This is a genomic window from Corynebacterium sp. ACRQJ, assembly GCF_022346045.1.
GTDB classification, from domain to species: Bacteria; Actinomycetota; Actinomycetes; order Mycobacteriales; family Mycobacteriaceae; genus Corynebacterium; species Corynebacterium evansiae.
This window is the reverse complement of sequence record NZ_JAKRMT010000002.1, coordinates 1-115,343: the sequence shown is the minus strand read 5'-3', so window position 1 is coordinate 115,343 and position 115,343 is coordinate 1. Positions and strand designations below refer to the sequence as shown.

93 protein-coding genes, 1 pseudogene and 1 riboswitch (1 of these 95 running past the window's edge) are annotated in these 115,343 nt (G+C 63.7%); of the genes and pseudogenes, 42 read left to right on the top strand and 52 right to left on the bottom strand.

Annotated elements, in window-relative coordinates; translation table 11 throughout:
• The 5 genes from MHX52_RS01930 to MHX52_RS01910 form a co-directional block, all read right to left on the bottom strand.
• Positions 1-155, bottom strand: partial view of a sulfate adenylyltransferase subunit 1 gene (locus MHX52_RS01930; protein WP_239316317.1) — the 5' portion only. It extends 1,105 nt beyond the left edge of the window; only the first 155 of its 1,260 coding nucleotides appear in the window; the start codon lies at positions 153-155; its stop codon lies beyond the left edge, outside the window.
• On the bottom strand, positions 155-1,069 hold the full coding sequence (gene cysD / locus MHX52_RS01925; protein WP_035004792.1) for a sulfate adenylyltransferase subunit CysD: 915 nt from the start codon (positions 1,067-1,069) through the stop codon (positions 155-157). Before cysD ends, MHX52_RS01930 begins: the two co-directional genes overlap by 1 nt.
• Positions 1,066-1,866, bottom strand: a complete 801-nt coding sequence (locus MHX52_RS01920) for a phosphoadenylyl-sulfate reductase (RefSeq protein ID WP_070487235.1) — start codon at positions 1,864-1,866, stop codon at positions 1,066-1,068. The genes cysD and MHX52_RS01920 overlap by 4 nt, the downstream gene beginning before the upstream one ends.
• A gap of 245 nt (positions 1,867-2,111) precedes the next feature.
• A complete protein-coding gene (locus MHX52_RS01915) occupies positions 2,112-2,321 on the bottom strand; it encodes a hypothetical protein (RefSeq protein ID WP_005296957.1) in 210 nt (69 codons plus the stop codon).
• Positions 2,322-2,324: 3 nt separating this feature from the next.
• On the bottom strand, positions 2,325-4,040 hold the full coding sequence (locus tag MHX52_RS01910) for a nitrite/sulfite reductase (protein ID WP_239316315.1): 1,716 nt from the start codon (positions 4,038-4,040) through the stop codon (positions 2,325-2,327).
• A 315-nt stretch (positions 4,041-4,355) separates the two neighbouring features.
• Between MHX52_RS01910 and MHX52_RS01905 the strand changes: the two genes are divergently transcribed.
• On the top strand, positions 4,356-5,777 hold the full coding sequence (locus tag MHX52_RS01905) for an FAD-dependent oxidoreductase (protein WP_035004806.1): 1,422 nt from the start codon (positions 4,356-4,358) through the stop codon (positions 5,775-5,777).
• Positions 5,778-5,780: 3 nt separating this feature from the next.
• Complete coding sequence (locus MHX52_RS01900) at positions 5,781-6,389, top strand: GNAT family N-acetyltransferase (RefSeq protein ID WP_239316313.1); 609 nt, start codon at positions 5,781-5,783, stop codon at positions 6,387-6,389.
• 336 nt (positions 6,390-6,725) lie between these two features.
• Here MHX52_RS01900 and MHX52_RS01895 read toward each other — a convergent pair whose 3' ends face one another.
• A complete protein-coding gene (locus tag MHX52_RS01895) occupies positions 6,726-7,658 on the bottom strand; it encodes a rhodanese-related sulfurtransferase (protein WP_239316311.1) in 933 nt (310 codons plus the stop codon).
• Positions 7,659-7,674: 16 nt separating this feature from the next.
• The gene (gene purT / locus MHX52_RS01890; protein ID WP_239316309.1) at positions 7,675-8,910 is read right to left on the bottom strand and encodes a formate-dependent phosphoribosylglycinamide formyltransferase; all 1,236 of its coding nucleotides are present in this window, start codon (positions 8,908-8,910) and stop codon (positions 7,675-7,677) included.
• Between the two features lie 159 nt (positions 8,911-9,069).
• Here purT and MHX52_RS01885 point away from each other — a divergent pair, with 159 nt between their 5' ends.
• Positions 9,070-9,504, top strand: coding sequence for a Rieske (2Fe-2S) protein (locus MHX52_RS01885; protein ID WP_049049896.1), 435 nt, complete (start codon positions 9,070-9,072; stop codon positions 9,502-9,504).
• A gap of 47 nt (positions 9,505-9,551) precedes the next feature.
• Here the strand turns inward: MHX52_RS01885 and MHX52_RS01880 are convergent, their stop codons facing one another.
• The 3 genes from MHX52_RS01880 to MHX52_RS01870 form a co-directional block, all read right to left on the bottom strand.
• On the bottom strand, positions 9,552-10,766 hold the full coding sequence (locus MHX52_RS01880) for an ATP-binding cassette domain-containing protein (protein ID WP_049049897.1): 1,215 nt from the start codon (positions 10,764-10,766) through the stop codon (positions 9,552-9,554).
• A 63-nt stretch (positions 10,767-10,829) separates the two neighbouring features.
• Complete coding sequence (locus MHX52_RS01875; protein ID WP_239316307.1) at positions 10,830-11,510, bottom strand: energy-coupling factor transporter transmembrane component T; 681 nt, start codon at positions 11,508-11,510, stop codon at positions 10,830-10,832.
• Entirely contained in the window at positions 11,507-12,313 is an 807-nt protein-coding gene (locus MHX52_RS01870; protein WP_239316305.1) for an ECF transporter S component, read from the bottom strand. The genes MHX52_RS01875 and MHX52_RS01870 overlap by 4 nt, the downstream gene beginning before the upstream one ends.
• Before the next feature lie 455 nt (positions 12,314-12,768).
• On the opposite strand from MHX52_RS01870, the gene metE reads away from it, so the two are divergent.
• The gene (gene metE / locus MHX52_RS01865; protein WP_239316303.1) at positions 12,769-15,087 is read left to right on the top strand and encodes a 5-methyltetrahydropteroyltriglutamate--homocysteine S-methyltransferase; all 2,319 of its coding nucleotides are present in this window, start codon (positions 12,769-12,771) and stop codon (positions 15,085-15,087) included.
• A gap of 345 nt (positions 15,088-15,432) precedes the next feature.
• Here metE and MHX52_RS01860 read toward each other — a convergent pair whose 3' ends face one another.
• The gene (locus MHX52_RS01860) at positions 15,433-16,581 is read right to left on the bottom strand and encodes a nucleoside hydrolase (RefSeq protein ID WP_239316301.1); all 1,149 of its coding nucleotides are present in this window, start codon (positions 16,579-16,581) and stop codon (positions 15,433-15,435) included.
• A 31-nt stretch (positions 16,582-16,612) separates the two neighbouring features.
• On the opposite strand from MHX52_RS01860, the gene MHX52_RS01855 reads away from it, so the two are divergent.
• Positions 16,613-17,335 (top strand): TetR/AcrR family transcriptional regulator, encoded by a 723-nt coding sequence (locus MHX52_RS01855; RefSeq protein WP_239316299.1) that lies wholly within the window; start codon positions 16,613-16,615, stop codon positions 17,333-17,335.
• Positions 17,336-17,369: 34 nt separating this feature from the next.
• On the opposite strand, the gene MHX52_RS01850 is transcribed toward MHX52_RS01855, so the two are convergent.
• The gene (locus MHX52_RS01850) at positions 17,370-18,179 is read right to left on the bottom strand and encodes a histidine phosphatase family protein (RefSeq protein WP_239316298.1); all 810 of its coding nucleotides are present in this window, start codon (positions 18,177-18,179) and stop codon (positions 17,370-17,372) included.
• Between the two features lie 177 nt (positions 18,180-18,356).
• On the opposite strand from MHX52_RS01850, the gene MHX52_RS01845 reads away from it, so the two are divergent.
• Genes MHX52_RS01845 through MHX52_RS01835 form a run of 3 tightly spaced genes read left to right on the top strand, consistent with a single transcriptional unit; the run spans position 18,357 to position 21,590 of the window.
• Complete coding sequence (locus MHX52_RS01845) at positions 18,357-19,241, top strand: SDR family oxidoreductase (RefSeq protein ID WP_239316297.1); 885 nt, start codon at positions 18,357-18,359, stop codon at positions 19,239-19,241.
• 5 nt (positions 19,242-19,246) lie between these two features.
• Positions 19,247-20,500: an acyl-CoA dehydrogenase family protein gene (locus tag MHX52_RS01840; RefSeq protein ID WP_239316295.1), complete on the top strand. Its 1,254-nt coding sequence runs from the start codon at positions 19,247-19,249 to the stop codon at positions 20,498-20,500.
• Positions 20,490-21,590, top strand: coding sequence for a phosphotransferase family protein (locus MHX52_RS01835; RefSeq protein WP_239316293.1), 1,101 nt, complete (start codon positions 20,490-20,492; stop codon positions 21,588-21,590). The genes MHX52_RS01840 and MHX52_RS01835 overlap by 11 nt, the downstream gene beginning before the upstream one ends.
• Here MHX52_RS01835 and MHX52_RS01830 read toward each other — a convergent pair.
• Positions 21,587-22,018: a pyridoxamine 5'-phosphate oxidase family protein gene (locus MHX52_RS01830; protein ID WP_034987205.1), complete on the bottom strand. Its 432-nt coding sequence runs from the start codon at positions 22,016-22,018 to the stop codon at positions 21,587-21,589. The genes MHX52_RS01835 and MHX52_RS01830 overlap by 4 nt on opposite strands.
• A 213-nt stretch (positions 22,019-22,231) precedes the next feature.
• Between MHX52_RS01830 and nrdI the strand changes: the two genes are divergently transcribed.
• Positions 22,232-22,675 carry a class Ib ribonucleoside-diphosphate reductase assembly flavoprotein NrdI gene (gene nrdI, locus MHX52_RS01825; RefSeq protein ID WP_049049907.1) on the top strand — a complete coding sequence of 148 codons (444 nt, stop codon included), beginning with the start codon at positions 22,232-22,234 and terminating at the stop codon, positions 22,673-22,675.
• Between the two features lie 58 nt (positions 22,676-22,733).
• Complete coding sequence (gene nrdF, locus MHX52_RS01820; RefSeq protein WP_239316291.1) at positions 22,734-23,750, top strand: class 1b ribonucleoside-diphosphate reductase subunit beta; 1,017 nt, start codon at positions 22,734-22,736, stop codon at positions 23,748-23,750.
• A gap of 5 nt (positions 23,751-23,755) precedes the next feature.
• On the opposite strand, the gene MHX52_RS01815 is transcribed toward nrdF, so the two are convergent.
• On the bottom strand, positions 23,756-25,378 hold the full coding sequence (locus MHX52_RS01815) for an AMP-binding protein (protein WP_239316289.1): 1,623 nt from the start codon (positions 25,376-25,378) through the stop codon (positions 23,756-23,758).
• A gap of 157 nt (positions 25,379-25,535) precedes the next feature.
• Between MHX52_RS01815 and MHX52_RS01810 the strand changes: the two genes are divergently transcribed.
• Positions 25,536-27,254, top strand: a complete 1,719-nt coding sequence (locus MHX52_RS01810) for a choline/carnitine O-acyltransferase (protein WP_239316287.1) — start codon at positions 25,536-25,538, stop codon at positions 27,252-27,254.
• A gap of 19 nt (positions 27,255-27,273) precedes the next feature.
• Here MHX52_RS01810 and MHX52_RS01805 read toward each other — a convergent pair whose 3' ends face one another.
• Complete coding sequence (locus MHX52_RS01805; RefSeq protein WP_035004838.1) at positions 27,274-28,563, bottom strand: adenylosuccinate synthase; 1,290 nt, start codon at positions 28,561-28,563, stop codon at positions 27,274-27,276.
• 189 nt (positions 28,564-28,752) lie between these two features.
• Here MHX52_RS01805 and MHX52_RS01800 point away from each other — a divergent pair, with 189 nt between their 5' ends.
• Positions 28,753-29,628, top strand: a complete 876-nt coding sequence (locus MHX52_RS01800; protein WP_239316285.1) for a hypothetical protein — start codon at positions 28,753-28,755, stop codon at positions 29,626-29,628.
• Between the two features lie 12 nt (positions 29,629-29,640).
• Here MHX52_RS01800 and MHX52_RS01795 read toward each other — a convergent pair whose 3' ends face one another.
• The 12 genes from MHX52_RS01795 to gcvP all read right to left on the bottom strand — a co-directional run bounded on the left by MHX52_RS01795 (position 29,641) and on the right by gcvP (position 45,620).
• Positions 29,641-31,479: a Rib/alpha-like domain-containing protein gene (locus tag MHX52_RS01795; protein ID WP_239316283.1), complete on the bottom strand. Its 1,839-nt coding sequence runs from the start codon at positions 31,477-31,479 to the stop codon at positions 29,641-29,643.
• Between the two features lie 586 nt (positions 31,480-32,065).
• Positions 32,066-33,304 carry an aromatic acid exporter family protein gene (locus MHX52_RS01790; protein ID WP_239316281.1) on the bottom strand — a complete coding sequence of 413 codons (1,239 nt, stop codon included), beginning with the start codon at positions 33,302-33,304 and terminating at the stop codon, positions 32,066-32,068.
• A 10-nt stretch (positions 33,305-33,314) separates the two neighbouring features.
• Positions 33,315-34,214: an endonuclease/exonuclease/phosphatase family protein gene (locus tag MHX52_RS01785; protein ID WP_239316280.1), complete on the bottom strand. Its 900-nt coding sequence runs from the start codon at positions 34,212-34,214 to the stop codon at positions 33,315-33,317.
• A gap of 62 nt (positions 34,215-34,276) precedes the next feature.
• Entirely contained in the window at positions 34,277-34,816 is a 540-nt protein-coding gene (locus MHX52_RS01780) for a DUF3151 domain-containing protein (RefSeq protein WP_239316279.1), read from the bottom strand.
• A 14-nt stretch (positions 34,817-34,830) separates the two neighbouring features.
• The gene (gene fbaA, locus MHX52_RS01775; RefSeq protein ID WP_005297034.1) at positions 34,831-35,865 is read right to left on the bottom strand and encodes a class II fructose-bisphosphate aldolase; all 1,035 of its coding nucleotides are present in this window, start codon (positions 35,863-35,865) and stop codon (positions 34,831-34,833) included.
• Positions 35,866-36,047: 182 nt separating this feature from the next.
• Positions 36,048-37,433 carry a glycoside hydrolase family 76 protein gene (locus tag MHX52_RS01770; protein WP_239316278.1) on the bottom strand — a complete coding sequence of 462 codons (1,386 nt, stop codon included), beginning with the start codon at positions 37,431-37,433 and terminating at the stop codon, positions 36,048-36,050.
• Between the two features lie 471 nt (positions 37,434-37,904).
• Positions 37,905-38,588, bottom strand: a complete 684-nt coding sequence (locus tag MHX52_RS01765; RefSeq protein WP_035009072.1) for an RNA methyltransferase — start codon at positions 38,586-38,588, stop codon at positions 37,905-37,907.
• Positions 38,589-38,597: 9 nt separating this feature from the next.
• On the bottom strand, positions 38,598-39,164 hold the full coding sequence (gene pyrE / locus MHX52_RS01760) for an orotate phosphoribosyltransferase (RefSeq protein WP_049049915.1): 567 nt from the start codon (positions 39,162-39,164) through the stop codon (positions 38,598-38,600).
• Positions 39,165-39,209: 45 nt separating this feature from the next.
• Positions 39,210-40,910, bottom strand: a complete 1,701-nt coding sequence (locus MHX52_RS01755; protein ID WP_239316277.1) for a hypothetical protein — start codon at positions 40,908-40,910, stop codon at positions 39,210-39,212.
• Between the two features lie 23 nt (positions 40,911-40,933).
• Positions 40,934-41,317, bottom strand: coding sequence for a glycine cleavage system protein GcvH (gene gcvH, locus MHX52_RS01750; protein ID WP_035004863.1), 384 nt, complete (start codon positions 41,315-41,317; stop codon positions 40,934-40,936).
• A gap of 118 nt (positions 41,318-41,435) precedes the next feature.
• Complete coding sequence (gene gcvT, locus MHX52_RS01745; protein WP_239316276.1) at positions 41,436-42,605, bottom strand: glycine cleavage system aminomethyltransferase GcvT; 1,170 nt, start codon at positions 42,603-42,605, stop codon at positions 41,436-41,438.
• Positions 42,606-42,653: 48 nt separating this feature from the next.
• Entirely contained in the window at positions 42,654-45,620 is a 2,967-nt protein-coding gene (gene gcvP / locus MHX52_RS01740) for an aminomethyl-transferring glycine dehydrogenase (protein ID WP_239316275.1), read from the bottom strand.
• A 49-nt stretch (positions 45,621-45,669) separates the two neighbouring features.
• A riboswitch (glycine riboswitch) is annotated at positions 45,670-45,779 on the bottom strand.
• A gap of 227 nt (positions 45,780-46,006) precedes the next feature.
• On the opposite strand from gcvP, the gene MHX52_RS01735 reads away from it, so the two are divergent.
• The gene (locus MHX52_RS01735; RefSeq protein ID WP_239316274.1) at positions 46,007-46,885 is read left to right on the top strand and encodes an SDR family oxidoreductase; all 879 of its coding nucleotides are present in this window, start codon (positions 46,007-46,009) and stop codon (positions 46,883-46,885) included.
• A 44-nt stretch (positions 46,886-46,929) separates the two neighbouring features.
• On the opposite strand, the gene MHX52_RS01730 is transcribed toward MHX52_RS01735, so the two are convergent.
• From MHX52_RS01730 to MHX52_RS01715, 4 genes are all read right to left on the bottom strand, one after another.
• Positions 46,930-47,388: a hypothetical protein gene (locus MHX52_RS01730; RefSeq protein ID WP_071055900.1), complete on the bottom strand. Its 459-nt coding sequence runs from the start codon at positions 47,386-47,388 to the stop codon at positions 46,930-46,932.
• Positions 47,389-47,404: 16 nt separating this feature from the next.
• Positions 47,405-47,971, bottom strand: coding sequence for a PTS glucose transporter subunit IIA (locus MHX52_RS01725; protein WP_239316273.1), 567 nt, complete (start codon positions 47,969-47,971; stop codon positions 47,405-47,407).
• A gap of 11 nt (positions 47,972-47,982) precedes the next feature.
• A complete protein-coding gene (locus tag MHX52_RS01720; protein WP_239316272.1) occupies positions 47,983-48,870 on the bottom strand; it encodes a sulfurtransferase in 888 nt (295 codons plus the stop codon).
• A gap of 66 nt (positions 48,871-48,936) precedes the next feature.
• Positions 48,937-50,310, bottom strand: a complete 1,374-nt coding sequence (locus MHX52_RS01715; protein WP_049049921.1) for a sodium/glutamate symporter — start codon at positions 50,308-50,310, stop codon at positions 48,937-48,939.
• Between the two features lie 255 nt (positions 50,311-50,565).
• Between MHX52_RS01715 and MHX52_RS01710 the strand changes: the two genes are divergently transcribed.
• Entirely contained in the window at positions 50,566-50,925 is a 360-nt protein-coding gene (locus MHX52_RS01710) for a DUF4333 domain-containing protein (RefSeq protein ID WP_071055897.1), read from the top strand.
• A 705-nt stretch (positions 50,926-51,630) separates the two neighbouring features.
• On the opposite strand, the gene clpB is transcribed toward MHX52_RS01710, so the two are convergent.
• Positions 51,631-54,252, bottom strand: a complete 2,622-nt coding sequence (clpB, locus tag MHX52_RS01705; RefSeq protein ID WP_239316271.1) for an ATP-dependent chaperone ClpB — start codon at positions 54,250-54,252, stop codon at positions 51,631-51,633.
• Between the two features lie 275 nt (positions 54,253-54,527).
• On the opposite strand from clpB, the gene dctP reads away from it, so the two are divergent.
• From dctP to MHX52_RS01685, 4 genes are all read left to right on the top strand, one after another.
• Positions 54,528-55,676: a TRAP transporter substrate-binding protein DctP gene (gene dctP / locus MHX52_RS01700; protein ID WP_239316270.1), complete on the top strand. Its 1,149-nt coding sequence runs from the start codon at positions 54,528-54,530 to the stop codon at positions 55,674-55,676.
• Positions 55,673-56,290 carry a TRAP transporter small permease gene (locus MHX52_RS01695; RefSeq protein ID WP_239316269.1) on the top strand — a complete coding sequence of 206 codons (618 nt, stop codon included), beginning with the start codon at positions 55,673-55,675 and terminating at the stop codon, positions 56,288-56,290. Before dctP ends, MHX52_RS01695 begins: the two co-directional genes overlap by 4 nt.
• A 3-nt stretch (positions 56,291-56,293) precedes the next feature.
• Positions 56,294-57,580 carry a TRAP transporter large permease gene (locus tag MHX52_RS01690; protein WP_239316268.1) on the top strand — a complete coding sequence of 429 codons (1,287 nt, stop codon included), beginning with the start codon at positions 56,294-56,296 and terminating at the stop codon, positions 57,578-57,580.
• Positions 57,581-57,684: 104 nt separating this feature from the next.
• A complete protein-coding gene (locus MHX52_RS01685; RefSeq protein WP_239316266.1) occupies positions 57,685-58,335 on the top strand; it encodes a hypothetical protein in 651 nt (216 codons plus the stop codon).
• Between the two features lie 4 nt (positions 58,336-58,339).
• Here the strand turns inward: MHX52_RS01685 and MHX52_RS01680 are convergent, their stop codons facing one another.
• Together MHX52_RS01680 and MHX52_RS01675 are read right to left on the bottom strand one after the other, a co-directional pair.
• Positions 58,340-59,113, bottom strand: a complete 774-nt coding sequence (locus MHX52_RS01680) for an IclR family transcriptional regulator (RefSeq protein ID WP_239316264.1) — start codon at positions 59,111-59,113, stop codon at positions 58,340-58,342.
• A 75-nt stretch (positions 59,114-59,188) separates the two neighbouring features.
• On the bottom strand, positions 59,189-59,581 hold the full coding sequence (locus MHX52_RS01675; RefSeq protein WP_080719515.1) for an NYN domain-containing protein: 393 nt from the start codon (positions 59,579-59,581) through the stop codon (positions 59,189-59,191).
• Between the two features lie 323 nt (positions 59,582-59,904).
• On the opposite strand from MHX52_RS01675, the gene MHX52_RS01670 reads away from it, so the two are divergent.
• The 3 genes from MHX52_RS01670 (at position 59,905) to MHX52_RS01660 (ending at position 63,491) form a co-directional block, all read left to right on the top strand.
• Complete coding sequence (locus MHX52_RS01670; RefSeq protein ID WP_239316262.1) at positions 59,905-61,071, top strand: acyl-CoA dehydrogenase family protein; 1,167 nt, start codon at positions 59,905-59,907, stop codon at positions 61,069-61,071.
• Between the two features lie 35 nt (positions 61,072-61,106).
• Positions 61,107-62,210 (top strand): CaiB/BaiF CoA-transferase family protein, encoded by a 1,104-nt coding sequence (locus MHX52_RS01665; RefSeq protein WP_239316260.1) that lies wholly within the window; start codon positions 61,107-61,109, stop codon positions 62,208-62,210.
• A 105-nt stretch (positions 62,211-62,315) separates the two neighbouring features.
• Positions 62,316-63,491 (top strand): FAD-binding oxidoreductase, encoded by a 1,176-nt coding sequence (locus MHX52_RS01660; protein WP_239316258.1) that lies wholly within the window; start codon positions 62,316-62,318, stop codon positions 63,489-63,491.
• Between the two features lie 5 nt (positions 63,492-63,496).
• Here MHX52_RS01660 and MHX52_RS01655 read toward each other — a convergent pair whose 3' ends face one another.
• Entirely contained in the window at positions 63,497-64,423 is a 927-nt protein-coding gene (locus tag MHX52_RS01655; RefSeq protein ID WP_035004896.1) for a carbon-nitrogen hydrolase family protein, read from the bottom strand.
• A gap of 178 nt (positions 64,424-64,601) precedes the next feature.
• Between MHX52_RS01655 and MHX52_RS01650 the strand changes: the two genes are divergently transcribed.
• The gene (locus tag MHX52_RS01650) at positions 64,602-64,928 is read left to right on the top strand and encodes a hypothetical protein (RefSeq protein ID WP_239316256.1); all 327 of its coding nucleotides are present in this window, start codon (positions 64,602-64,604) and stop codon (positions 64,926-64,928) included.
• Positions 64,925-66,220, top strand: coding sequence for an alpha/beta hydrolase (locus tag MHX52_RS01645; RefSeq protein WP_239316254.1), 1,296 nt, complete (start codon positions 64,925-64,927; stop codon positions 66,218-66,220). The genes MHX52_RS01650 and MHX52_RS01645 overlap by 4 nt, the downstream gene beginning before the upstream one ends.
• On the opposite strand, the gene MHX52_RS01640 is transcribed toward MHX52_RS01645, so the two are convergent.
• The gene (locus MHX52_RS01640; protein ID WP_239316252.1) at positions 66,217-66,744 is read right to left on the bottom strand and encodes a methylated-DNA--[protein]-cysteine S-methyltransferase; all 528 of its coding nucleotides are present in this window, start codon (positions 66,742-66,744) and stop codon (positions 66,217-66,219) included. The two genes, MHX52_RS01645 and MHX52_RS01640, sit on opposite strands and share 4 nt — an antisense overlap.
• Positions 66,744-68,162, bottom strand: a complete 1,419-nt coding sequence (locus MHX52_RS01635; protein WP_370642204.1) for a SulP family inorganic anion transporter — start codon at positions 68,160-68,162, stop codon at positions 66,744-66,746. Before MHX52_RS01635 ends, MHX52_RS01640 begins: the two co-directional genes overlap by 1 nt.
• 239 nt (positions 68,163-68,401) lie before the next feature.
• Here MHX52_RS01635 and MHX52_RS01630 point away from each other — a divergent pair, with 239 nt between their 5' ends.
• Together MHX52_RS01630 and MHX52_RS01625 are read left to right on the top strand one after the other, a co-directional pair.
• Positions 68,402-69,463 carry an LLM class flavin-dependent oxidoreductase gene (locus MHX52_RS01630; RefSeq protein ID WP_239316248.1) on the top strand — a complete coding sequence of 354 codons (1,062 nt, stop codon included), beginning with the start codon at positions 68,402-68,404 and terminating at the stop codon, positions 69,461-69,463.
• A gap of 148 nt (positions 69,464-69,611) precedes the next feature.
• Positions 69,612-71,108, top strand: a complete 1,497-nt coding sequence (locus MHX52_RS01625; protein WP_370642203.1) for an amino acid permease — start codon at positions 69,612-69,614, stop codon at positions 71,106-71,108.
• Here MHX52_RS01625 and MHX52_RS01620 read toward each other — a convergent pair whose 3' ends face one another.
• On the bottom strand, positions 71,109-71,531 hold the full coding sequence (locus tag MHX52_RS01620) for a heat shock protein transcriptional repressor HspR (RefSeq protein WP_239316246.1): 423 nt from the start codon (positions 71,529-71,531) through the stop codon (positions 71,109-71,111).
• Positions 71,531-72,715, bottom strand: a complete 1,185-nt coding sequence (gene dnaJ, locus MHX52_RS01615; RefSeq protein ID WP_239316244.1) for a molecular chaperone DnaJ — start codon at positions 72,713-72,715, stop codon at positions 71,531-71,533. Before dnaJ ends, MHX52_RS01620 begins: the two co-directional genes overlap by 1 nt.
• A gap of 220 nt (positions 72,716-72,935) precedes the next feature.
• Here dnaJ and MHX52_RS01610 point away from each other — a divergent pair, with 220 nt between their 5' ends.
• Positions 72,936-74,117, top strand: coding sequence for a hypothetical protein (locus MHX52_RS01610; RefSeq protein WP_239316242.1), 1,182 nt, complete (start codon positions 72,936-72,938; stop codon positions 74,115-74,117).
• 30 nt (positions 74,118-74,147) lie between these two features.
• Here MHX52_RS01610 and MHX52_RS01605 read toward each other — a convergent pair whose 3' ends face one another.
• From MHX52_RS01605 to dnaK, 3 genes are all read right to left on the bottom strand, one after another.
• Positions 74,148-75,401, bottom strand: a complete 1,254-nt coding sequence (locus MHX52_RS01605) for an HNH endonuclease signature motif containing protein (RefSeq protein WP_239316241.1) — start codon at positions 75,399-75,401, stop codon at positions 74,148-74,150.
• Positions 75,402-75,804: 403 nt separating this feature from the next.
• Positions 75,805-76,401 (bottom strand): nucleotide exchange factor GrpE, encoded by a 597-nt coding sequence (gene grpE, locus MHX52_RS01600; RefSeq protein WP_239316239.1) that lies wholly within the window; start codon positions 76,399-76,401, stop codon positions 75,805-75,807.
• Complete coding sequence (gene dnaK, locus MHX52_RS01595; RefSeq protein ID WP_049050180.1) at positions 76,401-78,263, bottom strand: molecular chaperone DnaK; 1,863 nt, start codon at positions 78,261-78,263, stop codon at positions 76,401-76,403. Before dnaK ends, grpE begins: the two co-directional genes overlap by 1 nt.
• A 223-nt stretch (positions 78,264-78,486) precedes the next feature.
• Here dnaK and MHX52_RS01590 point away from each other — a divergent pair, with 223 nt between their 5' ends.
• The 4 genes from MHX52_RS01590 (at position 78,487) to MHX52_RS01575 (ending at position 85,939) form a co-directional block, all read left to right on the top strand.
• Positions 78,487-79,440 (top strand): alpha/beta hydrolase, encoded by a 954-nt coding sequence (locus tag MHX52_RS01590; RefSeq protein ID WP_239316237.1) that lies wholly within the window; start codon positions 78,487-78,489, stop codon positions 79,438-79,440.
• Between the two features lie 152 nt (positions 79,441-79,592).
• Positions 79,593-83,441 (top strand): (Fe-S)-binding protein, encoded by a 3,849-nt coding sequence (locus MHX52_RS01585; RefSeq protein ID WP_239316235.1) that lies wholly within the window; start codon positions 79,593-79,595, stop codon positions 83,439-83,441.
• Positions 83,442-83,761: 320 nt separating this feature from the next.
• Positions 83,762-84,601 (top strand): hypothetical protein, encoded by an 840-nt coding sequence (locus MHX52_RS01580; protein WP_239316233.1) that lies wholly within the window; start codon positions 83,762-83,764, stop codon positions 84,599-84,601.
• A gap of 93 nt (positions 84,602-84,694) precedes the next feature.
• Positions 84,695-85,939, top strand: a complete 1,245-nt coding sequence (locus MHX52_RS01575) for a pyridoxal phosphate-dependent aminotransferase (protein WP_172544888.1) — start codon at positions 84,695-84,697, stop codon at positions 85,937-85,939.
• A 34-nt stretch (positions 85,940-85,973) separates the two neighbouring features.
• Here MHX52_RS01575 and dcd read toward each other — a convergent pair whose 3' ends face one another.
• Positions 85,974-86,540 carry a dCTP deaminase gene (gene dcd / locus MHX52_RS01570; protein WP_239316231.1) on the bottom strand — a complete coding sequence of 189 codons (567 nt, stop codon included), beginning with the start codon at positions 86,538-86,540 and terminating at the stop codon, positions 85,974-85,976.
• A gap of 50 nt (positions 86,541-86,590) precedes the next feature.
• Positions 86,591-87,952, bottom strand: a complete 1,362-nt coding sequence (locus MHX52_RS01565; RefSeq protein WP_239316229.1) for a UDP-glucose/GDP-mannose dehydrogenase family protein — start codon at positions 87,950-87,952, stop codon at positions 86,591-86,593.
• A 506-nt stretch (positions 87,953-88,458) separates the two neighbouring features.
• Here MHX52_RS01565 and MHX52_RS01560 point away from each other — a divergent pair.
• Together MHX52_RS01560 and MHX52_RS01555 are read left to right on the top strand one after the other, a co-directional pair.
• Positions 88,459-88,812, top strand: coding sequence for a hypothetical protein (locus MHX52_RS01560; RefSeq protein WP_239316227.1), 354 nt, complete (start codon positions 88,459-88,461; stop codon positions 88,810-88,812).
• A gap of 54 nt (positions 88,813-88,866) precedes the next feature.
• Positions 88,867-89,217, top strand: a complete 351-nt coding sequence (locus MHX52_RS01555) for a hypothetical protein (RefSeq protein ID WP_239316225.1) — start codon at positions 88,867-88,869, stop codon at positions 89,215-89,217.
• A 237-nt stretch (positions 89,218-89,454) separates the two neighbouring features.
• Here the strand turns inward: MHX52_RS01555 and MHX52_RS01550 are convergent, their stop codons facing one another.
• Complete coding sequence (locus MHX52_RS01550; protein ID WP_239316224.1) at positions 89,455-91,176, bottom strand: VanW family protein; 1,722 nt, start codon at positions 91,174-91,176, stop codon at positions 89,455-89,457.
• Between the two features lie 41 nt (positions 91,177-91,217).
• A complete protein-coding gene (locus MHX52_RS01545; RefSeq protein ID WP_239316222.1) occupies positions 91,218-92,423 on the bottom strand; it encodes a glycoside hydrolase family 3 N-terminal domain-containing protein in 1,206 nt (401 codons plus the stop codon).
• 70 nt (positions 92,424-92,493) lie between these two features.
• Here MHX52_RS01545 and MHX52_RS01540 point away from each other — a divergent pair, with 70 nt between their 5' ends.
• The 3 genes and pseudogenes from MHX52_RS01540 to MHX52_RS01530 all read left to right on the top strand — a co-directional run.
• Entirely contained in the window at positions 92,494-93,033 is a 540-nt protein-coding gene (locus tag MHX52_RS01540) for a universal stress protein (protein ID WP_239316220.1), read from the top strand.
• 98 nt (positions 93,034-93,131) lie between these two features.
• Positions 93,132-93,338: a DUF2613 domain-containing protein gene (locus MHX52_RS01535; RefSeq protein ID WP_005297166.1), complete on the top strand. Its 207-nt coding sequence runs from the start codon at positions 93,132-93,134 to the stop codon at positions 93,336-93,338.
• A 14-nt stretch (positions 93,339-93,352) separates the two neighbouring features.
• Positions 93,353-95,425 (top strand): annotated as a pseudogene (locus MHX52_RS01530) (DUF3367 domain-containing protein); the annotation flags it as partial.
• Positions 95,426-96,798: 1,373 nt separating this feature from the next.
• Here the strand turns inward: MHX52_RS01530 and MHX52_RS01525 are convergent.
• Positions 96,799-98,058, bottom strand: a complete 1,260-nt coding sequence (locus MHX52_RS01525) for an acyltransferase (protein ID WP_083293840.1) — start codon at positions 98,056-98,058, stop codon at positions 96,799-96,801.
• A 171-nt stretch (positions 98,059-98,229) separates the two neighbouring features.
• Here MHX52_RS01525 and MHX52_RS01520 point away from each other — a divergent pair, with 171 nt between their 5' ends.
• Positions 98,230-99,501, top strand: a complete 1,272-nt coding sequence (locus tag MHX52_RS01520) for a DUF3068 domain-containing protein (protein ID WP_239316218.1) — start codon at positions 98,230-98,232, stop codon at positions 99,499-99,501.
• 40 nt (positions 99,502-99,541) lie between these two features.
• Positions 99,542-101,362 carry a hypothetical protein gene (locus tag MHX52_RS01515; RefSeq protein WP_239316216.1) on the top strand — a complete coding sequence of 607 codons (1,821 nt, stop codon included), beginning with the start codon at positions 99,542-99,544 and terminating at the stop codon, positions 101,360-101,362.
• On the opposite strand, the gene MHX52_RS01510 is transcribed toward MHX52_RS01515, so the two are convergent.
• Positions 101,359-102,519 (bottom strand): glycosyltransferase family 4 protein, encoded by a 1,161-nt coding sequence (locus tag MHX52_RS01510; protein ID WP_239316214.1) that lies wholly within the window; start codon positions 102,517-102,519, stop codon positions 101,359-101,361. The two genes, MHX52_RS01515 and MHX52_RS01510, sit on opposite strands and share 4 nt — an antisense overlap.
• Before the next feature lie 103 nt (positions 102,520-102,622).
• On the opposite strand from MHX52_RS01510, the gene MHX52_RS01505 reads away from it, so the two are divergent.
• The 3 genes from MHX52_RS01505 (at position 102,623) to MHX52_RS01495 (ending at position 107,330) form a co-directional block, all read left to right on the top strand.
• Positions 102,623-103,447, top strand: a complete 825-nt coding sequence (locus MHX52_RS01505) for a bifunctional 2-polyprenyl-6-hydroxyphenol methylase/3-demethylubiquinol 3-O-methyltransferase UbiG (protein WP_239316212.1) — start codon at positions 102,623-102,625, stop codon at positions 103,445-103,447.
• Positions 103,448-103,665: 218 nt separating this feature from the next.
• On the top strand, positions 103,666-104,895 hold the full coding sequence (locus MHX52_RS01500) for an acetyl-CoA C-acetyltransferase (RefSeq protein ID WP_239316210.1): 1,230 nt from the start codon (positions 103,666-103,668) through the stop codon (positions 104,893-104,895).
• A 107-nt stretch (positions 104,896-105,002) separates the two neighbouring features.
• Entirely contained in the window at positions 105,003-107,330 is a 2,328-nt protein-coding gene (locus MHX52_RS01495) for a 3-hydroxyacyl-CoA dehydrogenase NAD-binding domain-containing protein (RefSeq protein WP_049050201.1), read from the top strand.
• Between the two features lie 169 nt (positions 107,331-107,499).
• Here the strand turns inward: MHX52_RS01495 and MHX52_RS01490 are convergent, their stop codons facing one another.
• From MHX52_RS01490 to MHX52_RS01480, 3 genes are all read right to left on the bottom strand, one after another.
• Entirely contained in the window at positions 107,500-109,440 is a 1,941-nt protein-coding gene (locus MHX52_RS01490) for a VWA domain-containing protein (protein ID WP_035004933.1), read from the bottom strand.
• Between the two features lie 76 nt (positions 109,441-109,516).
• On the bottom strand, positions 109,517-110,248 hold the full coding sequence (gene budA, locus MHX52_RS01485; RefSeq protein ID WP_035005003.1) for an acetolactate decarboxylase: 732 nt from the start codon (positions 110,246-110,248) through the stop codon (positions 109,517-109,519).
• Positions 110,249-110,357: 109 nt separating this feature from the next.
• On the bottom strand, positions 110,358-111,857 hold the full coding sequence (locus MHX52_RS01480; protein ID WP_035004936.1) for a YeeE/YedE thiosulfate transporter family protein: 1,500 nt from the start codon (positions 111,855-111,857) through the stop codon (positions 110,358-110,360).
• Positions 111,858-112,249: 392 nt separating this feature from the next.
• Between MHX52_RS01480 and ahpC the strand changes: the two genes are divergently transcribed.
• Positions 112,250-112,813 (top strand): alkyl hydroperoxide reductase subunit C, encoded by a 564-nt coding sequence (gene ahpC / locus MHX52_RS01475; protein WP_034984431.1) that lies wholly within the window; start codon positions 112,250-112,252, stop codon positions 112,811-112,813.
• A 188-nt stretch (positions 112,814-113,001) separates the two neighbouring features.
• Positions 113,002-114,582 carry an alkyl hydroperoxide reductase subunit F gene (gene ahpF, locus MHX52_RS01470; protein WP_239316208.1) on the top strand — a complete coding sequence of 527 codons (1,581 nt, stop codon included), beginning with the start codon at positions 113,002-113,004 and terminating at the stop codon, positions 114,580-114,582.
• A 579-nt stretch (positions 114,583-115,161) separates the two neighbouring features.
• Here the strand turns inward: ahpF and MHX52_RS01465 are convergent.
• On the bottom strand, positions 115,162-115,343 hold a 182-nt coding region (locus tag MHX52_RS01465; RefSeq protein WP_239316207.1), incomplete at its 5' end, for a transposase.

Below are 115,343 nucleotides of genomic sequence, written 5' to 3'. Positions count from 1 at the left end.
TCCAGGCCCTTGGCGTTGGAGACGCGCTCTACAGATTCATACTGGTCGGCCAGGATGGACTTCGTATCGTGCAGCAGGCGGCCCACGAAGGTGGACTTGCCGTCGTCAACGGAACCGGCGGTGCACAGGCGGAGGGTCGGCAGGTTGGTGGACATCAGAAGTAACCTTCCTTCTTGCGATCCTCCATGGAGGACTCACTGAGCTTGTCGTCGGCACGGGTGGCGCCGCGCTCGGTGGTGGTGGACTGGCGGATTTCGTCGATCACGTCCTCGATGGTCGTGGCGGTGGAAAGGACGGCGCCGGTGCAGCTCATGTCGCCGACGGTGCGGTAGCGCACGGTCTTCTCGACCAGCTCCTCGCCCTCCTTCGGGCCACCCCACTCGCCCGGGGTTAGCCACATGCCGTTGCGGTTGAATACCTCGCGCTGGTGGGAGTAGTAGATCGCCGGGACCTCGACGTTGCGGTCGCGGATGTAGTCCCACACGTCGGCCTCGGTCCAGTTGGAGATCGGGAACACGCGGATGTTCTCGCCCACCTGGTGGCGGCCGTTGTACAGGCCCCACAGTTCGGGGCGTTGGCGGCGCGGGTTCCAGCCGCCGAAGCTATCGCGCACGGAGAACACGCGTTCCTTGGCGCGGGCCTTCTCCTCGTCGCGGCGGGCGCCGCCCAGCACCGCGTCGTAACCGCGGTTCTGGATGGTCTCCACCAGCGGCACGGTCTGCAGCGGGTTGCGGGTGCCGTCCGGACGCTCCTGGATCGCACCGCTGTCGATCCAGTCCTGGACGGCAGCGACGTGCAGGGTCACCTTCGGATCCGCGGCGATCTTGTCGCGGAACTCGATGACCTCCGGGAAGTTGTGGCCGGTATCCACGTGCACCAACTCGAAAGGAACTGGTGCGGGGTGGAAGGCGCGCTTCGCCAGCTCCAGGACCACGACGGAATCCTTGCCGCCGGAAAACAGCAGCGCGGGGCGGTCGAACTGGCCTGCTACTTCGCGCAGGATCTCGATTGCTTCCGCCTCGAGACTCGCCAGGTGCGGCGAGAGGGCGGTGGTGTTTTCATTGCTCATGTGTGAAGTCCGCATTCTGTCTTGTTGGAGCCGGCCCAGCGGCCGGATCGGGGGTCCTGTCCTTCGGCGACCGGCAGGGTGCAGGTTTCGCAGCCGATCGACGGGTAGCCCTGCTTGGTCAGGGGGTTGATGATCAGGTCGTGGTCGTTGATATACGTCTCCACGTCCTCGTCGCTCCAGGCGACGATGGGGTTGATCTTCAGTCGGCCGGTGCGGTCCACGTCCAGCACCGGGGTGTTGGCGCGCAGGGCGTTGTCCACGCGGCGCACGCCGGTGATCCAGGCGTTGAAGGGGTTCAACATCCGCGCCAGCGGCTCGACTTTGCGCATGCGGCAGCAGGCGGTGTTGTCGCGGGAGTACAGGCGCGGGCCGTAGACCTTGTCCTGCTCCTCGCGGCTGAGGACCGGAGTGATGTTTTCCAGCGGCAGGTTGTAGCGCTGTTGGACCTTGTCACGGGTCTCGAGCGTTTCGGCGAAGTGGTAGCCGGTGTCCAGGAAGACCAGCTCCGCGCGGTCTTCCGCCAGGCGTCCTTCCGCCAGCTCGGCCAGGACGGTGTCCTGCATGGACATGGTCACGGCAACCTTGCCGGGCACGTGCTCGGCTACCCATTCCATGATCTCTTCAGCGCTGGCGCCTTCTAGCTTGTCGTTCCACTCAGCGACGAGCTGCTCGTTAGCGGCTCTCTCTTCGTCGCTCAGCGGTGTGGTCTTGGTCGGCGCGCCCTGCGGACTCTCGGCTGGGTCTCGGAAGTCATCCGAATTCCCGCCGAGCAGGCCGGTCGCATCTACCAGGCTCATGAGCTCCTCTTCTCGGGGTTGATGTTTGGTTTGTCGAAGTGTGCTTCTTAAGAACTCGGGGGAACTCTTGGTTATTCCCTAGACAGACCGATCGGTCTGCTCTGGTTTCCACCACAATAGACCAATCTGTCCATTCCTACAACCGGGTTCGGGATTCTTTGTGACGCCCCGCCGTCGCGACCTGCACAAAGGCTACGAATGGCCCCTCAAGGGGTGGGGGCGAGGGGGCGTCAATAAAAGGTCAGTTACAACAGCTGTCCGTGGAACTTGACGGAGAAAACCCGCATACATTCGCGGCACTGCCAGGCGTTGTCGGTCTCCGCGTCCGGGAACAGGTTCTGGGACATGCAGTAGGGGCAGTTATTCACCGTCGCGCGGCGGGCATTCGGGTGACCCACACGGCCGCCGACCTGCTCGTTCACGCTCGGCAGAGAGTCTTTATCCGGAACACTCATCGGCTACACCAACAGCTCGTCGTCGGCGCGGACAACCCAGTCGCGGAACTCCTCACCCTCGGTGCGGTGGGACTTAAAGTTCTCCACCACACGGACCACATAGTCGCCCAGATCCTTGGAGAAGACCTGGTTGCCGCGCACCTTCTTGCCGAAGTGCGGCTCCAGACCGATGGTTCCGCCGAGGTGCACCTGGAAGCCCTCCACGCGCTCGCCCTCGTCGGTGGTGAGGATCTTGCCGGACAGGCCAATATCCGCCACCTGGGTGCGCGCACAGGAGTTCGGGCAGCCATTGAGGCTGATCTTCAGCGGCACGTCGAGGTCGCCCAGGCGATCCTCCAGCTCGTCCACCAGGGCGATGGCGCGCTGCTTGGTGACGACATGTGCGAGCTTGCAGAACTCCAAGCCGGTGCAGGAGATAATGTCGCGGCGGAAGGCCGAGGGCTTGGCGGACAGGCCGAGCTCCTCCAGGTCCGCGGCGAGGGCCTCCGCAGCCTCGCGCTCCAGGTCCAGGAACAAAAGCTCCTTGTCCGGGGTGGTGCGGATGTTGGTGGTGCCGTGCTTTTCCGCCAGATCGGCCAGCTGCTGCAGCTGCTTGCCGTCGGTGTGGCCGACGGTGGGCTTTACGCCCAGGTAGAAGCGGCCATCCTTCTGCTCGTGCAGGCCGACGTGGTCGCGGTAGCCCGGGTACTCCTCCGGTTCCGGGCCGTCCAGCAGCGGGCGCTTGAGGTACTCGTTTTCCAGGACCTCGCGGAACTTCTCTACGCCCCAGTCGGCTACCAGGAACTTCAGGCGGGCGCGGTTGCGCATGCGGCGGTAGCCGTAGTCGCGGAAGATGCGGACCACGCCGGCCCAGACCTCCGGCACCTCGTCGATCGGCACCCACACGCCCAGGCGCTGGGCGAGCATCGGGTTGGTAGACAGACCACCACCGACCCAGACGTCGAAGCCGGGGCCGTACTCCGGGTGCTCGGAGCCGATGAAGGCGAGGTCCTGGATCTCGTGGGTGACATCCTGGCGGGCGTGGCCGGAGATCGCGGACTTGAACTTGCGCGGCAGGTTGCCGAACTCGGGGTCTGGCAGCAGTTCCTTCTTAATCTTCTCGATGGCCGGGCGGCCGTCGATGATCTCATCCTTGGCGATGCCCGCAACCGGGGAGCCGAGGATCACGCGCGGTACGTCGCCGCAGCCGAAGAAGGAATCCAGGCCGACCTTTGCCAGTTCGTCCCAGATGGTCGGGACGTCCTCGATGCGGATCCAGTGCAGCTGCACGTTCTGACGGTCGGTGAAGTCGGCGGTGTTGCGCGCGTACTTCTCGGAGATCTCGCCGATGGTGCGCAGGCCAGCGGAGCTGACCACGCCGCCGTCCAGGCGGATGCGCATCATGAAGTAGTTGTCCTGCAGTTCCGCGTTGGTCAGGGTCGAGGTCTTCTCTCCGTCCAGCCCCTGCTTGCGCTGGGTGTACATGCCGACCCACTTGAAGCGCGGGGCGAGGTCCTCGGCGGGGATCGAGTCGAAGCCCTCCTTAGAGTAGATGTCGCGGATGCGCTGCATCACACTAATTCCGGGGTCTTCCTGCTTGACCCGCTCGTCGTCGTTGAGCGGCTCGCGGCCGTCCACAGCCCACTGCCCCTGGGGCTTGCGCTGCTTCTTGCGACGCGGGCGCGCTGGCTTATTTTCAGCGGCCGGTCCGGTGGTGCCGGTGGTCGTTCCGGTGGTCATGGTGCCTCAAATTCCATCTAGACTGATCTGTCTGTCTACATTGTCCGGTTCAGCCTAGATGGGATCCGACACAAATTCAAGCGAAATGTTGATTTTTCTAGACAGAGTTGTCTATAGTTCGGGGAGTTACCCGCAGTGACCCGATTTAGCGACCCTGCGTGGATTTTCGCTACATTAGAATGTGTAAATTCATGAGCAGCTCGAACGCTTCATGCGGTTCACGCGGAGCAGCAACAAAACGCACCGCGCGAGCTCAACACCGCGGTTTACCCAATAACCGAAGTACAACCCGAACAAGAAGGATTTGCACCTGACATGCCCGAGAATCGCCCACTTCGCATTGCAGTCATCGGCTCCGGTCCGGCAGGCATCTACGCCTCCGACGCGCTGACGAAGTCTGAGGCCGACGTCAGCGTCGACATTTACGAGCGCATGCCGGCCCCCTTCGGCCTGATCCGCTACGGCGTTGCCCCCGACCACCCGCGTATTAAGGGCATCATCAAGTCCCTCCACAAGGTGATGGACAAGCCTGAGATCCGCCTGTTCGGCAACATCAACGTCGGCGAGGACGTCACCGTTGACGAGCTCAAGCAGTTCTACGATGCGGTTATCTACGCCACGGGCGCCACCGATGACCGTCCGCTGAACATCCCCGGCGGCGAGCACACCATCGGCGCCGGCGAGTTCGTTGGCTTCTACGATGCCAACCCGTACTTCGAGGACAAGTGGGATCTGTCCGCGGACTCCGTCGCCGTCGTCGGCGTGGGCAACGTCGGCCTGGACGTCGCCCGCGTGCTGGCCAAGACCGGCGAGGAGCTGAAGGTCACCGAGATCCCGGACAATGTTTATGATTCCCTGAAGGAGAACCAGGCCAAGGAGATCCACGTCTTCGGCCGCCGCGGCCCCGCGCAGGCTAAGTTCACCCCGCTGGAGCTGAAGGAGCTCAACGATTCCGACACGATCGAGATCGTTATCGACCCGGAGGACATCCAATACGACGAGGGTTCCGAGGAGGCCCGCCGCGCGTCCAAGATTCAGGACATGGTCTGCACCCGCCTGGAGCAGTACGCCATCGCCGACCCGAAGGGCGCTCCTCACAAGCTGTACATCCACTTCTTCGAGTCCCCGGTTGAGGTTAAGACTGACGCCGAAGGCCGCGTGACCGCATTCGTCACCGAACGAACCGAGCTCAATGGCGATGGCTCTGTCTCTGGCACCGGCAAGCTCACCGAGTGGCCGGTCGGCGCGGTCTACCGCGCCGTGGGCTACAAGTCCGACGAGCAGCCGGGCCTGCCGTGGGATGAGCGTCAGAACGTGCTGCCGAACGTCGGTGGTCGCGTGCTCACCGAGGGGCCGACCGCCGATGGCATCGCGGGCGTTCCGGGTTCCGCCGACCCGGAGGCCGAGAAGCGCGAGCGCCTGCCCGGCGTGTACACCACCGGCTGGGTCCGCCGCGGCCCGGTCGGCCTGATCGGCAACACCAAGGGTGATGCCAACGAGACCGTCGCCAACCTGCTGGAGGATGCTGCCAACGGCATCGGCTTTAACCCGGAGAAGCCGGAGCTGGAGGCCGTCGAGGCTTTCCTCGAGGAGAAGGGCATCGCCCACACCACGTGGGAGGGCTGGTACAGCCTGGATAAGCACGAGCGCGAGCTCGGCGAGGCCGAGGGCCGCGAGCGCAAGAAGGTGCGCGAGTGGGACGAGATGCTGCACCACTCCCAGGGCAAGAACGTCTAAGCCATGACCAGCACTCCCTCCTCCGCTTCCAGCTCCGGCTCCCCCTCCGCCGGCTCCAGCTCCCCCTCCACCGCTGGAAGCTCGGCCGAGTTCCCAGCCGTCCACTTCACCGGTCGCGCGCTTCTGGCGATGCCCGCCCAGCAGCTTCACCCTCTGTACAAGCTGCGTGTGGACGTGTTCGTCCACGAACAGCAGACCCCCTTCGCGGAGATCGATGACATCGACCCGAACCCCAACACCCACCACGTGCTGGCATACATCCACCCCGGCAGCGGCCCGGAGTACCCCTTCGGCCAGCCGGATCCGGGATCTCCCCTGCGCCTGGTGGGCACGGCGCGCGTGTACGGCAAGCCGGATGACCAGCACATTGGCCGCATGTGTGTAGCCAAGGATGTGCGCGGTCGCGGCATCGCCTCCCAAATCATGGAGCAAGCCTTAGAGGTCTGCAAGGGTCGCGCCGCCGCGCTCGACCCGACTACCCAGGTCGCCCGCGTTTCCTTGAATGCCCAAGAGCAGGTGCAGGACTTCTACGCGAAGTTCGGCTTTAAGCCCGTCGGTGACCCCTTCGACGAGGAGGGCATCCCCCACGTCACCATGGAGCTGGAGCTCTAGTCCGGCACCCCGCCGCTGCTTTCCGGCACCCCGCCGCTACTTCGCCACCAATTCCGCCGCGACCTCGGCGCACTTTTTCTACCGCGTCACCTCTCCACCGCGGTTCAACCGCGCGTGGAGAGGTGAATGTCGTTAGAACGTGAATACGTCAGCGCGCGCTGGCCTCCTCGATTTTTCACAAGCCCCTGACCTGCAGTTTTACATTCTCAACACTCATTGCTATTAACGTATTCCCGTTCTGGCGACATTTACCCCGCCCAACGGAGAATTACCCCCACGGGGCGGCGCGTATTCCCGTTCTAGCGACATTCCCCCATCCCCTCCGGCACCCCGCCGCTACCGCGCCACCATCTCCGCCGCGACCTCGGCGCACTCCTTGCGCCCGCACGTCGCGCTCTCCGGGTCCGCGGCGCACTCCTCGCACAGCAGGATCTGCTCGCGGCACTGCTCGTTTACGCAGTTGTGGAAGTCGTTGGTCGCGTGCCCACACGCCCGGCAGCGGCCCAGCGTAGCGGCGTCATCACTAAATTCCATGTGCATGCGCCCGTCGAAAACATACAGGGAACCCTCCCAAAGCCCCTTATCCCCGTACTTTTCGCCGTAGCGGACGATGCCGCCGTCGATCTGGTAGACCTCCTCGAACCCGCGGTTCTTCATCAGCGAGCTTAGGATTTCGCAGCGGATGCCGCCCGTGCAGTACGTGACCACCGGCTTGCCCTTCAGGTCGTCGTATTTACCGGATTCGATCTCGCCGATGAAGTCGTGGGTGGTGCGCACATCCGGCACGATGGCGTTCTTGAACTTGCCGATCTCCGCCTCCATGGCGTTGCGCCCGTCGAAGAAGACAACCTCGTCGCCGCGCTCCTCCACCAGCTTGTTTACTTCTTCCGGCTTCAGGTGCACGCCGCCGCCGATCACGCCGTTTTCGTCCACCTTCAGCTCGTCGGGGGCGCCGAAGGCCACGATCTCGTCGCGCACCTTCACGGACAGGCGCGGGAAGTCGTCGGCCGAGCCCGCGGACCACTTGAACTCCATCTTCTTGAAGCCGGGGAATTCGCGGGTGCGGCGCACGTACTGCTTGCAGCTGGCCAGCGAGCCGCCGACGGTGCCGTTGATGCCGTGCTTGCTGATGAGGATGCGCCCCTTAAGCTCCAGCTGTTCGCATAGCGCACGCTGCCACAGCATCACCGCGGTCGGGTCGTCGATCGGGGTGAAGCAGTAGTACAGCAGAATTCGGGTTTCGTTGAGGTCAGTTGCGCTATGTCCCATACCTCGGATTTTAGGGCTACTGCCCTTCTTCTGCGAAAACCGTCGGCCGCACCTCGATATACCCAGCGGCCTCTTCGGCGCGCTGTCGGGCCTGATCCGTGTCTTCGGCGGTGGCCACTGCCACTCCCATTCGCCGCCGCGCGAGTGCCCGGGGCTTGCCGAATAGGTAGACGTTGGTTTCTTCTACTGCCATTGCCTTATTGACGCCCACGTACTCAATATCGCCGTCGTGCTTATCCTCGCAGCGGATTACGGCGGAGGCTCCCGGGGAGATCAGCGTGGTATCGATCGGCAGCCCCAGGATGGCGCGTGCGTGCAGGTCGAATTCGGAGAACCGCTGGGTGCCGAGGGTGACCATGCCCGTATCGTGCGGGCGGGGGCTGACCTCGGAGAAGTAGACGTCGTCGCCCTTGACGAACAGCTCCACGCCGTACACTCCGCGACCTCCCAGCGCGGTGGCGATGCGGGCGGCGATGCTGCGGGCGGTATCTAGCGCATCCTCGGACATGTGCGCGGGCTGCCAGGATTCCACGTAGTCGCCGCGGTCCTGGCGGTGGCCGATGGGCTCGCAGAACCAGGTGGCTTCCCGGCCGGTGGCAGGGTCGATGGAACGTACGGCCAAGATGGTGACTTCGTAGTCGAAGGGGATGTACTGCTCGACCATGACGCGCTGGACGTTGGTGCGGGAGTGCTTGAGGGCTGCGTTCCAGGCTGCCTCCAGTTCGTCCACTCCCCCGACGTAGCTTTGGCCTGCGCCGGAGCTGCTCATGACGGGTTTGACCACGCACGGGTAGCCGATTTCCTCGGCCGCGCGGGCGAGTTCGTCAGCGGTGGAGGCAAAGCGGAAGGTGCTGTTAGGCAGGCCCAGCTTGTCGTGGGCGAAGGTGCGGATTCCCTCGCGGTTCATCGTCAGGCGGTTGGCCAGGGCGGTCGGCACGACGGAGGCCACCTCGTTGGCCTCTAGTTCCTGCAGCACGTCGGCGGGAATGGTCTCCGAATCCGGGACGACGAAGTGCGGGCCAACCTCGCGGACCAGCTGGCGGATGGCGTCCTCGTCGTGAATGTCCAGCACGTGGGCCTTGTTGGCCACGAGGTGCGCGGGCGCGCCGACGTAGCGATCCGCGGCGTGCACCTCCACGCCCAGGCGCTGCAGAGCGATGGTGAGCTCCCGCCCCAGCTCGCTGGCTCCGAGCAGGAGGACCTTGAGGGAGGAGGGAGTCAGTGGAGTACCAATTGCCTCGGGAGTGTACATAGTCTTTCACCTTACTTATGCCCACATACTTACGCTGCCAGGCCCGCCCGGCCTGCGTGCCAGCTCCGCCGCCTTACGCGGCCAGCTCCGCCCATCCCGCGTACCAGCCCCGCCGCGTGCGAGCTTGTAGCCCGCGCGGCCTGATGGGATGATCGGTTTATGAGTGAAATGCAGCCGAACCCCCAGCGTCACAGCTCCCTCCCCTGCTCCCGCCGCTCGTTTCTGCGCGGGGTGGCCGTAGCCACCGCAGCCACCGCCTCCGGCGCCCTGCTGGCAGCCTGTGCCGGCGAGGAGGTTGTGGCGAAGGCCGATGCCGCGGACCTGGAGGTCGGCGGCGCGACAATTCTGGACGGCTGGGTGCTCTCCCGCCCCGGAGAGAACGAGTACAAGGCGTTCTCCACCTCTTGCCCGCACGCCGGTGGCACCATCAACTCCATTGAGAAATCCGGAGACGTAACCGTGGCGGTCTGCCCGAAGCACATGTCCAAGTTCGACGTCGCCACTGGCGATGTGCTGGAAGGCCCCTCCCGCGACCCGATGGTCCCGGCCAAGAAGGTCGAGCGCAACGGCGACTCGATCGAGATTACGGACTAGTTCGCTGCGCTCGGCGGAACTAACCCGGCGCAACTAGCCCGGCGGGACTAGCCCGCCATATCAATCCGCAGATCGCTGACCTGCGCTGCAAAGCGCGCGTCGTGGCAGGTCCACAGCACCGTCGGCGCGCTCTGCGTGTGCCGCGTGCCCTGCCTGCCCGGCGCGCCCGCGCTACCAGGTTCGCCCAGCGCGCCAGATCCGCCCCGCCCGATCATCCGCGCATACTCGCCACCCGCGTAGCGGTGCATCAGCTCCGCCAGCTCGCGGTAACCCAGCACGTCCAGCCCCACGGTCGGTTCGTCCAGCATCACCAGGTCCGCGCCGCGCACCATCGCCGCCGCGACCAGCATGATCCGCCGCTTCGCCGCGGGCACGTCCAGCGGATGGGTGTTCGCCCACCTGCCCAGCCGGGCGAAGTCTATTGCCGCTTCGGCCAGCTCCTCGCCCGCCCCCACGGCCAGCTCCTCGGCCACGGTCCGGCAGGTCACCGCCTGATCCATCTGCGTGGGCGCCCAGCCCTTCAGCCCCTCCGCGCGCAGCGTTCCCCGGTACTTCAGCAACCCCAGCGCGCCCAGGAATAGGGTCGTCTTGCCGCACCCGTTCGGCCCGGCCAGGTGCACCACCCGACCTGCGGGAACCTCCAGGTTTATGGGGCCGACGCCACCCCGGCGGAAAACCACATCCCGCGCCAGCAGGGCCGTCCCCGTGCTCCCCTGCTCGGTGATCTCCGGAGCCACCGACTCGGCTGCAGGTTTCGGCGCGGGGGAATCGGTCAGGGTGCCGTCGGCTAGCAGGCGCTGGTGCGAGGGGGCGTCATCACTTAAGGGCGAACCCGCACGATCGTAAACGGTGACGGGCCCCGGAAAGTCCGCAATGGTGCGGCGCAGGGTGTCAACGGCGGCGGCGTCCAGGCCGTCGAGGGGGCAGTCGAGCACCAGCGCTTCGGGGCGGGCCAGCAACGCGGCGGCAATGGCCACGCGGCGGGTCTGGCCGGTGGACAGGGTGGCGGGATTCTGCTCAGCCTGGTCTTCCAGTCCCCATAGGCGCAGGGCGGTCTCCACGCGCTGTTGCATCTCGGTCCGCGGCACCCCGCGCTGCTCCATGGGGAACGCGAGCTCTTCGGCGACCGTGTTGCGCAGCAGGGAAATGTGCGCGCTGGCCTCGTTGCCAACCCATGCCGCGCCCGTCTTTTCTGCGTGCGCCCAGGCGTGTTCGGATAGTCCGACGCCACTATCTCCCCAGATGAAGGTACTCAAAGGCATTGTTCGCGCGGGATCTTTCTGGTCGTTCGCTAGTGCTTGCGTTTACTGGTGCCCATAGCCCAGCTAGTGCACTGCCCACCAGCATCCCACCACCAGGGCAGCGATGGCCAGCAGGCGGACCGCCCAGTCCAGGGCAGTATCCGGGACGGGGCGCAGTACGGTACGCGGGCCGGGCTCGCCGATGCCGGTGCGCTGCAGCGGGCGGGCGCGGGTGGCGGCATCGTCCACCATGCCGACGATCAGCGGCAGGATCATGCGGCACTTCGCCCCCAAAGTGGAAACGTCCACGCCGCGGGAGGCGCGAACCTGCTGGATTGTCAGCCAGCGGGCACGGGCCAGCGGCAGCAGCCGGGCGGTCGCGCCGACGACGTACACCAGCTTGGCGGGCAGGCGCGGCTGGACGGTGCGCATCAGCTGGTCGAGGTTTACGAAGCTGCCGATGGTCAGGCCGATGGTGGTGGCGGCTAGGAAACGGCCGCCCAGAGAGAGGGCGATCTGCAGGCCGTCGCGGGTGATGATCCACCAGCCGGGCTCCTGGCCGAAGGGGGCGTACATCAGACCGAAGCCGATGAAGGCCGGTAGGCCTAAGAGGTTGGCTGCCAGGAAGGGACGACGGGGCGTCGAGAAGAAAAGAGCCACAAGGGCGCACAGACCCCACGCGATAGCGCTCACGGCGAGGCTATCGGCGACGAGGACGAAGATCACCCCGCTGGCGGCGAGGGTGAGGTAGGTCAGTGGGTTCATGCGGTCTTGTCTGCTGCGGCGGTGTGGTCGGCAGGGGCGCTGCCGTCCTTGCCCACCGGTGCGAAGGTGCGGAGCGTGCGCTGTGGCAGGGCGCGGATGACCAGGTAGATGATGGTGAACACGATCAGCTTATCGAGCGGGTCGGAGGTCCAGGACTGCAGGAAGACGGCCGTCATCGGCTCGAAGCCCAACGTCCGGTAAGCAGTGACCAACAGACCCGTACCCGTGCCTGCAGTACCGCCGAAGATGAAGGAGGCGATCGGTGCGGAGAGAAGGGCCGTCAGGAAGCCAATAAGCAACGCGGACAAGCCGATTCTCCAATACGCACCCGTCCACCACTTGCCCAGCAACCCGGCGCAGACGCCGACGAAGGCATAGGCCGCAGCGAAACCCACAACGGTCGGGTTGAATGTGCCCCACACCAGGGCGGACAGCACGCCGGTGACCAGACCCGCCCACGGGCCGGCCAGGGCGCCGACCAGCACGGTGCCGATGGAATCCAGGTACAGCGGCAGTGGCAGGCCCATGTTGCCGATGATGTGGCCGAGGATCACGTTGATGGCCAGGGCGACCGGCAACAGCGCCAGGGTGCGCACGGGCAGGCGCGGGATCACGGCAATCAGCGCGAGGATGGCGGGGACGACGAAGCCGACCAGGGCGATGGTGGAGCTCTTGGAATCAGCGAGGGACTCGTAGTTGGAGTCGCTGGGCTGCCAGATGACGAGGGTCAGCCAGGTGGCGACAATGATGATCGCGGCTAGACCGAGCAGTGCATAAGTGGCTTTTTGTGACAGGGGGCGCATGGGGTGGAACCTCAAATTTCGGAAGTCTTCACACAGGCCAGCGCGGGCTGGGCACAACGTCTATGTCACCTCGACGTTCCGCCCGCGAATCACCCCGCGTGGCCAGTGGTTTTGATGTCGTTTAAATGCTTACAGCCTGCGGACCCGATGCACAAATCGCAGGACTTTAGGCGGGGCGATTCGGCGGGTTTTCGGATACGAGGGCGGGGGTTCTGGAACCCCGAATTAAGTGATCTAGTTGACAGACTAAGCTGTCTATTCTTAAATAGTTGAGCAAGCGACCCACGCACCGGCGAAGGCATTGCCTCGCCACTTGTGTGCGACTTCTGGAGCCCCGGGAAAGGCGCACCCGCGCGGGAACCGCACTGGCAAGAATTCCATACAGCTAAACAGCTTTACAGCTAGACACAGCCCCGCTTGGCGGGGCCACTAGGAAAAGGAAGACAAGAAAGACTATGACTTTCAACGCAACCGTCGCCGGGGTACCGCGCATCGGACCCGACCGCGAGCTAAAGAAGGCTCTCGAGGGATACTGGCGCGATAACTCCACCGGCCGCAACCTGGCTACCACCGCAACTCGCCTGGTCAACGACTACACCGACGAGCTGCTGGCCGCTGGCCTGGATTCCGCAGCCTTCTCTGGCCGCTCCTTCTACGACGCAGTGCTGGACACCACCGCCCTGCTGGGCCTGCTGCCCGAGCGCGTCGCCGACATCGCGGACCACGACAATGACGGCCTGCCGCGCTTCATCGACCGCTACTTCGCCGCCGCCCGCGGCACCAAGGAGCTGCCAGCCTCCGCAATGACGAAGTGGTTCGACACGAACTACCACTACATCGTCCCGGAGCTATCCAAGGACTCCCGCGTAGAGCTGGACGATTCCGCATTCCTCGAGGACATCCGCGACCAGGTCACCCGCGCAGGCGAGGCCGTTCGTCCGGTGCTGGTTGGCCCGCTGACGTACCTGGCGCTGTCCCGCACCGTCGATGGTTCTGATGCCTTCACTCACCTCGAAGAGATTTTTGACGCCTACTCCCGCCTGCTCAAGCGCATCGCCGACCGCGGCGTGAAGTGGGTACAGTTCGACGAGCCGATCCTGGTCACCGACTTCGCCTACGCTGATGCGGCCGCCAACGAGGATCTGCTGAAGCGCACCCGCGCTGGCTACGAGAAGCTGGTTGAGGCTGCGGGCGCTGGCGATGAGGGCGTCAACCTCCTCATCCAGACCTACTTCGGCGACGGCAACGCAGCCATCGAGCTGCTGGGCGGCTCCGGTGTGGCTGCCTTCGGCGTGGACCTGGTCACCGGTGGCGCTGCTGCCGCCGAGCTGCCCGCCTGGACCGGCAAGGAGCTGCTGGCTGCCGGTGTTGTGGATGGCCACAACGTCTGGCGCACCGACTTGGACGCAGCGCTGAAGACCCTTCAGGGCCTGAAGGAGCGCGGCCCGGTTGCCGTCTCCACGAGCTGCTCCCTGCTGCACGTGCCGTACTCCCTGCAGCGCGAGCAGAACCTGAACCCTGAGGTTCAGAAGTGGCTGGCCTTCGGCTCCGAGAAGATCCGCGAGGTCGCTGCCCTGTCCCGCACCCTGCGCGGCGAGCAGACCGAGGCCGACGAGCAGCTGTTCGCCGAGACCCGCGAGGCCATCGAGGATCGCAAGAACTCCACCCTGACCCACAACGCCGCCGTGCGCGAGCGCCAGGATGCCGTGACCGATGCCGACCGTCGCCGCGACTCCATCGAGGCCCGCCGCGAGGCACAGAAGGCAGAACTGAACCTGCCACCGCTGCCGACCACCACGATCGGCTCCTTCCCGCAGACCACGGAGATCCGCCAGGCGCGTGCGAAGCACCGCAAGGGCGAGATCGACGACGCAGCCTACACCCAGGCGATGAAGGACGAGGTCGCGGACGTTATCAAGCGCCAGGAAGAGCTGGGCCTGGACGTGCTGGTGCACGGCGAGCCGGAGCGTAACGACATGGTGCAGTACTTCTCCGAGCAGCTGGACGGCTACCTGTCCACCGAGCACGCTTGGGTGCAGTCCTACGGCTCCCGCTGCGTGCGCCCGCCGATCATCTTCGGTGACGTTTCCCGCCCGCACGCCATGACCGTCGACTGGTACAAGGTTGCAGCTGACCTGACCGACAAGCCGGTCAAGGGCATGCTGACCGGCCCGGTGACCATGCTGGCTTGGTCCTTCGTGCGTGACGACCAGCCGCTGGGCGAGACCGCCGACCAGGTTGCTCTGGCTCTGCGCGACGAGATCGACGACTTGATCGCCGCTGGCGCTCGCGTGGTGCAGGTGGACGAGCCCGCTATCCGCGAGCTGCTGCCACTGCGCAAGGAGCAGCAGCCGGACTACCTGAAGTGGGCCGTTGGCTCCTTCCGCCTGGCTACCTCCGGCGCGGAGAACAAGGTGCAGATCCACACGCACATGTGCTACTCCGAGTTCAACGAGCTGATCGACACGGTCTCCAACCTGGACGCCGACGTGACCTCCATCGAGGCCGCCCGCAACGGCATGCAGGTTCTGGCTGCGCTGAAGGACGAGGGCTACGAGCTGGGCGTCGGCCCGGGCGTGTGGGATATCCACTCCCCGCGCGTGCCGAAGCAGCAGGAGGTCAACGACCTGCTGTCCGCCGCCCTGGATTCCGTGGACCCCTCCCTGCTGTGGGTTAACCCGGACTGTGGCCTGAAGACCCGCGGCTGGGAAGAGACCACTGCCTCCTTGGAGGTTCTGGTGTCTGCCGCTAAGAAGGCCCGCGAGCGCGTCTAGTTTCCTCTAGCGCCCGCAGGCTACCCGCTGGTTAGCTGGCCGCTTCAGCTACCTGGCCACTGGTTAGCTGCGCCGCGTCGGAGACTTTTCGAAGTCCCGGCGCGGCGCTTTTGCATTTCCAGGCCATTCACCCGCCAAATAGTCCCCCTTCAGCGCCGAAAAGCACCCATCCTCCGCCAAATGTCACCCAAATGTCGCTAAAACGGGAATACGTAGGCGCTCAGCGCGGAGCCGGAAAATTTAAAACGCTCTGACCTGCGGGTTTAGACTAATGCAAATTATTGCCCTTAACGCATTCCCGTTCTAACGACATTTACCCCCTCAAAGCCCTTGATTACCGGCCTTCTAGCCCTGGCTACAGCCCTCTAAATGCCGCCCGCACACTACCCGCTCGAACTCCGCGAACACATCGGCCGGGTCCAGGGACTCGAGAATCCGGGCATTCGCCGGGCGATCCCAGTACGCTCCGCGCGCCTCTGCTCCCCTACTGGTCGCAACACCTTCACTGGCGGAAACCTCCGCAACCCGGTCAGCCACGGTGGTGCCGCGCATGAGGGGAGAGTCGGCTTCGACGTCCACGGTGGCGTCATAAAAAGAACAAGGAACGCGCCGCAACATCACCATGGCCGCGGCGAGGTCGTGGATCTGCGCGCAATAGCCCACGCCGACCGACTGGTGGAATTCGAAGTAGAAGCGGAGGGCGTCGCCGAGGAGGGTCGCCAGCTCTGGGCGCGTGGGGCGCAGCGCTTGCTGCCACCTGCGCAAACGTTCGGGATAGAGCAGGACTTGCTCGGTGACGTTGAGCGGGCAAATCGTCGGCCGCTGGCGGGTGGAGGCGGGAGCGGCGAAGACCTCCTTCAGCGCGTGGGGGTCGACCCAGGCATTCCACTCGGCCGTAGGCGTGGTGTTCCCGGGGTAGTTAAAGGCACCGGTCATCAGGGTGACCTCGGCCCCAGCCGTGCCGCTTCCAGTCGCGCCACTCCCAGCCGCACCACCCACAGCCTCCGGCGCGTGCCGCAGCGCCCAGGCGAGGTTCGTAGCCGGGCCGGCAATCAGGATGTGCGAGGCTCCGCGCCACAACTCCACTGCTGCCCGCGCATCGCCCGCCGAGCCCGAACCATCCACATCGCCCGCTGCGCGCGCCAAACCACCCCCATCCAGAGGCGAGTAATAGCCTAAACCTCTTTCTCCGTGCGTTTCCGGAGTAGTCGTCAATGGAACTTTCAGCGGCGCCCGCGCCCCCGCCACCACGGGCACCTCCGCCGCCCCAGCCAGCCGCAGAACCTCCGCGGAATTCACCGCTGCCTGCCCCGCGGTCGTATTCCCCGCGCTGGTCGTCACCACTAAATCAATTTCCCCGGCAGAATGCAGCCCGGCCAAATAAATCAGCGCCAAGCTGTCGTCGATCCCCGTATCCACGTCCGCAACAACGCGCGGTTTCTGCATTCCCGTCGAGTTTGAATTTTTAATCATTGAAGCCCGAAAAACTTTCATTATTGTTTAGTTAATAAGGTTTAAGTCTTATATGATGAAGCTTATGGTGCACGACTATGGAAGCTGGCGAAGAGCTTCAAATAACTACCCACGCGGCACCGCAGCTACTCACTCAAACGAATCACTCTCTCCGAAAGCTGCGGCCCGTCGCGCAGACATTCTGGACGCCGCCCGCAAGGTGTTCACCACCGACGGCTACCACCACACTAAGCTGACGAAGATCGCGGAGGAGGCCGGCTGTTCCGTCGGCACCCTCTACACGTATTTCGAGGACCGCCAGGACCTTCTGATGAACGTGTTGGCAAGTGTGGAAAAGGACCTAAACCCCACACTCGACGACAGCTTGCTGAGCATTGATGACGCCCGCGCTACGGTGATTCACAGCAACCGGGAGTTCGTGCGCTTCTACGCGAATAATGCAGGAGCCATGAACCTGGTTGCCCAGTCTTCCCAGTTCACCCCCGAACTTGCAGATCGGCAGATGCAGATCGCTAAGCAGATGGTTGGCCGCAATCGCCGAATGCTGGAGGCGATGATTGCCAAAAACATGATCCCGCCGTTGGATGATGTGGAATACACCGCCGCCGCTATCGCTGCAATGTTCACCCGCTTCTGCCACGCCACCTTTATTCAAGGCTTCTACGAGGTCACGGATGAGAACCGTGAAGAAATCGTGGAGCGCACGATCAAAACCCTCAGTCTGATGACTTTCCGCATGGTCGGCATGGAGGACACGAAGCCCGGGGAGCTCTAAGACAAACCCGGAAGCCCCTTAGGCGGAGCCATCTTTAGCGGTAGCGGCGCAGCGGGCGGCCGCCCGATGCGTCTGGAATGTCCAGGTGCGCGTGTTCATTGAAGCTCAGCAACTGGGCTTTGCCCGCACTCCGGACGCTAAACACGCTCACCGAGGCGGTGAAGATGTTGTTGATCAACCGCGTCCAATCGGCACCGATTAGCTCGGCCGCACACATGGAGATCGGTCCACCGGAGGTAACCACCACGACTGGTTGATCACCAGCGGCGAGGGAGGTGGCGTCCGAAAAACCTTGCCTGACCTGCGCGGCGAAAGAGTCGAATGCCGGGGTGGAGCGCCACTCGCGTAGGGCGGCGTCGATGGCACGGCCGAGCAGGCGGTTGTGCTCCTTCATTCCTCGGGGGTTATCGCGCGCGGCTTCGTAGGCCCGGCGGATCTCCGCGAGCTTGTCGGGGTGAGCGCGGAAGTAGGGGGCCAGCACGTCGTCGGAGCTAAACTCGCGCCACTGCTCCACGGTGCGAATGGCCTGCGGTTCCAGGCCAGCAGCCTCCAGCTCCGCATGAACACCTTCGGCCGTGCTGAGCTGCCGACCGAGCGGTCCGGACAGCACCACCGGCCGCGCTGCGCCCTCGCCTGCGGCGCTCTCCCGCGCTGCGCTCCCGCGAGCACCCCGGACTACCCCACCAATGCGCGCGGCCAAGCTGCGGCCGGTCGCCGCGGCCTGCTCGTGCCCGAGGGGTGTCAGGCGGTCGTAGGTTTCCTCCATCGCGCCGTCTGCGACATCGCTGGTGTGCAAGCCGCCAGAGTTCGCCTGCCCATGGCGAACCAGGTACAAAATCCCCATTTTCTAGAACTCCAAACTTTTTAAACCTCACGCCAGTCTCCCTCACTTAGACCCAAATTTCCTTAGTTTTGCGATCCTTCATTTTTGCAGCCCGCCATCTGCTTATGATGCGAGTCACAACTCAATCCCAACATCCCTACTCAAATCCCGTACCCAACACCCGCTAAGGACCCTTGAATGAGTAAATACGACTACGCCGGGCTGACCGCCATCGTCACCGGCGGCACCCGCGGCATCGGGCACGCCACCGCACTTCAGCTCGCAGCCAGTGGCGCGAACGTGGTCATCACCGGCCGCAAGCCAGAAACCGTCGTCCCTGCTGCTGAAGAACTGCAGGCAGCCGCCCGGAAGCAAAACCCGGACGCCGGTCGCGTCATCGGCATCGCCGCCCACGTCGCCGACCCCGAGGCAGCCAAGAAGGCCTGCTCCCAGGCCGTCGAGGAGTTCGGCCGCCTGGATGTACTCATCAACAACGCGGGCACGAACCCCGCCTTCGGGCCCGTGCACAAGCAGTCCGCGGAAATCATGGCGAAGGTCTTCCAGATCAACACCATCGGGCCAGTCATCTGGACCAGCGCCGCCATCGAGGCAGGCCTCGGTAAGGCTGCCGGCACTGACACCGCTGACCGCAGCCCCGCCGGCGCGGTCGTGAACGTCTCTAGCATCGGCGCCCTGTCCATGGAGGACTACATCGGCGTGTACAACGCCTCCAAGGCTGCCCTGCTGCACCTGACCAAGCAGATGGCCCGCGAACTGGCGCCACGCATCCGCGTAAACAGCATCTCCCCCGGCGTGGTCCGCACCAAGCTTTCGGAGGCGCTGTGGAAGGAGAACGAAGACTCCACCTCCACCCTGATCCCCGCTGGCCGCATCGGCGAGCCAGAGGACATCGCCGATGCCATCGCCTTCCTGGCCGCACCCACCAGCTCCTGGCTTACCGGTGAGAACCTCGTAGTCGACGGCGGAATGCTCGTGGGCAACAAGACCATCGACGTGACCACCCCCGGAAATTCCAGCGCTAAGGATAAGCCCGCTGGCGGACAATCTGGCGTCGAAAGGTAAAAACAGTGGATTTCCAGCACAGCGAACGGTCCTTGGAGTACCAAGGCAAGCTCACCGAATTCATGGACGAGTGCATCTACCCAGCCGAAGCCGTGTACGAGCAGCAGATGCGCGAATCCGGCGACCCGCACCACTTCCCCGCCATCCTCGACGAGCTGAAGGCCGAGGCGAAGAAGCGCGGCCTGTGGAACCTCTTCCACCCCCACCTCGGAGCTGGAGGCACTGGTGGCGCGGACGGCACAAGTGCCGACAGCAACCGCCCGGGCCTGACCAATGCCGAATACGCGCCCCTGGCGGAGATCATGGGCCGGTCCATGCACCTCGCACCCGAGGCCTGCAACTGCAACGCTCCGGACACCGGCAACATGGAGGTCTTCGAGCTCTACGGCACCGACGAACACCGGGAAAAGTACCTGGAGCCCCTGCTCAGCGGCGAAATCCGCTCCGCATTTGCAATGACGGAGCCGGGCGTGGCTTCCAGCGATGCCACCAACGTGCGCATGAGCATGGAACGCACCGACGGCGGCTACGTGCTCAACGGCCGCAAGTGGTTCACCTCCAACGGCATGCACCCGCACCTGAAGGTGATGATCGTGATGGGCAAGACCAGCCCGGATGCGGAGGTCCACCGCCAGCAGTCCATGCTCGCCGTCCCCGCGGACGCGCCTGGTGTGACGATCGTGCGCAACCTGCCGGTGTTCGGCTACCACGACCGCGAAGGCCACGCGGAGGTCCAATTCAAGGATGTCTTCGTGCCGGATAAGGACATCCTCGGCGGCGAGGGCATGGGCTTTAAGATCTCCCAGGATCGCCTGGGGCCGGGCCGCATCCACCACTGCATGCGCGCCATCGGAATGGCCGAGCGCGCCCTGGAGCTCATGTGCACCCGCGCTATGTCCCGCACTGCATTCGGCAAGCCTCTAGCCAACCGTGACAACATCCGCGACCAGATCGCCCAGGCCCGCATCGACATCGAGCAGGCGCGTCAGCTGACCATGAAGGCCGCCTGGATGATGGACACCGTCGGAAACAAGGCAGCCCGCCAGGAGATCGCCGCCATCAAGGTGGCCGCCCCGGCGATGGCGCTGCGGATCGTTGATCAGGCTATTCAGGTACACGGCGGGGAGGGTGTCACCGACGACACTCCCCTGGCCGCCATGTGGGCGGGCCTGCGCACCCTGCGCTTGGCCGACGGCCCGGATGAGGTGCACCGCATGACCATCGCCCGAGCAGAATTGAGGAAGTACCGTGACAAGTAACTCTAGCCCTTTTTCTGACGCCCAGCTGGCCAGCTGGCTGCACGACGTAGCCGGACTGGAAGGCGGCGCGGACGGCATCTCCCTGCAGCGCATCGGCGCGGGGCAATCGAACCTGACGTACCTGGCCACGGATTCCCAGGGCAAGCGCGTGGTTGTGCGCCGTCCGCCATTGGGCACGCTGACCGCCAGCGCTCACGATGTGGTCCGCGAGGGCAAGATCATGGCAGCACTAGAGAACACGGATGTGCCGGTGCCAAAGATCTACGGCAGCTCGACGGACTGGGAGGAAAGCCGCCGTGCAAGCCGCGGTGAAGCTCACGGCGAAGGCAGCGAGCAGGTAGCCGACGTGCCGGTGATCGCCATGTCCGCCATCGACGGTGTGACCGTCAACTCCATGAAGGTTGCGGACAGCATTTCGCCCGAGGTGCGCGGCAAGATCGCCGACGGGCTGATCGACGCGATGGCGGCGATCCACAGCGTGGATCTGAAGTCGGTGGGTTTGGACGACTTGGCGTCCCACAAGCCCTACGCCCCACGGCAGCTACGGCGCTGGACGGGCCAGTGGGATAAGACGAAGACCCGCGAGCTGCCGGCGCTGGACGAACTGACGCAGCTGCTGGTGGCAAAGATCCCGGAGCAGGACGAGACCGTGCTGGTCCACGGTGACCTGCACATCGGCAACATCATTGCGGACCCGGATACCGGAAAGATCAACGCGGTGGTGGATTGGGAATTGACGACGCTCGGCGACCCGCTGTCGGACATCGGCTCCCTGATGGCGTATTGGCCGGTCAAGAATGGCCTGCAGCTGCCTGGCTTCGAGGCCGCGCTGGCCGACGGTTTCCCCAGCCCGGAGGCGCTGGCGGAGCGCTACCTGCAGAAGGCCGGTAAGGATACCGACCGCGACCGGCAGGCGCTGGCCTACTGGCACGTGCTGGGCCTGTGGAAGGTCGCCATCATCGTGGAGGGCGTGGTGCGCCGCGTAATGAATAACCCCTCCAACCAGGCCATTTCCGGCGCTCCGACGCAGGAGATGGTGGAGTGGATCGTTAACCAGGCGGCTATCACCGCCCGCGAATACGGTTTCTAGTCCACCATCAGGGACTCGTCATCGCTGGCCAACAACCGGCCAGCATTCTTGCCGAGCATGAGGGTGTAGATCTGCTCAATGTGGATCAGCACCGCCATCTTCGGTGGGTTGTGCCCCTTCTCCTCAGCGAACTTCACCGCTGCTTCCCACACCGGCCCTTCGTGGAACAACTCTGCTGGACCGATAAACCGGTACCCGTCCAGCTCTGCCCAATCCACGACCGCCACAGCGGCCTTTGAACCGGCCCGTAGGTTTTCCAGGTGCTGCCGGCCGGTGTTTTCGTTGTAGATCAGCGTCTCGTCATCCCACACGCGCAGACTGCGCTTCGGGCCGATGTCCGGCAGTAGCGTCTCGCCGTCGGTCACAGTCGCCAGGTACGGCAGCTGTGCATCGATCATGTCTTTCATTTCTTGGGTTAGCTTCGCCACGAGCTTTTTCCTTTCTTCTCTCTGGCATATTCCGCACTACGCAGCCGCGTACGCGGTGTGAACTTGGATACACTAGGCACCCTACACAAAAGTTCAATATCTTGTTGTTGTAAAGTTCGTGTCATTGAACTTTTGAAAGCTGGTGTCATGAACATTTACCCCAACGAACAACCAACCCCAACTAGCAACAAGCTGTAAAGGACCTCTCCCCCAATGCAACCAATCGCGGTCTCGCAGCCGCGCATCGTCTACTTCTCCTCTGCCTCCGAAAACACCCGCCGATTCGTCGACAAGTTGGACATTCCCGCCCGCCGCATCCCCTTGCGGCGCAAGGAGCCGGAGCTCATCGTCGACGAGCCCTATGTGCTCATCACCCCAACCTATGGCGGAGGTGACCCACGGAAGGCGGTGCCCAGGCAAGTCATCACCTTCCTCAACAATTCACATAACCGCTCTCTCATCAGGGGTGTGATCACCAGCGGAAACAGGAATTTCGGTACGGCATACTGCTGCGCTGGACCAACAATCGCCGCCAAGTGCCAGGTGCCGGAGCTCTATCGCTTTGAATTGCTCGGCACAGCCCGCGATGTTGCCCGTGTTCGGGAAGGCATCCGGGAGTTCTGGGATCGGACTGGCGGGGAGATGTGGCGTCCATAAGACAGAGCAATAAGACACAAGCAGAACGACACGATCGAGAACAATCAGAAAGGAAAAAATGAGCTACCTCACGCGCTCCCAAACCCCACCCCAATGGCCGCACGACCCCGCCCGGCCGCTGCGGCCGGTGAATTGGAACCGGCTGGACGACCAGAAGGACCTGGAGATCTGGCAGCGGCTGACCAGCAACTTCTGGCTGCCAGAGAAAGTGCCACTGTCCAACGACCTGCCAACCTGGAACGCACTGACGGACGCAGAACGCGAGCTGACCACCAAGGTATTCACCGGGCTCACGCTGCTGGATACTGTGCAGGCGACCGTTGGTGAGATCAGCCAGATCCCGGATGCCCGCACCGAACACGAACAAGCGGTCTACGCAAACATCGCCTTTATGCAAGCCGTTCACGCGCGCAGCTACAGCAGTGTGTTCAGCACGATGTGCAGCAGCGAGGAAATCAACGCCGCCTATACCTGGGCCATCGGTAACCCAGCCCTGCAGCGCCGAGCGACGGCAGTGATGCAGCACTACTACGGGGACGACCCACTCAAGCGGAAGGTCGCCGCCACGCTACTGTCCTCCCTGCTGCTATACGCCGGGTTCTACCTACCGCTGTGGTTTAGCTGCCGTGGCACGCTGATGAATACAGCCGACATGATCCGGTTGATCCTGCGTGACAAGGCCGTCCACGGATACTACTCGGGATACAAATTCCAGCGAGGGCTGGAGGCCCACCCGGAGCGCTCGGCGGAACTCGAGGAGTTCACATTCACACTAGTGGAGGAACTTCTGGAGTTAGAGAAGGAGTACTCCGGAGATCTGTACGGCGAAGCATTAACCGACGAGAAATCGCTGATCGACGGCGTGATGGCCTTCGTGCACTACAACGCGGATAAGGCGCTGATGAATCTGGGGTACCCACCGCAATACGAAGAAGAAGCGGCGAAAACGGAGCCGGAGATCATCGCCGCCCTGGCGCCGGATTCCAACGAAACACACGACTTCTTTAGCGGCTCCGGATCCTCCTACGTGATCGGGCGGGCGGAATCAACGGAGGAGGATGACTGGGATTTCTAGCGCCGCTAGGCCTTAGCTGCCACGGGCACGTTCTTCAGATCCTTGCGCAGGATCTTGCCCGTGCTGGACTTCGGGATCGCGTCGATGAACTCGACCATGCGGATCTTCTTGTACGGAGTCACGCGCTCGGCAACCCACTCCATGAGCGCCTCTGCGCTCACGGCCGGGTCGTTCGGGTCCACTCCCTGCTGCAGCACCAGGAATGCACGCGGCAGCTCTTCGCCGTCCGATTCGCGCAGGTAACCGACCACGGCCGCGTCGGCGATGGCCTCGTGGGTCATCAGCAGCGCTTCCAGCTCGGCCGGGGCAACCTGATAACCCTTGTACTTGATCAGTTCCTTCATGCGGTCGACCACGTAGGCATTGCCCAGGTGGTCTAGGTTCGCGATGTCGCCGGTGCGCAGCCATCCGTCGGGAGTGATGGTGTTGGCGGTGGCTTCCTCGTTATTGAGGTAACCGAGCATGACCTGCGGGCCGCGCACCCACATTTCACCTTCGGAGGAACGCTCGCCCTCGTTCGCAGGCGGGTGGATCTCCTCGAGGTCTTCTGTCGTGATGTCCACGATCTTCACCTCCGTGTTGGAGACCGGCAGGCCGATGGAATCCAGTGGCGTAACTCCGACGTCGCTCACGCTAGTGACGGGGCTGGTTTCCGTCATGCCGAAGCCCTGCAGGATGCGCACGCCCAGGCGGTTGGCTACCGCGTTTGCAAGCTGCCCGTCCAGGGCCGCCGCGCCGGAAAGTACGGTCTCTAGGGAGCCGATGTCGAACTTGTCCACCAGCGGGTGCTTGGCCAGCGCCACGGCGATCGGCGGGGCGATGAAGGTAAACGTGATGCCGTGCTTCTGGTGAGCTGCCAGGAACTTCTCCAGGTCGAAGCTGGGCATGGTCACCACGTGGGCGCGCACGTACAGGCAGGAGTTCAGCAGGACATTCATGCCGTAGATGTGGAAGAACGGCAGCACGCACATCACCACGGAGTCGCGGTCCAGGCCGTTGGGGCCGAGCCGCACGCCGATCTGCAGAATGTTCGCCACGAGGTTGCGGTGGCTCAGACGCACGCCCTTCGGCACACCCGTGGTGCCCGACGAGTACGGCAGCACCGCCACGTGAGTCGCCGGGTCGATGGTGACTTCGGGCGCGGGGCGGCCCTCCCCCACGAGCGCCTTGAGGCCAGTTGCTTCGTCGGTGAGGTCGATGATGTTGCCCGGGTCGATCCCTGCCTCTTCTGCACCTTGGACGCCCGCTTCTCCCAGCAGCTTGGTCGTCAGCACATACGTCGCACCTGAGTCCTTAAGCTGTTTTGCCACGTCGTGAGCGTTCAGTAGTGACCCCAAGGTAGTAACAGTTGCCCCGGCGCGGAGAATTCCATGGAAGGCGACCGCGAAGGCGAGGCTGTTCGGGCAGTGCAGCCCGACGACTACGCCTGGCTTGACTCCGCGTTCGGCCAATGCGCCCGCGAAGGCGTCAATAAGAGCCTTGAGTTCCCCGTAGGTGGTTTGCGATCCCGTGGCGTCGTCCGTGATGGCGATGCGACCAAGGTCTTCTTCGGCGATGTTGCCGAAAAGTACGTCGTAGATTGTGCTGTTCGGGATGTCGATTTCCTGCTGTGGGCTCTGGATCGGCATGGTTTCACTCCTCGTAACCGGGGCTTGCGTTTGCAAATTTAAGACAAACCTTAAGCGAGTGACGTGCATCACGTTGCCGAACAAGTATTTTCCTTTTAAAAATATTCGGATCTTTCCGGCGTTCACCCCCCCGTGGCTCCTCAGTAGACTCGAGGTCATGCAGGATAATCGCGCTCACCTCAAGCCTCTCCCCGTACCACCGCTGGATGCCACGCTGCCCGCGCTCCGCCATGCGGTCTCTGCCGTCGCGGATGCCGATACGCTGGCCGCCACGGAGCAAGCCATCGAGGACTTCCAAGCCAACCAGGGCCCCGCCCTGCAGTCCGCCTTGGAGGCCTTCGCCGCCGACCGCGACGCCGCGAACAGCAGCTGGCTGGCAGACCGCTGGCTCCGCGATTACCTGACCGTTCGCACGCCGCTACAGACCACCTCGAACGTGGGCTTCCAGATCAACCTGCGCACGGAGACCTCTGGGTTGGATCGTGCCGTGGACATCCTGCGCGCCCTGGCGCTGGTGCACCTGAAGCAGGCCGATGGTTCGATGCCGGAGGAGGTCGACGGCCGCGGCAATCCGCTGGACGCCAACCAGTGGCGCTGCTTCAACGGTGCGCTGCGCATCCCCCGCCCAGACTGCGATGAGGTCACCTTCAGCGAGCTCGGCACCGCATCCCGCAGCATCGGCATGATCGTGGATGGCCACGTGTTCGACCTGCGCATCACGGACGAGCAGGGGCGCCTAGCCTCTCGGGAGCAGCTGCGCGCCATCCTGGAGGTGCTGCGTACTAACTCCGACACCGCCGGGAGCACCACCGGCGACCCTGCCGCTCCCGCCCTGGACTCTCGCCTTTCCTACCTCGGCTCCGCGGCTCTGGCGGAGGTTCCGCTCCCCGCGGAGACTCAGGCCACCCTGCGCGATCAACTTTTCGCGCTGCACCTGATCGACGATGCGCAGGCCACCGACGCCGACCTGCTGCGCGACCTCACTTTCGCCCCCGGCCACGCCTGGGTTTACAAGCCACTGACGTATGAAATCAACCTGGCCAGCAATTTTGCGGCCATGCACGTGGAGCATTCGACGGTCGATGGAGCCACGCTCGTGGAGGCGGTGCGTCGGGTGCAGGAGGCTGTGGATAGTGACGCCCCTACGTCCCCAAGCGCCGACGCGGATGTCACCCCAGCTGATGTCGCCCCGCTGAAACTATCCCCGGTTACGCCTGCCGCCTCCATTCCCACCGGCGACGAATACGCCGTAGAAATCATCGAGGTGCCGAAACTGGCGAAGGAGGAGCTGCCTTTCAAGTTCAGTGCCGATGCGATGAGCCAGCTGATTCTATCCATCGCGCAACTGCTGACCTTCGGCCGCATCCGCGCGGTGTACGAGGCCGTGGATATGCGCGAGTACAAGGCCGGCCGCACGGAATGCCTGCGCGCGGTCACCCCGGAGGCCGTGGCTTTCGCTAAGCAGCTCGTCGCCGGCAAGCCGACTGTCGAGGCCCTGCAGGAGGCCCTGAATGCCCACCGCAACTGGGTGATTGGCTGCAAGACTGGTCGTGGCATCGATCGCCACCTGTGGGCGCTGTCTTTCACCTCGGAGAAGCAGTCCGGCGCTCCCCTGGCGCTGCTGGCGGATCCGGGCGTCAAAGCCGCCCGCACGGACTTCCTGTCCACCACCTCGATCGGTAGCGATGCGCACATCATCCGCTATGTTTTCGCCCCCACTATCCCCAATGGTTTCGGCGTGAACTACACGCCGAAGGCCACCAGCATCGAGTACTGCCTGACCTTCAACCGTGACAAGGCGGAGCAGCCGGAGCAGTTCCAGGCCAACCTCACCCGCGCGGCGGAACTGCTGGCCGACTTCCTGCGCACGCTCTAGCGCGCTCTAGTGCAGCGCCCTAGCTCTCCGCGACGTCGTTGATGACGATCGTCTGGTCGCGGCCCGGACCCACGCCGATGTAGGAGATCCGGCAACCGGACAGCTCCTCCAGGCGCTTGACGTAATCCTGCGCCTTTTCCGGCAGCTCCTCGAAGGTCTTGCAGTCGGTGATGTCCTCGTCCCACGCGGGCATGGTCTCGTAGATCGGGGTGGCGTGGTGGAACTCGGTCTGCGTCATCGGCATCTCGTCGTGGCGCACACCGTCCACGTCGTAGGCCACGCAGATCGGGATCTCGCCGATGCCGGTCAGCACGTCCAGCTTCGTCAGGAAGTAGTCGGTGAAGCCGTTTACGCGGGAGGCGTAGCGGGCGATCACGGAGTCGTACCAGCCGCAGCGGCGCTTGCGTCCGGTGTTCACGCCGACTTCGCCGCCGGTGGTCTGCAGGAACTCGCCCCACTTGTCGAACAGCTCCGTCGGGAACGGACCGGCACCCACTCGCGTGGTGTAGGCCTTGATGATGCCCAGCGATGCAGTAATGCGCGTCGGCCCAATTCCCGTACCCACGCACGCGCCGCCGGTGGTGGGGTTAGAGGAGGTCACGAAAGGATACGTGCCGTGGTCCACGTCTAGCATCGTGGCCTGGCCGCCCTCCATCAGCACAGACTTACCGGCGTCCAGAGCTTGGTTCAACTCCGTCGTCGCATCGATCAGCATCGGCTTGAGGCGATCAGCGTAGGAGAGGAAGTAATCCACAACCTCGTCCACGTCCACGGCGCGACGGTTGTAGATCTTCACCAGGATCTGGTTCTTCTGGTCGAGCGCAGATTCGATCTTCTGCCGCAGGATGGATTCGTCCAGCAGGTCCTGGGCGCGGATGCCCACGCGGGAGACCTTGTCGGCGTAGGTCGGGCCGATTCCGCGGCCGGTGGTGCCGATGGCGCGCTTACCCAGGAAGCGCTCGGCCACGCGGTCGATGGCCACGTGGTAGGGAGCCACCAGCTGTGCATTGGCGGAAACGCGCAGGCGGGAGGCGTTTGCGCCGCGAGCTTCCAGTCCGTCGATCTCCTCGAACAGTGCCTCCAGGTTCACCACGCAACCGTTGCCGATGATGGGCGTGGCGTTTTCGGAAAGCACGCCTGCGGGCAGCAGCTTGAGCTCGTACTTCTCGCCGCCGACGACGACGGTGTGGCCGGCGTTGTTGCCGCCGTTGGGCTTGACTACGTAGTCGACCTTCCCGCCCAGAATGTCGGTAGCTTTGCCCTTACCTTCGTCGCCCCACTGGGCGCCTACGACGATGATCGCTGCCATGGAAACTAAAACACGTCCTCTGCGTTGGTACTTCTGTACTCATGGGTGTAGCCCCGCTCCAAGCATCTGCTGCATCTACTGTGGCTTCTGTCGCTTCAGGTAGAGATCGGGCGGGGCACCTAGACGTTTCTCCATTCTAGTACCTCGCCGGTGCTTGTGGCACAGCTATGGTGGGTTTCTATGTTGTTTATGTTGCGTTGCGATGTTCCCGCCAGCGATCGGCTGCGCGATCCCGTGTTGCCGGGTGAGGCCGTGGAGTGCCTGGATCTGTCTGCCGTTCCGAAGCGCAAGGAGCTGCGCTTCTTGGATGATCTGGAGCGCTTCGTGGTGGGCTCCACCCCGTCGTTGGAGGAGATGATGCAGCGCCCCGACGCTCCCCACTTGGGCGCCCCGCAGCCGGATCCGCACGAGGTCAGCGAGCGCGTGCGCGTGATCGTGCAGGGTAGCGATGCCGCCCTGGCTGCTGTGGTTTCCAAGTTGACGCGCATTGATGCCCTGTGGGTCGAGGTTGGTTTTATCCCTTCTGGTTCTTCGGCGGTTGCTCTTTCGTGGGGTCTGGACGCCACCTTCTCCCCCGCCGAGCACCTCACCTTCGCGCTGGCTTCCCCGGCAGTGCCGACTCCGGTGATCCGCGACGACCACGGCGTGGTGACGTTGGGAGCGGCGGAGGTCACTGGGCCAGTTAGCACGGCGGGCAAGGCAGGCTCGGAAGGCGAGTCCGAGGATGCGGCGGAGATGATCGGCGAGGTGATCGTCGATTCCGAGGTCCTGTACGAGCAGAACAAGGCGGGCACCAGCGATTTCAATAATGGTGTGCGCTTGGTTCCCACGCCGGATGCTCCGGGGTTGGCTGCGGTGCAGCGTCCGCCGTTGCCCCGTAAGGGCTGGTTTGGGCGCATTAAAAAGCCCCGCAGTACCGTCTCTCCGACGGTGCTGCGGGGGCGGGCCTTACAGGCCGGTGGGGTTGATCTGGCGGTCACCCGTGACGGAGTGCGCCATCCCCGCCCGCTGAAGTCGGTGACGTTTTACCGCCACCTGCGGGATGGGCAGTTCGTGCGCAACTAAGCTCGCCCACAGTTAGCGGACGTAGCCGTGGTCGCGGGCCCAGTTGTACAGGCCGAACAGGCCAGCGCCGATGGCAACCGTTCCGAACAGGGCGGCGATGAAGTAGCCGAATGCGCTAGAGCCAGAGACACTGCTGGAGCCCTTCAGGGAGCCGAACAGGCCATCGCCGGAGCCGGTGCTGCCGGTGTTGTCATTCTGCTTGTCCTGCTCCTTGATGGTCACCTTCAGCGTCGTGGTGGTGGTCGACTTATCCGGGTAGGTGATAACGACCGGGACGTCGTAGTCGCCCGGCTTAACGTCCTTGCTCGGCTTCAAGGTGACGGTGCCGTCCTCGTTGACGGTGGCCCACTCCGGGGCGCCCTCACCGAGGGCGAACTCTGCGCCATCAGCCACATCAGCCGGCGGGGCGACGGTGGTTTCGTCACCCTGCTTCACGTCGGCACCAGGGTAGGTCGGATTGTACTTCTCGTTGGTCGGCTTCACGGTAACGGTGATGTTCACGGTCGTATCGTCACCGGAACCGTCCTCGTAGGAGACCTTCACCGGAACGGTGTACTCCTTGGCCTCAACCTCCAGACCCGGCTTGGCAGTCACGGTGCCATCCGGGTTAACGGTGATCCAATCCGGCACATCCTCGCCAGCCTCGAAGGTCGCACCCTCAGCGACATCGGTCGGGGCCGGAGCGGTCACTTCGTCACCCTGCTTCACGGTCACATCCGAGTAGTTCGGATCGTGGATCTCGTTGATCGCGCGCTCCGTGACCGTGACTTTCAGCTCGGCATTGTCGGTAGTGCCATCGGGGTAGGTGACGGTAACCGGGACAGTGTAGTCCTTCGCATCAACCTCGCCGCCCGGGTTCAGCTGCATGACGCCCTTGTCGTCGATGGACGCCCACTCCGGAGCACCCTCAGCCAGGGCGAACTTGGTGCCCTCCGGCAAGCCCTCGATGGTAGGGGTCTTTGCGGAACGGTTGGCCTGCACGGTGATGCCGCCAAACTCCGGGGAGTAAATCTGGTTGTCCGGCTTCTTGATGACGGTCACCTTCGCAGTTGCTTCGTCGGTGGACTTGTCGTCGTAAGTGACGACAATTGGAACGGTGTATTCCTTGTCTTCGGTCTCCAGGGTTGGCTTTGCCTCGATGGAGCCGTCCTCGTTGACGGTGATCCACTCCGGTACGCCCTCACCAGCGGCGACCTTCGTCCCCTCCGGCAGCCCCTCCGGGGCGGGGATGGTAGAGGTGCTTTCCCGTTCGACGGTGGTCTCACCGAACTGCGGATCGTGCTGCTCCGCAAGAGACTTCTCCTTCTCCTTTACCGTCACGTTTACAACGGCGTTGTCGATAGAAGAGTCCGGGTAGGTGACAACGACCGGGACAGTGTAGTCGCCAGGCTTCACGTCCAGGCCTGGCTTGACGGTGACGGTGCCGTCCTGACCGACAGTCGCCCACTCCGGAGCGTTGGCACCCTTCGCATAGGTAGTACCCGCCGGTGCCTGCGCGGTGTTCTTCGATGTAGCGGTATCCTGCTGCTTCACCTCAATGGCGGAGTATTTAGGCTCATTGAACTCAGCATCTTTACCTACCTGGGTCGCACCCAGCGGCGTAAAACGATCAGTCAAACAGGTCACCCGCAGGCCGGGAGTTTTGAAACTGACGCTGCCTGCAATTCCCTCGCCGTAGAACATGTTGTTTTTCCTGACGCCACCATGACTATCCGGCGTCCTGTATGCCTCAGGAGTCTGGATCTCAACCAAACCAGCCTTTTTCGCCTTGAGCTTCAGCTTCAGTGGCGCGAAAGCAATCGTTACAGTGTCCCCCGACTTGCTCGGCTGCATCATTTTATCAACCGTCAAAACGCCATTTTCGAGCGTTGCCGGAAGGTTGGAGCCAACCAGCTCAACATCGCCCTTTACAGCGAAGCGAATCTTATTACCCTGCGTGTTGCCCTCTTCAAAACTAGGGCTTCCACCAAGTCGCTTCAGTTCTGGATGCGATACCGATAGCGAATCCATACTAACGCTGACTTCGAACTCTTCACCCTCAGCGGCTTGTTCAGGCATTGTCACGTGAAGATTTCCCGTGAAATCCCTGTTCTCCATAAAACCAGTGGCAAGTACCCGTCCAAGAAATTTAACTTCGTAACCAGGGCCACCCATAGCAAAAATGGTGCATTTCAGCGGCAGGTTCGTATCCTGCGTTTTGTTGACCGTGGCGGCCTGGGCAGCTACCGGAGAGAACGGAGAATTAGGGACAGCCGTGGCAGTCAGAACCAGGCTAGAAGCAGCCGCAACGGCAGTCATTGTGCGGCGGGAGCGGAGAAACATCATAAGAGATACCTCAAGGTAGAGCGAGACGACATTAAGTCGTTGCGGGGAACAATTCCCCAACTTCTTTAAGAATCTACTATCAGCACTTTAAGAGTTCCACTCGTAGCCCCGCCTATTCCTCCAGGTCGTCCCACACCTCCGGCGGCTGCCACGGCCTATCCACCGTCGGCCGCAGAAACGCCATAGCCGACTCACGCGAATAGCCGCAGACCTGCAGGGCGTCAACAATAATCGAGCGACACTGCGCCAACACCACCGTGCCCGACAAACCCGTGCCATCCGCGATGGCCAGGTCCGCCTCCGCGGCGAGTTTCTGCAGGGCGCGCACGATCTCCGGGATCTCCACCGCCTCGTCGCGGGTGCCGCGCGTGCCGCCCTCGGCGAACAAAGCGCCCAGCTGGCCCAGCTCGTTAGAGATCCCACGCATCAGCTCGGTCATTTCCTCCGGCGGCTCGATCTCATCCAGCATCATGATCTCCGCCCGGCGCGCCAGCACGCGCGTATTGCGCATCACGTTATCCACGGGCACCAGGATGCGGTTCATCGACCTCGCATGCCGCCGGGCCGTCCAATAGATCGGCGAGACAGCCACGACCTCCGAGCCGCCGCCCACGTTCGTCAGCAGAGCATTCACGTAAGTCTGGGTACCGCGGGCGATCTCCAGAGCCTTGGTAATCTTCGCCGCGTCGCGCTCCTCCATCCCCTGCGCCACATCGTCCAGTACCAGCGATGCCTTCGAGATCAGCGTGGAGACCTCCCGCCTAGCCGGGCGCAGCGGGGAGTTCGGCACCAGCGCCAGCACCAATATGCCGATCACACCACCGATCAGCGCGTCGATCATGCGGTCCCACGAACCAGAAGACCCCGGCGGCAGGATCGTCGCCACCAGCACCGCGGAACTGGCGGCTTGGAAAGCCACAGAGACCGACTTATCCACGAACGTCGCCACCAGTATGGCGAACAACACCACCACGGAGACCTGCCAGTATCCGCTACCAATGTTGCTGATCACCAGGTCGCCGATGCCCACGCCCACAGAAGCACCGAGCACCAGCTCGAAGCCGCGCCGCAGACGCTTTCCGGCGCTCACACCCAAGCTCAGCACCGCCGCGATGGGCGCGAAGAAAGCCTGCTGGTGGTCGAAAATCTGCTCCGCGATGAGCAGCGCCAGCCCCGCGCCGATAGCGCACTGAATGGCGAAGACTATCCCCTCCCGCACGCGGATCGCACCCTGCACCGGCGCGATGCGGCGCAGGTTCCGGGCTGCAGCGCGCACTCCGGGGCGCAGGCGGTTGGCCGGCTCGCCCCACATCTCCTTCGCGGTCCGGGGCCGCGGTTGTGGTTCTGCCATGCCCGCCAGTCTAGGTGGTTACGTCCGCCCACACGGCCAGATGGTCAGTACCCAAAATCCGCTTCGTGCCGCCGCCCAGGCACTCGCCGGTGGTCATGATGTGGTCCAGCCGAATCACGGGGAACACCGCCGGCCACGTTGGGGTATGCGCCAGGTGCCCCGTGCAGTCGCTGAGCTCGAAGTCGCGGTAGCGCGGGTGGCTGCGCGTTGCGTTGAAGTCGCCCGCCAGCACCAGGTGGCGCCGGGAGTTCGCCCACTCGCTGAGGTTCGCTAGGTCGCGCTCCCACGCCGGGCGGTCGTCCTTCGCGGGCGCCACCGCGTGCACGCCCACGAACTCGCTGTTGCCGTGCAGCGGCGCATTCACGCGCGGAGTCTGGAATCGAGTAAGCCCACGGACCATGTTGCCGTGCGCCCCTGTTTTCTCTTTATATGACGCCGACACGAGCGCCACAACATTATCCGCCCGATCGTTGCCAGGGCGCGGCTGGGTCATAGGGAGATAGCCGGTCTTGTCAGCCACGCTGCTTACCTCCTCGGCGTTCGTCTCCAGGAGGAAAACCACATCCGGTTTAAGCTCATCGATGGCACGCGCAATCCGCTTATCGTCGGCCTTGCCCCAGTAGGTGTTCAGGGAGAATACGCGGGTGGGGTTGGTGGCGTCCGAAAAATTGGGCGCCGGTACGCGCGGGACGATCAAGACCGCCAGCAGAGCCAGCACCGCGCATAGCGCCGCGCGGCGTACCGAGCGGAGGATGCCGATACCCGCCGCGGCGAGCACCCCGGCGACCCACGCGCTGGCCTGCATTTCGGCCACGAAAGGCCAGCCGGCCGTGGGGTTTGCCGGCCAGAGGATGCTGGACATCCAGAAGATCGCCACGACCAGCGTGGCGATACAAAGGTTCCGGTTCACCCCGTGGCTAGGGGCCGGCAGAGAGAAAGAACGGCGTTGGTTCATTTCCGTTCAGACACGGGTTAGCCCTCGGCGGGCGGGGTGACGCCGGGTTCGGTGATTGGCTTGGACTCGGCCTTCTTGCCGGAGCCGTCCAGCCCCAGGGCTGGGGCTGCCGCCGGGTCGCAGTCGTGTAGCAGGTTCAGGCAGCGCACGACCTCGTCGTCCTCGCCGAGGGCGCGGGCGGTCTGCACCAGCGCTCCGATGGCTCGCAGCACACCCTGGTTCGGCTCGTGGCTCCACGGCACCGGGCCGGTGCCCCGCCAACCGTTGCCACGCAGGGCATCCAGACCGCGGTGGTAGCCGGTGCGGGCGCAGGCATAGGCCTGAACGGGCTGACCTTCGGCCAGCAGTACCTCGGCCAGGGCAGCCCATGCGCCGGAATCCTTCAGATTTTCCGAGACCGCGGCCTCCAGCGACTCACGCGACTGCGCAGCGCTTGCACCACCGCCAGCACCGGCAGCACCTTCCACCGGAATGGAGCTTGCCAGCTCCTGCGGCAGGCGCACCTCCGGGTGCTCCGCGCCGAAGAGGTCTCGACTGTGACGAATCTGTTCTGCCATCGTGCTAGCGAAACCTACTTAGCGACGGAAGTGCCAGCGGAGTGCAGGTCGTTGCAGGCCTCCACCACGCGGACGGACATGGCCTCCTCAGCCTTCTTCAGGTAGGAGCGCGGGTCGTAAACCTTCTTGTTGCCGACCTCGCCGTCGATCTTCAGCACGCCGTCGAAGTTGGTGAACATGTGGCGGGCAACCGGGTTGGTGAAGGCGTACTGGGTGTCCGTATCCACGTTCATCTTGATCACGCCGTAACGCAGAGCCTCCTCGATCTTCTCCTTCTCAGAGCCGGAGCCACCGTGGAAGACGAAGTCGAACGGGTTGGAGCCCTCAGAAAGTCCCAGCTTCTTCTCTGCAACCTTCTGGCCCATGTCCAGAACTTCCGGGCGCAGCTTCACGTTGCCCGGCTTGTACACGCCGTGGACGTTGCCGAAGGTAGCGGCCAGCAGGTAGCGGCCGTGCTCGCCGGTGCCCAGAGCATCGACGGTCTTAGCGAAGTCCTCTTCGGTGGTGTACAGGTTAGCGCCGGCCTTGGCCTCCACGCCGTCTTCCTCGCCACCGACAACGCCGATCTCCACCTCGAGGATGATGTTGGCCTTCTGGGCGTCAGCCAGCAGATCCTTAGCAATCTCCAGGTTCTCGTCGATCGGGATAGCGGAGCCGTCCCACATGTGGGACTGGAACAGCGGGTTCTCGCCGGCCTCCACGCGCTTGCGGGAGATCTCCATCAGCGGGCGGACGTACTCGTCCAGAACTTCCTTCTGGCAGTGGTCGGTGTGCAGAGCAACGTTCACGCCGTAGTGCTTAGCAGCCTGGTGAGCAAACGCAGCCAGGGCCTCCGCACCTGCAACCATGTTCTTCACGGCCAGGCCGGAACCGAACTGGGCGCCACCGGTGGAGAACTGGATGATGCCGTCGGACTCCGCATCCGCAAAGCCCTTCAGAGCAGCATTGATGGTCTCGGAAGAGGTGCAGTTAATCGCGGGGTATGCGAAGCCGTTCTCCTTCGCATTGTCCAGCATGTCGCGGTAGACGTCGGGGGTTGCAATAGGCATTTCGATGCTCCTTCAATTCCTTGAAATAGGGCAGGTAGGTCTCCGCCCACAATTATGCCCACAAATTCAACACCGTGCAGTTACTCCGCCCAGCACTCCCCCTTATGCCCACGCGCCCTGCCTACACCCTGCCTTTCGCCGCTCGTCTACCCGTCTCTCGCTACTCACCCACCACTCGAGCGTCACTCCGCCGCGATGGTACGCGCCGCCGCCTCCATCAGCATCCACCCGGAAAGCTGCACGGACAGATCCCGCTCCGCAATATCGGAGCTCGCCACCGCCCCCGCAATCGTCGCACCAACCAAACCACCGGCCTGCGGCATCGTCGCATCCTTCGACCAATCGGCAGAGAACACCGGCAGCCCATCAACCTCCAAGCGGAAGCGCCACACCTGTTCGGCTGTCGCCAACACAATCCGCCGGGCAATGGCCACAGCCTCCGTGCCGTGCCGACCTGGCGTCGGCAAGCACTCAACAACAAGAGAAAGATAACGAGCAAGAATGCCATTAAACAGTCCGCCGTCACCACCCGCAGTGCGCGCATTGAGCGCACCGTCGCGGTCGGCAAGGTGCACCTCGATCGCGCGGAGCAGGCCATGGATGCGGGTTATTTCTTTGACGCCCACATCTGAAACCGTGCGGTCCTCCACCCCAGCCGCACGCCTGCGCGCGAGGGCGAGCTCCACGCATGCGCCGAGCATCACCCCCTGGCAATAAGGATGCACCGCCGTGACGGGCTCCGGGCCGGCCATCCGCATATGGATACCGTCCATGACCAGGCCGTCTTCGTTGATGAGATTGTCGAAGGTCCAGTCGATCAGGCGCTCCGCCGTCTCGATATCGCCATTACGTGCGGCGAGGATGGCGGCGGGGCCGTTAGTGGGGACGTTGTAGAAAGTCTCCTGCGTGCGCCACGGCAGCACGCCTGTGAGGCTATCCACGCCCTCGAAAATGTTCTCCACCAGGGGTTCCAGCTCGCGGGGCGTGCCGAGCTTCGCCTGGATCTTCGGAGTGTTCGCCACCCGCTGCAAGGCCAGGGCCAGCCACGCCTTGTCGTCGTAGTAGTGGTTGGCGGTCAGGGGGCGGAGGTTGCGGATGCGCATGGCACGGAGGTGCCGGCGGATGGCGAAAATCCGGGAGTGGGTGGGGCGGCGGATGGCGGCATCGATGAGGTTGTCGATGTAATGAGCTTGCCACCAGTAGTGCCAGCGGACGAACATGCGGTCGCGAGTGGTCGGCGGCCAGGCGATGACCCCCAGCGTGGTGCGTGGGATGCCCCAGAGGCGGCTGGCGTGGCGCTCATAAACCGCCTGGTAGGCGAGGTCCGCACGGTGGTCCCAGCGTTCGATGAGCTCCTGGTTGGGATTGGGGGATTCTGCCCGCTCTGCAGCCGAGGCTTCGGCTGCCTCTGCCTGCCCGGCGCGTCCGTCGGCCTCAGACTGCCCAGCCCGTCCAGCGGCCTCAGACTGCCCAGCCGCCCCCTCCACAGATTCCTGTGGCGCCGCAGAAATGTCTCCTACCTGCGACGACTTGCTACCCTGCTTCTTCTTGCCGGGAAGATTAAACACTCAGCACACCTCACTCGGTTGTAGCGCTCTGCAGAACAGTCTAGCCCTCCCCCGGGACCGCGCAGCCCGCCAGTCAAAACCTCCACCGCAACGCCCAAATCTCGTTACCCGCCAACCAAATCCCGCTGCCCGCCAGCCAAATCTCGCTACCTCGCGTGGAAATGCCGTTGCATGGCGCGAAAATGTCGCTAGATCGGGAATACGTTAAAGACCATAATTCCCAACTACACAAACATGCAGGTCAGAGCGTTTTCATTTTTCGGAGACCGCTACGCGCGCCCACGTATTCCCGTTCTAGCGACATTCCGCTCACCAGGACCCCAATTCCTAGCCCCAACGCCCGGAGCATTCCCATGCATTCCCGTTCTAACGACATCTGCGGGGTGCGCTAGCGACATTTGCGGGGTGTTCTAACGACATTTGCGGGGTGACGGAGGGGCGAAAAAGCACGCGGGATGCCAAACCAGGCAACTACCAGGCCTGGGACAGGTCGGCGTGCTGGCGGATCCACGCATGCATCGCAATCCCTGCCGCCACACCGGCGTTAATGGACCGCGTCGAACCAAACTGAGCAATAGAAACCGTCATCCGCGCAGCATCTTGCGCCTCCTGGGTCACCCCCGGCCCCTCCTGGCCAAACAGCAGCAGGCACCGCTCCGGCAGCTCCGCGGTTTCCAGAGGCACGCATCCCGGGGTGTTATCCACTGCCACCACAACTAGCCCCTCCCGGGCGGCGAATTCCAGTACTTCCCCTACCGTCGCATGGTGCTGTAAGTGCTGGTAGCGGTCGGTAACCATCGCTCCGCGCCGGTTCCAGCGCCGCCGCCCTACGATATGCACGGTGTCCACCGCGAAGGCATTCGCAGTGCGCACGACGGTGCCAATGTTCGAGTCGTTTTCGAAGTTCTCAATGGCAATGTGCAGCGCGTGCCGCCGGGTATCAATATCCGCAATGATCGCGGACTGCTTCCAGTACCGGTAGGCATCCACCACGTTGCGCGTGTCCCCGGCATCCAGCAGCTCGGGGTCGAAGCGCGGATCCGTCGGGCGGGGCTGGTCGGGGTGTTCTTCTTCCCAGCTGCGCACCCCTCGGGGGTGCTCCAGCCACTCCGTCGGTCCGGGTTTATCGTGTGATTCGGGGGAGGTGGGCGTCATCAAAAATACCTAGGAAAGACCCAGGTCGGACAGCCCCAGCAGAGAGCGGTACTCGACTCCCTCGGCCTCAATGACATCCTTAGCGCCGGTCGCGCGGTCCACGACGGTGGCCACGCCAACGACGGTCGCACCGGCCTCGCGGGCAGCGGCGACGGCAGTCAGCGGAGAGTTGCCCGTGGTGGTCGTGTCCTCGACGATCAGCACCCGCTTGCCCTCAATGTCCGGGCCCTCGATGCGGCGCTGCATGCCGTGCTTCTTGGCTTCCTTGCGCACGACGAAAGCGTCGATGGTGCGCCCGGCAGCCTCGCCAGCGCCAGCTGACCCAGCGTGCATGATCGCCGTCGCCACCGGGTCCGCGCCCAGGGTCAGTCCGCCGACGTGCGCGTAGTCCCAGTCGGCGGTCAGTTCGCGCAGCAGCTCGCCGATCAGCGGCGATGCCTCGTGGTGCAGGGTGGCGCGGCGCAGGTCGACGTAGTAGTCGGCCTCCTTGCCGGAGGACAGGGTCACGCGCCCGTGCACCACCGCCAGCTCCTTGACGAGCTCGGCGAGGCGCTGCTTCTTGGCTTCATCGATCATTGCGGTTTCTCCTTCTTGTCTGTGCCGTTGTGTGCCCGGCGGGACTTATTGCTGGTCGTCTTCGACGACCTCGCCGTCGACGGTTTCGTACTCGATCGGTTCGATGGGTTCAGGGCGGGCGTGGCGTGCCTCTGGCGCGCGATGACGCCCACCGCTCCGCCGACGCTGCGTCACAGGAGACAGGCGCACTGCAGTGGACTTGGTCTCCTCGAACTCCTCGAAAATGGTGGCCTCTTCCGCCTCGACGCGGATGACCTGTGCATATTGCGAATTGTGCGAGCTCATGTGCTCGGGGTCTTCGCCCAGGCGCGGGATGCCTCCGTCGCGGCGGCGTCGCCGTCCCGCGCGGAGGTCGTCATCCTCCGCGGGGTCGTCGTAGTCGCCCACGGCAAAGCTGTTGAAACTGTCCGGGTCTCCGCCTTCCCAGCGCGTGTGCGTGCGAGAGGGGAAGGTCACCGGCTCGGCGGGGCGGGTGATGTCGGGCCGCTCCGGGTTCGGAACTTCCGCGTGTGCGGCAGCTTCCTCAGCGCGGGCAGTGCTGTCCTGCGCGAGGTTGGAGTCTGCGGCGGCGGAGGCGGTGGCGTCACTACCAGCACCGCCCGCATCATCCGCAGCGCCATCAGGCACAGCCTGCAGGTAGGCCGCGCGGCGGGAGGAAGTCTCGGCGGCCTGCTCCTCGATCTCCTCCTGGTTCACCGGGTCGGCGGTGTTCACCTGCAGCGGGCCGCCGGGCAGGGGGCGCAGTTGGTCGGCGGTGAGCATCTCCAGCGGCGCGCTGGTCTGCGCTGGGGGCAGCACCATCGCGGCATCCACCAGGGAGCGCAGTCGCGGCAGGATCTCCTGCCACACATTGAAGTCGAGCTTGCGGGAGATCCGCACGACCGTCCAGTTTTGCCCCCATGCCACGTCGCGGGCGACCTGCGACAGTGCGGCCAGGGAGTCCTCCACACGGGCGTCCAGCATGCGGTCCAGCGCGCGGACGTCGGTGGTGTATGCGGCGAACGGGGGCTGGTCCAACAGGTCGGTGCGGCGCATGCCAGGGGGCTGCGCACCATCAGCGGAATACAGCACCTGAACTGGGGATTCCTCCACCCGGCGCATCGCCATCAGCGTGGACGATCCCACGTCGCCGATGTGCACTTGGTGCCCGTCGACGAAGCCACTGACGACCTCGCGCAGCGTCGGCACGCCACGCCGCTGATCCCCCAGGATGGCGATGGGCCAGTCGCGCGCGACCTCGCCGTCTTCCTTCGTGTACTCGAAGCCGTTATCGGCCGCCCATTGGCGACGCCGCCTCCGGGGAAAACCGAAAGCCGCCATTGCTGACGCGGGCGCAGACGCAGGCGCATCGGCCGGGTATTCGGCGGTATATTCGCCTGGCTCGTCTTCGTAGCCGTACTCTTCCCCGTACTCATCGTCACCCTCGGACCACGAGTCGAATTGCGGACCTTCCCAGGCTGCGGACCATTCTTCGTCGTCCGCCTCGGACCACTCGCCGTCTTCATCCTCGAGCCATTCGTTGCCCTCAGGCTCCCCCTCGGAGTCGCCCTCGAAGCTGCCATCCTCATAGCCCTCATCCGTGGACCAGCCCCCGTTATACCCGCTGTACTCGCCGTACCCGCGGTTCCCCTCGTTTCCGTCGGCTCCGTCGGCTCCGTCGGCGCCGGTTGCGTCGCTATCTTTTGCGCGCAGGAGTAACCACACGGCAAGGCCCAACAGGGCCAAGCCGAGGATTAACGCGAACATGGAACCGACCATAGGGTCTTGTTTTACTCGTTAGCCGCCTGGTAAGCCTCAGCGTCCATCAGCTCGCCAGCCTCGGTCACCTTGACCTCGTACAGCCAGCCCTCACCGTAGGGATCCTCGTTGATCAGGCCAGCGTTGTCCTCCAGCGCCTCGTTCACAGCCACGATCTCGCCGGAAACCGGTGCGTAGATGTCGGAAACGGACTTGGTGGACTCAACCTCGCCGAAAGCCTCGCCGGCCTCGACCTCGGAGCCAACCTCCGGCAGCTCGACGAACACGATGTCGCCCAGCGCCTCAGCGGCAATGTGGGTAATGCCCACGCGCACGGTCTCGCCCTCCACGACGGCGGAGGTGTTAACCCACTCGTGCTCCTCGGAGTACAGGAAATCGGTTGGCAGTGCAGTCATTGTTCTTAAGCCTCTCTTGTGAAACCTTGTGTGGCTACTTCTGTGGTTGCCTGCCCAAACCTTACACCAGCGGGCAGACAACCCTTTTGCGTTACTTACGCTTTCTTGCGCTCGCTCGTTACTTCTCGCGGGAGTAGAACGGCAGCGCCACGACCTTGTATTCGAAGCGCTTGCCGCGGATGTCCACCTCCACGGTCGCGCCCTCGGCAGCCGCGCCGGAGGAAACCGCGGACTTCGCAACATACGCCAGAGCCACCGGGTGGCCCAGCGTCGGCGACAGCGCACCGGAGGTCACGGCACCAATGGCCTTCTCGCCCTCTCCCGCGAACACCTCGTATCCCCCACGGGCAGCGCGGCGACCTTCGCCCGCCAGCCCGATAAGCACCTGCTGGGTACCCTTTTCCTTGGCGGAAACGATGGCGTCACGACCAACGAAAGAGTCCTTCGACTTCGTCGCCGCAAGAATGCCCAGACCAGCGTCGACCGGGGTGAGCTTCAGCGACAGCTCGTTGCCGTACAGCGGCATGCCGGCCTCCAGGCGCAGGGTGTCGCGGCAGGCCAGGCCACACGGCAGGCCACCCAGCTGCCCGGCCTGATCCATGGCCTTGGTCCACACGATCTCCGCGCCGTCGTTGGCCACGATCAACTCGAAGCCGTCCTCGCCGGTGTAGCCGGTGCGGGCCACCAGCACGGGCTGACCTGCAGCAACGCCCTGGAATGCGGCGTAGTAGCCCAGGCCCTCAATAGCCTCGGCAACGGTCTCGCCCGCGCCGGATGCCTCGGGTGCATCCACCACGTTCTCCACGATCTCCAGCATCGCCTGCGCGGCCTTCGGCCCCTGCACGGCGATCATGGAGGTCGCATCGGATTCGTTCTTAACCTCCACGTCGAAGCCCTCGGTGCGGCCCTGCAACGCGGAAACCACGTTGTCCACGTTGCCCGCGTTCGGCACGATCAGGAACTCGTTCTCGCCCAGGCGGTAGGTGATCAGGTCGTCGATGATGCCGCCGGATTCGGTGCAGATCATCGAGTACTTCGCCTTGCCGATCTTCACGGCCGACAGCTTGGAAATCAGCGCGTGGTCCAGGAACTCCGCCGCCTGCGGGCCGGTCACGCGAACCTCACCCATGTGGGAGAGGTCGAATACACCCACGGCGTTGCGTACAGCGTGGTGCTCGTCCAGCTCACTGCTGTACTTCAGAGGCATGTCCCAGCCGCCGAAGTCGGTAAATCGCGCGCCCAGCTTCTCGTGCACCAGGTGCAGCGCGGTCTTCTTAAGTTCGGTCATGTCTTGTTCTCCTTCTTCTCTTTGTGACGCCCTTAGCCCCAGCGGACCCTAATCCTCGTTAATTGCGAAGTCTTCCAGGGGCGGGCAGGTGCACACGAGATTGCGGTCGCCATAGGCGTTGTCGATACGACGCACGGGGGTGAAGTACTTGGTGTGTCGCAGGCTAGCCACCGGGTATGCGGCCTTGGCACGGCTGAAGTGACCACCGGATACAGCTTCCTCGAAGTCGTCCCGCACAACAGAATAGGCGGTAAACGGCGCGTGGCGCAGAACGGACTGCTCGGCGGTGACCTTGCCGTCGATAACTTCCTGGATCTCCCCGTGGATGGTGATCATCGCTTCGATGAAGCGGTCCAGCTCTGCCTTGTCCTCCGACTCGGTGGGCTCCATCATCAGGGTGCCGGCGACCGGGAAGGCCAGGGTCGGGGCGTGGAAGCCGAAATCCATCAGGCGCTTGGAGACGTCTTCGGCGGTGATGCCGGAGGCCTTCGTTAGCTCGCGCAGGTCCAGGATGCACTCGTGAGCCACCAGGCCGGTGTCGCCCTTGTACAGCGTCGGGAAGTAGTCTTCCAGCTTGCGGGAAACGTAGTTGGCGTTCACCAGGGCCATGCGGGAGGCCTCGGTCAGGCCCTCGTCACCCATCTGGGCGATGTAGGACCAGGTGATCGGCAGCACGCCAGCGGAGCCGTACTGTGCGCCGGAGACCGGCTGGCCGGTCTGCAGTGCGGCGTCGCCCTCGGCGACGTCGGCGTTCGGGTCAGTCGGCAGGAACGGGATCAGGTGCTCTGCCACGCACACCGGGCCCACACCCGGGCCGCCACCGCCGTGCGGGATGGTGAAGGTCTTGTGCAGGTTCAGGTGGGACACATCACCACCGAACTCGCCCGGCTGGGCCAGGCCGACCAGGGCGTTCAGGTTAGCGCCGTCGACGTAGACCTGGCCGCCAGCGTCGTGGACCTTCTGGCAGACGTCGCGCACCTGCTCCTCGAACACGCCGTGGGTGGAGGGATAGGTCAGCATGATGGCGGCGGTCTGCTCGCCGTACTTTTCCAGCTTGGCCTCCAGGTCCGGCACGTCGATGGAGCCGTCCTCGGCGTTCTTCACGGCCACGACCTTCAGGCCCGCCAGAGCCGCAGAGGCAGCGTTGGTACCGTGCGCGGAGGCCGGGATCAACACGATGTCGCGCTGATCATCGCCGCGGGACTGGTGGTAGCGGTGGATCGCCAGCAGGCCGGCAAACTCGCCCTGGGAGCCCGCGTTCGGCTGGACGGAAACCTTGGCGTAGCCGGTGATCTTCGCCAAGCGCTCTTCCAGGTCCTCGATGAGCTCCAGCCAGCCCTGCGCCTGCTCGGCCGGGACGTGCGGGTGGATGCCTGCGAAGCCAGGCCAGGTGATCGGTTCCATGGAGGAAGCCGCGTTCAGCTTCATGGTGCAGGAGCCCAGCGGGATCATCGTGCGATCCAGCGCCAGGTCGCGGTCGGCCAGCTTGCGCATGTAGCGCATCATCTGGGTCTCGGAGGTGATGGCGGTGAAGATCGGGTGGGTCAGGATCTCCTCGTCATCCGCGCGCAGTACGCCGGCCTCGCCCAGCGGGCCGGCGGTGACATCGAAGCCCGCGGAGTTGACCTCACCGGTGCGGGAGCCCAGCACCTCGATCAGCTTGGCGATGTCCCCATCCGTGGTGGACTCGCCGACAGAGATGCCGACGAAGGAATCGTTAACCTGGCGCAAGTTGTAGCCTGCCTCGGCTGCGGCGCGCAGAGCCGTGGGGGCGTCCCCAAGAGAAGAACCAGACACGTCAACGGTGACGGTGTCGAAGAAAGTATCGTGCGCCAGCGTCAGGCCAGCCTCGGACAGGGCAACGGCCAGGGCGGTCGCACGGGCGTGCACGCCCTCAGCGATGGCGCGCAGACCAGCCGGGCCGTGCCAGACCGCATAGAAACCGGCGACGACAGCCAACAGAGCCTGGGCGGTACAGATGTTACTGGTGGCCTTATCACGGCGAATGTGCTGCTCACGGGTCTGCAGAGCCAGGCGGTAGGCCGGAGTGCCCTCGGAGTCCACGGATACACCCACGATGCGGCCCGGCAGCTTACGCTGCAGAGCTTCGGTGCAGGAGATGAAGCCCGCGTGCGGGCCACCGAAGAACAGCGGCACGCCGAAGCGCTGGGCGGAACCGACGGCGATGTCCGCGCCCTGAGAGCCCGGGGAGGTCACCAGAACCTGAGCCAGCAGATCACAGGCAACCGTCACCAAGGCGCCGGTCTCCTTCGCCGCGGAGATCAGGCCGGACAGGTCGCGCATGCGACCGGTAGAGCCGGGGTTGGAAAGCACCACGCCGACGAGGTTCTCGCGGCCCTCGAACGCCGCGGCAGCACTCTCACCGGCGCCGTCCTCGTCATTCAGGTCCACGACCTCCACCGGAATACCCGCAGCCTCGGCGCGCGCCAGGGTGACGGTGATGGACTGCTGGTGCAGGGAGGAATCCAGCAGCACCACGCCGCCCTTCTTGGCGGCCTTCGCATTGCCGCGAGCCATCAGCTGCACGGCCTCGGCCACGGCGGTGGCCTCGTCCAGCAGCGAAGCACCAGCCACTGGCAGGCCGGTCAGATCCTGCACCATCGTCTGGAAGTTCAGCAGAGCCTCGAGGCGGCCCTGGGAAATCTCCGGCTGGTAGGGGGTGTAAGCGGTGTACCAGCCCGGGTTCTCCACCACGTTGCGGCGGATCACGGCCGGGGTGATCGTGTCGAAGTAACCATTGCCGATCAGCTGCTGCTTTTGCACGTTCTTGTCAGCGTAAGCGCGCAGGGTGGCCAGGGTGTCCGTCTCGTCCAGCGCCTCCGGCAGGCCGATCGGGCCAGCCTGGCGGATGGACTTCGGAAGGGCATCGTCGGCCAGCGCGACGGAAGATTCGTAGCCCAGGTAATCGAGGATCTCCTGGGTATCGGCCTGGTTCGGGCCGATGTGGCGCTGAACGAAGGGGGCTGAGTTACGGCGAGTAGCTGCAGAAGACATGGCTTTATAGGGACTTTCCGGTCGTAAGTGCACGGTCGTTAAAAGGAGCCCTCCCCACTCTGTCGCTTGTGCCTGAGAGCTTCACCCGGTCTACCCGGCTTTTCTCCTTCGGCGCCCGCGTGCACACGACTGCGCGCAGGTCTTTCCAGAGTTGCCTCACTGTGACGGTACTTGGGGCCTGAGAGTGTCCCGGGGAGGAATTGCTCCGTCGGCGGCCGGCGCGTGACAAGCGCCGAGCCTCTCCCACCACAGCTAAAAGCGGCAAAAATGTATGCAGTTTTCTCCCACATCATAGCCGTAGTGCGACGGATCACTAAAGAATCCGGACAATGCGAAAAATCTCATTCCGTCCGCATACCCCCACTCCAGCAGCCAAAATAATAAGCATGGCAAAACTTTCCAGCATTCTCCCCTCCCCTTCCCGCCCGCTGCCCGCCGTCAAAGGCGGAGTGGCCATAGTTACCGGCGCCTCCTCCGGCATCGGCCGGGCAACCGTAGCCGCCCTCACGGAGCTCAAGGCCGGCGCAGGCACTTCCGCCCCCGACCGCATCATCGGCACCAGCCGCAACCCCGACAACATCACCGACCCCATCGACGGGGTGGAATACCTCCCCCTCGACCTCGAAGACCCCGCCAGCATCGACGAGTTCGCCACCCGCGCCCTCGCCCTCGGCCCTCCGACCGTACTGGTGAACAACGCGGGCGAAAGCCAATCCGGCCCCCTAGAGGAGCTCCCCGACGATGCCCTGCACCGTCTGTTTGAGATCAACGTTCTGGGACAAGTGGGCGTCACAAAGAAAATCCTTCCGACAATGCGGCAACAAGGGGCCGGGCGCATCGTGATGGTCGGCTCCATGCTGGGCAGCTTCCCGCTGGCCTACCGCAGCAGCTACGTCGCCTCGAAGGCCGCGATCAAGGGATTCGCCTTCGCCGCCCGGCGCGAGGTCCAGCCATTCGGAGTGGGCATGTCCGTGGTGGAACCCGGCTCCATCAACACCGGACTATCCACGCGGCGCACGAAGTACGTGGACTTGCAAGGCCTCTACGGCGCGGAGTTCACCACCATGCTGACGAACCTGGATAACAACGAGGCCAACGGCATCTCCGCCGAGCGCGTGGCCGAGGAAATCCTAAAGCCCATCACCGCCACCCGGCCCAAGCCGCTGTACGCGACCGGCTCGATGGCGCCGGTGGTCTTCCCGCTTTCGCGCGTGCTGCCGACCGCGACAATGCACTGGCTGATCAACCGGAAGCACGGGTTATAGGCACGCGCCCGCCCAGCGCCGGCCCCGCGCCGCTTAAGTCCGAATTAAGTCCGGAAGCTCTTGTCCCAAACGTCCTCCACGGGCTCGTCGTCGCGCAGGAAAAGCTCGTCGTCGACATCGCGCCCGCGGCGGGTGGACCAGTCGTCCCACGGCGCGGCGAACAGTGCCAGTACCGCCGCACCGACAATCCCCATGATCATCAGCATCCCCGCGACAACAATCAACCACAACGCCGAATTCACATAAAACACCATCGCCAGCAGCGCCGTACCAACGAGCCCGATGCTGCTCATCAGCGTGTACAGGCGGTTCACGGGGTGCCGCCTGTGCCCATAACTATTGCGCTGCGTGGCCACCAGCGGCCACACCTGAAGCACAGTCAGCACCACAAAATAAACCCCGGCGATACTCTGCAGCTGCTGCGGCGTGAAAATCTCCACCACCCGCGATAGCGCCAGAATCATGCCGACCACCGACATGATGCTAAAGATCCTCCGCGTCATTGCGCACGCACCCCCTTTACACCCAGAACAGGTTGTCGCCGCCCATCACAGGCTCGCCGGAGAACACGTCTAGCTTTATTTCTGACGCCCCCATCTGCAACCCCAACACCATCACCACCGGATCGAACCCCATCCGGCCCAACTCCCGGGGAGCGTACGTGCACACGGGAGTTCCCTGACGCACCAGGTCGCCCTCCTGGACGTGCACGTCGAATCCCTGGCCGTTAAGTCGCCCAGTATCCACCCCCAACTGCATGAAAATCGACGGCTGGTCGGCCATTATCTCCGCGTGAGAACCTCCAGGCGCGGGCTGCGTCTGGATCAAAAACATGTTCGGCGCCACGCGCTTCATCACTCCCCCGATGGGCGCGAGGATCTGTACGACCTCCACGCCCGCATCGGGGATCACTGCCACACCGGCGCCGATGGTGCCGGTGGCGAGGATCGGGTCGGGGACGGAATCGAGGCTTACGGCTGTCCCCGCCAGCGGGGTCACAACGGGAAACGTCGCAGAGTGGTTCTGTGCGGTCACTTCGCGCTGCTGGCCAGGCCTACGGGGATCCAGGGAGAAGTTGGGATCCATACTCCCGCAGTTTAGTCGCGCTCGATGGGGCGCGAGGCGGAAGCGGACCATTGGGACCAACCTCCCACAAAGTTTTTCGCGCCCGGCAGGCCCGCGTATTCCATCGCGGCGATAAACAGCGAAGAGTGCAGGCCAGAGCCGGAGTACACGCACACGTCGTCACCGCTGGTCACACCATTATCGGCGAGGATCTGCCGGATCTCCTCCGGAGTTTTCACGCGGCCGCTGGCGCTGCTGTCGCGCTCGCTGTGGTTGTTGAAGAGCTCCTTGACCGGGATGTTGATGGCCCCGGGGATACGGCCCGCCTGGTGGTCGAAGCGCTCCTTGCGGCCGGAATAGCGGGAGGGCTCGCGGGCATCCACCAGGATGCGCTCCTCGCGCCACTGCTCCACTTCCTCGAGGTCGAGGGTCGGCATGCTGCCCGGACGAACCTCCACGTTGCCCCGGCCGCGCAGTGCTCCGATACCGCCGGCAACGTCGCCGCCCGCGGCTTCCCAAGACTTGGTGCCGCCGTCCAGGATGCGGACATTCTGCACACCTGCCCAACGGAAAATGAACCATGCGCGAGCCGCATAGAGGTTGGCGCCGGCGTCATAAATATAAACAGGGCGACCATCCGTAATGCCCCAATCGTCGAAGCTTTTCTGCAGGCGCTCCGGCTCGGGAAGAGGGTTGCGGCCCTTGTGGCGGGACGGGATAGAAGCCAGGTGCATCAGGGGGTTACAGAACATGGCACCGGGGATGTGCTGCCCCACGTATGCCTCCCAGGCGCTGTTTTCGGTGCGCGCCCAGTGCGAGTCGATCACGGTCATGCGTTCGCCCCGCTGGAAAGCCTCCAGCATCTCCTCACCGGAGACGAAGGGGCTGGCGGGCTGCTGTTGGGCAGAAGAGTTGCTCATAGTTGCTTAGTCTAGAACCTCGCGCCCGCCAATGTTGCGCACGCTATCCCGCCGATGTTGCGCACGCTATCCCGCCGCGGCCGCCTTGCCGGAGCGTTTCCCCTTGCCCGGCCGTTTCCCTGTTCTCTCTGGGAACCAACCCCGCACTGCAGCGAAGACGATAATGCCCACCGCAGCAACCGTCGCTATGCCGCCGATACCCCAGGTCAAGCCGGCTATCACCGCAATCGGGGCGAGGATGTTCATACCAATCTCGATCGGCGCATAGCCCACGTAGGCCATGCCGTACTCGTTCATCGTGCCGGACTTCAGATCCGGGTCCACGATCTTCAGCAGCGCAATACCGGTAGCCACAGCGGCGGTAGCCCAGCCCCAGCCGAAGATGCCGCGCTCCAGCCACTTATCACCGAAGAACATCGGCGCGAAGACGAAGAAGAACAGGCAGCAGTACGCAATACCCAGCACGAACAGGATCGCTAGCGGAACCAGGTAGCTCGCCACCGCATCCGGCTTAATGGAGGCGATACCGAAGGCAATCATGAAGTCCGTCGACGCACCGGAGATCGACTTCACCGTCTGCTGGTCCAGGTACTTCGGGCGCTTGATGACGTGCAGGAAAACCTTGCCGCCAATGCCCACCACGAAAGCCAGAGCGAACAGCGGCACCGATACCGCCGGGAAGAAGTGGCCGATAATCTGCTGCGCGATGTAAGCGAACATCACGGTCACGGCAATGAAGCCGGCGTGCAGAGCCAGGGGCTCAATCGACGACGGGTTCGTGGTGGCCTTACCGATGGAGGGCTGCTTGGCCTCGTCCTCGATTTGGCCCGAGCGCAGCTCCCACGGCAGCTTCTCCGGCAGGGTGGAAGTACGGCCGGTGCGGATACCCCAGTTCGCGAAGATAATTCCACCAATGATCGCGGCTAGCGTGCCGACGGTCGCGGAAGTAAAGCCCAGGGACATGGCGGCGTCCGCACCAATATCCCCAAAGGCGCCACCAACGGCCGCGGCAGTGCCGAACCCACCGACGAAACCGACGGGCAGCATCATGCCGAACCACTCTGGAGTATCGAAAATCGGCGCGAAAACCAGCAGGCCAAGCAGCATAAAGATGCCCCACTGGCCGAGGAACATGGAGGTGGAAAAGCCCCACATGTTCTTCGCCTTCGAGGCATCGTTGGAGGCGAAGGTCATGCTGTACGGCATGGAGGCGAACACCACGGCGATCAGCAAAGTGGAGTAATCACCCAGTGCGCCGGAGAACGGCAGCAGGCCCAGCACTTCGGGCCCGAGGAGCAGCGCGAGCAGGCCCGCTGTGATCGGCGCGGGGATCAGGAGGTTGCGGAACCATTCGAAGTGGCGCCTCATGAACGTGCCGATGATCAGCAGTACCGAAATCATGCCGACATCCATCAGCAGGTCAAAGACCGTAAAGTCCATGGAGGCTCCCTCTTCTGTTCTCTATCTGTTCTCTTTGTGCTGTGTGTGCTCTGTTGCTCTGGGCATTTTATCGCACCTTATTATTGACGCCTGCGTTTCCCGGGCAAACACACTCAGCATCGGTTAAGTTCGAACTGTGCAGCGTACTGCACGCTGGGGAACATTTCGCCAAGGGGCGACATTCCATACCCCGGATGCCTAATGAGGCATAACAGCGAGACACCAGCCATGAACGAGAGAAAGAGACTGCCCTACATGAAGAACATCCGCACTTCCGCTGACTCCGCCCGCTCCGCCTACTTTTCCAAGCGCCTCGGCGCCGCTTTTCTGACCGGCGCACTGGCCGTCACCGGCCTGAGCGCTTGCTCCCTGCTCGGCGGAAAGGAGGTCGCCCAGGAGGACGTGGAGAAGGGCATCTCCGATTCCCTGGAGGAGGAGGTTGGCCGCAAGCCAGAGCGTATTGAATGCCCCAGCGGCCTGAAGGCGGAAGAGGGTGCGAAGATTGAGTGCAAGCTGCACGATTCCGGTGAGACGTACAGTGTTGACGTCACCGCAGACAAGGTCGATGGCAACGACGTTCACTACAACGTCGAGGTCGCTGACCAGCCAGAATAGTTCCACAAATACGCCACACCCCGGCCTCCCGTGCTGACCACACGGCGCTGGCGCACCAGCTACACGGCACCGGCGCACTGGCCACACAGCACTGGTGCCCCCAGGAGCTGAACCGCCCCTGCCACTAGCCCCTTGGCACCAGCTCGCCCCCTCCCCGCGTGCCCTAAATCCCCTTTTGCATGCCCTAAATAGCTTTCCGCATGCCTAAATGTCGGAAATCTTGCAGAACGTTATTGACACCATTTTCCACTACAGCAAAAGTGCTGGTCAGGGAGTTTTTACAACTCGCCCGCCAGAGCCCGTCAGAACGTTTTGCAACTTTTCCGACATTTAAGCCCTCTGGCACCCTTTCCGCCTCCCGCGAGAACCCCAAAGTGTTGCCGAGAAAGGACTCCGCGCCCGCAGATGTCGCCAAACCGGGATTCCATAACCACAAATGTCGCTAGAACGAGAATGCGTTAGTGGGCACAATTTTTATTACTGCATAAGTGCAGGTCAGAGGGTTTTGGATTTTTGAGAACCAGCACCGGCGCCGACGTATTCCCGTTCTAGCGACATTCCAAGCTTCACAAGGAGCCTGAGACGCCAAGCTTCACAAGGAGCCTGCGGCGCACATGAAGCGCAAACGTGAAGAAACGCCCCACCCGGAACAGGTGGGGCGTTTGCGCAGGTTAGGGGTTACAGACTAGCCAGCCCGCACAGGCATTAACCCTCGTCTTCAACGACGCCGAGCGACGTAATGACCAGCCCCGGAGCATCAGCCACGCCAGCACTGTCAGCGCCAGCACCGGCATCGCCACTGCGGTCAATGTCCACGCGCACCGTGTCGCCATCGCGCACCTCGCCGGCCAGCAGCTTCTTGGCCAGCTGGTCGCCGATCGCCTTCTGGATCAGGCGGCGTAGCGGCCGGGCGCCGTAGGCAGGATCGTAGCCGTGCTCGGCCAGCCACGACTGGGCGTCATCAGTAACATCCAGGACCAAACGACGGGCCGCAAGACGCTCTGCCAGATCGCCCACCTGGATAGACACGATGGACTTCAGCTGCTCAGCAGACAGCGGGTCGAAGATCAGCACGTCGTCGAGTCGGTTAATGAACTCCGGCTTGAAGGCGCGCTTCACGGCCTCCATGACCTCATCGTCCGTGCCGCCGGCGCCGAGGTTAGAGGTCAGGATCAGGATCGTGTTGCGGAAGTCCACGGTCCGGCCCTGGCCATCGGTCAGGCGACCTTCGTCCAACACCTGCAGCAGCACGTCGAACACGTCCGGGTGAGCCTTTTCCACCTCGTCAAACAGCACCACCGTGTAGGGGCGGCGCCGCACGGCTTCGGTCAGCTGGCCACCAGCGTCGTAGCCGACGTATCCCGGAGGGGCACCGACCAGGCGGGCGACGGAGTGCTTCTCGCCATACTCCGACATGTCGATGCGCACCATGGCGGTCTCGTCGTCGAATAGGAAGTCGGCCAGAGCCTTCGCCAGCTCCGTCTTACCCACGCCCGTCGGGCCTAGGAACAGGAAGGAACCAGTCGGGCGGTTCGGGTCCGCCACGCCGGCACGCGCACGGCGCACCGCATCGGACACGGCATCGACCGCACTGTTCTGGCCAACCACGCGGCCGCCCAGCACGAGCTCCATGTTCAGCAGCTTCTCGGTCTCGCCCTGCAGCATCTTGCCCGCGGGCACGCCGGTCCAGGCGGAAACCACGTCGGCGATAGTATCCGGCGTGACCTCCTCGGTCAGCATCATGCCTTCCTGCTGCTCGGCCACGGTCTCCTCGGCCTCGGCCAGCTTCTTCTCCACGTCCGGGATGTGGCCGTAGCGCAGCTCGGCAACCTTGGCGAAGTTACCCTCGCGCTCGGCGATCTCAGATTCGCGGCGCAGGTTATCCAGCTCTTCCTTCAGCTCGCGCAGGCTGTCGATACTGCCCTTCTCGTTCTCCCAGCGGGCGGTCAGGCCAGCCAGTTTTTCCTTCTCGTCAGCCAGCTCGCTACGCAGGCGCTCGAGACGGTCCTTCGAGGCAGCGTCGGTCTCCTTCTCCAGCGCCATCTCCTCAATCTCGAGGCGGCGGACAACACGCTCCACGTTGTCGATCTCCTCGGGGCGCGAATCGATCTCCATACGCAGACGGGACGCAGCCTCGTCCACCAGGTCGATGGCCTTATCCGGCAGGAAGCGGCTGGTGATGTAGCGGTCCGACAGGGTCGCAGCCGCCACCAGCGCGGAGTCCTGGATACGCACACCGTGGTGCACCTCGTAGCGCTCCTTCAGGCCACGGAGAATACCGATAGTGTCCTCCGCCGATGGCTCACCGACGTATACCTGCTGGAAGCGGCGCTCCAGTGCAGCATCCTTTTCAATGTACTTGCGGTACTCGTCCAGGGTGGTTGCGCCAACCAGCCGCAGCTCACCACGGGCCAGCAGCGGCTTGATCATGTTGCCGGCGTCCATAGCGGAATCGCCGCCCGCACCGGCACCGACGATGGTGTGCAGCTCGTCGATGAAGGTGATGACCTCGCCCTCGGCCTCCTTAATCTCGTCCAGCACAGCCTTCAGTCGTTCCTCGAACTCGCCGCGGTATTTAGCGCCGGCGACCATGGAGCCCAGATCCAGGCTGATTAGCTTCTTGCCGCGCAGGGACTCGGGCACATCGCCAGCGACAATGCGGCGGGCCAGGCCTTCGACGATTGCGGTTTTACCGACGCCAGGCTCGCCAATGAGCACAGGGTTGTTCTTCGTGCGACGGGAGAGCACCTGGACGACTCGCCGGATCTCCTGGTCACGTCCGATCACGGGGTCGATCTTGCCTTCGCGGGCGCGTGCAGTCAGGTCGGTGGAGTACTTCTCCAGTGCCTGGAACTGCCCTTCCGGCTCCTCGGTGGTGACCTTCCGGTTGCCGCGAACGGATTCAAAGGCACCGCGGATGGCTTCGAAGGTGGCGCCTGCCTCGTGCATCACCTTGGCTGCGTCGGAGTTGCCCTTGGCAATACCGGCCAACAGGACCTCGGTGGAAACATAAGTATCGCCCAGCTGCTCCGCCAGCTCCTGGGCGGCGGTCAGCGCGTTCAGCGCGTCGCGGTTGAACTGCGGGTTTGCCATTTCGCTACCGGTGGCCTGCGGGTATCCGGCGACCAGGTTCTTAGCCTTTGCCGCGATTGTCTGCGGCTCCACGCCTGCGGCCTGCAGCACGGGCAGGGCGATGGAATCTTCCTGCTCCAGCAGCGCAACGAGCAGGTGCGCCGGTCGAATGTCCGGGTTGCCCTTGGCGGAGGCATCCTGGAGTGCAGCCTGCATTGCAGACTGGGTCATTGTGGTGGGGTTGAAGCTCGTCATTTCTACATCTACCTCCTACGGCTTCATGCCGGTCGCGGTTGCACGCTCCCGACTTTACTTGAGTACACCTGACTCAACCACCACAACCTTGAGTCTATTCCGCTCAATTTACGTATATGAGTGTGATTTACCCCACAAGTTCACCCCCGATCTACTTTTCTCGACGAAAACTATCGCCTTTTGAATGCTTTAAAGGTTAGATGAAACTTATCCAAATCGGGAACAGATTACCTATATCCGTAAAACGCATCCGTAACGAGAAGGTGATAGGGACCATGCTCCGACTCCACAAAAACCGCCGCACCCGCCGGATCGCCTCCGCCATCGCGACAGTTGCCATGACGGCCGCCCTGCCCGGCGCGCTCACCGCCTGCTCCAGCTCCTCCGCTGAACCTTACGCCCCCGGCAGCACTGCGGAGCTAAAGATGGCGGATAGCTATTCGCTCACCCACCCCGTCGGCACAGGTGGCACTCAACCCTTCCTCGACCAGCTGGAAAAAGACTCTTCCGTGGACGTCGAGTATTACGCCTCCGGGCAGATGGGCAAGCAGGCCGACATCCCCTCCGTCGTACGCAGCGGCGTGGTCGACATGGCGGTCATCTCCCCCTCCTACGTCAGCTCCAGCTTCCCGCTCAGCAGCGTGGGCGACCTTCCGGGGTTCAGCTCCGATGCATGCGTGACCGCCTACGCACTTCGCGACCTGGTGAAACCAGGGGGCGTCCTCTATGAAGAAGAGCTCAAGCCCATGAAGTTCATGCCGCTCTGGACCGGTTCCATCCCCGGCTACGAGGCCATGACGGCCGGCCAAGACCCGTCGCACCCGAACAACTTCCAGGGCGCAGTGCTCCGCTCCACCGGCGGCGCCCTTGACCGCGTGATCGACGAGATCGGCGCCGCAGGCGTGAGCATGCCTATCGGCGACATGTACGAGGCGATGGCCCGCGGCACCGTCGAAGGCACGCTCGCCAGCCCGATCTCCATCACCCCCTACGGGCTGGAGGACGTGGTCCACGCCAGCACCTACGGCGCCCAGCAGGGCAACTTCACCTTCTTCTACGGCATCAACCTGGATACCTGGAACCGGCTGAACGACCAGCAGAAGAAGGCGCTGACCGACGCGGCGGACAAGTCGCAGCAGTCCGTCTGCGAGGAACTCAACGCAGCGCGCGAAGACTCAGTGCAGAAGATGAAGGATGCCGGCGTGCGCTTCTACGACGTCACCGACGGCGAAACGGCCAAGGAGTGGGAGAACATCTCCCAGCCCGTCCTGGACAAGTGGATCGAAGTTGCTGAATCCAAGGGGCACCCCGCCCAGCAGGTCGTGGACGACTTCGAGGACGCGCTGAAGCGCCATGCGGATCGCGCGGGTGCGGGCGTCACCGACCCGAAGGCCCGAGCGGAAGCAAAGAAGGAGCAATCATGACCAGCAGCAACTTCATTCGCGTCGGCCACCACGGCACCGCCGAACGCAGCACATACGGCTATCGCACCGAGGACCACCCGGGCTTCGACAAGGTCCAAAACGCGGTCTCCGCAGTGTGCGCCTGGATCGCGGGCGCAGCCATCCTCGGGCTGGCGCTGGTCACGTTGGCGGAGATCGTAGCGCGCGAGTTCTTCGGCACTCCCCTGGGTTGGAACATCTCCGTCACCGAGCGCTACCTACTTCCGATGACCGCGTTCTTCGGGCTGGTCACCACGTACCGCACGGGCACGCACATCGCAGTGGAGTCGCTGTTCAGCAAGTTCGCACCCAAAGTGCAGAAGACCATCCTGCTGCTGATCCACCTGGCCGTTGTCATCTCCATGATCTTCGTCTTCATCGGCGGGTGGAACGAGACCTACATGGCGTTTTCCCTGGGCCACGCCACCCTGCCCGGCATGGCTGACCTGGCCACTCCCGACTGGACCTACCGCGTGATCGTGCCGATCGCCGCCGCCCTGTGCGCCTTCGTCGCCGCGCTGGACTTTGTGCGCGAAGTGATCACCCCGTGGGATCACCCCTACACCGACTACGACCCCGGCGAGGAAGAGGTTTAAACCATGCTTGCGCTTACTATCGTTGTGCTGCTGGTCGCGCTGATTATCCTGCGCGTCCCCGTCAGCTTCGCCATCTTCGGCACGGCCACAGTCGGCCTGATCGCCCTCGGCGGAGTCGAGCTGGCCATCGCCACCATGGAGACCTCGCCGTTCGCCGCCGTGCGCTCGAACTCTTTGTCCGCCGTGCCGCTGTTCATCCTGATGGCGCAGCTGATGCTGATGTCGGGTCTTTTGGATTCTGTTTTTGACGCCGCCAAGGCGCTCGTCGGCCGCATCCCCGGAGGCACTGCCATCGCCTCCGTCGGCGCGGGCACCGCGTTCGCAGCCGTCTCGGGTTCGTCCACCGCCGCCGCGGCCACGTTGGCGCAGACGTCCTCCACCCGCATGATCGAGGAGGGCTACCACAAAGGCACCGCCACCGGCCTGGTTGCAGTGGTCGGCACGCTGGCGGCAATGATCCCGCCGTCGATCATCCTGGTCTTCTACGCGATCACCGCGGAGGCTCCCGTGGGCGACGTTCTAATCGCTGGTTTCTTTCCAGGCGTGGTAGTGGCGCTGGGCTTGGTGCTGGTGATGTACATCGGCTTCCTGAAGGACCGCTCCCGCGCCCCGCAGGGCGAGCCGGTTCCCCTCTCAGAGAAGGGGCTGCAGCTGCTGAAGGCTTCCCCACTGCTGCTGATCTTCCTGGCGGTAGTCGGGTCCATCTTCACCGGCATCGCCACGCCCACAGAGGCCGCCGCCCTGGGCGTGCTGGCCGCGCTGATCCTGGTGATCGCGAAGGGCCGCTGGGATACCAAGAAGTTCGGCGAAACTGTGCTGGGGACGGTGAAGACCACCGGCATGATCTTCGCCATCATCATGTCCGCGCACGTGCTGGGCCACTTCCTCACCGAAACGCGCGTCACCCCGAAGCTGGTCAGCGCCATCGGCGAGTCCTCCCTGCACCCGCTGGTAATCATGGCTCTGATCGGCGCGGTGTACCTGATCCTGGGGTTCTTCATGGACCAGATCGCCATCATCGCCCTGACCGTGCCGGTGACCCTGCCCATCGTCGAAGCCCTGGGTTACGATCCCGTCTGGTTTGGCATCTTCATCGTGCTGCTGGCTGAGACCGGAATGGTCACCCCGCCCATGGGCCTGAACGTGTTCGTGGTCTCCAAGGCCGTGCGCATCAACCCGATGATTGTGTTCAAGGGAGCATTCCCCTATGTCGTGATCATGCTGGTCATCGCCCTGGCCTTCCTACTGTGCCCCCAGCTGGTGCTGTGGATGCCGGAGTTAGCCGCTTAAGCTGGCCCGTGCCCATCGGGTATGGGGTTCCTTTCTAAAACACTAGAGAACGCATAGTGCTCAAAACCTGTTTAAGCTGCAGAGCATCCATTAGCGTTTAGTCCATGCACAAAGATCGCTACATTATCCTGCAAGCATCCACATTCACCGAAGAGAATGTGGATCCCGACCTCTTTTTCGACCGGTTTCGCTGGGCCGAATTATCCCTGGGTTTTTCCTACACCGGCGATTCCGACGGAAAGGTAATCCCTCTTAGCCTTTGGGAAATTAATGATGCTACCCACGACACTATTGAAGATCTGCAGACTATTCGCGCACACTTAACCGTGCGATCGAAAGAGGATCGCTTCCCTCTTCGCCCATTATTTGCTGTTTGGGACTCCGCACTGCCGGTTTCCGCACTTTCAGCCCTCCACTCCATCAGCATGAGCGCAACTTCCGACTTCGGCGTGCCCCCAATTCCCAGCATCGAGACTTCCTCCGCTTGCGAGCGAAGCGTCAACGCATATGAACAGGACGAACCTTGGGCCAGCTCCGTCAAATCGCTCGAACAGACCATCTCTCGTCATCACATGAAGCAACGAGGGAAGATCACCGCATTCTCCGGTGGAAAAGAGGTTTCCAAGGAGGCGTACTATGCGGAAAGCTTTCGCCCCGCACTAATCTCCAGCGCCTTTGAAACCATCTTGCACGCCCTCCCCCAGGGAGAGGACTGGCGAATCACCGCCACTTCTTCAACGACGAACTCAGCTTGAGCTGCTAACGGTTCCAGCGGGCGCTGTGGCGTCTTAAAACCTCAATAATCCGATCCGCGTCGCGCGCGATCTGCTCGGTCGAGGCAATGACGGACACCGAGGCCACCGCCACTCCCTGGCTCTCGACGCGCACGGCCACACCATCCGCACCGTTCAAAGCCACGCCGGGGGCCACGCATTCGCCGTTCGCGCGCATATCTGGGTACCAGCGCTGGAACTTATTGATGGTCTCCTGCGAGCTCTCGGACGCAGCCAGAATCCCCCACACTTGCTCGTGCCCCAGCCCGGAGAGGATCGCCCACCCCGCCGATGTCTCGAGCGGCGGCCGCTGTAGACGGTTTTGCGCCAGGTATTCGAACTCGGGGTCCGATAGCGCGTAGTCGAGGTAGTAGACATTGTCGCCCACCAATGACGCCAACACGGCGATATAGCCTGTCTCTTCCACCACGTCTTCCAGCATCTCGTGGGTGACCTGATCCACGGGGCGGCTACCGGCGAGGGTGCTCAGCAGGTACGGAGCCAGCCCCAGGCGGAAGGCTTTATCCCGTTCCTCCAGGTATCCGGCCGCGACCAGACCATTCACCAGGGATTGGGTGGAACTTACCGGGGCGCCAATGGCCTTGGAAATGTCCGTGAGTCCGCGCGGCTGCGGGTTGCGGGCCACGAACTCCAGGATGTCCGCGATCCGGTCGACGGTGCGGTGGTGGGATCTACCGGGCTGCTGGTCGACGGGAAAGGGGAACCGCGGCGCGGACTCTGAGTGGGGCGCGTCGGACATTGGGGGTTCCTTTCGGCTTGGGGCGGCAGGACTGCTCAGATCGATAGCTGAGAACCACAGTTTCACAGCTAAACGTCACAATTCCAAGTCTTCGGAATCCTGTGGTTGCCGCTTCTCACGACACTCGGTGTGTAGTGGATCCTCTTCATTTAAAGGTGGACGTCTTACACATTCTCGGACTCCGTCAACATGCTCATTTAAGCTATCCGAAATACGTGCCCATAGTGGATCGATAATAAAATCAATGCCAGCACGACGGGCGTGCTTCGCCGCAGGCACAAAATCACTGTCCCCTGAAATCATTATTATCTGTGTGACAATGCCCCGTTCTGCCATGGTGGCTATATCGAGACCGATCCTCATATCCACGCCTTTTTGGGTGATATCCAGATAGAAATCCTCAAGCCGTAGATCATCGACGCTGATCGTGCCACGGCATAACTTCTTCAAAGGCGCGGACTTCAACATGTAGCCGTTTTGCGTCTCTAATTCTTCACCTCGTCGGAGGGCAACTTTGCGCTTCTTGACAATTCCTCCCCTTCACTAATCCCCCAGGAGCATGAAAGCCTTAGTCATCGGCGCTCTCCTGATCAATGGAGGGTCAACGGCTAAGGCTGATGGCTCTGATTCTAGTCAGCCCCACGACATACGCAACCCCTAACGCGCGCGCCTTCCCATGCGGGGCATGAAAGAATTTTCGCAAAAGCCTTTCGGAACGAAACAACTTCCCCTACACTCAATACTACGCAAATCAGTATCCCGATACCTATATACGTAAGGAACAGACTGGCATGACTACCTCCCCGCTCGACCTCACCTCCTTCAACAGCCTGCTCTCCGACGAAGAGCGCATGCTGCAAGAAGCCATGGCGGACTTCGCCAACAAATCCCTCAAGCCCAACGTTCAGGAGTGGTTCGACAACGGCACCCTGCCCGCCAAGGAGCTCGGCCCGCAGTTCGGACAGCTCGGCGCACTGGGTATGCACCTGGAAGGCTACGAGTGCCCCGGAGCCTCCGCCGTCGCCTACGGCCTGGCCTGCATGGAGATCGAGGCCGTGGATTCCGGCCTGCGCTCCTTCGTCTCCGTCCAGGGCTCCCTGGCCATGTTCGCCATTCACCACTGGGGCTCCGAGGAGCAGAAGGAAAAGTACCTGCCGAAGATGGCCGCCGGCGAGTACCTGGGCTGCTTCGGCCTAACGGAGCCCGATGCCGGTTCCGACCCGGCGTCCATGAAGACGCGCGCAACCCGCGACGGCGACGAGTGGGTCCTCAACGGCACCAAGATGTGGATCACCAACTCCCCTGTCGCCGACGTGGCCGTCGTCTGGGCCCGCACCGAGGATGGCTTCGCCGGCTTCATCCTGGAAAAGGGCATGGAGGGCTTCACCGCCCCGGAGATCCACAAGAAGCTCTCGCTGCGCGCCTCCATCACCGGCGAGATCGTGCTGGATAACTGCCGCGTGCCGGATTCCCAGCGCTTGCCGAAGATCGACACCCTCCGCGGCCCGCTGACCTGCCTGAACGAAGCCCGCTACGGCATCATCTGGGGCGCCCTGGGCGCTGCCCGCGACAGCCTGGAAACCGCCATCGAGTACACCGAGACCCGCGAGGTGTTCGGCAAGTCCCTGTCCAGCTACCAGCTCACCCAGGCGAAGCTGGCCAACATGTCCGTCGAGCTCAACAAGTCCGTCCTGCTGGCCCTGCAGCTCGGCCGCCTGAAGGACAAGGGCGAGCTCGCCCCGCACCAGGTTTCCGTCGGCAAGCTGAACTCCACCCGTGTGGCTCTGGAGATCGCCCGCGAGTGCCGCACGCTGCTGGGTGCCTCTGGCATCACCCTGGAGTACTCGCCGCTGCGCCACGCCAACAACCTGGAGTCGGTGCTGACCTACGAGGGCACCGCCGAGATGCACCAGCTGATCATCGGCCAGGCCCTCACCGGCAAGGGCGCATTCCGCTAAGCCAAACTTTCCCACTCCCAACCAGAAAGGAACCTATGGGTCCCCTCGAAGGCATCGTCGTGGCTGATTTCTCCCGCGTCCTCGCCGGCCCCTACGCGACCATGATGCTGGCGGACATGGGCGCGCAGGTCATCAAGATCGAACGCCCGGGCGTCGGCGACGACACCCGCTCGTGGGCGCCGCCCGTCAACGCGCAGGGCATGTCCACCTACTTCGCCGGCGTAAACCGCAACAAGAAGTCGGTGGAGATCGACCTCTCCACCGACGAGGGCCGCGAGCAGGCCCGCCGCATCGCCGCGGAAGCCGACATCCTGGTAGAGAACTTCCGCCCCGGCACGATGGAGCGCATGGGGCTGGACTACGAGACACTCCGCCAGCACAACGAGGGCCTGATCTACGCCTCCCTCTCCGGCTTCGGTTCCGGCAAGGGCGCGGACATCGGCGGCTACGACCTGATGGTGCAGGCCGTCGGCGGCCTCATGTCCATCAACGGCGAGGAGGGGCACCCCGTCAAGGTTGGCGTAGCCCTGGTGGATGTCCTTACCGGCCTGCACATGGGCATGGGCATCCTCGCCGCCCTGCATTCCCGTACCTCCTCCGGCAAGGGCCAGCACATCGAGATCAATCTACTGCACACCCTGCTGTCCTCCCTGGCCAACCAGGCCAGCGCGTTCGTCGGTGCAGGCGTCATCGGCAAGGCGATGGGCAACACTCACCCTTCCATCGCCCCCTACCAGGTCTTTAAGACCCAGGAGGGCGACCTCGCCATCGCCGCGGGCAACGACTCGCTGTACCACCGGACCTGTCGGGTGCTGGGGCTCGAGGAGTTTATTGATGACGCCCGGTTCGCCACCAACAGCGACCGTGTCGCTCACCGTGCCGAGTTGGCGGAGATCATCGAAGGTGCGTTGTCTAAGGCCAGTGCCCAGGAGTGGTTCCAGAAGCTACGCGCTGCCGGGGTTCCCGCCGGCCCGGTGAACAACATCAAGCAGGCCTTCGAGTTCGCAGAATCCTTAGGCCTGGATCCGATCGTCGAGGTCGAGGGCATGCGCAGCGTCCGCAACCCGATCAACTTCTCCGATACCCCAATCGAGTACCACACTGCCCCGCAACAGCTCGGCAATCCTGCTTTCCAATAGGGGAGTTCCAATTCACAGGTTCGGGTGCGACAATGAGGAGCAACCAATCGGCCCCTCACCCGGTTGCCTCAGCCCGCCCCTGTAGAACAAGGAGACTTCGAGTCCGTGGCACGCCACTCTTCGTCCGACGACTACACCTTCGCAGAGCTGCTCGCACTCGTCGAAGAACACCGCCACGACCTGGTCCAGCTCACTCGCGCGAAGTTGCACGCGATGGATCTCAAGCCCATGCCCGTGCACTTTCCGCACGTCGCGGGCGCCGAGTACACCAACCCCACCCCGGATTTCTCCCAGACGATGGAGCTGGACGAGGCCTATCTGGACCGCACCATCCGCTTCGTCCTGCGAGGCATCACCCACGGCGGCGAGTTCGCCTCTGACCAGGCCGAGTTCCTGGTCGCTACCGGCAGGGATTTCCGCAAGTTCGGGGTGGGTTCCAAGCACTATGAGGCGCTAGAGTCCGCGTTGGTGGAGGCTGTTGGGGAGCATATTGGCGTCACAAAAAAGCTCAGCGACACAATCAACCTCGGATGTAGCCTGCTTGCCTACGGTGCGCTCGAGGACGAGGAGGCCGACGTGCCTGCGACCTCGGCCGCGCAGGTGCTCGAGGTGCTTCATCCTTGTGACGCCATCGCGGTGATCCGCGCGCAGATGGATCCGCCATTGCCGTATTGGTCCGGCCAGCATGTGGAGGTCCGCACCCCGCACACTCCGCAGCTGTGGCGGGCGCTTTCCCCGGCGATTCCTTTCAACGAGGACGGTCTGGTGGAGTTCCACGTCCGCGCCGTCGGGCCGTTTTCCCGCGCGATCGTGGAGGGCTCCCAGCCCGGCGAGCAGTGGGTGGTGGCCAATCCATATGGCGACCTGCAGATTTCCGGCGAGAAGCCGGTGGTGATGGTGGCCGGGTCCACGGGTCTGGCGCCGGTGCGGGCGATCCTTCTGGACCTGATCCAGTCGGAGGAGCGCCCGCCGATGGTGCAGCTGTTCTTCGGTGCGCAGAACCCGGACGAGCTCTACGAGTGGAAGGGCCTGGTGGGCTTCGAGGATGCCTTCGATTGGCTGGATTTGTACCTGGTGGTGCAGGAAGATGCGCCCGCCCCAGAGGACTTCGAGGCCTACACCGCCCGCGGCCTGGTGGGGGATGTGGCCGCCGAGCGCGGTTCGTGGCGCGATGCCGAGGTGCTGATCACGGGTGGCCCGGAGATGAAGCGCCACACCGTGGAGGCTTTCCTCCGCGCTGGTGCGAACCGCGAGCAGCTGCGTTTCGACGTGCCTAACTAATTCAGCTACTTCAGCTGCTGAGCTTCCTCCACGTCACCGACCAGATCGACCCCCACGCCGAGCTCACGGTCGGTGTGGTGGCCTTCCAGTACGGGCAGGTTCTTGCGAACCTTGTCCACGTAGTTCGGATCGATGTCGATGGTCAGCACCTGGGCGGCGTAGCCGGTCTCCGCCAGCCGGGCGCCGTTCGGGCCGATCGCCACGGAGTGGCCGATGCCGGTGGGGCCATCCGCAGTGCCGTAGCGCTCCGGAGAGCCCGGGCGTGCCATGCCCGCAGCGATCAGGTAGCTGGCGGAATCCAGCGCGCGGGCCGCGGTGAGTTCGCGCCACTGCTCCAGCTTGCCCGGGCCATCGGCCCAGCTGGAAGGTACAACCATCACCTTCGCGCCCGCGGCTGCCATCGCCACGAAGTGGCCGGGGAAGCGGATGTCGTAGCAGGTCGCCAGGCCCACGCCCACGCCACCGACGTCGATGACTACCCGGCGCTTACCCGGCTTGACGGTATCGGACTCGCGGTAGCCGAAGGCATCGTAGGTATGAATCTTGTCGTAGTGCGTCACGTAATCCGGCCCCGCGACCAGCAGGGTGTTGTTCACGCGACGGAACTGGTTGGCCTCCGGGGAGTCGCTGGGTTGTTCCTCTACCAGCTGCCCACTCGGGGTGCGGTAGACCGTGTCGGCCGGGGTGAACATGCCGACGACTGCGGTAGTTCCGTGCTTCTTGGCCGTGTCGATAATCGCCTGGGCAAACGGCCCATCCAGCGGTTGGGCGACGGTATCCAGCCGCCCGCTATCGAAGGGGAACATGGCCGCCTCGGGGAAAACGACCAGGTCGGCACCGTTTGCCGCGCCGGACGCGATGTACTTCAGGATGCGAGCCAGGTTGGCTTCCACGTCCGGTTCGGCCTTCATCTGGATGACAGCGATACGCATACAGTCCACCCTAGCGACATTGCCGACATCGCGCCCCCTTTTGGCAGCGCCGCGATGGCCGCCCTGTGGATAAAGCTGAGTTATCCACAGCCCCGAAAACTTTTTCTTTTTTTGACGCCCCTAGCCTCCCTACACTCACTCCCAGAAAGCAGGTCGCGATCTCCAGGGGGGTAAGCACGTGAACTATTCGACGATGGGATTTTTGGACTATCTGGACACAATGGCGCTGGATACAACAGCAGTCCACGGGCGCTGCGAGGTGATTAACGAGGACGGAGTGCAGTGCGCCTCAGCTGGCTATTCGGTGGCCAACGCATCCGCACCGGACATTCCGGGCGGCGCCACCACGCGGGCCGTCGATACGGCCGCCGACAGGCTCCACGCGGCCTTCACGGGGTTCGGCCGCCAGCTGTCGAACATGGGCCGCACCATCGGCGCGTATGCCAACAACGTAACCACCGCCGACACCGACGGCTCCGATGCCTTCGCGGGGGCCGGCCGATGACAGTCACCGTAGACGCCCTCAAGGCCGCAAACGTAGAGGCCCTGCGCTCCGCCGCCGACCTCTTCACTCGCAATGGCGACAAGACATCCCGCCACGCTGCGAACGCCCGGGAGCAGGCCAAGTGGGGTGCGGATTGGTCCGGCCAGGCCGCGGACGCCGCCGGTCACGCCACCGATTCTGCCGCGAACCAGCTGGATACCGCCGGTTTCAGCAGCAGCACCATCGGCCAGCTGGCGGGCACCCACGCCGACGTGCTGGGCCCCACCCGGTCGGTGGTGCGCACGACAGTGGGGTTGGCCCGCGGGGCTTTGATGTCGGTACACCAAGACGGAGAGGTCTCCGCCCGCCACCTGGCCTTCATCCCCGGCATCGGTGAGGCCGCGCAGAACCTGGCGCTGGTGCTGACCAATATTCTGCGCGGGGCTCTCCAGCTGGCGAGTGTGCTGGATCGGGTTTCCGGCACCGCAATCTCCGCGATCAGTGGCACGGTCGCGCCACCCCGAAGTGATGTTGGGGTCGGTGAGGTCGAGGGGGCGTCATCAATAAAGGGTCCCCAGAACCTGCCTCCGGTGCAGAGGGTGGATACGCCGCACGGGCCGGTGGTGACCGTCGGTGATGTCGAGGGCGCCGACGAAGTGATTACGCTGGTCAGCGGCGTGGGGTCAAGCAATGCGGACGCGCTGACACGCACCGAGGCGTGGGCGCGGGCGACGGCTGCAGATGCCGCGGCGCACGGCAGGAACGTGGCGGTGGTAGCGTGGCATGGCTACTCGGCTCCGGGGGATCTGCCCGGCGCGATCTCCCGAGCACCGGCGAAGGAGGGCGCCACTGCGCTGCGGGAGCACCAGCGCCAGCTGCGTGAGCGAAACCCTGACGCAAAGCTGCAGGTGGTGGGTTATAGCTACGGTTCGGTCGTGGTCGGGGAGGCCGCGGCGAAAGGCAGCGAGGGGCTCACCGCCGACGAGGTGCGTTTCTGGGGCAGCCCCGGCGTACACGCACAACACGCCGAGGATCTGAAGCTAATTGCACCGCCGGATGGGTCGCCGGATGGGCGCAGTAGCCACGGCGAAGTCATCAACGAGCACGTGCCCGGCGACATGATCCGACTGGCCACCACCCCGGGCTTTGGGGTGCACGGCAAGGATCCGGAGTCGCCAGACTTTGCCCCTAACTCCAACAGCTGGAGCAGCTACGGCTGGGGCCGAATCCTGGACCTCTACCTCATGAGCCGCGGGGAGACCGACGCCCACAGTTCCTACATGTGGTCCCCGGAAGTGAATGTGCAAAATTAGAGCGCGCACTCCAACTCCAGCAGCGCTCGCTTGGTCTCCACGCCACCCCGGTACTCCCCGAGGCTCCCGTCGCTGCGGATCACCCGGTGGCAGGGGTACAGGATCGGCAGCGGATTGCGCGCGCACGCCGAGGCAGCGGCGCGCACGGCACGCGGATTGCCCGCCAGCGCAGCCAGCTGGGCGTATGTAATGGTCTCCCCGTACGGAATCTGCGCCAGAGCCTGCGTTGCCCGGCGCCGGAAGGGAGTGGTCACTCCACTGAAGTCCACGGGCACGGTGAACTCCCGGCGCTCCCCCGCGAGGTACTCCCCCAGTTGCCTCGCAGTCTCCTCCAGGTGCTGGGCGGCCGCACCCTCGGCAGGTGGCAATTCTCGCCCCTGCCGCAAGTGTGCAAACTCTATGGCCACCAATCCCCGCTCCGTGGCCAGTGCCAACAGCTCGTTTCCGGGGAAGACCTCAGACTTCAGTGCATCAAACTTCAGCGCATCAAACTTCAGCACTGCCCCGCCTACCTGCCCTGCCACTAGCCTTCGCCGCCCAGCTCGCCCGTCAGGCGCGTATGGAAGGCCGAGGAGAACTCGTTCATCCCCACAAACTCCACCGTCTTCCCACGCTGCCGGTACTTGTTCTCAATGGTGTCCAGCGCAGCCACCGAAGAAGCGTCCCAAATGTTGGACTTCGAGAAATCAATAACAACCCGATCTGGGTCCTGCGCGTACTCAAACTGCGTGGTGAGGTCGTTGCTAGATGCAAACAGCAACTGCCCCTCGACCGTGTAGCGAACCAAAGCTGCGGCGTCATCAACCTCGCGACGCACATCAATCAGGTGGGCCACACGGCGCACGAACATCACACTGGCCATCATCACGCCTACCACCACGCCGATCGCCAGGTTATGGGTGGCCACAACCACCACAACGATGAGCACCATCACGAAGGTCTCGCTCTTCGGCATCCGCTTCAACGTCGACGGCTTAATCGAGTGCCAGTCGAAAGTGCCCACAGAAACCATCACCATCACCGCAACCAGCGCCGCCATCGGAATGATCGCCACGATGTCCCCCAGCACCAGCAGCAGGAAGAGTAAGAAAACGCCCGCCATGAAGGTAGAAATGCGAGTCCTCGCGCCCGACGCCTTCACGTTGATCATTGTCTGGCCGATCATCGCGCAACCGCCCATTCCACCGAACAGGCCGGAAGCAATGTTTGCAATACCCTGGCCGAAACTCTCGCGGGTCTTGTTGGAGTGGGTATCGGTGATCTCGTCCACCAGCTTCGCCGTCATCAGGGACTCCATCAGCCCCACCAGCGCCATCGCGAAAGCTACGGGCGCGATGATCTGCAGCGTCTCCAACGTCCACGGCACCTGGGGGATGAACAGCTCCGGCAGGTTGCGTGGCAGCTCACCCTTGTCGCCCACCGTCGGCACGGAAATGGAACAGACCACCACCAGCACCGTGACGACCACGATGGAAACCAGCGGCGCCGGAATGGCCGTAGTTAACTTCGGGAAGAACACCAGCAGCAAGATCCCCAGTGCCACCAGTGGGTAGACCAGCCAAGGAACATCAATGAGCTCCGGGATCTGCGCCGAAAAGATAAGGATGGCCAGGGAGTTTACGAACCCGACCATCACGCTCCGCGGGATGAAACGCATCAGCTTCGCCACCCCCAGAACCGCCAGCACGATCTGGAACACGCCCGCCAACAACACGGTGGCGATCAGGTAGTCCATGCCGTAGTTCCGGGCAATCGGTGCGACCACCAGCGCCACTGCACCCGTCGCTGCGGAGATCATCGCCGGGCGACCGCCGACAAAGGCAATTGTTACCGCCATGATGAAAGCCGAGAAAAGCCCTACCTTCGGATCCACGCCCGCGATAACGGCAAAAGAGATCGCCTCCGGGATCAGCGCCAGCCCCACCACCAGCCCAGCGAGCATCTCCCGGACCAAGATCCGCGGGGTCGTCAGCGCTACTTTCACCGACGGGTCCGGCCGATAACGCTCCGGATCTTCTTTGCTCCTTATTACTGCAGCCGACAAACCAGGCACCCCTCTTAATCGCGTCAGAACAATCATTGTTATACCGGCTTTACTTTCCGCCCCGCCAGCCCAGCCCCGCCAGCCCAGCCCTCACCCAGCTAGTTGATACATCAACTATCTTCACGTACGCTAAAACCATGAAAGCCTTCGGATTCCTCAGCTTCGGCCACTATTCCCTCAACCCCCAGCCCACGCATCCGCACATGCTCAGTGCGCGCGACATGCTGCACCAGTCGATCGAGCTCGCAGTAGAAGCCGACCGCCTGGGCGTGAACGGCGCCTACTTCCGCGTCCACCACTTCGCACCCCAGCAGGCTGCCCCCATGCCCCTGCTGGCCGCGATCGCCGCCCGCACCAAGAACATCGAAGTCGGCACCGGCGTGATCGACATGCGCTACGAAAACCCTCTTCACCTCGCCGAAGAGTCCGCTGCGCTGGACCTCATCGCCGACGGCCGCATCGCCCTCGGCGTTTCCCGCGGAGCCCCCGAGGCCGTCGAACGCGGCTGGGAGGCCTTCGGCCACACCGGCTCCACCGACCCCCGGGGCGCCGACATCGCCCGCGAGCACTTCCTGCGCTACCTAGCCGCCATCCGCGGGGTAGGCATGGCTACTGCCCCCTCGGCAGAGAAGCAATACCCTCACATGTACCAGCCCGGCGCCTCCATCCCCGTACTCCCGCACTCCCCCAACCTGGACCGCCGCGTCTGGTGGGGCGCGGGCACGCGCGAAACGGCCAAGTGGGCGGGGCAGGTGGGCGTTAACCTCATGAGCTCCACCCTCCTCACCGAGAGCAACGGCGACAGCTTCGGCGACCTGCAGGCACAGCAGCTCCAAGTCTTCAAGGAGTCCTTCGCCAGCAGCGGGCACGGCTGGACCCCGCGCACCTCCGTCTCCCGCAGCATCTTCCCCATCACCAGCGCCGAGGACCGGGCGATCGTCGGCACCCACGGCATGAGCCGCGACCACTTCGGCGTGATCGACGGCTACCGCTCCACCTTCGGCCGAACCTATATTGGTGAACCCGACAAGCTCGTCGAGGATCTTCTTAATGACGCCGCAGTGGCCGAGGCCGACACGCTGATGCTCACTATCCCGAATCAGCTGGGCGTAGAGGCCAATGTTCGCCTGCTGAAGAACTTCGCCACGCACGTCGCGCCTGCACTGGGTTGGGAGCCGAGCACTGCCGAGCACAACTAGCGAGAGCTAGCACCACAAAACCACAACAGGTTGGCCTAACCAACGGGCACGTTGTACGGTACTAACCGTGAATATCTCTAATAATGGGGATACCCCATCTACTCAGGGGGCTGCCGAGGTTTATCACCCGCAGGCCTCCACTGCTGAAGTGCTGGTCAAGGACGACCCACGCACCGTCCGCATGGGCACGCTCGTCAGCCTGATCATCGGCTCCACCGTCGGCGCCGGCATCTTCGCGCTGCCGCAGAACATCGCGTCTGTCGCCTCGCCGGGTGCTGCACTGATCGGCTGGGGCATCACCGGCGTGGGCATGCTGTGCATCGCCTACGTCTTCCAGGCCCTGGCGCTACGCAAGCCGCACCTAGATTCCGGCGTGTACTCCTACGTGCGCGCCGGCCTGGGCGACTTCGTGGGCTTCGCCTCCGCGTGGGGCTACTGGCTGGGCACCATCATCGCCCAGGTGGGCTACGCGACGCTCTTCTTCGGCTCGCTGGGCTTCTTCTTCCCCATTTTCGGCGGCGATCATCCGCTTGTGCAGTCGGTCTGTGTATCGGCGCTTACCTGGGGAATCTTCCTGGTTCTTTCCCGCGGCGTGCGCCAAGCGGCGATCATGAACGTCATCACCACAGTGGCGAAGATCCTGCCGATCCTGGCGTTCCTGGTGCTGGTGGCCTTCGTCGGCTTCAACACGGACGTCTTTACCTCCGACTTCTGGGGCCGCGCCGCCACCTTCGGCGAGAACCAGGACCAGGCGCTTTCCCTCGGCGACCAAGTCAAGGGCATGATGCTGTTCACCGTGTGGGCCTTCATCGGCGTGGAGGGCGCCTCCACCTACTCGAAGCGCGCACGCCACCGCAAGGACGTCTCCCTGGCCACCTTCCTGGGGTTCGTCTCCGTGTTCTTCCTGCTCACCGCCGTGAGCTTCCTGTCCTTCGGCGTGGTCTCCCGCGAGGAGCTCGCCGCGATGGGCGATAACTCCATGGGCACCGTCCTGGAACACGTCGTCGGCCCGTGGGGTGCTGGCCTGATCTCCGTCGGCCTGTGCATCTCTGTGCTGGGCGCCTACGTCTCCTGGCAGATGCTGTGCGCCGAGCCGATCACCCTAATGGCCCAGGACGGGCTGCTGCCGAAGGCCGTGGGACGCACCAATGACATGGGCGCCCCGTACGTCTCGCAGTTCCTGTCCGCCGTGGTTATCCAGGCGTTCATCATCGTCTTCTACCTGAACGAATCCACCTACACCACGATGGTGCAGCTGGCTACATCCCTGTACCTGGTGCCTTACGTATTCTCCAGCCTGTACCTGCTGTTCCTGGCCACCCGTGGCCATGGATTCAAGCACCCGGACGCGGGCTCGAAGTTCGACATCTCCGGCCCGGAGGTCAGCAAGAAGACCAACCGCGGGCACCTGCTCATCAGTGCCGTGGCTTTCGGCTACTCCCTCTGGCTGTTGTACGCCGCCGAGCTGCAGTTCGTCCTGCTCGGCACGCTACTGATCGTGCCCGGCCTGGTGGTCTACGTCGCCACCCGCATCAAGGCCGGCGGGCGCGTATTCAACGCCTTCGAGTGGGTCATCAGCGCCCTCGTCGTGGCCTCCGCCCTCGGCGCTTTGTACCTGATCGCCACCGGCCAGATCAGCCTCTAGTTACCGCCGCTTCTGCCGGTCCCACAGGACCACAGAGGTAGAACGCGGGACGTGCACAATCTCGCCGCGCGAGCGCCCGCCCGCGCCTGCGCCCTCGCCCCGCTCCACGCGGGCCTGCATCTCCGCCAGGCGGCGGCGCAGTGCCGCGTTTTCTTCTTCCAGCTCGTCCAGCCGGTTCTGTTGGGCGATGATCGTCTTGATGCCTGCCAGGTTCACGCCCTCCTCGTGGGAGAGACGCTGGATCTCCTGCAGCTGCTCAATGTCCTCGCGCGAGTAGCGACGGCCGCCGCCGCTGGTGCGTTGGGGCGTCACCAAACCCATCCGGTCGTAAGTGCGCAGCGTCTGGGCGTGCATTCCGGTGATCCGCGCGGCGACGGAAATCACGAAAACCTCGCGATCGCCGCCGTTCTTGCCGTTACTCATCAGTTACCCTCCCATCCTTCGCGGGGGTCGAATCCGGAGCGCTTTTCCTCTTCCGAGTACTTGCGCAGCGCGCTCATCGCACCCTCGTCCAGGTTCTTCGGCACGGCCACCTTCACGGTCACCAGCAGGTCGCCGCTAGCGCCGTTGCGCTTGTTCACACCGTGGCCGCGCACGCGCAGCGTGGTGCCGTCTTGCGTACCGGCGGGGATGCGCACCCGCACCTTGGAGGCCAGGGTCGGCACCGTCACCGCACCGCCGAGCACCAGCTCGGGGTAGCTCACCGGCACGGTCAACTTCAGGTCGTCGCCGTCGCGGCTGAACACCTTGTCGGGCTTCACGTGCACCGTCACGAACAGGTCGCCAGCCGGTTTGCCGCGCTGCCCCGCCGAGCCCTGCCCGGCCAGGCGCACCTTCTGCCCGTCGACCACGCCTGCAGGCACGCGCACGGTGATCGTGCGGGACTGGGTAGTCCGCCCCGTGCCGGAGCAATCCGGGCACTTGTCCTTAATCACCGAGCCAGTGCCGGAGCAGTCCGCGCACGGGCGGGAGAACCCGAAGGTTCCCCTGTTCTCGCTGACCATGCCACTGCCGCTACAGGTGCCGCAGTTCTGTGGCGAAGTACCCGCCTTAGCACCGGAGCCGTGGCAGCTCTCGCACGGCTCGGGCTTGGTCAGGCGGATCGGCACGGTCACGCCCTTGGTGGCCTCGCGGAATTCCAGGGTCAGCTCCGTCTCCACGTCCGCCCCGCGGCTGCGCTGGGTGCGGCGTCTAGCCCGACCACCCCGGCCACCGAAGCGGCTGCGGGAGGCGCCAGCGGTCGGATCGTCGCCGAAGAGTCCGCCGAAGACATCACCGAATCCGCCACTGGTGGCGTCATTTCCAAAAAGATCAGAGACATTAAAGCCGCCAGTACCGCCTGCACCGCCAAAGCTCGAGTAGGCTCCGCTAGCGAGCATCTGCTTCAGCTCGTCGTACTCCGCGCGCTTTTCCTTGTCCCCCACCACGCTGTACGCTTCGGAAGCCTTCTTGAACCGCTCCTCCGCCGCTGTGTCTCCCGGGTTCGCGTCCGGGTGATTCTCGCGGGCGATCTTGCGATAAGCTTTCTTGATCTCCTCTGCCGATGCGGTGGAGGACACGCCGAGGTCTTTGTAATAATCCTTCTCGGCCCATTCACTGTGCGCCATGTGTCGCTCCTTCCTTATTGCGCTGTGTTTACTGCGCTTAGTTACTGCGCTGTTCACGCGGGGTATCAATACTCAACCTTGAGTCTACCGCGCTGAACTTTCGTTATCTAATCTTCTTTAACGACGCCCCCACGTATTTATTCCCTCCCCACATCACTTCGGGCCTTGCAGCGTGCATTGCTGGAGACTTGCCAGCCCGAAACTAGCTAGGGTGGGGGTCATGGCACCTAAGAAGCGCAACTGGTTTAGCCGACTCTTCGGCTCGCATGACGCATCGCACGACACCCCACACGGCACCGCACCTGCGCCCAATTCGCCAGCAAGCCCCAGCGCGCCGCTTGCAGAGCCCGGCCCACAGGACCCTCCGGTGCCGCTGCCCCGCCTGGATCTGCACCAATCGACGGCGCTGATTCGGCAGATCGTGCAAGCGCTCAACGAATTGGGCTACGGCGCAACCCCCACGCCCGAGGTCGTGTACTACAGCAAGCCCGAACACATTCAGAAGCCGCTGAGCTACCCGGGCCCCACGCCCGGCCCCTATGGCGGGCGGCTCCCCGCGCCGGACTACGGCGAGGGTTCGCAACTGGGGCTCGAGAACATCACTAAGCAGTGCGCCAATGCCGAGGATTTCGGTCGGGATATGCCTGTGCTGGTAGAGCATTTCGTCAATAGTCTGCTCGGGCCGGCTGCCAGCTCGGAGCGGGATTTGCTTTCACTTCCGGATGCGGAGTTCTACTCCCGTTTGCGGGCGCGCCTAATGGCGATCGATCTTCTGCCGGAGCAGTCGCGGGCGGATGCGCTAGAGTTCAACCCGGATTCGCCAATTCGACCCTATTCGGATGACCTGTGCATCAACCTGGTTCTAGATACACCAAACTCCGTTTTGGCGCTGAGCCCAGGTTCGCTGAACAATCGCGGTCCGATTGAGGACTTGTTCCGGATTGGCTACCGCAACCTGTGGCAGGAGCTGATCGATTCCGGCCTGGATGTGCAGCCTGTTCGAGCGAGCGAAGACCGCCCCAACGAGCGCTTCTGGGCGATCGAAAGCGGCTCTTACTACGCGGGGTCGGTGCCGCTGCTCATGAACGAGATCCTCGAGCGCTACCTGCCGCAGATCGACCCCAGCGAAGGACTTGTTTTTTCCACGCCGCATCGCCACATCACCCTGGTTCGAGAGATGAGCGAAGGCACCGACATGCTGGGCTCCGTCAAGATGATGGCGGCCGTGACCGCCCAGGAGTTCTCGCGGCAGGCGGGCGCGCTGAGCCCACGCCTGATGTTTTCGCACATGGCTGAGATCACCACGTTCACCGACATCAAGGCGAAAGGTGACGGCAGGGCGGAGATCGACATCCAGCCCCCGGCGTACCTCATGGAGAGGATCAACCAGGGCAAGCGCTAGGGCGACGGCGCTAGAACGGCGGTTGCGCTCCTAGAACGGCGGCTCGTCCTCCAGGTTGCGCTTCTGCTTCCGCTGGTTGTGCTCCACCACCTTCCGCGCTCGCTTCACTGCTCGGTGCCGGAAGGTGATTCTTCCCAGCGGGCCGTTTGGCGTGGTGATCACCGTGTGGCCGTCTCCGAAGCTTGTCCAGGTTTCCTCCCCGTCGGGGTTGATTGTCACGTCCCAGGCTCCCGTCGTTTTCGCGTTGTGGTGTTTGGTGCAGAGGCAGTGGAGGTTTGAGGTGTCGGTTGGTCCGCCGTTCGGGGCGCCATGCACGAAGCGTTTGACGTGGTCTAGCTGGCATTTGTGCGCTGGGGTGTCGCAGCCCGGGAAGCGGCAGGTTCCGTCCCGACCCTCCACGCTCGCGCGAATGAGGGGCGTCGGGGTATAGCCGGCGGTAGCGGCCTTCCCCGGGGCCTGCAGGTGGGTTATCCGCTCCATCCACTCCTTCGTGGCCAGCGGGTTGAGCCAGCTGCCGGCGGCCCAGATCTGCGCCTCCGGAGCATCCACCTGGCGGTACAGGTTGAGGTTCACCTCCGCAGTCACACTCCCCCGCACCAGACTCAAAAGCGCCCGCACCCTGGAACAATTCTGCTTGTTCCTCACGCTGTCGAGCGCCTGGATCAGCTCCAGCGCCTCCAGCTTCGGAAGGGTCAGGTAGAACTCGGTGTAGTCGGCCGACCGGTCGTCGATAGCTAGCCGCGTTGCGGCGCCGAGGACGGCCAGGTCTTCGGTACTGACGCCCTCTACGTCAGAACCCGTGCCGTCTGCGCCACCTTCTCCGTCTGCCCCGGCTGAGACTTCCGCACCTTCGCCCGCTGGCGAGGTTAGTTCGGCGGGATCGATCGGGCAGGCCAAAGGCTCGTGATCCATGACGATCTTCTTCAGGCGTTGGCGGATCGTACTCTGCCCCAACATCGCCTGGTTAGGCCGAGTGGGCGAAAGTGCTGTGTAGACATCGGCTTCTACAGCGGAGATGTGGGCGTCACTAACAGCAACAAGGCTATGAGCGACGATCCGCCACAGCTCGATAGAGTAAGCCCCGGTTTCCGCCAGCTCCACCAGCGATGGGAAGCGGCGGAAGGTGGTTCCGACGTCGACGAGCTGGACCACTCGGAACTCCGGGAGACCCAGGCGCGCGCCCAGGCGGGTGGTCACGTCGGTGATGCATTCGTCGTCGTGCGGCGTGCACGCCAAGGCGAGGCGCGCGTGGTTGCGGTTGATGTCGCAGATGGCTGCGCTCATCGGGTCGGTGGGGTCGGTAACTTTCCAGAACGGCCCCTGTGGTTGGTCTTGTGGTTGGTTATGCGGTGGGTCTTGTGGTGGCCTGTCGGGTGGTGCGGGCTGGTCAAACATCATTCCCCTTCAATGATGGAAGTCCCCAGTGTGTCGTGGCTCGTGTGCCGTGGCTCGAATTCCGTGGCTCGTGTCCCGTGGTTTTCCGTACGCGATCAGCATAGAAAACGCCCCGGACAACCCTCCAAGAAAAACTCACTTAATCGAACACTTGTTCTAGTTCTTAGATCCTACCTGCCCCTTCACAGATACCTCCCACAAATACACCCCACCACACAAAAAAGAGAGCCCCACAGCAAAAGCCGTGAAGCTCTCTGGATCTCACGCCACCCCTGGCGCTAACCCCTAATAACTACTGCGGATCGCCGATGATGACCATCGCGTTGCGCAGCACGCGGTCGCCCAGGCGATAGCCGCGACGGAGGACGGTGGCGAGCACCTTGTCGTCGCCACTGCTCGTGTCCTGCACAGCCTCGTGGCAATTCGGGTCGAACTCGTCGCCTTCCTCGCCGAACTTCTCCACCTTCATGGACGCCATCACAGACTGCAGCTTGTCCGACATGGACTTCAGCGGCCCGGTCAGGTCGCCGTGCTGCTCTGCCATCTCCAGGTCGTCCAGGATCGGCAACAACTCGGCAGCCACCTCGGCCTTCGCGCCGGTGATCACGCTCGCGCGGTCACGCTCCACGCGGCGGCGGTAGTTGGTGTACTCCGCCGTCACGCGCTGCAGGTCCTCGGTGCGTTCGGCCAGCTCGGCTTCGATGCTGTTGCTGTCTTCGGGATTGACGCCCTCAGCATCAGCCACAGCCGCCTCACCATCAGCCAGACCCTCGTCGACACCCTGCGCCTCCGCGGCTTCCGCGGCGGCAGCTTCGGCGCTTTCGGCCGAGGTTGCCTCCGGGTCGGTGTTCTCCGGGGCGCCCGGGTCCTGATTCAGATCTTCAGCCATTACTTCTTATCATCCTCTGCGGAAGTGTCCTCGTCGACAACCTCGGCGTCCACAACGTTCGGATCATCGTTTGCGGCGGAGCCTGCAGCGTCAGCACCAGCGCCTTCAGCACCGGCGGCTGCCTCCGCCTCGTAGATGGCCTTGCCCATCTCCTGAGACTCGGCGTTCAGCTTCTCCACTGCATCCTTGATGGCCTCGATGTCATCACCCTTCAGGGCCTCGTCAACAGCCTTGGCTGCTTCCTCGACCTTGTTCTGGGTGTCCTCGTTGACCTTCTCCTTGTTGTCCTCGACGAACTTGCGGGTCTGGTATGCCATGGACTCTGCGGAGTTGCGGACTTCCTGCTCCTCGCGGCGCTTCTTGTCCTCTTCCGCGTGGGTCTCGGCGTCCTTGACCATGCGGTCGATCTCCTCCTGGGACAGGCCGGAGCCTTCCTGGATCTTGATCGTGTTCTCCTTGCCGGTGGCCTTGTCCTTCGCGGAGACGGAGACGATGCCGTTGGCGTCAATATCGAAGGTGACCTCGATCTGCGGAACGCCGCGCGGTGCCGGAGCGATGCCCGCCAGCTCGAAGGAGCCGAGCAGCTTGTTGTGCGCAGCCATCTCGCGCTCGCCCTGGAAGACCTGGATCTGCACGCTGGGCTGGCTGTCCTCAGCGGTGGTGAAGGTCTCAGAACGCTTGGTCGGGATGGTGGTGTTGCGCTCGATCAGCTTGGTCATCACGCCACCCTTGGTCTCGATACCCAGGGACAGCGGGGTGACGTCCAGCAGCAGCACGTCCTTAACCTCGCCGCGCAGCACGCCGGCCTGCAGGGCAGCGCCCACGGCCACCACCTCGTCCGGGTTTACGCCCTTGTTGGGCTCCTTGCCGTTGGTCAGCTCGGTGACCAGCTCGGAGACGGCAACCATGCGAGTGGAGCCACCGACCAGCACGACGTGGTCGATCTCATCCACGCTGATTTCCGCGTCCTTCAGCACTGCCTGGAACGGGGTCTTGGTGCGGTCCAGCAGATCCTGGGTGATCTTCTGGAACTCGGTGCGGGTCAGGGTCTCGTCCAGGAACAGCGGGTTCTTGTCCTCGTCCACCGTGATGTACGGCAGGTTGATGGAGGCCTGCTGGGAGCTGGACAGCTCGATCTTGGCCTTCTCCGCTGCCTCGCGCAGGCGCTGCAGGGCCATCTTGTCCTTGGTCAGGTCCACGCCGTGGCTTGCCTTGAACTTGTCGGCCAGCCAGTCGACGATGCGCTGATCCCAGTCGTCGCCGCCCAGCTCGTTGTCGCCGGCGGTTGCGCGAACCTCAACCACACCGTCGCCGATCTCCAGCAGGGAGACGTCGAAGGTACCGCCACCGAGGTCGAATACCAGGATGGTCTGCTCCTTGTCGCCCTTCTCCAGACCGTAGGCCAGGGCGGCTGCGGTCGGCTCGTTGACGATGCGCAGGACGTTCAGGCCGGCGATCTGGCCAGCATCCTTGGTTGCCTGGCGCTGTGCGTCGTTGAAGTAGGCGGGGACGGTGATAACCGCGTCGGTTACGTCCTCACCCAGGTAGCTCTCCGCGTCCCTCTTCAGCTTCTGCAGGGTACGGGCGGAGATCTCCGGAGCGGTGTACTCCTTGTCGTCGATGGAGACCTTCCAGTCCGTACCCATGTGGCGCTTGACGGAGCGGATGGTGCGATCCACGTTGGCTACCGCCTGGTTCTTGGCGGACTGGCCAACCAGCACCTCGCCGTTCTTGGCGAAAGCCACGATGGACGGGGTGGTACGGGATCCCTCGGAGTTGGCGATGACCTTTGCCTCGCCGCCTTCCAGTACAGACACCACAGAGTTGGTGGTGCCCAAGTCAATTCCTACTGCGCGTCCCATATCAGTTCCTCCTATTGCTTCTGGGGCGAATAAAATCTATCGAGCCTTAGTCGAGCGGACTCAACTTCGCCCGTCTCTGCCAACCAGTATCCGCGTTTTTCGCGTCTAGTCAAGCTGACTTGAGTTTGTCTCACTCAACTTGCTCACACTCCTTACAACTCATACCTGCTCAAAGTTGTTCCCACTCGGCTCAACTTTTTTTAAAAAAGCTAGAATTGTGCCCATGTCTTTCCTCAAACGCCTGGTTGGCCGTTCTTCCGGAACGGGTAATGACGCCACCTCCTCCACCCCTCCCGCCCCAGCCGAACCGCCGCATTCCCTGCGGCAACACTTTGCCGTCACCGAACGCACAGAGGGCGATTCCGGCGAATTCACGGTCTACTCGGTGGCCCCCATGGAGTTCGGAGGTGCGGGCGACACAGGAGATTACGACCCGCACACAGCAGCAATTAAGGAGCTCTCCCCCGCGCAGGCAGCAACGAAGGCTGTGCTGTACGTGCTGCCCGGCGGGTTCGTGAACCCGATCAAGCAGCGTAACTGGGACTTCGTCGCCCAGTTGGCGGACGCGGGCGTGCGGGTGGACATCCCCCTCTACGGCCTGCTGCCCGAGCACAACCACGCGGAGGCGCTGCCGTTGATCCGCCGCTGCTATGAACAACTGGTGGCGGAACATGGTGCCAAAAACATCACCATTATTGGGGATTCAGCGGGCGGCGGGCTGGCGTTGTCTGCCCTCGCTACTACCCCCGAGCACACCCAGCAACCAGAGCCGCCAGCGCGCCTGATCTTGAATGCCCCGTGGCTCGACATGGACCTCGCCAACCCGCACATCCCCGACTTCGAGCCGAAAGATGCAATCCTCAACCCCGTCCAGCTGCGCCGCCAGGGCGCACTGTGGGCGGGCGAGATCCCCACGGAGGATCCGCGGGTGAGCCCCCTGCACCTCACTGCCGACCAGCTCCGGGCAGCTTTCGGAAGCTCCGAAATCACGCTCTACTGCGGCGACCGCGATATTTCACTGCCAGACGTGGAGGAGTGGGCGTCAACAATAGAGAAACAAGGAATCACCACTAACCTCAACGTCGCGCGTGGCGAGCAACACATGTACCACCTCGGCAACACCCGCGCAGGCAAGGCGGCGCGACGCGAGCAGATCGGGATCGCCAGCCGCATTTAAACAACACGAATGTTGCCTATTTCGCCAGGTCAACGCTAGGTCCACCCCAAGTTCGCCCGGAATTAGAAAAGTTCAAATAAAGCCCCACTCCCTGATAATCTGCCCCAGTAAGTAATTACTTCATACATAACTGGACTTGCGAGGAGCTTCACATGTACCTGCTGGCAGCAGGGCAGGCGACGTCATCCGATATCCCCTGGGGCATCACCGTCCCACTGGGCATCATTGGCGCACTGCTATCCCTCCCCGCCTGGGTGTTCTTCATCCGCGGCGCGGCGCAGATCTTTACCACGATCCGACTGGGCCAACCGGCACTGAAGAGGACAGATAACCCCGCCGGCCGACTGATGAACCTGATCAAGGAGATCATCGGTCACACCAAGATGGCCAAGAAGCCAGGCGTGGCAATCGCCCACTGGCTCGTCATGGTCGGCTTCCTGCTGGGAGCCATGGTGTGGTTCGAGGCCTACATTCAGATCTTCAACCCCGAAGGCGGCTGGCCCATCATCGGTAACTGGGCCGTTTACCACTTCGTGGACGAGCTGCTGGGCCTGGGCACCGTCATCGGTATTATCACGCTGATTATCATTCGCCAGAAGATCGGCGACAAGGACAAGAAGGCCCGCTTCTACGGCTCCAACTCCGGCGCGGCTTACTTCGTTGAGGCCGTCGTGCTGATCGAGGGCCTGGGCATGATCTTCGTGAAGGCATCCAAGATCGCCACCTTCGCCAGCTACGAGGGCGGCCACGCGGCCACCGACTTCTTCACCATGCAGCTGGCCAAGATCCTGCCGGAATCCCCGCTGCTGGTTTCCGTCTTCGCGCTGATCAAGCTGCTGTCCGGCATGATCTGGCTGTTCATCGTCGGTATGAACATCAAGTGGGGCGTTGCCTGGCACCGCTTCATGGCGTTCTTCAACATCTTCCTGAAGCGCAACGCCGACGGCCGTAACGCACTGGGTGCAGCGAAGCCGCTGACCTCCGGTGGCCGCATGCTGACCATGGAAAACGCAGACCCGGAGGAAGACTCGATCGGCGTTGGCAAGATCGACGACTTCACCTGGAAGGGCTGGATGGACTTCACCTCGTGTACCGAGTGTGGCCGCTGCCAGGAGCAGTGCCCGGCTTGGAACACCGCGAAGCCGCTGAGCCCGAAGCTGCTGATCACCAACCTGCGTGACCACGCCATCGAGTCCGCGCCGTACCTGAAGGCCGCACGTAAGGACGAGGCCCACGCAGGTGGCATGTTCTCCGGCGAGGCTACCGACACTGCCGTGCTGGACGATCCTTCTGTTGACGCCCACGCGGACATGCCGTTGCTGCAGCTGGTTGCTGCGGGCGAGATGGGTGTTATCGACCCCGACGTGCTGTGGTCCTGCACCAACTGTGGTGCCTGTGTGGAACAGTGCCCGGTGGACATCGAGCACATCGACCACATCGTCGACATGCGCCGCTACCAGGTGCTGGTTGAGTCTGACTTCCCGACCGAGCTGGGTGGCCTGTTCAAGAACCTGGAGACCAAGGGCAACCCGTGGGGCCAGAACAACAACAAGCGCTCCGACTGGATTGAGAAGGCCAAGGAAGACGGCATCGAGGTACCGGTCTTCGGTGAGGACATCGAGAACTTCGACGACACCGAGTACCTGTTCTGGGTCGGCTGTGCTGGCGTGTACGACGACAACGCGGTGAAGACCACCCGCGCTGTTGCCGACCTGCTGTACACCGCTGGTGTGAAGTACGCCGTGCTGGGCGAGGGCGAGGGCTGTACTGGTGACTCCGCCCGCCGTGCCGGTAACGAGTTCCTCTTCCAGATGCTGGCAGAGCAGAACATCGAGATCCTGGACAACGCCTTCGAGGGCGTACCGCCGAAGCAGCGCAAGATCGTTGTGACCTGTGCACACTGCTTCAACACCCTGCGCAACGAGTACCCGGAGCTGGGCGGTAACTACCAGGTAGTCCACCACACCCAGCTGCTGAACAAGCTGATCCGCGAGGGTCGCCTGGAGCCAGTATCTGCACCGCAGAACGGCCGCCAGGTCACCTACCACGATCCTTGCTTCCTGGGCCGCCACAACAAGGTCTTCGAGGCTCCGCGTGAGCTGATCGGCGCTTCCGGCGCCAACCTGGTGGAGATGGAGCGCAACCGCAATACTGGCTTCTGCTGTGGTGCCGGTGGTGCCCGCATGTGGATGGAAGAGGATCTGGGCGAGCGCATCAACCTGAACCGTACGGACGAGGCTCTGGCCACCGGCTCGGACGCCATCGCCATCGGCTGCCCATTCTGTAAGACGATGATGACCGACGGTGTGAACAACCGTCAGGCCGACATTGAGAACAAGCAGGACCGCACCCAGGTTCTGGATATCGCCCAGATGTTCCGCGAGTCCGTCCTGGTCGACGGCGAGCTGCCTGCACCGAAGTCTCCGGAGTTCCTGGTTGCGCCTGAGCGTGGCTGGGTAGACGAGGAGAAACTGGCCCGCGAGGAAGCCGAGCGCAAGGCCGAGGAGGAAGCCAAGAAGAAGGCTGCCGAGGAGAAGAAGCGCAAGGCCGAAGAGGCCAAGAAGAAGAAGGAAGCTGCTGCCGCCGCTGGTGGCGCTGCTGCTGGTGGCGCTGCCGCGGCGGGTGCTGCTGCGGCTGCCCCGAGTGCCCCGAGCGCCCCGGCTGCGCCTGCTGCCCCGGGTGCTCCGAGTGCTCCGGCTGCCCCGTCTGCACCTTCCGCTGGCGCACCTGCTGCACCGTCTGCACCGTCCGCACCTTCCGCTGGCGCCCCGGCAGCTCCGGGCGCTCCCGCTGCACCTAGTGCTCCTTCCGCTGGCGCCCCGGCAGCCCCGGGTGCTCCTGCTGCTCCGGGTGCTCCTGCCGCACCGAAGTCTGAAGACACTCAGGAAGCGCCGAAGACCAGCGGCGCACCTGCTGCCCCGGGCGCACCTGCTGCCCCGTCGGCACCTTCCGCTGGCGCCCCGGCAGCTCCGGGCGCACCTGCTGCTCCGGGTGCTCCTTCCGCTGGCGCACCAGCAGCTCCTGGTGCACCTGCTGCTCCGGGCGCTCCTGCTGCCCCGGGTGCTCCTGCTGCCCCGTCGGCACCTTCCGCTGGCGCCCCGGCAGCTCCGGGCGCACCTGCTGCTCCTGGTGCTCCTGCCGCACCGAAGTCTGAAGACACTCAGGAAGCGCCGAAGACCAGCGGCGCACCTGCTGCCCCGGGTGCTCCTGCTGCTCCGTCGGCGCCTTCCGCTGGCGCCCCGGCAGCTCCGGGCGCACCTGCTGCTCCTGGTGCACCTGCTGCTCCGGGCGCCCCGGCAGCGCCTGCTGCTCCGGCTGCTGAGTCCAACAAGTCTGAAGAGGCCCCGAAGGCTGAACAGTCTGCATCGGCTGCACAGCCGGCTCAAGATGGTGGCCCAATCAAGCTGAACGCCACCGCTCCGGGTGCCCCGGGCGCTCCTGCCGCAGCTCCGGCAGCCGCCGCTGGTGCAGGTGCCGCCGCAGCTGGCGCTGGCGCTGCTGCAGCCGCTGCTTCCGACGACTCGGACCAGGCAGAAGCTCAGGACGCCGCTCCGGCCGAGACTGCAGCCGAGTCCGCTGAGGCTCCGCAGGCAGCTCCGGCTGCACCAGCTGCACCAGCAGCTGAAGCCCCGAAGACTGAACAGTCTGCACCGGCGGCTCAGCCCGCACAAGATGGTGGCCCGATCAAGCTGACGGCCACTACTCCGGGCGCACCGGGTGCCCCGGCTCCTGCAGCCCCAGCTGCAGCTGCTGCTCCGGCTGCTCCGGCTGCTCCGGCAGAAGATCAGCAGGCTGAGGCTCCGTCCGAGGAGCCACAGGCTGAAGTTGAGCAGACTGAGACCGAACAGGCCGAAGCTGAACAGGCCGAGGAGACCACGGCAGAAGAAGCTCCGGCGCAGCCAGCACAACCGGCACAGCCGGCCAACGATGGCGGTCCGATCAAGCTGACCAACATCGTCCCCGGCGCTCCGGGTGCCCCTGGCGCACCAGGCGCACAGTAAAAGCGACTAGCTCGCACGCTGAATAGCGGCGGCGGGTCCAGCAGAACGCTGGATCTGCCGCCGCTTTTGCTTTAGCCACCAACGTGATGTCCCAAATCTTCCACTTTTGACGTTTTCCACTGAAATGATGACATCGTCAAAACGTCCTGACCTGCACAAAAGAAATAGTTATATAAACAGAGTGGAAGATTTGGGACATTCGCCCGCCAGCCAATCCCGGGGCTGGGAATGTACCCGTGGCGCGCAATATTCTAGAATGAAATCTCATAGAAAGAGCCCGCGCGCACAAGCCTCACGCCCACAGATAGAGGTAGGTTTCCATGACTGACGCTGATTCGAACGACAAGAACAACCCCCTCAACTCGGGGAAGTCCGTCAGCGACACCGAAGAAACCTCCGTGATGAAGGCTGTCAGCGACTCTGACCTAAACGCTGGTGGCGCGACTGCTGGCAAAACCTCGGGCACGGCCGCTAACCCCAATACCCCGGAAGCCCAGGAGAACCCCACCAACTCGGAAACCCAGGCAAACCCCGATACCTCAGCCGATAATTCGGCCAACCCTGGAGAAGACGAACAAGAGGAAGAAGAAAAGCCAAAATCCGGCCTCCGGAAATTCTTCGGGATCATGCCTTTCTGGGCCTGGGTGCTCACCTTGGGCCTGATCGCAACCATCATCGTCGCCGTCGGCGCCTTCACCGCCATGCGCTCCACGGAAACCGGCGCCCCCGGAAGCTCCAGCAACACTGAGCAGCTGAAGCCTTCGTACCCGAAGCCCACCACCACCGGAAAGTACGATGACGACGAAACGCCGCCAACCCCAGACGCGGGCCCCGGCTACGGAGGCGGCAACCAGAACTACTACGCGCCTCAGCAGCCCGTGCAGACGGAGCAGGAAACCCCCACCGAGTCCGAGTCCGAATCCGAAAGCTCCAAGCCCTCTAGCAGCACGAAGCCCTCTCGCCCGCCACGCGAAAACGAGCCCCGCCCTAGCCAGCCCAACCGCGGCACCCCTCGCCCCGGCGGCATCGGCGGAGACGCTGGTGGCAACCCCTCCCCCGGCACCGGCAACAACGGAAACGGCAACGGCAATGGCGCCGGCAACGGCCCTGGCAATGGCGCCACGGATCCCGACGAAGGCGCCACCCCGGACGACGACTAGCACACCCGTCAGCCACACCGCGGCCGGTCGAACCGCGAGGGGGCGTCAATAAAAAACTATAAAAATAGCAGCCACAATGGCACAATGGGGAGAATGAGTACCCCCAAACGCCCAAGCGAACTGCGCACGCTGGATCAATCGACGAAGCTGCAAAACGTCCTCTACGAAATTCGCGGCCCGGTGAACACCGAGGCGGAGCGGATGGAGGCCGACGGGCACCGCATCCTGAAGCTCAACACGGGCAACCCCGCGGTGTTCGGCTTCGAGGCGCCGGATGTGATCATGCGCGACATGATCGCCGCGCTGCCGACGGCGCAGGGCTACTCCACGTCGAAAGGCATCATCAGCGCCCGCCGCGCCATCGTCTCCCGCTACGAGGTCATCCCGGGCTTCCCCCAGTTCGACGTCGAGGATGTCTACCTGGGCAACGGCGTATCCGAGCTGATCACCATGACGATGCAGGCGCTGCTCAACGACGGTGACGAGGTGCTGATCCCCTCCCCGGACTACCCTCTGTGGACCGCCTCCACCTCCCTGTCCGGCGGCCGCCCCGTGCACTACCTGTGCGACGAGGAGAACGACTGGATGCCCTCCATCGAGGACATCAAGGCGAAGGTCACGGAGCGCACGAAGGCCATCGTGGTCATTAACCCGAATAACCCGACGGGTGCGGTGTACTCCCGCGAGATCCTGCAGCAGATCGTGGACGTGGCGCGCGAGCACTCCCTGCTGATCCTGGCCGACGAGATTTACGACAAGATCCTGTACGACGATGCGAAGCACATCAACATCGCTTCCCTGTGCCCGGACCTGCTGTGCATCACCTACAACGGCCTGTCGAAGGCGTACCGCGTGGCGGGTTACCGTTCCGGCTGGATGGTGATTACGGGGCCGAAGGGGCACGCAAAGGGCTTCATCGAGGGCGTGAATGTGCTGGCGGGCACGCGCCTGTGCCCGAATGTGCCGGCGCAGCATGCGATCCAGGTGGCTATTTCCGGCCGCCAGTCCATCGACGATCTGGTGCTGCCGGGTGGGCGCCTGCTGGAGCAGCGCAACGCCGCTTACGAGGCACTGAACGAGATCCCGGGCGTGAGCTGCGTGAAGCCGATGGGTGCGCTGTATGCCTTCCCGCGCCTGGATCCGAATGTGCACGAGATCCACGACGACGAGCAGTTCATGTTCGACCTGCTGCGCTCGGAGAAGATCCACTTGGTGCAGGGCACGGGCTTTAACTGGCCGACCCCGGACCACTTCCGCGTGGTCACGCTGCCGTGGGCTCGGGATCTGCGTGCCGCGATCGAGCGCTTGGGTAACTTCCTGGCTAGCTACCGGCAGTAGCTGTTTTTCTTAGCGACGCCACCTCGCATCCCAGCTAGCTCTGGAAGTTCAGGTAGGCCTTGGAGGGGGTCGGGCCGCGCTGCCCCTGGTACTTGGAGCCCAGGGCACCGCTGCCGTAGGGGGCTTCCGCCGGGCTGGTCATGGTGAATAGTGCCAGCTGGCCGATCTTCATGCCCGGGTAGAGAGCGATGGGCAGGTTAGCGGTGTTGGAAAGCTCCAGGGTGATGTGCCCGGTGAAGCCCGGGTCGATGAACCCGGCCGTGGAGTGCGTCAGCAGACCCAGGCGGCCCAAGGAGGACTTGCCCTCCAGGCGGCCGGCCAGGTGGGCGGGGATGCCGAAGCATTCCAGGGTCGCGCCCAGGACGAACTCGCCGGGGTGCAGGATAAAGGCCTCGTCGTCGGGGACTTCCACCAGGGTGGTGAGTTCCTCTTGCGGCTGCTTCGGGTCGATGTGCGTGTATTTGGAGTTATTGAACACGCGGAACAGGCCGTCGAGGCGCACGTCGATGCTGGATGGTTGGACCATCTGATCGTCGTGGGGGTCGATCGTCAGCTCGCCGGAGTTGATGGCGGCGCGGATATCTCGGTCTGAAAGTAACACGCTCTATAGCCTAGCGGGTGTGGCGCTGCGCGCAGCCAGCTAGCCGCGTGCTAACCCCGCCCCAACGCCAGGAAGTTCCAGCCCGCGGCTTCCCATTCCTTGCGCGGCAGGCAGTTGCGGCCGTCCAGCACTGTGGGGTTGTCCCCGGCCACCAGCTTGCGGGCGACTACCGGGTCGAGCTCCTGGAACTGCTTCCACTCGGTTGCCACGATCACAATCTCCGCGCCTTCGAGTGCTTCCTCTACATTCGGCGCATAAGTCAGCGTGGGGAAAATCTTCGCGGCGTTCTCCATGCCCTGCGGGTCGTACACGGTGACGTTTGCGCCGCTCAAGGACAGTGAACCCGCTACGGCCAGGGCCGGGGAATCGCGCACATCGTCGCTGTTGGGTTTGAAGGCCGCACCGAGAACCGTCACGTTGCGACCGATCAGGGAGCCGCCCAGCGTCTGCCGCGCCAGCTCTACTGTCTTCTCGCGGCGGCGCATATTGATGGCGTCCACCTCTCGAAGGAACGTTAGCGCCTGGTCCGCGCCGAGCTCACCTGCGCGCGCCATGAACGCGCGAATATCCTTCGGCAGGCAACCGCCGCCGAAGCCCAGGCCGGCGCCGAGGAACTTGCGCCCGATGCGCTCGTCCATGCCAATCGCGTCGGCGAGTGCGGTGACGTCCGCGCCGACGATCTCGCACAGCTCGGAGACGGCGTTGATGAAGGAGATCTTGGTGGCCAGGAAGGCGTTCGCGGAGACCTTGACCAGCTCCGCGGTCGGCAGGTCCATCACCAGGAACGGCGTGCCTTCGTCGAGCGCGGGGGCGTAGATTTCGCGGGCGAGGTCCTCTACCCGCTGCTGCTCGGCGCGGTCGTCGCTGTTGGAGCTATCGCCGCCGAGGCCGAGGACGATGCGGTCGGGGTGCAGCGTGTCTTTCACCGCGTGGCCTTCGCGCAGGAACTCGGGGTTCCACGCGATGGTGATTTGGGCATTGTTTGGGGACGCCGCCACGATCTCATCGGCCTTCTGCTGCAGCTCGTGCGCAGTGCCGACTGGGACGGTGGACTTGCCGAAGATGGTGTGGTTGCCGCTGGCCAGTGGGGCAAGCGTTTCGATGACGGCATTTACATAGGTGGTGTCCGCTGCATAGGAACCCTTGCGCTGCGGAGTGCCCACGCCGATGAAGTGGACGTCGGCGAACTCGGCGGCTTCGGCGTAGTCGGTGGTGAAGCGCAGGCGGCCGGCTTCGATGTTGCGGGTGAGGATCTCCGGCAGGCCGGGCTCGAAGAAGGGTACGCGCCCTTCGGAGAGAGCTTGGATTTTATCCGGGTCGACATCGACTCCGAGCACGTCGTGGCCCATTTCGGCCATGCAGGCGGCGTGGGTTGCGCCGAGGTATCCCGTTCCAAAGACTGTCATACGCATAGCAGACAAATTTACAATTGCCAGGTGAACAGGAAGTGACCTTCAGGTGATCTTGCGGGCAGTTTTAGGTTAACGGGACTTAGGTGCAAGTGAGCACAAACTGAGGCGGAACTGTGCACTAAATAGTCGCGCTCTACCCTAAATCCTGAGCATCTCCGGGAGGCGCGACCTCTCATACCCCCTTAATTCACCCCCGAAACAAAAGGGGTGCGAGAAGCTCTTATCGACATATTTTTATGCGCATACCTGGGGAAATGACGTGGAATTCAGTAAATGTTCCCTAGCGCTCGACCATAAGTGACCCATATCACCGAGAAAACCCCGCCTTCACTTAGCGGAACATTAAAACCCCTGTTAAGGTAGCTATCTGTTAGGACTTGCCAGCGTTTCAACAGCTTCGTAGCCGGAATCTCTAATGGAAGAGTGAGCGGCGATCAAGGAGCCAAGAGAAACTTAAGTGAAGTCCTTGACTTCGAACCACTCACACTTACAGAAAGGCATTTCAGATGCGTAAGTTCCGCAACGCAGCTCTGGCTGTTGCTACCGCTACCACCGTCGCCATCTCCGGCGTTTCCGTTGCTGCTGCTGAGAATGACACCACTCCGGGCTCCACCGAGAAGCAGGACGGCGTCTCCGGCTCCTCCAAGCTGTGGGACAAGCTGGGCTTCGACCAGGAAGTAACCGGCGACCAGATCCGCGACTGGCTGGATCCGAAGTACAAGGACGATGACAAGGGCGACTTCGGCCTCTGGGCCAAGCTGTTCGTCGGTGGTGGCATCGCTGCTGCTGCTGCTTCTGTTCTGGGCCTGATCGTTGCTCCGGCCTACAACTTCCTGAAGTACAACGGCTTCCTGGGCTAATCCAGAGCTGCAGTTTTCTTTCATCACACGATTTCAAGGAAAAGGATTTCTAACATGAAGAACTTCCGCAAGGCCGCTCTGGCCATCGCCACCGCTTCCACCGTTGCCCTGGGCAGCACCGCTGTTGCTTCCGCTGAGGATGCAAAGATCAACTGCGAGAATGCTAACAGCGACACCCAGGTCAACCTGACCGGTCCGTGCAAGGATGAGGACGCTACCAAGAAGATCCTGGGCAGCGACCAGGGCATCTCCGGTAAGGGCGGTTTCGGCCTGACCCAGACTACCGATCAGCCGGGCTGGTGGATCCTGACCAAGACCCTGACCTACGGCGCTTTCGTGGGCGTTATCGCTAGCGTTGGCATCGCTATCGGCAACTACCTGAAGAACCAGGGCATCATCATCTAAGACCTGTTAGAGCTTTAAGCTCCGGGCTTTGATAGCCGAAGGGGCGGGAACGAATATTCGTTCCCGCCCCTTTTTAGCATGTGCACAACACCTGTTGTTCTAGCGTCCTTCGCACCCGCAGACTGCTCTCCACGCTTCTGTCTGAAGCACGACGTAGGCCGGTTCCAGAGATAGTGAGCGTTGGGCTGCTCGTCCCCCGGCCCACAACCCTAGGGCTAGGGCCAGGCGGCTTAGCCCCTACTTGCAGCTCACAATCGGCTGCGGGTCGTAGACCGTGCGCTGGGTCTCGCGGGAAAGCTCCTTGCCCCTCAGATCCTTGACCACGCGGGTGTCGGTGATGGTGAAGCCCGGCGCGCCGGAAGACGGCGAGCAATCGTCACCGCTCAGCTCCATCTTCTTAGGCGAAGTCGGGTTTGTGCGCTCGCCCGGGATCGATTCCACATCCACCTGCTTCACACCGTGCAAACGCACAGTGACGGAATCCCCACTCACGTCCGTGGTGATGCGCACCGGCGTATCGAACGGGTTCTTGAACTTCAGGTCGATCGCACCCTCGTACACGGTCGCCTCACGGCCTGCCGGGTAGCGGGAAATGTAATAGGAGTGCGGGGTGTGCGCCACGTCCTCCATGCCGGCGAAGTACGAGGCGTTGTACAGAGTGGTTGCGAACTGCGAAATACCGCCGCCGACCGCCTTGCCGGCGTGGCCGTCGATAATAATGCCGGACTCCACAAAGCCCTGAGCACTACCGCGCGGCCCGGTGTGACCATTCAGAGAGAACGTCTCCCCCGGCAGCACAATTGCGCCATTCACCATCTCCGCCACGCGGCGAATGTTGGTGCCCGAAGGGCCACTGAAGCCACCGGTAGTGAAGGTGCCCACCACATCGTCGAAGTGAGCCTTCTTCGCCTGCTCGGTGGTGTACTCGGCCTTCTTGTCCTCGTACACGACCTCGTGGTCGCGCTTCTTCTTATCCAGCGCCTTGCCCTGGAGGTCGCCCAGCGTTTCCTTCCACTTAATGATCACGCCATCCTTGGAAGGCACCACCGTGATGTCATCGCCGTGGAACTCGAAGCTGGCGTCACGGTACTCCACCTCAGTGCTGGAAAGCTGCTCGCTCAGGATCTCCTGCGCTTTCTCCGTGTTCCATTCCGGCATGAACTCGCCGCCGTCCACCTTGAAGGTCAGAATCTCGTGCCAGTTCTGGGGAGTGATCACACCGTCGACCTTGTCGCGGCCGTGGAACACCAGGTTCTTCGCCGTCGCCGGCTTCACGTACTGCTTGGCGGCCCGCTCGGCGGCGTCCTTATCCGCATCTGCCGGGGTGATCGTGGCCTCCACGTTCACGCGCCCGTCGGTGTTCAGCCAGTTTTCCCGCACCTCGGTATCCAGCAGTTCCCGGTCCACGGTCTGCCCCGGCTTGTCTTCTTTAATATCCGCCTTGCCGTCAGCGCCGACGGACAACTTGGCGTTTTCCGCGTCGCGGGTTAGCTCCCGCTCCACGCGGTTCAGGGACCGATTCAGGCCTTCGTCCGTAATCTTCGAGATAATGCCCACCTCGCGGGTCTCGAAGAAGGAACGGATGCGCGTAATCGGGTTCAGCGGCTGCTGGCCCGCCTGGTCCACCGTGGCGCCCCAGTCCACCTGCATGCCGGACTTAGCGGGCTCGATAGTGGAGCTCATGTTGCCCGCCAGAACCGTCACCGGCTGACGGGTGCGTTCGCCCAGGTCATTGCGCAAGCGCTGCTCTGCCTGGGACTTATCCACACCACTAATGTCCACGCCGCCGACGGTCACGCCGCGCGGCACCTTGCCTTCACTCATGGCCAGATCCACGCCGTAGAGAAGACCCCCCAGGCCGATCAAGCCGACGAAGAACCACGCCCACCACGGAATGCCGCGGCGCTTGCGTGGCTTGACGGGCCGACGGCTCCGGTTAGTCTGATCCTGAGAATTCACGCAGGTTAGTGTATCGCGAATCCCCCGATCAGGGAATTCTTTTACTCGGTTACACAGGTACGATTCACAGAATCGCGCACCTGATCCTCAGGGATCCGCCCTTCGTCGATCGCCATGCGGATGGCCTCCACCACATCTGGGATCTCCACCGCCCCCGCTGCGGCAAGCGCCACGTCCGCTCCCGCCGCCAGTGCCGCCACCGCTGCTTCCGGGCCGGGGTAACGATCCGTCACGGCCTTCATGCCCGTCAGGTCGTCGGTGTAAATTACGCCGTCGAAACCTGGGGCGTCATGCTTCGGCCCATAACCGCCCTCCCGCAGCAGCTTGTAGGCCGCAGGGTTCACCGAAGACGGCAAAGGCTCGCCCAGCCCCGGCACCTCCACATGGCCGACCATCACGGCCATGCCCTCAACATCCACCAGTTCGCGGAAAGGCAGCAGGTCGTTGCCCTGCATCTGCTCCAGCGGCGGGGTGGTCACGGCACCCATGTGCGAATCCCCCGTTGCATGGCCGTGCCCCGGGAAGTGCTTCAGCACCGGGGTCACGCCCGCCTGCTGCAGGCCCTCCGAGTAGGCGCGCGCGTAATCCGCCGCCACCTTCGGGTCGGCACTGAAGGAACGTGAGCCGATCGCGTTGTCGGAGACCTCCTGACCACCGGCCAGATCCACCACCGGCGCGAAGTCCACGGTGATTCCCAAGTCGCGGACCTTCTTGCCGTGTTCGGCCATGAGGTCACGGACCTGCTCAGGGCTCATCGTCTCCGCCATCTGCTTCGCACTCGGCAGCTCACCGACGATCTCGGAAAGTCGCTGCACCAGCCCGCCTTCCTCGTCCACGCTCACGGTCAGCGGTTCGCCCGCGCGCTCCTCGAGCGCCGCCAGGCTACGCGCGGGGTCGCCCTGCCCATTCAGGATGGATCGATCGGTCTGCGAGCCAATGAAAAGGTGGCGCACACCTTCGTCGACGGCTTGTTCTGCTGATTCGTAGGTTGTGACGCCCACAGCAAGCATCCGGCCAGCCATCTCCCTAGGGGCCTTGCCCTCCGCCCGGGCACACGCCTGCCGGTTCTCCGCTGGGGGCGCGCTGGATTCGGCAGTGCCGGAGCTTTCGGAGCTCGGCACTGCGGAAGTGGCCGCGGAGGTGGAGGTATCGGCTGGCTGGTCAGTGGGCGTCGATAAGGAACAAGCGCTAGAGGCAACAACAAGAGCGAAACCTAAAGCGCCAGCGGCTACGTGTCTACGGGGCATAGTATTAACGTAGTAACAAACGCAACGAGCAGTGCACCAATCGTGCAGTGCCCACCGAGGAGCGATACACATGACCGAGCAGGCAGAACAAGCCCAGCAAGCACACCAGCAGGCTTTCGACGCGAGCGGCGATACCGTCCTGATCGCCTACGACGGCTCCGCCGAAGCCCGTGGCGCTGTGGAGCACGCCGGGCGCTTCCTGTCCGCGAAAAACGCCTACATCCTGACCGTGTGGGAGCCGATCCACCGCCAGGCTGCGCGCGCGGCGGGCATGAGCGGCATGATGCAGCACGATTGGTCCAACGAAACCGGCGAGCAGCCGGAGGACGACGATCCGGCGTACGCAGAGGCAGTGAACATCTGCAACGAGGGCGTGGACCTGGCCAACTCCCATGGTTTTGTTACCGAACCCTTTCTGGTAGAGTCCGGAACAGCTATTTGGAGCGCCATCGTTGACGCTGCCGATGAGCTGGACGTGGATCTGATCGTCACGGGTACCCGTGCCCTGTCGGGTTGGAAATCCTTCCTGCAGTCCAGCGTGTCGGAGAGCATCATCAAGAACGCCGGTCGTCCCGTACTCATCGTCCCGCCGATCGAAGATGAGGACTAGTTTTCCCAAACGAAGGTCCGCTGGCGTTTGATTGGGTACGATCTACAAGAAGCTAGTACGCTAAAACCACAACAATCCCACTAGGAACAGGAATTAACATGGCTAACGAAACCGCCTCTAACCGTCGCGGCCTGGGCGCACTGGTCGCCTCCGCAGTTGCAGGCCTGGTCCTGGGCGGCGCCGCAACTTTCGGCGCTGGCGCAATGGCCGACACCACTGAACTGCCCACCGACGAACAGATCGCCGTGAACCAGGACAACGCATTCCTGGGCGCCGTCCAGTACGGCGGCCGCATTTCCGAATAAAGGCACACCATCACGTGCCAACCACGGCGCATCGCCCCCTTTCTCGCCGCGCTTGGGTGTATAGCACCCTCGCGTGGTTTCTTTTCGCATTCCTACAGTCCCCCGGGCTGACCTCGGCCGACACGAAGCTGGACCTGACGGCCAACCCCTGGGGATTCCTCCGCCAAGCGCTGTACCCCTGGACGGATACTTTTCCGCTCGGGCAGCTGCAGAACCAGGCTTACGGGTACCTGTTCCCGCACGGCCTGTTCTTCGCCGTGTTTTCTTTCCTGCCCGGCTGGGTCACGCAGCGCCTGTGGTGGGGGCTGCTGCTGGCGCTCGCGTTCGCCGGCACGGTCCTGCTGCTGCAGCGGCTCGGCATCGGCAGCCGCGGCTCGCGGGTGGTCGCGGGCATTCTCTTCGCGCTCTCCCCGCGGGTCCTCACCACGCTCGGTGCCATTAGCTCCGAGGCGTGGGTGTGCGCGCTGGTGCCGTGGGTGCTGCTGCCCGTGGCGAGTGCGGCGATGCTGGGGCGGGATGCCCAGCTAGACCGCCGCACACGCTCCCACCTGGCGAAATACGCCCTGCTGAGCGCCCTGGCCGTACTGTGCCTGGGCGCGGTGAACGCCGTCGCCACCGCGGTGGCCATCCTGCCCGCCGTGATCTTCTGGCTGGGCATGTGCATCCGCCGCCCGCGCGTGGGCCTGTACTTCGCGCTGTGGTGGGTGCCCGCAGGCCTGCTGGCCACGTTCTGGTGGATCGGCCCGCTGCTCCTGCTGGGCAAGTACTCCCCGCCGTTCACGGACTACATCGAGTCCGCATCCCTGACCACCAACTGGATGAACCTCGCGGAGATCCTGCGCGGCACCACCAGCTGGACTCCCTTCCTCTCCTCCGAACGCCAAGGCGGATACGAGCTGGTCGGCGAGCCCGTCTTCGTCGCGGGCACCCTGCTGGTGGCATTCCTGGGCCTGTGGGGGCTCACCCGCCCGCAGTTGCCTTTCGCCCGCCGCTGGCTGGCGATCCTGCTACTGGGCGTGGTTGCAATGGTCTTCGCCACCGCCCCGATCTCCCCGCTGGCCTCCTGGGGCCGGATTTTCCTGGACGGCGCAGGCGCCCCGCTGCGCAACCTGCACAAGTTCGACCCCCTGGTGCGGTTGGCACTGGTGGTGGGCATCGCCCACGGCTTGGCGCGCCTGCCCTGGCCGGGGCTTAGCCGCGAGCGCTGGGTGCGCTGGCTCCACCCGGAGAAGAACGCGGAGGTCCCCCGCGCCATTGCCATCTGCCTACTAGTCGTCGTGGTCACCGCCACGGGCTGGTCGGGGCGCATCGCCGCCGCGGACGCCTACCGGAGCGTGCCCGACTACTGGACCGAGGCCGCGGACTGGCTGAACTCGGAAGTCACTAAGGAAGCCGGGGAGACCCACGCCCCCGCCCGCACCATGATCCTCCCCAAGGCGCGCTTTGCCCGCCAGACCTGGGGAAACACCCGCGACGAACCCGCCCAGCCCCTGTTGGACGTGCCGTGGGTCGTGCGCGACTCCGTGCCGCTCGTGCAACCCGAGGCCATCCGCGGCCTCGACGGCGTGCAGCGGGAGCTGGAAGCCGGCACCGCCATCCCCTCCCTCGCCGCCGCACTGTGGCAGCAAGGCGTGGGCTACCTGGCGCTGCGCTACGACCTGACCACCGCCGCCGACACCCCCGGCGCCAAGCGGATCGAGCGCACCCTCGAGCGCTCCGGAGGCTTCAGCAAGGCCGCCGCCTTCGGCGACGACGAGCAGGTGCGGATCTATCGGGTGGATCCTGTTGCTTCTGACACTGGGGGCACTGGGGGCACTGGGGGCACTGCGGGTGACCTGCGGATTATTGACGCCGAACGCCTCGACGTCTCCCATTCCAGCGCCGAATCCCTCCCCCGCCTGGCGGCAGCGGACGCGGCCCTGGGTAGGCAGGGTGCGGCGAGGGCGCGCGTGGGGGCGTCACAAGGTAAAGAGCTAGAGCTACCCGCACAGACGGTGACGGACACGCCCGCGCTGCGCGACCACAACTACGGCAACGTGGTGGGCGCGGACAGCGAAATCCGCAGCGAAGACGACCCGGTGCAGGTGCTGAACCCGGTGCGCGACTATCCCGTGCGCGATGCGGACGGGCAGGAGATTCCGCCGGAGCAGATGACGCGCGTGGAAGGCCGCGGCGAGGTACGGGTCTCCTCCACTGCAGCGGATCCGACGAGCTTCGGCGGGGCGGAGACGTACTCTTCCGCGACCTCCGCGGTGGATGGTTCGCAGAGGACCGCGTGGCGGCCGACGGTCGGCAACGTGGCCGGGCAGTACATCGAGTTCCGCATGGACGAGGCATACAACAGGCTGGGCCTGCACCTGGACATTCAGGGCCGGCCTGCGCGCGTGCAGGTGACGACGTACCTGCAGGGCAGAATCGTGTCGGGCACGTCGGCAACCCTCAAGACCGGCGAGACCAACAAGGTGAAGGTGCCCGCCGGGCGGGCCGATGCGATCCGCGTGACGATCGTGGGCTCCTTCGGCGACTTCGGCATATCCGAGGCGAAGGTGCTGGCCAATGGAGAGAAGGACGTCACGCCACGGCGCGTGCCGACGGTGCCCCCGGTGGATGGCGGCGACGACTCACAGGGCAACGCAGGGGCAACAGGGGCGACACTGAACCGCTGGGTATTCGGCCAGGAAATCAGCGAATCCGTCATGCTGCGAGGCTTCGAGGTGCCGGAGGCAATTGGCAACGGCGCGGGCGAGCTGCCGGTTGTGGTGCACACCTCCGAATGTGCCCGCGAGAACCAGGTGCCCGTGACCATCGACGGCAAGGACTACACCTGTGGTGACACTCTGAACCTACCCGCCGGCAAGCACGTGCTTTCCACCACGGCGCGCTGGGCGGCACTGTCCGTCGCCGAGCCGCTGTACGGCGCGGCGGTGCGGGAAACCCCGGCGGCGCAGCCGGTGGAGCAGGCTCGCCCGCGGGAGCAGCTGGCACCCGGCGAACAGTCCGCCCGCTTGGAGGCCTCGGATAAGAAGCGCGTGCTGTTCAACCCCTCGCAGGCGAACCCCGGGCGCATCGCCACGCTGGAAGAAGGCGGCGAAACCACGCAGCTCACGCCGATCACGGTGAATGGGTGGCAGCAGGGCTGGATCGTCCCGGAGGGCAAGTCTGGTCTGGTCACCATCCACTTCGAGGGCACGAAACTGTACCGCGCATGGCTGGCCATCGGCCTGGTGGCGGCGCTGGTGCTAGTGGGACTGTGCATCTTCGTGGTGCGGCGGACCCGCCGGATGCCGGGGCTGCCGGAACGGACGGCAGCAGTGGCAGCAAACGAGACTCCGGCCACGGGGCGCACCCAACGGAGCAAGCCCTTCCGCCGCGCCATCCTGGCGGGCAAGGCCATCACCGGGGCGGCCGCGTTCCTAGCGCTACTGCTCTGCATCCGCGGTGCCTGGGGCAGCGGAAACTACTACGCGGGCGGGTTCGTGGTGAACGGCGCGCTCGCAGTCGTGCTGCTGGCCGTGGTGGTCTCTGTCTTGGCATCCCGCACCGAGCGCCACCAGGAATTAATGGACCGGCGCGCGGGCTCTTCCACCAAGGAGTAGCTCAGCGCGGCCACCGGCACGCTCAGCACAAACGTTGCCACCAGCACCAGGGCGGTGTGCCCGCTGAACAGCGGCACGCCCAGCAGCGGAAACACCAGCGATAGCAGCGACATGTGCCACAGGAAGATCGCATACGACCACCGGCCCAGCGCCTGCATCGGCGCCGACTCCAGGAACTTCGACCGCGGCGCCAGCGTATAAGGAACGATCAGCGCGGCGGCGAACACCAGGCCATATAGCGTCCGGCGGGCGAACTCCGCCGGCGCCGCGTGCGTCAGGCCCTCCGGCCCATCCGAGGCCGCGACCGCCAGCGCGCCGATGGCCAGCAACCAGAACACCCAGCGAAACTTCGCTACAAATCGCACCTCCGGCAGCTGGTATCGGGCGTCTATACCCTCGGCCCCATCCTTACCCGTGCGCGCGTAGGCACGATCCTGCACGATAGACTCCAGCTCCGCGCCGAGCAGCCCCACCCCGAACCACGCGATAAACGCAGGTGGCATGATGTGCGGGTTCAATCCACCCGGCGCCGGCGGCTCGGCGAACGCGGGAATGAAGGCCCAGCCGAAGCTCGCCGCCGCCACTACGACGATCCACACGATGCGCCATTTTCTTTCTCGACGCCCCCACGCCACCGCAATCACAGGCAGCACCAGGTAGAAAGCCATCTCTACGCACAAGCTCCACAAGTGGGTCAGCCCGCCGATCAGCCCGCCGTCGACGTAGATCTGCACCATGATCACGTTCGAGATCATCTGCCACACCGTCGGCGAGCCCGCAACCGGGAAGAACAGCAGCACAACCGCGACGGTGACCAGGTAGGCCGGGAAGATGCGCCCCAGGCGCTTCACGTAGTAACCCGCCAAGGTCAGCAGATTGTCCTGCGAGGTCGATACCGCAAAGTCCGCGCGGTGGCGGCGCCACAGCAGAAACCCGGAGAGGGCGAAGAACACGGGCACGAAGAAGTCCGTGCGCGCCATCATGCGGTTCAGCAGGTTCCCCGTATCCGCGCCGGTTTGGAACGCAACGTGCGTAATGATGATGCCGGAGCAGGCAATCGCGCGGAGGCCTTCCAGTGCAGGTAGGAAGGGCGCGGGGCGGGCGGAGGGAATCTTCGAGCTCATCGGGATCAGCTTAACCGACCGGCATGCGAAAACACCCCCGAAGACTTTTCTAGAGAAATATTTTAAATCTGCGAAGTATCTAGTTTTGATTGGCTAAAGTATTGGAAGCTTTACAGGCTAACTACAGTCACCGGATAGATATAGACAGATAGAGTCAGGAAACCCCATCCTATGAAGAGAATCCTCTCCTCCGTAGCGATCGTGCTCGGTGTAGCCATGCTGGTCTTTGCCATCGCACTGCCCACCTATGTCGTCCCGAAGGGCAAGGTGCTGCCGCTGGACCTCGTATCCACCACCATCACCCCGAAGACCCCCGGCAACCTGCTGGACTCGGGTGCGCTTGCTGCCGGCAAGCCGGTGGGCAACAACAAGGACAAGCCCGAGTGTAAGGGCGACAACCCGCAGGTGAGCTGCTTCATCAACAAGGACTTGGAGATGCAGTCCCAGCGCTTCACCACCGCCCAGGAGCCTTCGGACAAAGAGGTCGTGACCCTCGAGTCCGGCCAGACCCTGTTCCGCACGGACCGGGAAGAGCCGAAGAACCTGATCAGCGCGTCGATCGACCACATCACCCTGGATCGCAAGACCCAGATGCCCGTGCCGGAGCCGACGTCCTCGATCGAGCTGAACGCACCGGCCCTGGATGCAGCTGCCAACGAGGGTAAGGACGAAGAGGTCGAGGCCTCCGTCGCACCGTTCACCCGCCCCGGCATCACCTACCAGTTCCCGATGGGCACGGACCGCAAGTCCTACGACTTCTTCGACATGCAGATCCTGAAGACCCAGCCGATCGACTACGTCGGTGAGGAAGAGCAGGACGGCGAGAAGGTCTACCGCTTCGAGCAGACCGTTCCCCCGACCGAGCTGTACCCGGCTCTGCGCGAGCGCCTGGAGGCCGACGGCGAGCTGTCCAAGGGCGACAAGGGTACCCTGGCCGCGCTGCGTCTGAAGTTCCCGGCGAAGGTCTGGGGCATCGACCCGGACGACATCAAGAACAAGGGCGACGAGAAGGCCGAGGAGAAGAAGGAAGACGAGAACGGCGAGGAGGGCGAAGACGGCGAGAAGGAAGAGGACCTCGGCCCCGAGGTTGAGCTGTCCCGCTACTACACCGTCCACCGCGTGCTGCGCGTGCAGCCGGATACCGGCGTGATCGTCAACGGTTCCGAGGAAGTCTTCCAGTACTACGCGCAGGACGACGAAGAGGCGCAGGAGATCTTCGAGAACAAGGAAGAGGAGATCAACAACCCGACCCGTACCGCCGTGTACTTCCCGGGCGCGTGGGATGACGAGTCCCGCGACGGCCAGATGAAGAAGGCCACCGACGGTCTGCAGAAGATCAAGCTGATGGGCACCATCCTGCCGTGGATCCTGGGCGTGGTTGGCCTGATCCTGCTGGTAGTCGGCTGGATCGCTCACCGCTCCGCACGCCTGGCGGCTAAATAATTCCCGCAATTATTTCCGCTGAACCACTAGACTATTGGCTGTGAAGCCGCAGCCCCCGAAGACCACCGCCAAGCGCGATCGCCGGATCGCGCTGGGGTGGTCTTTCCTCGTCTCTGTCGTCACTTTGTGGCCGTTCTGGCTGGGTCTGCGCCCGGATTCCTCGAAGGCGTTTCTGCTGCGGGACATGTTCGTGCCCGATTCCCTGCCAGAGAATTCCAACAACCTGGGCATCAACGACGGTGCCCCGCGCGCCCTGCCGCAGGATGCGGTGCTGACACTCTTCTCCCCCACCGTCCCCGCTACGCTCCTGGCCAGCGTGCTCGTGCTGGTCTCCTGCCTGATGGGCTGCTACTTCGCCGCCGCGATGGTGCGGGATATGGCGGGCGGGCGGCTTTCCGCGCAGCTGGTTGCGGCTTTGTTTGTGGTGTGGAATCCGTTCGTCATCGAGCGTTTTCTGCAGGGCCAGTGGACCGTCGCAACCGCGGGGATGCTGCTGCCTGCGGTCGCTTTTCTGGCCGCCGCGCGCTCCCACGGTCTGTTGTATGTGGCGATCTGTTTGTGTGGCTTTGTGCCGACAGGTCTGATCCTGGCGCTGATCACGGCGCTGGTGTTCGCACCTTCGCACGGGGAGCGTCTGCGCAGCCTCGTTGCCAGCATCATCGCCGCGTTGCCGTGGTTGCTGCCGGCGATCTGGGTTTCTAACCCTTCGCAGACCCGCTCCGATGCCCTGTCCGCGGCTTTGTTTTCTGCCCGCGGCGAGACCTTCTTAGGCCCGCTTGCCTCCACGATGGGGCTTTCGGGGATTTGGAATGCCGAGGCCACCCCGCCGTCGCGCACCCTGTTTTCAGTGCTCGTGAGCGCGGCCCTTTGCGTGGTGCTGATGCTCGGCTTCAAGGAGCTGTGGCGCGTCTATCGCGGCGTTGCGGTGCTGACTGTCCTTGCCTTAGTGACGCCCCCTCTGCTGGCCACCGGCTGGGGCGTGGACTTAATGGGCCTTGCAATTAGCCACGTGCCCGGCGCGGGCATGTTCCGCGATACCACGAAGTTCGTCTGTCTGGCGATTCCGGGATTTGTGCTGCTGATAGCCGTGGCGGTGGAGCGGATGGACCCGCGCCGCCGCGCTGGGGACGTCCGAGAGACCCCGGCTAAGGCGGACAGTTCCAGCCGTTCGCGGTGGGCGCCGCGTGCCGCGGCGGCCGGCCTGGCTGTGGCGTGCGTGCTGACTGTCCCCGCGTACCCGGCGGATATGGCGCCGCTGAAGCGGGTGCAGATCTCGGAGACGTGGAGCCAGATGTTCACCATCATCTCCGGCGCTCCGAACGGCAAGATTGTGCTGCTCCCGCCGGGCAACTACCGCACCCGCGGCGACCGGCCGCACGTGGATCCGGGGCTGAAGTTGCTGCCGGGTTCACCGATGGATCCTGGGTTCCTGATCGTCGATGGCCAGGTGGTGGATGGCAACCCGGCCAGCATGGGGATCCTGTCGGACCTGATGAACGGCAAGAACACCCTCAAACGCAATGGCGTGAGTTGGGTGCTGGTGGACTGGTATTCCATCACCGACGGCGCCGCGATGACCAAGGCGCTGCAGGTGCTGAACTCCAAGGGCATCCGGCGCGTACTCAGCTCAGATAACTACGACCTCTACCGGGTGCAGAGCCCCACCCTGCCGCGCTCGCCGGTCCAGGATCGCGCGCCGCTGTTCGTGGGCATGACGTTCTACTGGATGCTCATGATGTGGGGCATGTGCGTGTGGCTGTGGCGTGTCACCCGCCAGCTGCAGATGAACGGCCGCAGCCGGCCGCTGCCTGACAAGGCTGACAAGGCTGGCAAGGCCGACGGCGCTAACAGCGCTGACTAGCGACCGCGCGCGACCTCCTGGCGCAGCAGCTTCTCCCATGCCGCGCCGGTGGCGTCCCAGGAGAACTCCTCGGCCCGGCGCTTCGCGGCCCGGCCCATCTCCCGGCGCTTCTCCGGGTTATCCAGCAGGTATTCGACCGCGTTCATCAGCCCGCCGGGGGAAGAACACAGCAGCCCGGTCTCCCCGTCGATGACGGAATCGCGCAGCCCGGCGGAGGACTCATAGCCGACCGTCGGCACCCCGTGCTGTCCCGCCTCGATCACGGCCAGACCCCAGCCCTCCTTGCGCGAGGGCATCACGTGCACAGAGGCGCGGTTGAGGATGCGGTGCTTCAGTTCCTCGGACACGAAGCCGTGGAACACCACCAGCGGCTCGATCCCCAGCTCGCGGGCGTAATCCCGCAGGCGATCGGCCCACCATCCGTCGCCGATAACATCCAGGCGCACGTTCGGGTGGGTGCGCGCCACGGCGGCCAGCGCGTCCAGCGCATGCTCGATCTGCTTGTGGGGGACCAGCCGGGACAGCGCCACCAGGTGGATCGTCTGCTCCTCGCTGGCGTTGTCGGAGTTGGGGCTGGGGGCGTCCGGAATCAAAGAAGGAGCGACCGGATCAATGCCGTTACGAATGATCTCGATGTTGCCGTGCGGCACGCCAAGCTCCACCAGCTCCTCGGCGGAGGGGGCGGAGACGGTGACCCAGCGGCGGCGCCGGTGGATCCACGGCGAGATGGTGGATTCGATCAGCCAGCCGATGCGGGAGAGGATCGGGCCGGCGACGGACCACTGTTCGCGGTGGCAGTGATGCGTCAGAACAACCGTGGGCGCGCCGCTGACCAGGGAGGCGAAGAAGGGCACGCCGTTTTGCGTATCCACCACAACGTCCGGGCGGCCAATATCCGCCAGGGACCCACGCCCCCGGCGGGCGGCCAGGATCGCGGCCAGCGCACGCGGGTAAACCGTCAGGTTGCCGCCGCCACGAGAGAAACGGAAATTGCGGCCGACCTGCTGCGATCGTGTGGAGCCGGGATAGTGGGCAGTGCGGAAAACCACCTGATGGCCCTGGTTGGCCAGGTACTCCCCCACGCGCTCCAAGTAACGTTCGCTGCCGCCACCTTCGGGGTGGTTTGTGTCGCGCCAGCAGAGAAGCAGTACTTTCATGATGGACACTATGTTAGTCGCCACCGCCTGCGACTTTGCAGGGTTTGGTGAATCTGCGGAAAGACTGCAGAAAGTCAGTACAACCTGAAAAGATAGACACTCGATGAGCCCGAACAACCACCCCGCCCGCCAGCGCCAGACGCTGAGCGTTTTCCGCGGCCGCGCTACCCTGCGCCGCTCCTTCGGCCTGCTGAGCGACTTCAAGTACGAGCAGACCCGCCCCGACATCTTCTACGGCCACCTGGCCGAGGACACCGTCGGGCTGATACGCGACATTTACGCGGGCGTGCATGGTGCTGGGCAGGGGCCAGACCAGAGCGAGCCCCTACGCAACACGAAGATCCTGGACGTCGGCGGCGGACCGGGTTACTTCGGCGTGGCCTTCGACAAGGCCGGCGCGGACTACTACACCTGCGAACCCGACGTCGGCGAGATGGCCGCCGCGGGCATCAAGCTGCAGACCTCGGTGCGGGGTTCGGGGCTGGACCTACCTTTTCTTAGTGACGCCTTCGACATCACCTACTCTTCCAATGTCGCAGAGCACGTACCGGATCCGTGGCGGATGGCCGACGAGATGCTGCGGGTGACGAAGCCAGGCGGAGTGATGATCTACAGCTATACGGTGTGGCTGGGGCCATTCGGCGGGCACGAAACCGGGCTGTGGCAGCATTACGTGGGCGGGGAATTCGCCGCCCGGCGCTATGAGAAGAAGATGGGCAAGCCGCCGAAGAACCGCTGGGGCGAGAGCCTGTTCAACGTCTCCGCAGCCGAAGGCCTGGAGTACGCGCGCAAGGTGCACGGCGAAAGTGCCGAATTAGTGGCCGCGTTCCCGCGCTATCACCCCTGGTGGGCCTGGTGGATGGTGCGCGTGCCGGGGCTCCGCGAGTTCGCGGTTTCCAACCTGGTGCTGGTGTTTCAGAAGCGCTAGAGCTTCCCCAATTCAGCGGGGGCACCTTCTAGGGGCAGAAAAAGACATAAGACTACAACTATTTCCCCGAAGAACGGGTAATGTGGCGTGAGACACAAGTTTAGTGTTGCGACCTGCTAGGTCACTGGATTCATGAGCCGCTGGATTCATGAACCACTGCCCTAGCCGATCACTGCACGAACGGATCACTGTCGAGAACGATAGGAAATAGGACTGACATGACCAGTAACACTGGCGCCCCTGAGGCATTCATTTACGACGCCGTCCGCACCCCCCGTGGAAAGGGCAAGCCGGGCGGTTCCCTGCACACCGCAAAGCCCGTTGACCTGCTCTCCGGCCTGATCGAGGCAATCATCGAGCGCAACCCGGGCATCGACCCCAACCGCATCAGCGACGTCATCGCTGGCTGTGTCACCCCCGTCGGCGACCAGGGCATGGACATCGCCCGCACCGCCGCCCTGAACGCCGGCCTGCCGTACACCGCCACCGGCCTACAGGTGAACCGCTACTGCGCTTCCGGCCTGACCGCCGTGAACCTGGGCGCACAGAAGATCCGCTCCGGCTGGGACGACCTGGTCTTCGTCGGCGGCGTGGAGTCCATGTCCCGCGTCCCGATGGGCTCCGACGGCGGCGCCCTGGCGATGGACCCGGCCTCCAACTTCTACAACGACTTCATCCCGCAGGGCATCTCCGCTGACATCATCGCCAGCCTGGACGGCCTGACCCGCGAGGACCTCGACGCTTTCGCTGCCCGCTCCCACGAGCGCGCATCCAAGGCATGGGAAGAGGGCCGCTTCGACCGCACCGTTGTGCCGGTGAAGGATCAGAACGGCATCACCCTGCTGGACCGCGACGAGACCATCCGCCCTGGCACCACCGTCGAGGGCCTGTCCGGCCTGAAGCCCGCCTTCGCCATGATCGGCGACCAGGGTGGCTTCGACGCTGTCGCGCAGACCAAGTACCCGCAGCTGGAGCGCATCAACCACCTGCACCACGCCGGTAACTCCTCCGGCATCGTCGACGGCGCAGCCCTGCTGGCCATCGGTTCCGAGCAGGCCGGTAAGGACTTCGACCTGACCCCGCGCGCCCGCGTTGTCTCCGTCGCCACCTCCGGCGTGGAGCCGACCATCATGCTGACCGCCCCGGCACCGGCCTCCCGCGCAGCTCTGGCCAAGGCTGGCCTGAAGCCCGAGGACATCGACATCTGGGAGATCAACGAGGCATTCTCCTCCGTCGTTCTGCGCGCACAGCGCGAGCTGAACATCCCGGACGAGAAGCTGAACGTCTCCGGTGGCGCCATCGCCATGGGCCACCCGCTGGGTGCAACCGGTGCGATCATCACCGGCACCGCCGTCGACGAGCTGCACCGCACCGGCGGCCGCTACGCCCTGATCACCCTCTGTGTCGCAGCCGGCATGGGTGTGGCCACGATCATCGAGCGCGTCTAACCGACCTTCCCGCAGACCAAAACACAAGAAACACTCAATTTTCCTCTGACAACCTCCCGCGGACGCAAGCGTGAGGGCGTCAATAAATAAAACAAGGAGCATCACACATGAGCATGTTCAAGTGGGACCAGGATGGCGACGGCATCGTAACCATCACCATGGACGACCCGAACCAGCCGGTCAACACCATGAACGACACCTTCCAGGGCGAGCTGCCTGAGCTGGTGGAGAAGCTGCAGGGCGCAGTGGAATCCGGCGAGGCCAAGGGCGTGGTCATCACCTCCGCGAAGAAGACCTTCTTCGCCGGCGGCGACATCAAGTCGATGATCAAGTCCACCCCGGAAGACGCAGAAGCAATCACGAAGCAGATCAACGGCATGAAGGCCGGTCTGCGCGCAATCGAGACCCTCGGCGTGCCGGTCGTCGCTGCCATCAACGGTGCGGCGCTCGGCGGTGGCCTGGAGATCGCTCTGGCCACGCACCACCGCATTGCTTCTGACGCCAAGGGCCTGAAGGTTGGCCTGCCAGAGGTCACCCTGGGTCTGCTGCCGGGTGGCGGCGGTGTGACCCGCGTGGTCCGCATGCTGGGCATCCAGGACGCACTGATGAAGGTCCTGACCACCGGCCGTCAGTTCCGTGCGGAGGACGCACTGAAGACCGGCCTGATCGACGAGGTTGTCCCGGCAGACCAGCTGATCGACGCTGCCAAGAAGTGGATCAAGGAGAACCCGGAAGCATCCCAGCCGTGGGATCAGAAGGGCTTCAAGATCCCGGGCGGCACCCCGACCAGCCCGAAGCTGGCACAGTTCCTGCCCTCCTTCCCGGCTAACGTGACCAAGCAGATCAAGGGCGCACCGATGCCGGCTCCGAAGGCCATCCTGAAGGCCGCCGTCGAGGGCGCACAGCTGAAGAACATCGAAGAGGCCCTGGCCGTGGAGACCCGCTACTTCGTGGAGCTGGTCACCGGCACGACCTCCAAGAACATGATGCAGGCATTCTTCTTCGACCTGCAGTACTGCAACGGTGGCGGCTCCCGCCCGAAGGACGTCGAGAAGAAGCAGTTCAAGAAGCTGGGCATGGTTGGTGCCGGCATGATGGGCGCAGCGATCGCCTACGTGGCAGCGAAGGCTGGCATGGAGGTTGTGCTGAAGGACATCAAGATGGAGGCTGCCGAGAAGGGCAAGTCCTACTCCGAGGGCCTGGAGGCCAAGGCGCTGAAGCGCGGCAAGACCACCGAGGAGAAGTCCAAGGCTCTGCTGGACCGCATCAAGCCTTCCGTCGATTACTCCGACCTGTCCGACTGTGACATCGTGATCGAGGCCGTGTTTGAGAACACCGAGCTGAAGCACAAGGTCTGGGCAGAGATCGAGGCAGCCGTGCCGGAGGATTGCGTGCTGGGCTCCAACACCTCCACCCTGCCGATCACCGAGCTGGCTACCGGCGTGAAGCGCCCGAAGGACTTCATCGGTATCCACTTCTTCTCCCCGGTAGACAAGATGCCGCTGGTGGAGATCATCAAGGGCGAGGAGACCTCCGACGAGACCCTGGCTGCGGCCCTGGACTTCACCGGCCAGATCCGCAAGACCCCGATCGTCGTGAACGACTCCCGCGGCTTCTACACCTCCCGCGTCATCGGCTTCTTCCTGAACGAGGCTATGCGCATGCTGGCTGAGGGCATCGACCCGGCCGTCATCGAGGCCGCTGGCCGCCAGGCTGGCTACCCGGCACCGCCGCTGCAGCTGCAGGACGAGCTGAACCTGAAGCTGGCCCGCAAGATCGGCGCCGAGACCAAGGCAGCTCAGGAGGCCGCTGGCCTGACCGTCGACGACGGTGGCGTGACCGAGATCGTGGACAAGATGCTGGACGAGTACGACCGCCCGGGCAAGCTCGAAGGCAAGGGCTTCTACGAGTACAACGAGGAAGGCCGCCGCACCGGCCTGTGGCGCGGCCTGTGGGACGAGCTGGGCGCCGGCAAGGTGAAGGTCGCCGACGGCGAGTCCACCGTTGCAGGCACCGGCCTGGACACCGCTGCCGCCGGCGCAGCCCAGAAGGCCGCCGCTGACCCGAGCGGCGTGGCTGCTGGCTCCAACGTTCCGGCTGACGCGCCGGCCTTCATCGACCTGGTGGAGCGCCCGCTGTTCGCCGAGGCTCTGGAGACCCAGAAGTGCATCGACGAGGGCGTGCTGACCTCTGATGCGGATGCCAACATCGGCTCCATCATGGGCATCGGCTTCCCGGCCTGGACCGGCGGTACCCGCCAGTACATCAAGAACTACGACCGCCCGGCCGCCGCTACCCTGCCTGAGGGCAAGGTCGCGGATCGCGACGGTGGCGACTACCCGACCCGCGGCGTTGCAGGCTTCGTTGCCCGCGCCGAGGAGCTGGCCGCTAAGTACGGCGAGCGCTTCACCCCGCTGGAGTCCCTGAAGAAGTAGTTCTTCTATCGCCCCAGAGCTAGGCCTCCGGGCGAGCCTCCAGGGCGAGAACGCTTAAAGCCCCCAACTCCCTTCGCGGATTACCTCCGCTGGAGTTGGGGGCTTAGTTCATACGCGGGTAGGGCGCCTAGCGCTTAGCACCTAGCGCCAAGCGCTTAGCGTCTAGCGCCTAGCGCTTGCGGCTGTAGGCGAGGGCAACACCGCCACCGCCCAGGGCTATCAGCATTCCCACAACAAGGCTGTACCAGATCAGGTTACTGCTCGAGTCGGACTCCTCGCTGTCCTTTTCCTCGGATTCGTCAGCCTGCTTGGAGTTGTCTTCACTGTCCTCGTCTTGCGGATGCGAAGCCTCCGAGAACTTCGGGCCGGGGATCTTCTCCCCCGTGAGCTCTGTGGTGAGCTCATAGGTGGCGGCCTCGTTCTTCACCTCTGAAACGTCCCGGTGTTCGCCGCCACCCCAGCTGTTGTTGAAGAAAACCACGATGTACTGGTCCCCATCCAGCCAAGATTTCCGCGCCGCAACATCGCTCGGTTGTTCCTCACCATCGCCCACCATGTTGCGATAGTTCAGCCTGGCGGCGTGGCCGAAGGCAACGGACTGGCCCTCAGTGTGCGGGTTGACGGATTGACTTTCCTGCAAAGAAGCTGCTTGTCGCACAGAGTTTAGGGTCCGTACCTGCAATTGAGAGATGCGCGCCAGCTCCTTGTCAGGAGCCGCGACCAGCTTCATCCCACCCCGCAGCTTCTGCCCATACTCAGCCTTGATCTTGTACACGTGAGTTTCACCCGGCACGATGTCGGCCTTCACCGTAGACTTTCCGTCTGCCTTGAGCTCCGTGGCGTCGTGGAACCACGCCCCTGGCTTCACCGTCTCCACGTCTTCGGCAGCTTCCGGGGAATCCTCACGGGAGTAGCTCTCTTCCTCGAAAGGCTCCGGAACACCATTGAGGTCTTCGTTCGCGAAGCGCTTGATGGTGACCTCCGCGGGGATCTCCTGTCCCTCGTACGGGCCGCTCTTGCGCACTACCTTGAACTTGAAGTCACCTGCCGGGCAGTCTTCGCCTGCTCGCTTCGTTGTGTAGGAGGCAAAGTACGGCCCGTTGGAATCGATGATCCCGGTGTCTCCACTGTTGTCCAGGTAGCAATCTAGATCCTCTGCGTCCAACTTGAGCGCGAAGTTGGACTTCCCCAGCCCATCGCCCTGGGAGGGCGGAGGCATCGTGGCCACGCTAAGCGCCAGGCGCTCGCCCTCGGCGATGGGGGTACTGAAGTACTCGGCGCCGTCCTCGTCCGCCCGGTCGCCATCAGACTTCTCACGCAGCTTCGTGGAGAAAGTCTCCACATCGGCCGGCACCTTAGTCGCCGATGAGTAATCATCGCCTCCGCTGATCTCCTCCGCTTCAGTCTCAGTGGTCTGGGCCGTGCGGGTCGTCAGCCGCTTCATGGAATCAGCCAAACTCACGGTGTCCTTGGCATCCATGTACTCGCCGCCGCCTGCCTCGGCGATGCACTCCAGCTCCTTGCGGGCCTTGGAGTCCACTAGGAAGCCAACGGTGTTGATGGTGAGGTCAATGCCTTCCTTCTTCAGATCCTTGGCGACCTCACACACCGGTGGTGGGGCGCACGTGTCCTCGCCGTCGGATACCAGCACGATCGAGCGCTCGCCGTCCTTGGGCAGTTCCTTGGCGGCTTGCCTCAAAGCCGGCCCCATCGGCGTATGACCGGAAGCCTCCACCTTTCCGACCTCCGCAGGAATCTTGGTTACGTTCCCCTTCTCCACTGGCAGCAGGGTTTTAACGTCCTTGCAGCCAGCCTCGCGCTCTTCCGGCGAGTTGCCGACCTCCGTGCCGTAGACCATGAATCCCAACTCCGCGTCGCTGGGCACGGCCACAGAAAACATCTGCGCCGCGTCCTTTGCTGCAGCCAGGCGCGTCTGCCCGTCAGCGTCCGGGGTCTTCATCGACCCGGAGGCATCCAGAATCAGCATCGTCGGTGGGATGTTCTTACCTTCATCCTCCGCCTGGGCTTCCTGGGCCGGCGGCGCGACGATTGCCATCAGCGCCGCGATCAGCGCAACCGCGAATAGCAGCGAGCTTCTTCTTTTAGTCATCGATTTAAACCCTTCGGTAATCCTTGGGGATCACCTTATATCGAAGGGAAAACCATGACAGGCCTTTTCAGGTTAGCTAGTCCTTAACTTCCGTCTTGTGCAGCTGCGCGTCCAGATCCTCCGGGTCCAGGTTCGCCTCGGAGAACGCGCTGGTCAGCGGCAGGCGCAGCTCGAGGTCGGTCCCTGGGCAGAGTTCGATCTTTCCCTCTTCCAGGGTGAAGTCCAGCACGTGCCCGCCGACGGTGCGCGAATCGTCGATGAAGTGCACGTGGCATCCGGGGACGGAAATCCCCTTCTCGTAAACCGGCGTGCGGAAGCCCGCGATAATTCCCGTGACGTCGGTGAAGTGTTGCTCGGCGTCATCATCCGTCGCCTCAACCATCGGCCGGTAGGGCGGCTTCTGCTTCACGACCGTGCGGGTGACCACGCTGCTGAAGTGCCCGGTAATGCGGACGGCGTACATGTAGTTCGAGGAGGGCGTCATGCCGTCGATGAACTTCGACAGGTCCGCGCGGCGAATGTTCTGCGGGGCGCGGCGGCGGATGCGGGGCACGAAGTTGGTGGCCACGGCATACGGGCTGCGGGTTTCCAGATCGGCGCGGGTGGCGCTGCCGTCGTGGCGCAGTTGGTAGCAAACGCCGTCGATGATGACCATCTCGCCATCCAGCGCGTCGAACGTCCCCAGCCCGAAATTGCCCTTTCCCAGTAGCTCGCCGACGGTCATCTCGCCGTCGTAGATGCCGTCCAGCAAAGCGGTCATCAGGGAGTTCTGGAAGATTGTGTGCCTAGTTACCGGTGAGTCACTCATGTGCCCATTGTTGCCGCGCTCGCCCATTGCTCGCTTTTCTTAGTGACGCCCCTCTCGCCCCAACCACCCCCAATTCGGGGCGGTGAGGACCGAATAGGCTGCTGGTGGCCTAGCTGCCCTTCTTCACGGTGATGGTCCAGCCAGCGTCGGTGGTCTGCTCAAAGTTCGTGACTTCGTGGCCATCGGTGGCAGCCCAACGCGGGATGGCATCGGTGGCTTGAGTGCAGTCGAAGTCAATCTGCAGCGAGTCCCCGACGGAAAGGTCGGCCATTGCCGCCTTCGCATCAACCAGTGGGAACGGGCAAACCGCACCAAGGGTGTCGAGCTTGTAAGTCCGGTCGCCGACCAGCTCGAGATCACTGTCTCTGCCGAGGTCACTGTCCCCGCCGATGCCACTCGATTCGGCGCTTTCCGCAGCCGTGGCCTTGCGATCCAGCAGCAGGGTGCCCGTGGTTTGGAAGCCCAGCTCTGCCGCCATGGCCTTCTGCTCTGCAGCGGACTGTGTGGACTGTGCAGACTGTGCGGTGCGCGGGGAAGACTGCGACTGGCTCGGCTGGTTGGGCGTCGGGTTAGACGCCTGCCCCGGCACCGCATCGGTGGGCTTGAGCCACAACTTGGCCGCAACGCCAATTCCGATGGCGATGAACAGCAGCGCAACCCAGCCCTGGTAGCTGAACAGGGAGGTCTGCACCATGCCGTTGCCCACGGTGCAGCCGCCGGCAGCGGAGGCGCCCACGCCCATCAGCACGCCGCCGATGACGGAACGAACTGCCTGTTCAGCGGAGGGAACGCGCAGACGGAATTCACCGGACGCCTTGGCGGCAAAGAAGGCGCCCACCAGCAGACCGAGCACCAGCATGACTCCCCAGTCCACCGTGTCTTCGCCGCTGACGAGGAACTTAGACAGGTTGGACGATGGGCTGGTGATGCCGAGCCCGTCGTTGCGGCCCGTCGCTGCCGACAGCGGCCATGCGAGCACACCCAGCGCGCCGATGATGGCCGCGGTGGGGTAAAAGTGCCAGGGCTTTTCCGCCAGTAGGTGCGCGAGGCCTGTCTTCTTCGGCTTCAGGGTCGCCATCTTCGGCGCCTTAGCTTCCTGAGCGAGGAAGTGGCGGGTAAGGAAAGCAACCCCTAGCGTGAATGGGATGACGAGCCACCACACGGAGAGCCCCAGAGACCCGTGGATGGTGGTGATGGGCAGCTCCCAGCTGCGCAGTCCCTCGTTGAGGGCGTTAAGCGAACCGCCCTTCATAGCGGCGGCGCTGCCTGCGTAGAAGACCAGTGCCAGCCACGAGCCGATAAGGCCTTCGGCGGAGCGGTACCACGTGCCGGATGCGCAGCCGCCCGCCAGCACGATGCCCATGCCGAAAAGCAGACCACCCAGCACGACGGCGAGCGGTGCGAACTGCTTGTACTCAGGTGTAATCACTCCCGCAGTTGTGAGGGCGGCAAGGCCGACCGCGTGGACTGCGATGACGATAAGCAGGGCGGTGAAGCCCCGCCAGGTCTTATTCAAGAAAATGTCGCGAATCATGCCGGTTACGCAGAACCTGCCGCGTTGCATGACCCAGCCAAGGACAGCACCTAAAGCCAATCCGGTGACAATCATGGGTTCCCCTACTCCAAACTAAAAATGAACCGATCTGTCTGTCTGTTTGAATGCGCAATATTAGCCTCCCGGGCAACTCTCCCTCAAGCCCTAAGAGAGGTTCATCACATACGAAGCCTCGCAAACCGCACGCAAGGCCCCATAAATCAGCATTGATAGCGACCTCCGATTTAAACCCATAGCCCGCCACCAATCTAAACCTATCAATCCTTGACTTTTACAAAGCCATCGCTATAATAGGTGGTGGATCGCAATCAAGCAGCCCACATTGCCGCCCCCGATGATCCACTTCAACTTCAAAACAAGACTGAAGAAAATCGGTAGGCTTTGTGGCGACGGTTGTGAATAACTGCCAACTTAAACCCGAAACCAAGCCCCCAAGGAGGCACAGCATGTCCCTCATCAACACCGAGATTCTGGATTTCAAGAACCCCGCTTTCTTCAACGGTGAGTTCACCGAGGTTTCCAAGGACGACGTCCTGGGCAAGTGGTCCATCTTCTTCTTCTACCCGGGCGACTTCACCTTCGTCTGCCCCACCGAGCTGGGCGACCTGGCTGACCACTACGAAGAGCTGAAGGGCCTGGACGTAGAGGTATACGCCGTATCCACCGACTCCCACTTCGTGCACAAGGCATGGCACGCAGAGTCCGAGCAGGTCGGCAAGGTTAACTACTACATGCTGGGCGACTCCACCGGCCAGCTGACCAACAACTTCCAGAACATGCGTCCCGGCGCCGGCCAGGCAGACCGCGCAACCTTCCTGGTAGACCCGGAGGGCAAGATCCAGTACATCGAGCAGACCGCCGAGGGCATCGGCCGTGACGCTTCCGAGCTGGTCCGCAAGGTCAAGGCCGCTAAGTACGTTGCAGAGCACCCGGGCGAGGTCTGCCCCGCCAAGTGGGAAGAGGGCGAAGACACCCTGACCCCGGGCATTGACCTGGTTGGCAAGATCTAACTTCCCCTTCCACTCCCCCGCCGTACCCAGGCGGGAAACCCACGGCGGGCCGGGCTTTCCACTTACGGATCCCGCCCGCCGTTTTTAGCGCCTTTAACCCCACCAACAAATCCCCAACCCCGAAGAACCCACGTGCGGCGCGCATCCCCTTGGGGTGGCGTCAATAAACAAAGAAAGAGAGCACCCCCATGGCTAAGCAACTACTGGACGACAACCTGCGCAAGCAGCTCGGCCAGCTCGTCCCCCGCATCACCAAGGACATCGAGCTGGTGTACAGCCTGGACGACCGTTCGGCTTCCGACGACCTGGAGAAGCTGCTGCAGGACATCGCCGGGCTATCCGACAAGATCACTGCCCGCCGCGACGACGACGCGCACGAGCGCAAGCCCTCCTTCAGCATCGTCCGCACTGGTAGCGACATTTCCGTAGCCTTCGCGGGCATCCCGATGGGCCACGAGTTCAGCTCCCTGGTGCTGGCACTGCTGCAGGTCGGCGGCAACCCGATCAAGGAAGACCAAGACCTGATCGAGCAGGTAGAAAACCTGGACGGTGACTACGAGTTCGTCACCTACATGTCCCTGACCTGCCAGAACTGCCCGACCGTCGTGCAGGCGCTGAACACCATGGCGGTGCTGAACCCGCGCATCAAGCACACCGCGGTGGAGGGCTCGCTGTTCCAGGACGAAGTCAAGGAGAACAACGTCCTGGCCGTGCCGACCATCTACCTGAACGGCGAGGAGTTCGGCCAGGGGCGCACCACCATCGAGGACTTCGTGCGCAAGCTGGACACTGGTTCCGCCGCGCGCGAGGCGAAGAAGCTGAACGAGAAGAAGCCCTACGAGGTGCTGGTCGTTGGCCAGGGCCCGGCGGGTGCAGCGGCCTCCATCTACGTTGCCCGCAAGGGGCTGAGCGTCGGCCTGATCGGCGAGCGCTTCGGCGGCCAGGTGCTGGACACGAACTCCATCGAGAACTTCATCTCCGTACCCTCCACCGAGGGGCCGAAGCTGGCGGCGGAGTTCGAAGAGCACGTCGGCCAGTACGACATTGACGTGGTGAAGGCCCAGGCCGCGACCGGCTTGACCCCTGCCACCGAGGAGGGTGGCCTACACACGGTGCACTTTGGGGATGACGCCACCCTGCGCGCCCGTGCCCTGGTTATCGCCACGGGCGCACAGTGGCGAACCCTGGGCGTTCCAGGCGAGGAAGAGTACCGCAACAAGGGCGTGACCTTCTGCCCGCACTGCGACGGCCCGCTGTTCAAGGGGAAGTCCGTGGCCGTGATCGGCGGCGGAAACTCGGGCATCGAAGCCGCGCTGGACCTGGCAGGTGTGGTGAAGCACGTGACGGTTCTGGAGTTCGGCGAGGCCTGCCGCGCGGATGACATCCTGATGCAGCGCGTGGAGGAAACCGCGAACATCGACGTGATTACGTCGGCAGCTACGACGGAGATCGTGGGCGACGGAAAGAACGTCACCGGCCTGACCTACACGGACCGCACTAACGACGAGTCGAAGTCGCTGGACGTCGCGGGCGTGTTCATCCAGATCGGCCTGGTGCCGAATACCCAGTGGCTGGGCGAGAGTGGCCTAGAGCTGAACAAGATGGGCGAGATCGTGGTGGACGAGCACAATGCCACCAACATCCCTGGCGTGTACGCCGCCGGCGACTGCACGGAAGTGCCCTTCAAGCAGATCGTGATTGCCCAGGGTGCTGGCGCAAACGCTGCGCTGGGCGCGTGGCAGTACACGGTGACTGCGCCGAAGGCGTAGGGGACTAACTGGTTTGGCGGCCTGGCTGGCATGGTGGCCGCCAGGCCTTCAGTTCAAATGTCGCTAGAACGGGAATGCGTTACTGCAAACAATTTGCACTACCACAAAACCGCAGGTCAGAGACTTTCCGTCAGAAGGGTGCCCATGGCACACGGTTGCGCATTCCCGTTCTAGCGACATTTCCGCCCCTGAAGCCCCATTTTCAACACCCCAGCACACCCTGATCCCCCTCGGCACACTCTAACCACCCAGACTGACTCCGCTCTGCGCCGTCGAGCGCACCCATAAAGCCCAACACTGGGGCTTAATTGTCGGAAAAGTTGCAGAACGTTATTGGGTACATTTTTCATCTATATAAAATGCCTGGTCAGAGCGTTCTCCGCAACCAGAGATGTGTCCCGAGATTTACGTTTTGCAACTTTCCCGACAATTCCGCATCCCAGAACCCCTCCGTGGAGCAGGTTCAACCGTCCACGGGGGAGCTAGCTCCCTCCCGTCAAGACGAACCCGCCACGGTCAAGTCCGGTGTAGTGGTGTAGCCGTTTGTGCTTTCGGCTCGATATGAAGTTCGGGGCTTGGTTAGGCGGTTAGCTGGTGGTGGTCGTCACGATGTTCTCCTGGGTGGTGCATGAGGTGCTTGGTGTGTTCGAGTGCGGTCAGTGACATGTAGCGTTTTTGTTGGATCCAGTCGTCGTGTTGCTCGGCTAGGACCGCACCGACAAGCCGGATGATGGATTCACGGTTTGGGAAAATGCCGACGA

What these genes read in the sequence shown, in the direction of transcription:
- cysD (WP_035004792.1), bottom strand. Translation starts at nt 1,069, where the DNA reads ATGAGCAATGAAAACACCACCGCCCTCTCGCCGCACCTGGCGAGTCTC.
- MHX52_RS01920 (WP_070487235.1), bottom strand. Translation starts at nt 1,866, where the DNA reads ATGAGCCTGGTAGATGCGACCGGCCTGCTCGGCGGGAATTCGGATGAC.
- MHX52_RS01915 (WP_005296957.1), bottom strand. Translation starts at nt 2,321, where the DNA reads ATGAGTGTTCCGGATAAAGACTCTCTGCCGAGCGTGAACGAGCAGGTC.
- MHX52_RS01910 (WP_239316315.1), bottom strand. Translation starts at nt 4,040, where the DNA reads ATGACCACCGGAACGACCACCGGCACCACCGGACCGGCCGCTGAAAAT.
- MHX52_RS01905 (WP_035004806.1), top strand. Translation starts at nt 4,356, where the DNA reads ATGCCCGAGAATCGCCCACTTCGCATTGCAGTCATCGGCTCCGGTCCG.
- MHX52_RS01900 (WP_239316313.1), top strand. Translation starts at nt 5,781, where the DNA reads ATGACCAGCACTCCCTCCTCCGCTTCCAGCTCCGGCTCCCCCTCCGCC.
- MHX52_RS01895 (WP_239316311.1), bottom strand. Translation starts at nt 7,658, where the DNA reads ATGGGACATAGCGCAACTGACCTCAACGAAACCCGAATTCTGCTGTAC.
- purT (WP_239316309.1), bottom strand. Translation starts at nt 8,910, where the DNA reads ATGTACACTCCCGAGGCAATTGGTACTCCACTGACTCCCTCCTCCCTC.
- MHX52_RS01885 (WP_049049896.1), top strand. Translation starts at nt 9,070, where the DNA reads ATGAGTGAAATGCAGCCGAACCCCCAGCGTCACAGCTCCCTCCCCTGC.
- MHX52_RS01880 (WP_049049897.1), bottom strand. Translation starts at nt 10,766, where the DNA reads ATGCCTTTGAGTACCTTCATCTGGGGAGATAGTGGCGTCGGACTATCC.
- MHX52_RS01875 (WP_239316307.1), bottom strand. Translation starts at nt 11,510, where the DNA reads ATGAACCCACTGACCTACCTCACCCTCGCCGCCAGCGGGGTGATCTTC.
- MHX52_RS01870 (WP_239316305.1), bottom strand. Translation starts at nt 12,313, where the DNA reads ATGCGCCCCCTGTCACAAAAAGCCACTTATGCACTGCTCGGTCTAGCC.
- metE (WP_239316303.1), top strand. Translation starts at nt 12,769, where the DNA reads ATGACTTTCAACGCAACCGTCGCCGGGGTACCGCGCATCGGACCCGAC.
- MHX52_RS01860 (WP_239316301.1), bottom strand. Translation starts at nt 16,581, where the DNA reads ATGAAAGTTTTTCGGGCTTCAATGATTAAAAATTCAAACTCGACGGGA.
- MHX52_RS01855 (WP_239316299.1), top strand. Translation starts at nt 16,613, where the DNA reads ATGATGAAGCTTATGGTGCACGACTATGGAAGCTGGCGAAGAGCTTCA.
- MHX52_RS01850 (WP_239316298.1), bottom strand. Translation starts at nt 18,179, where the DNA reads ATGGGGATTTTGTACCTGGTTCGCCATGGGCAGGCGAACTCTGGCGGC.
- MHX52_RS01845 (WP_239316297.1), top strand. Translation starts at nt 18,357, where the DNA reads ATGAGTAAATACGACTACGCCGGGCTGACCGCCATCGTCACCGGCGGC.
- nrdI (WP_049049907.1), top strand. Translation starts at nt 22,232, where the DNA reads ATGCAACCAATCGCGGTCTCGCAGCCGCGCATCGTCTACTTCTCCTCT.
- nrdF (WP_239316291.1), top strand. Translation starts at nt 22,734, where the DNA reads ATGAGCTACCTCACGCGCTCCCAAACCCCACCCCAATGGCCGCACGAC.
- MHX52_RS01815 (WP_239316289.1), bottom strand. Translation starts at nt 25,378, where the DNA reads ATGCCGATCCAGAGCCCACAGCAGGAAATCGACATCCCGAACAGCACA.
- MHX52_RS01810 (WP_239316287.1), top strand. Translation starts at nt 25,536, where the DNA reads ATGCAGGATAATCGCGCTCACCTCAAGCCTCTCCCCGTACCACCGCTG.
- MHX52_RS01805 (WP_035004838.1), bottom strand. Translation starts at nt 28,563, where the DNA reads ATGGCAGCGATCATCGTCGTAGGCGCCCAGTGGGGCGACGAAGGTAAG.
- MHX52_RS01800 (WP_239316285.1), top strand. Translation starts at nt 28,753, where the DNA reads ATGTTGCGTTGCGATGTTCCCGCCAGCGATCGGCTGCGCGATCCCGTG.
- MHX52_RS01790 (WP_239316281.1), bottom strand. Translation starts at nt 33,304, where the DNA reads ATGGCAGAACCACAACCGCGGCCCCGGACCGCGAAGGAGATGTGGGGC.
- MHX52_RS01780 (WP_239316279.1), bottom strand. Translation starts at nt 34,816, where the DNA reads ATGGCAGAACAGATTCGTCACAGTCGAGACCTCTTCGGCGCGGAGCAC.
- fbaA (WP_005297034.1), bottom strand. Translation starts at nt 35,865, where the DNA reads ATGCCTATTGCAACCCCCGACGTCTACCGCGACATGCTGGACAATGCG.
- MHX52_RS01765 (WP_035009072.1), bottom strand. Translation starts at nt 38,588, where the DNA reads ATGACGCCCACCTCCCCCGAATCACACGATAAACCCGGACCGACGGAG.
- pyrE (WP_049049915.1), bottom strand. Translation starts at nt 39,164, where the DNA reads ATGATCGATGAAGCCAAGAAGCAGCGCCTCGCCGAGCTCGTCAAGGAG.
- MHX52_RS01755 (WP_239316277.1), bottom strand. Translation starts at nt 40,910, where the DNA reads ATGTTCGCGTTAATCCTCGGCTTGGCCCTGTTGGGCCTTGCCGTGTGG.
- gcvH (WP_035004863.1), bottom strand. Translation starts at nt 41,317, where the DNA reads ATGACTGCACTGCCAACCGATTTCCTGTACTCCGAGGAGCACGAGTGG.
- gcvT (WP_239316276.1), bottom strand. Translation starts at nt 42,605, where the DNA reads ATGACCGAACTTAAGAAGACCGCGCTGCACCTGGTGCACGAGAAGCTG.
- gcvP (WP_239316275.1), bottom strand. Translation starts at nt 45,620, where the DNA reads ATGTCTTCTGCAGCTACTCGCCGTAACTCAGCCCCCTTCGTTCAGCGC.
- MHX52_RS01735 (WP_239316274.1), top strand. Translation starts at nt 46,007, where the DNA reads ATGGCAAAACTTTCCAGCATTCTCCCCTCCCCTTCCCGCCCGCTGCCC.
- MHX52_RS01730 (WP_071055900.1), bottom strand. Translation starts at nt 47,388, where the DNA reads ATGACGCGGAGGATCTTTAGCATCATGTCGGTGGTCGGCATGATTCTG.
- MHX52_RS01725 (WP_239316273.1), bottom strand. Translation starts at nt 47,971, where the DNA reads ATGGATCCCAACTTCTCCCTGGATCCCCGTAGGCCTGGCCAGCAGCGC.
- MHX52_RS01720 (WP_239316272.1), bottom strand. Translation starts at nt 48,870, where the DNA reads ATGAGCAACTCTTCTGCCCAACAGCAGCCCGCCAGCCCCTTCGTCTCC.
- MHX52_RS01715 (WP_049049921.1), bottom strand. Translation starts at nt 50,310, where the DNA reads ATGGACTTTACGGTCTTTGACCTGCTGATGGATGTCGGCATGATTTCG.
- MHX52_RS01710 (WP_071055897.1), top strand. Translation starts at nt 50,566, where the DNA reads ATGAAGAACATCCGCACTTCCGCTGACTCCGCCCGCTCCGCCTACTTT.
- clpB (WP_239316271.1), bottom strand. Translation starts at nt 54,252, where the DNA reads ATGACGAGCTTCAACCCCACCACAATGACCCAGTCTGCAATGCAGGCT.
- dctP (WP_239316270.1), top strand. Translation starts at nt 54,528, where the DNA reads ATGCTCCGACTCCACAAAAACCGCCGCACCCGCCGGATCGCCTCCGCC.
- MHX52_RS01695 (WP_239316269.1), top strand. Translation starts at nt 55,673, where the DNA reads ATGACCAGCAGCAACTTCATTCGCGTCGGCCACCACGGCACCGCCGAA.
- MHX52_RS01690 (WP_239316268.1), top strand. Translation starts at nt 56,294, where the DNA reads ATGCTTGCGCTTACTATCGTTGTGCTGCTGGTCGCGCTGATTATCCTG.
- MHX52_RS01685 (WP_239316266.1), top strand. Translation starts at nt 57,685, where the DNA reads ATGCACAAAGATCGCTACATTATCCTGCAAGCATCCACATTCACCGAA.
- MHX52_RS01680 (WP_239316264.1), bottom strand. Translation starts at nt 59,113, where the DNA reads ATGTCCGACGCGCCCCACTCAGAGTCCGCGCCGCGGTTCCCCTTTCCC.
- MHX52_RS01675 (WP_080719515.1), bottom strand. Translation starts at nt 59,581, where the DNA reads ATGTTGAAGTCCGCGCCTTTGAAGAAGTTATGCCGTGGCACGATCAGC.
- MHX52_RS01670 (WP_239316262.1), top strand. Translation starts at nt 59,905, where the DNA reads ATGACTACCTCCCCGCTCGACCTCACCTCCTTCAACAGCCTGCTCTCC.
- MHX52_RS01665 (WP_239316260.1), top strand. Translation starts at nt 61,107, where the DNA reads ATGGGTCCCCTCGAAGGCATCGTCGTGGCTGATTTCTCCCGCGTCCTC.
- MHX52_RS01655 (WP_035004896.1), bottom strand. Translation starts at nt 64,423, where the DNA reads ATGCGTATCGCTGTCATCCAGATGAAGGCCGAACCGGACGTGGAAGCC.
- MHX52_RS01645 (WP_239316254.1), top strand. Translation starts at nt 64,925, where the DNA reads ATGACAGTCACCGTAGACGCCCTCAAGGCCGCAAACGTAGAGGCCCTG.
- MHX52_RS01635 (WP_370642204.1), bottom strand. Translation starts at nt 68,162, where the DNA reads ATGCTCGCTGGGCTGGTGGTGGGGCTGGCGCTGATCCCGGAGGCGATC.
- MHX52_RS01630 (WP_239316248.1), top strand. Translation starts at nt 68,402, where the DNA reads ATGAAAGCCTTCGGATTCCTCAGCTTCGGCCACTATTCCCTCAACCCC.
- MHX52_RS01620 (WP_239316246.1), bottom strand. Translation starts at nt 71,531, where the DNA reads ATGAGTAACGGCAAGAACGGCGGCGATCGCGAGGTTTTCGTGATTTCC.
- dnaJ (WP_239316244.1), bottom strand. Translation starts at nt 72,715, where the DNA reads ATGGCGCACAGTGAATGGGCCGAGAAGGATTATTACAAAGACCTCGGC.
- MHX52_RS01610 (WP_239316242.1), top strand. Translation starts at nt 72,936, where the DNA reads ATGGCACCTAAGAAGCGCAACTGGTTTAGCCGACTCTTCGGCTCGCAT.
- MHX52_RS01605 (WP_239316241.1), bottom strand. Translation starts at nt 75,401, where the DNA reads ATGAGCGCAGCCATCTGCGACATCAACCGCAACCACGCGCGCCTCGCC.
- grpE (WP_239316239.1), bottom strand. Translation starts at nt 76,401, where the DNA reads ATGGCTGAAGATCTGAATCAGGACCCGGGCGCCCCGGAGAACACCGAC.
- dnaK (WP_049050180.1), bottom strand. Translation starts at nt 78,263, where the DNA reads ATGGGACGCGCAGTAGGAATTGACTTGGGCACCACCAACTCTGTGGTG.
- MHX52_RS01590 (WP_239316237.1), top strand. Translation starts at nt 78,487, where the DNA reads ATGTCTTTCCTCAAACGCCTGGTTGGCCGTTCTTCCGGAACGGGTAAT.
- MHX52_RS01585 (WP_239316235.1), top strand. Translation starts at nt 79,593, where the DNA reads ATGTACCTGCTGGCAGCAGGGCAGGCGACGTCATCCGATATCCCCTGG.
- MHX52_RS01580 (WP_239316233.1), top strand. Translation starts at nt 83,762, where the DNA reads ATGACTGACGCTGATTCGAACGACAAGAACAACCCCCTCAACTCGGGG.
- MHX52_RS01575 (WP_172544888.1), top strand. Translation starts at nt 84,695, where the DNA reads ATGAGTACCCCCAAACGCCCAAGCGAACTGCGCACGCTGGATCAATCG.
- MHX52_RS01565 (WP_239316229.1), bottom strand. Translation starts at nt 87,952, where the DNA reads ATGCGTATGACAGTCTTTGGAACGGGATACCTCGGCGCAACCCACGCC.
- MHX52_RS01560 (WP_239316227.1), top strand. Translation starts at nt 88,459, where the DNA reads ATGCGTAAGTTCCGCAACGCAGCTCTGGCTGTTGCTACCGCTACCACC.
- MHX52_RS01555 (WP_239316225.1), top strand. Translation starts at nt 88,867, where the DNA reads ATGAAGAACTTCCGCAAGGCCGCTCTGGCCATCGCCACCGCTTCCACC.
- MHX52_RS01545 (WP_239316222.1), bottom strand. Translation starts at nt 92,423, where the DNA reads ATGCCCCGTAGACACGTAGCCGCTGGCGCTTTAGGTTTCGCTCTTGTT.
- MHX52_RS01540 (WP_239316220.1), top strand. Translation starts at nt 92,494, where the DNA reads ATGACCGAGCAGGCAGAACAAGCCCAGCAAGCACACCAGCAGGCTTTC.
- MHX52_RS01535 (WP_005297166.1), top strand. Translation starts at nt 93,132, where the DNA reads ATGGCTAACGAAACCGCCTCTAACCGTCGCGGCCTGGGCGCACTGGTC.
- MHX52_RS01525 (WP_083293840.1), bottom strand. Translation starts at nt 98,058, where the DNA reads ATGAGCTCGAAGATTCCCTCCGCCCGCCCCGCGCCCTTCCTACCTGCA.
- MHX52_RS01520 (WP_239316218.1), top strand. Translation starts at nt 98,230, where the DNA reads ATGAAGAGAATCCTCTCCTCCGTAGCGATCGTGCTCGGTGTAGCCATG.
- MHX52_RS01510 (WP_239316214.1), bottom strand. Translation starts at nt 102,519, where the DNA reads ATGAAAGTACTGCTTCTCTGCTGGCGCGACACAAACCACCCCGAAGGT.
- MHX52_RS01505 (WP_239316212.1), top strand. Translation starts at nt 102,623, where the DNA reads ATGAGCCCGAACAACCACCCCGCCCGCCAGCGCCAGACGCTGAGCGTT.
- MHX52_RS01500 (WP_239316210.1), top strand. Translation starts at nt 103,666, where the DNA reads ATGACCAGTAACACTGGCGCCCCTGAGGCATTCATTTACGACGCCGTC.
- MHX52_RS01495 (WP_049050201.1), top strand. Translation starts at nt 105,003, where the DNA reads ATGAGCATGTTCAAGTGGGACCAGGATGGCGACGGCATCGTAACCATC.
- MHX52_RS01490 (WP_035004933.1), bottom strand. Translation starts at nt 109,440, where the DNA reads ATGACTAAAAGAAGAAGCTCGCTGCTATTCGCGGTTGCGCTGATCGCG.
- budA (WP_035005003.1), bottom strand. Translation starts at nt 110,248, where the DNA reads ATGAGTGACTCACCGGTAACTAGGCACACAATCTTCCAGAACTCCCTG.
- MHX52_RS01480 (WP_035004936.1), bottom strand. Translation starts at nt 111,857, where the DNA reads ATGATTGTCACCGGATTGGCTTTAGGTGCTGTCCTTGGCTGGGTCATG.
- ahpC (WP_034984431.1), top strand. Translation starts at nt 112,250, where the DNA reads ATGTCCCTCATCAACACCGAGATTCTGGATTTCAAGAACCCCGCTTTC.
- ahpF (WP_239316208.1), top strand. Translation starts at nt 113,002, where the DNA reads ATGGCTAAGCAACTACTGGACGACAACCTGCGCAAGCAGCTCGGCCAG.